Here is a 101,211-nt window from a genome sequence, read left to right as displayed (position 1 = left end):
CAGGTTTTGGTTCAGGTTTTGGTTCAGGTTTTGGTTCAGGTTTTGGTTCAGGTTTTGGTTCAGGCGCGGGCTTATTAATACTAACTTTATCTTCATCCAATACAGCAACAAAATCAATACTATTGTTTCCTGATATTTCAACTTTTTCAAAGTCATTTATATTATTTTTTAATCCAGCTAAATTTATAGTAATTATATTGCCACTAGTGTAAAACATAGGTAATGGTATGTATTGTAATTTACCACCTTCTATTTGATAAGAATTTGCTATAAGTTTAGAATTACCATTATTTCCAAAATCAAGCTGCAAAATAGCATTGTTTTTTTGGTTATATAGACCTTCTACAATTAAATCACTTAAGTCTTGATTTCCAGGTCTCACAATTCCTTGATTGTATAAATTATTTTTTATTAAACCATTTCCGCTAAATTTACCATTAGTTAAAACTTTAACCTCTCCACTTATAATTCCTTTATTATTTTGTGTTTTTATTAGGGAAAGCTCACCCTCTTTTACTATAGTTTTACCAAGATAAGTATTTTCTCCACTTAAAATTAACCTCCCTTGACCATCTTTGATAAATCCAATATTTAAATTTTGTATTTCATCTTTTGGAGAATTTAAAGCATCGAGTCTATGTAAACTATCATCCCATTTTTTTTGAGATATGTCATTGCTAAAAGTCGCGTTATATCCTTGAGTATTTATAGTATAGTAAGCTTCTTTTTTACCATAAGTATCGGTAATATCTTGTGAATTTAATCTATTTGCATCTAAAATTCCTATACCATTTATGGCTTTTTCAATGTCTAGAATGCCTTGTCCTAAGATTTGTTCTTTTTTGAGAGTTTGTATTCCTTTGTAGTCTTCATTGGCATTTTGCATAAGTGGATATTTGTCGATTAGATTGTTTAATATCTTATCTGCTTCAAAACTCCAATATCCAGCATCTATCAAATCTTGTTTTATTTTATTTTTATCATCAGGGATAGGCGTATCTATATAAATAATAGTATAATAGGATTGTTTTCTTCCATTGGAAGTATTAAGAAGTTGAGTTTCTTTTACTGTTAGTTTTGGAGTTTTGTAATTTTTATTTGCTGTACTTAATAAAACATCAGCTATTTGTTTTCCATTTAAAAAAGGGAATTTTTCTGACACTAAAGCAGCAGCTCCACTTACCATAGGAGTTGCCATAGAAGTACCACTCATTTTAACATATAAATTTTTATCAGGTCTTCCAAAAATGGGTTGTATATTATAAGCAGCATTAACTGAATTAACAAAACTTCCAGGTGCTACTAATGAAAAATTTTCAACTCCTTTTAATCCATTACTATACGATGCTATAGCTTTAGAGGATAATATAAGTTTTCCATTTTCATCTTTTGTAATTTTAGAAGAATCAATGGCTCCAATGCTAAGCCATGATCTTAAATTTTCATCATAATAAGGAAGAGTAGCATTAAATCCAGGTGATACTATACCCTCATTTCCAGCTGCAAATAGTATTAGAATGTTTTTTTCTTTTGCTAACTTTATAATCCCTTCAAGCGGTTTATTGTTGTTTGCTAAATTTAAAAAATAATTAGAATTTTGCTTTTTAAGATCTGATACATACCATCCGAGCTGACTCATTCCTACTATTGGATATAATTGCGTATTCCAGCTATTATTGATTATTTTTATTTCTTTATCTTTAAAATAATCATAAATATTATAAGGAATTATTTTTTGACTTCCATTGTTATAGCCAAAAATTTGAATTCCATACATTTTCGCATTGTAAGCAATCCCATATGGTTCTTTAATGTTTTTAAAATTACCAAGTATAATTCCTGCTACATGTGATCCGTGAGTGTCTACTGTTAGATCAGGAGTATAAGGTTTATTATTTACTGTTGAGTATTGTTGCTCTATGATTTGTCCTTGCAAACTAGGATGATTTGCATTAAAAGCAGAATCTATAATACCTACATTTATATTTTTTCCTGTGATATTAAGATCGTGTGCTTTGTGAACATTAATAACTTCAAAATCATTTAAAGCTAAAATTTGAGTTATAAAAATAAATATTATTAAATATTTTTTCATATGACTTTCTTAAATTTTATTAAAGATTCTTATAATTTTTAAGTATAACAGAAATATTTTAATTTTGATTAGAAACTCTTGTTTAAGATGCTTATATTATTTCTTTTCCTTCTATAAAAAGTTTTAACACTTCTTTGCTTTGTAAGATAAATTGCAAAGGAAGTTGTTTTAAATTTGCACTATTTGGTAAAGCAAAGAGACTAAAATCAGCTATTTTGCCTTTTTGAATTTGACCTAGGTTTAAATTTAAGGCTTTTGCGGCTTTATTTGTTGCCATTAAAAGTAACATTTTGGCAAAATTTTCTAACTCAAAATCATCATGTATAAGTAAATTTACTCTCATTTCATCAAGCATACTTAAAGAAGTATTTGAGCTTAAGCCATCGGTTCCTAGATGGATATTAATACCATTTTTTAAAGCAGATTTTAATTTAAAAGTATTTTTACTTAAAAGCCTATTTGAAAAAGCACAATGCGTAATTGAGTGCAGATTTTTATCTAGCAAATTCCATTCTTTGAAATACACACAATGTGTAAATAAAGTCCTTTGATCTTTAAAAAGCTCTAAAAAGCTTTGCGGAGTGTAAAGTGGCATAGGATTTTTGCTAAATTTAGCCAAGCTCTTTTTAAAACCACCTTTTTTAAACCTTAGCCAGTTGTTTTCATGATTGCTTTCAAGAAAATGTGTGCTTAGTAAATGATCGTTTTCTCTAGCAAGTTTTATAGCAAATTTAGCAAGCTCTGGGTGGGTTGAGTAGGGTGCATGCACTGAAATAGCAGGGATAAATTTAGAAGTTTTAAAACGCATGCTTTTTTCATAACGAGTTAAAAATTCCTCTTTTTTTGCTTGGATAAAATTTTCATTTGAACCTAAAATTTCATTGAAAAATATCACTCTAGCTTGTGAATTTACACAAGGGTTTAAATCGCCCCCAAAGCTTGAAATTTCTCCTATAGTAGCAGTGCCGCTTTTTAGCATTTTATGAATATTTTGTGAGATTAATTTTTCTTTGGCTTTTTCGTTTAATTGCTCGCGGTTATTAAAAACGCTATCAAGCCATTTTAAAAAGTCTCCAAAGACTAAATTTCCATTATTTGCACTAAATTCTAAATGTGTGTGCGGGTTGATAAAGGCGGGTAAAAGTAAGGTATCTTTTGGAGTTGGTATAAGCTTGGCTTTCGGATAGGATTTTTGTAAATTTTCTAAGCTATCAATTTCTAAAATATTATCATCAAAAAGAATAGCTTTTTTTTCTAAAATACTAAATTTATCATCACAAGTTAGGATGATTTTGGGTGCTATTATAAACATTTTCCATCCTTTAAAAAGGTAAATTGTAGCTAAAATTTAGCTTTAAAGTGTTATAATATAGTAAATTTTACTAAATAAAGGTTAGATTATGAAAGTTATGGTGATACAAGGACCAAACATTAATATGCTTGGTGTAAGAGAAACTCACATTTATGGTAATATGAAAATGGAAGATATCCACGAGCAAATGAAACAAGCTGCAAAACAAGCTAATGTGGAGATTGAGTTTTTTCAAAGTAATTTTGAAGGTGAGCTAGTTGATAAAATTCAAGAATGCTTAGGCAGTGTAGATGGAGTGATTATTAATGCAGCTGCTTATGCACACACTTCTATAGCAATCCGTGATGCGATTGCGGCGATTAATATGCCTGTGATTGAAGTGCATATTAGCAATACTTACAGAAGAGAAGAATTCAGACAAAAAAGTATGATAGCACCAGTTTGTGCAGGTAGCGTGGTAGGTTTTGGTCCTTTTGGTTATCATATGGCTCTAATGGGACTTTTCCAAATTTTTGATCAAATCAATGCATATAAAGCAGCTCAAGCAAAAGCACAACAAGCAAATCAATGAATTTTATCTTAAAAAACGAAAATGCACTTTTTTATGAGTGCGGCTATTCTTGCGATAATGCTTTGTTTTTAAAACTTGAAGATAAAGCTTTTTTCATCACTGACGCAAGATATAGCTTTGAAGCTAGTGAAATGATAAAAAATGCTAAGGTAGTTTTAGCGCAAGATCTTTTTGCTAGTGCTAGAGAGCTTTTAGAAAAAGCAGGGATTGATAGGGTGTGTTTTGACCCAAAAGACTTTAGTTATTTTGAATTTAAAGAACTTAGTAAAAGTGCAAATATCGTTTTTGAGGAAAAATTAGACTTAAGTAAAAACAAACGCATTATAAAAAATGCTAAGGAATTACAACTTTTGCAAAAGGCTGTAAATTTTGGTAAAGAATGCTTTGAAGAATTTGCTAAATTTATCAGCCAAGAAGGCCATGGAAAAAGCGAAAAAGAATTACATTTTAAAGCATGTGAAATTTTTCAAAAAAAAGGTGCTTTAGGACTTTCTTTTTCACCTATTGTAGCTATTAATGAAAATGCGGCTAAAGCACATGCTTTACCTAGTGATAAATGTTTAGAGTATGGAGATTTGTTATTAGTTGATGCGGGTGTGGTTTATCAAAGGTATTGTTCTGATCGCACAAGAACGGCTTGTTTTGATGAGAGTGGCATAGTGTTTGATAAAAATAAGCCAAATTTTAAAGACAAAGAAATTATGCAAATTTATGAGGTGGTTAAGCAAGCCCAACTTCAAGCTATAGAAAAAGCACGTGTTGGTATGATGGCAAGTGAGCTTGATTTTATCGCAAGAGAAGTGATTAAAAACGCAGGTTTTGAAAAAGAATTTATTCATAGCTTAGGGCATGGAGTGGGGCTTGATATACATGAGTTGCCAAATATTAGTCCAAGAAGTGATTATGAGCTAAAAGAAGGTATGGTATTTACCATTGAACCTGGAATTTATATCAAAGATAAACTTGGCATTAGGATAGAAGATATGGTCTATCTTGATAAAGAAAAGGCAGTGGTGTTATAATTTGCTGATTAAAGGGGCTAGAAGGTTAGAAAAAATTCGTTTTTTTCCTTTTTATTCAAAGGCTGATAAAAAAGGAAAATACATAGCCATTATAGGACTTGGAAGCAATATAGAAGATGAAAAAAAACGCTTTCGGAGTTTATTTAGGCTTTTAATGCAAGATAAACGCTTGCAAGTATTGCAAACATCGCCATTTTTGATTAATAAAGCTTTTGGCTTTGAAGAGCAAAAAGACTTTACTAATGCGGTGATGGTTGTAAGCACAAGTTTGCATGCAAGAGCACTTTTAAAAGTTTTGTTTTTTTATGAGTTTAAATTCAAAAGAAAAAGAACTTTTAAAAATGCTCCTAGAACGCTTGATTTGGATTTGTTGTATTTTTCAAAAAAAGCGCGTAAAGATGAGTATTGCATAGTGCCTCATGCGGGGGTAAATGATAGAATTAGCGTAACTTTGCCTTTGGGCTTGTTAAGATAAGGAAAAATATGGGACAATTGATTCATACTTTTACGGTTGAAAGCACAGATGAGATTATACCTAAGGTCAAGCAAGATTATGGCGATAAGGCTTTGATAGTAACTAATAAGCAAATTCGTCCAAAAACTATCAATCAAAAGCCTTTGTATGAGGTTATAGTGGCGATTGAAGAAGCTGATTATGAAGAGCATTTAAAACAAAATAATTTGCCTATGCCACCAAAGAAAAAACCAAACACAGCAAGTTTTCCTGAGGCTAAAATTCAAGCTCCAAAACTTGAAGATGAAAAAAAAGAAGAAGATGTGGTGCTTGATTTTTCTTCAAAAGCTAAGCAAAAACCTATTAATCCTTATTTAAATACAAGTAAAAAAGATGATAATTTTTTAAATTTAAAAAACAAACTTTCTCAAGTTAGTTCAGAAATTAGCAAGGTTTCAAACTATCAAGATTTTTCTATGCCAAATCCAAATTATGATAAAAAAATAGAAGCTTTTGAAAAACAAATGAACAAACTTAATGATAAAATGAATTTACTTGTGGATATGATGTGGGATGATAAGGCAGATTTACGCAAAGAATTAGCTATACCACCTGAGTTTGCAAGTATTTATAAGCAAGCTAAAGCAAGTGGTATGCAAGAAGCGCATTTAGAAGCGATTATGAAAGCAACTATTGAAAATATGCCAAGCACTATGAAAGCAAATCAAGAAGCAGTGCAAAGGTATTTTTACTCACTTTTGCGTAATATGCTTCCATGCCGTTTAGAAAGTGAAATTAAAAAGCAAAAAATCATGATGTTAGTAGGTCCAACAGGAGTAGGTAAAACTACAACTTTAGCAAAGCTTGCTTTTCGCTATGCTTATGGAGATAGACGCTATAAAACCGGTATTATAACTCTTGATACTTATAGAATAGGCGCAGTAGAGCAGCTTTTTCAATATGCTAAGATGATGAAACTTCCTATTATTGATAGTATAGAGCCAAATGACTTAGATGATGCGATTAGAAGTTTAAATACTTGTGAGGTTATTTTAGTAGATACAACCGGAAATTCACAGTATGATAAGGCAAAACTTGAAAAAACAAAAGAATTTTTATCGCATTCTAATGCGCAAATTGATGTGAATTTAGTGCTTTCAGCAAATACAAAATATGAAGATTTATTAGAAACTTATAATAATTTTTCATTTTTAAATATAGACACTTTAATCATTACAAAATTTGATGAAACAAAAGTATTTGGAAATGTGTTTTCTTTGCTTTATGAAACTAGCACTCCGATGAGCTTTTTTTCCATAGGTCAAGAAGTGCCTGATGATATAGAAGTAGCAAATAGCGACTTTTTGGTGCGTTGTGTGTTAGAAGGTTTTAGAAGGGATGAAAATGAGTAATCAAGCAGAAAAATTAAAAGATCTAGTAAAAAATGAAAACTCAAATGTAAAACATACCCATTTTATCGCAGTTACTAGCGGTAAAGGTGGGGTTGGAAAAAGTACTTTTAGTGCAAATTTGGGCAACATCCTAGCTAAAAATGGATATAAAGTAGGGCTTTTTGATGCAGATATAGGGCTTGCAAATTTAGATGTGATTTTAAATGTGCGTGTAGAAAAAAACCTTTTACATGTTTTAAAAGGTGAATGCTCACTAGAAGATATTCTAATAGAAGTCAAGCCAAATTTATGGCTTATCCCAGGTGAGAGTGGCGATGAAATTTTAAAATACAATGATAAAAATATTTATGAGAGATTTTTAAATCAAACAAGTATTTTAGATGATTTAGACTTTTTAATCATTGATACAGGAGCAGGTATTGGTGGCAATATAGGGAATTTCTTAGAAATGTCTGATGAGGTTATTGTCATAACTGTACCTGATCCTGCCGCAATTACCGATGCTTATGCTACTATAAAAACTACTTCAAAGACTAAAGAGAATTTATTAATGGTATTTAATGTAGTTAGAAATGAAAATGAGGCTTTAAGAATTTTTGATAATATTAAAAAAGTAGCAGATATTAACATTAAGCATAATTTAAATTTAGAATTTTTAGGATTTTTAGGTCAAAGTAAAGATATTAGTTCTAGTATTAAAAAAAGAACTTTATTTAGTGATGATGATACTAATGCAAGCGATGAGCTCAAAGCTATAGCTTCTAAGCTTTTATATAGGTTGGAACAAAAAGTGCTTAATAATGTGGGAGATAAAAGCATTATGAGTTTTTTCAAAAAGCTTTTGGATCGTTTTTAGATTGAAGGAAAAAGATGAGACCAGAAAATTTTGTTGCTTTTTTTACTGTTTGTGGTTTTTTTATAGGATTAATGTTCACCATAGTTAATATAGAAGATGCAGTAGAGATAGTTGTATATACTTGTTTGATTACTTTTGTATTTTATGTGTTAATCCATATAGTAATTATGATTTTTGTAGATGCAAATAAAATTAGTGGTAGAAGCTTTAATAAAGAAAAATATGAAAATGAAAATAATAGCTTTATAGCAGAATTAGCTGCAAGAGAAAAGAAAATGGATTACTTGCTTGAAAAACTTCAAGAAGAGCGTGAAGACCTTAAAAAACTTGATAGCTCTTCAAAAAGAAAAGTAAAACATGCAGCCGCATAATGCTTATGCTTCTACGCTAAAAAAAGAACAAGATGACTTAGTCATCTCTTATATGCCCGCATTAAGAGCTATGGCTTTTAGACTTAAAGAGCGTTTGCCTGCAAGTATTGATGTAAATGATTTAATTAGTATTGGCGTAGAAGAGATGATTAAACTCTCGCGTCGCTATGATAAAGAACAAAATGACAATTTTTGGGGTTTTGCAAGAAAAAGAGTAAATGGAGCTATGCTTGATTATCTAAGAAGCCTTGATGTAATGAGTAGAAGCAATAGAAAAATCATCAAAGATATTGACGCTATTATAGATGAGTTTTATCAAGAAAATGAAAAAGAACCTGATGATGAGTATTTAGCACAAAGATTAAATTTAGAAGTAGAAAAGGTAAAAGAAGCAAGAGCAGCTCATGCTATATCGCTTGTTATGCCTTTGGATGAACAGCTAAATTGTTTTAATGATAGTAATATTATAGAACAAATAGAAAAAGAAGAATTAATAGAAAAAATCAACGCGGTTTTGGAAGAATTTAAAGAAAGAGAAAGGCTTGTGATACAGCTTTATTATTATGAAGAATTAAATTTAAAAGAAATTGCAGAGATTTTAGAGATTAGCGAGTCAAGAATTTCACAAATTCATAAGCGTTTGCTTAAGAAGATTAGAGAAAGGCTAGTTTAATGGCTGAAATACTTTCCCAAGAAGAAATTGATGCTCTTTTAGAAGTCGTTGATGATGATAGCGATGATAGTGCTGCTTCTTCAAAATTAGAAGAAATAGAAGATAAAAGAGATATTGTAGTATATGATTTTAAGCGTCCAAATAGGGTTTCAAAAGAACAACTTCGTTCTATTAAAGGAATTCATGATAAATTAGCTAGAAATCTTGCTTCGCAAATTTCATCTATGATGAGAAGTATAGTTGAGATTAAACTACACTCAGTTGATCAAATGACTTATGGTGAATTTTTGATGTCTTTACCTTCACCGACAAGCTTTAATGTTTTTTCTATTAAGCCTTTAGATGGAAATTGTGTTTTAGAGATCAATCCAAGTATTGCTTTCCCTATGATAGACAGACTTTTAGGTGGTCAAGGTGAAAGTTTTGACACCTTAAGAGAGCTTACAGAAATAGAACTTAACTTGCTTGATTCTATTTTGCGTATTATTATGCAAAGACTTAAAGAAAGTTGGATGAATGTTACGGAAATTTATCCAAGTGTTGAAGCAAAAGAATCAAGTCCAAATGTTGTGCAAATTGTTTCTCAAAATGAGATTGTTATTATGGTGGTAATGGAGATTATCATAGGAAATTCAAGTGGCATGGTAAATATATGCTATCCAGTTGTGCATTTGGAAAGTATTTTGAGTCGTTTAGCAAATCGTGATATTATGATGGGTGAAACTTCGGCTAAAAAGTCAAGAAACAAAGAACTTAAAACTTTGATCGGTCGTGCTGAAGTGATTTATGAAGCTATGCTTGGTAAAACTTTTATCAATGTAAATGAATTTTTAGATTTAAAACAAGGAGATATTTTAAAACTTGATAGAAGTGCAGATGATAAAGCTATAGTAGCCATAGATAAAAAAGAAGTATTTTTAGCTCAAGTAGGACTTCATAGATTTAGAAAGTCGATTAAAATCTTAGAACTTATTAAAACTGATAAAGATGAGATTAAAGAAATGCTTGAAAAATATGAAGATGAAAGAAGAGCAAAGGCAAATTCTTATGATGAAAATGAAGAATTAGAAGAGGAAGAAGATGATCAATGATTTTTTAGGCATATTTGTCAACGAGTGCATAAGCACAATAGAAGGCTTAACAGGGAAAAGTGCTGAATTTAGCGAGTATTATGAGTATGATGTAAATTCTCAAGATTCTATGACTCCGCCATTAGTTAGTGCTACTTTTAGTGTCAATAATGAGATGAAAATCAAAATCTTAGCAAGTGCGGTTTTAATGAGTGCAATTGGTGAGTGGATGATGGGAGAAGAAGAAATCTCTAAAAATAGTGAGCTAAATGAAGATGAAATGGACGCGGCTAAAGAAGCTATACAAAATATCATTTCAGCATTTTCTACAACCTTAGGTGCACAAAAAGAAATTCCAAAAATGGAATTTAGTTTAGAAAATTGTGAATTTGTTGCAGATAGTCTAGAACTTGGCAGCTTTCATAAAATATATTTATATAATGTAAAAATAGCTGATTTAGAAGAGAAAATTTCCTTAGTATTTGATGAGAAAATTTATAAAGTTTTAACTAAAACTGATTTAGAAGAAATTGTTACAACTCATGAAGAGCATACTCAAGACCATAAAACCTTAGCAAGCGTTGAAGAGTTAAGAAATATCGGCTTGATTATGGATGTGCGTTTGCCTATAAGAGTGCGTATTGGTAGTAAAAAAATGCTTTTAAAGGATGTTTTAACTATGGACATAGGTTCAGTTATCGAGCTTGATCAATTAGCTAATGATCCTTTAGAAATTTTAATAGGTGATAAAAAGATTGCCTATGGGGAAGTAGTTATTGTAGATGGAAATTTTGGAGTACAAATTACTGAGATCGGCTCTAAAAAAGAAAGATTAGAGCAATTAAGATGAAAAATTAGTTCTCTAATCAAAAAACAATAAAAATCAATATAAGCTAAAAGGCTTAAAATCAAAATGTAAAGATTTTGGAGTGTTTAGCTTGAAAGGTTTTAACTCTTTTTTAGGAGCAACAATTAAAGCATAGTATATCTATCCCAAATGCTAAAAAATTGACTTTTAGAGCTTATGTATTCTCCATGGCTTGGATCAAGCACTTGTAAATAATTCCCCTTGTGATTAATAATTACCACAAAATGTGGGAAGCGTGGGTTATCTTCAATTTTTACAAGCATTGGAATATTTACAAGCTTGTCTAAGCTTTCTCTATTGATTTGATAGGAATTGCTTTCATAACCTAGCTTTTTAACTGCATCGTTTAAATCTGCAAAGCTTACCATATCCGTATAAAGCTTTTGTCCGCTCATGGTTTGTAAAAGTTTAAGCTCATCAAACTTTTTATCATCAAGTATATTGATTAAAGTTGCCAAAGATGAAGCCCCGCAAGATTGCTCGTAAGTTTGTCTTATTACTCTTTCGTTTTTAATTTCTTGATAAGACTTGACTACCCATTCTGCTTTTGCATTCAAAGAAAGAATGGATAAAAATAATAAAATTTTTAAAATTTTCTCCATAAGCTTATCCCAAATATACTATCAGGCGAAGCAGAACTTCCCCCAAAACTAGCATTAACAGAAACTGCGGTATCTGAATTAATGCTATAAGTAGAACCTAAACTTAAAGTTGGAATAGAACGCACTTCAGAATTTTGATAGCCATTGATTTTTTGCTCGGTTTGAAATCTTTGCTCTGCTCCTAAATCCAAAGTAATCTTAGGACTTAGTATGATAGATAAATCCCCACCCACATAAATACTATTTCCATACTCTATTTTAAGGGTTTTAAATTTTCTTGATTAATTATAACCAAAACCGATATAAATGCTATATACAACAGGGTCGCTATATCCCCTTAAACTAGCTTGTAGACTTTGTGATTTTAGATAAAAGTTTTTGGTTTGATTGATTGCTTTTTCTCTTTGAATGACTGCAGTTTGAAAGGTAATTTGTGGAATTAAATCTGCAATGCTATCTCCTGTATAAATAAAACCTAGCCATAAACATCAAGACATATTCTGTTTTTACTAGAATACTCATTTGTAAAAAAGTTTGTATATTCAGCTCTTGCATAACTTCCGCTCCCTGACACAAGTATATCGAACTTGGGTGTTAGGGTATAAATGAAAGTTTGAGTTAAAAACACTTGCTTTGTATCATTCCAAATTGTAGGATCTCTACCTACAATGATGTTGGGATAAAGTGCATAAGAATTTGCATTTCCTGTACTAAGCAAAGAAAAGCTTGTGATACTTCTTAAGCCTATTTGCTTTTTAAATAAACTGTCTATACTTAGTTCATCACTAGCAAAAATACAACTAAGTAAAACCATAAATGTTAAGAAAATCTTTTTCATTGTTACCTTTCTAAATATTTTTAGATTTTTTCCATTAAAACAATAAATGTTTCAAATAACAAATTGATTTTAATATGTAATTTGTGATATTCTTTAAAAAAGAGTAAAAATAGCTAAAAAAGGAAGTTATGTTAAAGAAGTTAGCAAGTTCTTTGATTTTAGGTTCTTTGTTGGTAAGTTCTGCTTTTGCTGGGGATTTTTTAGCTAAAGTTAGTAATGGTGCTTTAAGTGATAATTCTCAAGGCGTAAAAGTTCTAAATGTAGATGAAATGAAACAAGTTAAGGGTGGGTATTTAGTCGGTTTTAAATTTTTTAAAGATCGTCCAAATTTAATTTCAGAAGTTTATGCAATTGCAGATTTTTCAGAATACGAACTTAGCAATCTTAACAAGGGTCTATGTGGTGCAGGAGATGAAAAATGCTCAAACCCTAGTAGAGATAGATTAATTTCTTGGTTGCAAGCGAGTGCTAATTCTCCTGCTGAATATCGTCCTGTATATAAGGTAAAAAGACAAATAAAATACTCAAATTTAGGACAGCCTTATGTTTTATTTACTTATGGAGTCGGTGTTTATAATGTAAAGAATGGACAAATATATCAATATAATTCTAGTCCTATGTTAAATAATAATACAATCATGAGAGAAATTGCTTATAAATATCAAAATTCTATACAAGATGCCATGGGTGGTTGGAATCCAAGATTATTTTAATAAAATATCATAAAAAAAGGGTTTTCTATGGTAAATTTTGATACTCAATATACAAATATTAATTATCTAAGCAATAACACGAACAATAAAAAATCTGTGCTTAAAAACGATGATAATTATTTTAATTCCGTGATAAAAAAATTTAATTTCTCTGAAAAAACCAAAGAAGAACAAGGGTATAATGGATCTTCTGATGTAAAAGAAGTAGAAAACTCTTTATATAAAAGATATATGGAAGATAAACTAAGCAAGGATGAAATAAAAATACTTAATAAATTTGGCACAGACTATCTTACAGAAGGCGTAGATTTGTCCGCACTTCATAAACGAAAAGTTGATCTTTTAAAAACTCTTACAAGTATGAATGAATTTGAGAAAATATGGGGTGCTGAAAGGGCACAAAGAGAAAAACAATTTTTTAATGAACTTGGTAAGTCACTTACTCAAGAAGATATAGATAGGTTCTTAGCTAATAAAAACAATCAAAAAGAAGACAAAGAAAAACCCTTTAAACCTATACAAGCAGAAAGTAAAAACAAAGAAACTTACAAAGATGATAATATAAGAAACGAACTTGTAAAAAAACTATTAGAAGGCAAATTTAGCACAAGTAAAGAATTAGAACTTCTTTTTGGTATGAAATTTAGTGATGATGCAGGAGAATTTAACAAAGTTCTTTCTTTAAATTCTGCACCAAAAAGTATAGATATTAAAGTTTGAAAATGCAACAATTTAAATCACATTAAAGAGAAATTATGTTTAAAAAATTAGCAAGTTCTTTAATTTTAGGTTCTTTGTTAGTAAGTTTTGCTTTTGCTGGGGATTTTTTAGCTAAAGTTAGTAATGGTGCTTTAAGTGATAATTCTCAAGGCGTAAAAGTTCTAAATGTAGATGAAATGAAACAAGTTAAGGGTGGGTATCAAACTAGCTTTAAGCTAGTTAGGAATAATGAGCTTTTAGCTTTTGCTAAGCCTAGTTGGACTTCAGAATTAACCTTATTTCAAGATAGTAACGGAGATCAATATTATTGGAATAGAGAAGGGCTTGTCCGATTTGGTGGAATGTGCGGTATAGATACCACAAATTGCTTAGTTAATGGAAAACATACATACACAAATCAACAAAGACTTTTGGAAACTATGAGTATAGTAGGAAATGATCCTTATCACAATTTTATTGGATATACTGTAAAAAGAAATATTGGTGTTTCTAATTTAGGAAAAAGATTTGTATATTTCTCCTATGGTGTAGCTGTTATTAACGAACAATTAGGTAGTTGGTATAGAGTAAAATCGAGCACTGTTTTAAACAATTACAAAGTAATTAAAGAAATAAGTTCAAAATATAAGAATGATATGGAATTAGCTCTTGGTGGTTATTCTATAAAATAAAAAGGATAAGTTAATGATAAACGGTATAAATTTCAATTTAAATCATCATCACACTATCTTAAATTTAAATAATAAGAAAGAAGATGAAAAATTTTCAAATAATACAATGACTGAAAATTCTATTTATCGCGGGAAAAATTTGAATTTAATTCTAAAATATTCGGACTTGATAAAAGTATTAGCAAAAAAGATATGAAAAAATTTAATAACTTTATGAAGTCAAATGCTTTAAAAGATCCAAATAAAATAGAAAAATCTTCACTTAAAAATCTTGGTAAAGATTATAATAGTTGGGATATAAAAGATGAAGATATTAAATTGATGAACTTTTCCTCTTACTCTCAAATGTTTAATCTTGGATCTGATATTACTAAAAAAGCATCTAATTTTAGAAAAGAATTTAATAATCTTATGCAAGAAGATTTAACTCTAGAGGAATTTAAAACTAAATATCTTGATTTTAAACAAAGACACGATGAGTTTGTAAAAGAATTTGAAATAGCTATGGGCGATAAAATGTTACTTAATGATAATAATGATACTAGCATACAAGAAAACAAAGAAACTTTTAAACCTATACAAGCAGAAAGTAAAAACAAAGAAACTTACAAAGATGATAGCACAAGAAACGAGCTTGTAAAAAAACTATTAGAAGGTAAATTTAGTATAAGCGATGAGTTGAAAATTCTTTTTGGTGTTAAAATAGATGTAAAGATTTAAATAATAACGAATTTACTAAAATCTTTTCATAATTAAGTGTGTATAATATATAAAAGTGTGAATTTGAAAGTTTAGAAATTTAAAAAAATCTAATTTAATGCAGTTTGCAAAAGAAAATTATTTAAAAATTACATAAAAGATTATTATAAAAATTTAGCTAGAATGGAATTTATTTTAACTAAAGGTTATAAAATGAATGAAAAAATAATCCAAGATTTAGAAAAATTTGCTAACATGCCAAACCTAAAAAATGCTATAACTTTTTTTGGTTCTGCAAGATTAAAAGAAGACAATGAGTATTGTATTTTGACTTCAAAATTAGCTCAAAAGTTAGCTGATGAGGGTTATAGCATCATCAGTGGCGGTGGCGGTGGTATTATGCAAGCTGCAAATTACGGGGCTATGCAAAGTCAAGCTTCGCACTTGAAATCTTTTGGATTTAATATACATTTACCATTTGAGCAAAAAGCAAATGACTTTTTAGAGTATAATATCACTTTTAAGAGCTTAGCCATTCGCAAAATGGCTCTTATCCAAAAGAGTCTAGCTTTTGTGATTTTCCCAGGCGGCTTTGGAACATTAGATGAATTTTTTGAAATTCTTACTCTTAAGCAACTTAGTTTTAAAAAAGATGTTCCTATTATTTTAGTTGGGCAAAAATTTTGGCAACCTCTTGATGAATTTATCAAAACTTCTTTACTAGAACTTGGAACTATATCTAAAAATGATGAGTTAAAGTATAGTATAAGTGATGATTTAGATGAAATTATAAGAATGATAAAGGAAAAAGATGAAAATTCTTGTTGCAATGAGTGGGGGTGTAGATAGCACTGTAACTGCTTATAAGTTAAAGCAAGCAGGACATGAGATTATAGGTTGTTATATGAAGCTTCATGGAAAAGCTAATTATCATGAAGAAAATATACAAAAAGTTGAAAAAGTTGCTAAATTTTTAGACATCAAATATCATATTTTAGACTTACAAGAAGATTTTAAAAATCAAGTTTATATGCCTTTTGTTAATACCTACAAAGAAGGAAAGACGCCAAATCCTTGTGCTTTGTGTAATCGCTTTATTAAGCTTGGCAAGCTTTTAGAATTTGCTAAGAGTTTGGGTTGTGAGAAATTAGCCACAGGTCATTATGCAAGGATAGAAAATGGTTTGATTAAAATTGCAGTTGATGAGAGTAAGGATCAAAGCTATTTTTTAGCAAATGCAGAGAAAGAGGCTTTGGAATATTTGATTTTCCCTCTTGGAGAGATGAGAAAAGAAGATGTGAAAAAATTTGCTTCTACAATTGATGTTTTAAAATCTTTTGCAACACAAAAGGAAAGTTCTGAAATTTGTTTTGTGGAAGATACTTATGTGCAAGTTTTAGATCAGTTTATGGATACTAAAATTCCAGGTATTGTAAGAGATAGTAGTGGTAAAGAAGTAGGAAAACACGAAGGTTATATGCACTATACCATAGGTAAAAGAAGAGGTTTTGAGGTACGCGGGGCTCATGAGCCACATTTTGTGTTAAAAATTGATCCTAAAAAAAATGAAATCATAGTAGGTAAAAAAGAAGAACTTAAGATAAGTGAATTTAATCTTGATAATATTAATTTATTTGTTGATGCTAAAGAGCTAGATTGTGAAGTAAAAATACGCTATAGATCAAGATCGACCCCATGTAAAGTTTTGATTAATGAAGATAAAAGTGCAAAAATCATCTTACAAGAGCCTGTTTATGGACTTGCTAGCGGGCAAATGGCAGTATTTTACGATAAAGATTTGGTTCTTGCAAGCGGATTTATTAAATAAAAAAGCTAAAGGGTTGCACCCCTTTGGCGTTGTAGTGTTTATTCTAATAAATCTTTTAGTGGAATTTCTAAACTTTTAGAAATTTTATATAAGTGCTCTAAATTAAAATGTTTACCATATCGATTGCACTCACAATTTGAATAAAATGCAACGGATTTTATACCTATATCTAAGGCTAACTCAAGCTGAGAAATTCCTTTTTTCTCTCTAAAATTTCTTATATTTGATGATACTTTTTTATAAAAATTTAAAATTTCTTCTTCGCTAGAATTGCTAAAGTCCTCTTCCATTTTTTATCCTATAGGATTAATATGAAATTAAACTTTACAAAGATATAATTTTTTTAAATATATCCTATAGGATAAATTAAAGAGGTAATAATATGATAAAGAAAATTATCAGTAATGGTAGAAAGAGAATTTTTGACACGATCAATACAAAAGAAGTGAAGATAAAATATCTTGAAAATAATGAAATTTGTATTACGCTAATAAATATAGAAGATAAGAAATTTAATAATTTTAGATTTAATTGTTTGGAAAATTTTAAAGATGATATTTATAAATTTCTTACAGAAGAAACACAAGAAAACTTAATGGAAATAAAAAATTCTATTGCTCAATTTAGTTATCAAGAAAATTTAATGTTAGGAGTTGGTCAATGAAAAAAATTATAATATTATGCATTTTAATAAGTGTTGTTTTTAGTTCTAATAATTATGATGCTAAAGAACAGAGGTATCAAGAAAAGTATCAACAATCCATACAAGGCTATGATAATCTTATGAATAATATAATAGATAGAATGACTACCGATGAAAATATAGGAACCTATTCTATGGGATTTGATAGTGCTTTTATTTGTGGTGTTATAAATCTTATACAAAGTGTGGCTAATATATTTTATTTTGGTGATGATCCTGATGGTTACAACTTAGAAGCGATTATAGGAAGAGATGATTATAGACCTTCTTATTATCTCGAATATGGATTTGGAACCGATTGGGATAGATTTTCTTTTGTGGGAGCATTAGAATACTTTGTATATCTGTTGCCAAAGATATTAGCTTATTTATTTGTGGCATATTTGATATACAGATTACTATTGAAATTACAGGTTAAAGATAATGTTTAATATCTAAATTCTAAAATTTTTATAAGAAATATATCTTTTAATAAAAGATATATTTCAATTGTATTTTATTAGTTTAAAAATATCTCCATAATGCTTATATCAAACCATAAAAGATCAAATTTAAGTAAAATTCCATAAATTACTGCACTAAATAATCCTGCAAAAATTCCTGCTAAAACATCATCTAGCATTACACCCAAACCACCTTTTGTTTTTTTGTCAATTTTACCTATGATAGAAGGTTTTGTGATATCAAAAAATCTAAATAAAACAAAAGAAAGCAAAAAAGTAAAAACACTCTGTCCGCAAATTGCCAAGGCTAAAAATACCCCAACAACTTCATCTATTACAATATGCTTATCATCGTGTATGCCTGTTTGTTTTTCATATTGATCGATGATTTTTATAGAGATTAAAAAAAGTAAAATTGCAAGTAAGATCAAAGTTCCTATACCCAAATACCTTAAAATAAAAAAAGCAGGGATTAGCGCTGCTATTGTACCAAAGGTTCCTGGAGCTTTATTAACACTACCTGAATAAAAAAAAGTTAAAAATAATTTTTGCATGATTACACCATATATGACATTTGATGAAGTTTTATAAGTTGCTCATAAAATTCTTTATCGCTTCGATACTCTAAAATACCATGTGTAGGGAAAAGATTACTATAGATATTTTGTTTATTATGAAAGCGATTTGGGAAAAGCTCAGATAAAATCAAAGCTGAAATTTCTCTTCTTATAAAAACTGCTGGTGGAATGATACCAAGTCTAAGTAAATTTTTTAAAGAATCACCATGGTATTTCATATGATGATGAGCTCCATGGGGACATGATTTGGTACTTACTACCATTTTACATTCATCACAAAATACAAATTCAGGAAGTATGGTAACTTCTATATTATAATCTTTTGCAAAATCATCAAGCACGGTAAAGGTTCTGTTTTGATTAAAATACATCCCAAGTCCTGCATGATTTTGTCCTACAAAAAGTTTATTGCAATCAAAACTTTTAGCCAAAGCACACTCAAGCACAGGGTTTAAATGCGAGGCAAAAATTTTGATATTATGTAAAGGTATAAGTAAAACCCTAGAAGATGGTAAGTAATTTTGCGCAAAAACATCAAAACAACGCTTTTTGAGTTTTAAGCTCAATCCGTTGTTTTCATAGGATTCTATAAGGAAAATAATCACTAAATCAGATTGTTCTATAGCCCATCTTAAAATTCTCTCATGTGCTCTATGAAAAGGATCAAAACTTGAAACAATGGCTGTGATATTAGAAGGATTTAATCTTTTTTTGATTTTTTCAAAATCTTCTTTAATGGCTTTGATATTATTGTGATAAATTTCAAATTCGCCACTTATACAAATTTTTCCAAAATCTTGGATCAAGCAAGCATTAGGTCTAAAAATATCATTGCTATTTTTATCATTTTCAAATTTGCTTTCTAAAATGATATGTCCTATGGGTTTATCATTGCAAATAAAGTCTATTTTATCGCCAACTTTTGCATTTTCTAAAGCAGTATTATTTTCTTTTGTACTTGCAGGTGCAAAGGTAAGAGTATAAGGAATTTTTTGTTTATGTATCATTCCTGTGGCTATAACTTCATCTCTTTCTTTTTGATTCATTAATTTTGTAAAAGAACCAAAAACTCCTTCTTTGATAAAACATAAAACTTCGTATTCTTCTTCTGAGATTGTAATACTATTTTTTCTTTGTAATGCCATATTTTTTCCTTTTTTCCCATAAAGATTTTCTAGAAATTCCTAATTTTTTTGACAAATCTGTATCAGGAAAGACATTTTGATAACTAATGATAATATGTTTAACATAATCATCAATAGTTAAAATTCCATTACTTTCGAAGTTTTTCTCATCCTCACCCAGTTCTAAAATTTGAAAATCACTATGTTCAACATTTGTACTTGTATGTATAATAACAGCTTTTTTTAAAGCAAGGTTTAACACTTTTTCTTTGTCTGATGATTTTAGAGTTTGGAAATTTACAAGATAGTATAAACAATTATCTTTAAAGATTTTATCTAAATTTTGTTGATGTGAAAGATCTATGTAAATATTTGCGACATTATGCTCATTGGTATAGTTAAATACAAAATGATCTGCAAAATTTTGATTATTAGTTTTTAAAATCAAAGGCAATTTGAATTTTTTATAATCAAAAGTTGGTAATTTAGCTGTCTCAAATTTATGTTTTAAATAAGACTGATAAGTATGATTTAAAATATTTATTTTCTTAAATTCTTGAAAATGTTTGATTTTTCGCGTTAATTCTTCTATCATAAAAGGCTTTTGTATATAATCACTCGCACCGGCTTTTAGTGGCGCTAAAACTGTATCTGAGCTTATATAAGATATGAGTAAAATAATAATTTTATGCTTAAAAATTTCTACAATATGTTCAAAATTAGCCATACTAGTAGAAAGCAAAATGATTTCATAATCATGATGAGCAAGCTCATTAACATTTGCAATAATATCACAATCATAACCTATAGAATTAAGTTTTGAACCTATGCTTTGGGCTAAATAAAATTCATTTTCTACTATTAAAACTTTCATAATTTCATCCAATCAAAATATTTTAAATTCGCACTTACTAAAACAGCAATTCCTTCTTTTCTTCCTACAAAACCTAAATGCTCTGTGGTGGTGGCTTTGATATTGATTTTATTTGGTGTTACTTTTAATATTTTGGCTATATTAAAAGCAATATCTTCTTTAAAATCTTTCATCTTGGGCGTTTGTGCAATGATTGTAATATCAGCGTTCACAAGCTCAAATCCATAATTTTGCACCAAAGTATAAGCATTTTGCAATAAAAGCATAGAATCTGCGTTTTTATATTGTATATCATTATCTGGAAAAAGTTCTCCAATATCTCCAAGTCCTGCTGCACCTAAAAGCGCATCAATTAGTGCATGAGTTAGCACATCTCCATCAGAATGAGCTTTCAAGCCCATATTTTCATGTACCTTTACTCCGCCTAAAAGTAAGGCTCTTTGCTCTCCAAATTCATGCACATCAAAGCCATTTCCATTAAAAATTTCCCAAGATGGTTTTGGTAAATTTAAGCTTTTTAAATCTTCTTTAAAGGTAATTTTTTTAGCTAACTCATCACCTTGTACATACCAAATCTTACCACCAATAGCTTGTATTGCTGTGCTATCATCGGTAAAATTTGCATTTTGCTCTAAAGCTTTTTTGAGCATACTTGTGCGCGAAAGTTGAGGGGTTTGTATGAGTTTTATTTTATCTCTGTCGATAACTTCTTGAGCATAAATTGCTGTATCGCTTACTTTTAAAACAGGTGTAATACAATCTGCTTTATCGTAATTTTCTATAATATTATTAAAAAGGTTTTTAGAGATCAAAACCCTTGCAACATCGCTAACTAAAACATATTCACTTTGTACTAAATTTAAAGCATTAAGTAATGATTGTGCTCTTGTATTACCGCCTTTAACAAAATGATACTCAGGTGCAAATCTTTTCATATAAGAAATATTACCAGAAGTAACAATTACTTGTTTAAAAGGGTAAAAAGAACTTAAATTTTTAGTTGCATAAAGCCATAAAGGATGTTCACCTAGTCTTAAAAACTGCTTTTTTACTGGAGCATTAAATCTTGATGACTCCCCTGCTGATAGCATAATCAAGGAAATATCTAACATTTGTTACACCTTAATTTTTTATTAATGTTACGATATTATACACCATAAAAGCCAAAATTTATATTTAAGTTAGTAGAATTAATCATTTTAAACAACAAGGAGAAAAATTGAAGGAAAAAATCGAAGAAAGACTAAAACAAGTTATATATCCGGGATTTAAAAAAGATATAGTAAGTTTTGGTTTTGTAAAAAAGATTGATTTGAATGAAAAACAAGCTCATATTGTAGTCGAAATCGTTTCGGCTAATGCTCAAATTGCACAAGAACTTAGACTAAACATTGCAAATGTTTTAAAAGATTTAAATTTAGAGCTTAATTTAGAAATCATACAGCCAAAAATTCCTGAAGAAAAAAGCAATTCAAGAAGTGGTAAAAATATCGCTCCGCAAATTAAAAATTTTCTTATGATTTCAAGTGGAAAAGGTGGGGTAGGTAAAAGTACTACAACTTTAAATTTAGCGATTTCTTTGGCTAAAATGGGTAAAAGGGTAGGGCTTTTGGACGCAGATATTTATGGACCAAATATACCAAGAATGCTAGGTGAGAGTAAAAGCAAACCTGAAATTGTAGGTCAAAAAATTCGTCCTATTTTATCTCATGGGGTTTATATGATGAGTATGGGTGTGTTGATAGAAGAAGGCAAGGGTTTAATGTGGCGTGGCTCTATGATCATGAAAGCGATTGAACAACTTTTAGCTGATGTGCTTTGGCCTGAACTTGATGTATTATTGCTTGATATGCCTCCAGGAACAGGTGATGCGCAAATTACCCTAGCTCAAAGCGTACCAGTGAGTGCGGGTGTGTGTGTAAGTACTCCTCAAGTAGTGTCTTTAGATGATAGCAAAAGAGCGCTAGATATGTTTGAAAAATTGCACATTCCTGTTGCAGGTATTATAGAAAATATGAGTGGCTTTTTATGTCCTGATAATGGTAAAGAATATGATATCTTTGGTAAAGGCACCACAGAAGAAATGGCAAAAGCTTATAAGTGTGAAGTTTTAGCTCAAATTCCTATCGAAATGAGTGTAAGAGAAGGTGGAGATAGCGGTAAGCCTGTAAGTTTTTATATGCCTGAGAGTGTAAGTTCAAAAAGATATTTACAAGCTGCTGAAAAAATTTGGGAATTTATAGAAAAGGTTAATCAAGAAGGTAAAGTAGATAATTCAGCTATTCAACCTATAATGAATGGCAAAAGCGCGTGCTCGCAATAAGGAGGAAAATATGCCAATAGAAAGTAAAGAAGAATTTTTAAATTTAATCAAGCAAATCGAACAAAGGATTAATTATAAAAAGCCTAAAGCTTTTGCTATAGCAAGACTTGATCTAAGTCAAGTTGATCCTAATAAAAAACTTCAAGCTAATTTTGGTGTGATTAATTTTGAGCAAAATTATGCTGCTGCAGCTGTTATGTTTGAAGCTTTTTTTAGAAGAGGGGTTGATGTTGATTTTAATGAAAGTGAGTTTGTGGCTACTTTGATTAAAGAGGATTTGGACTTTGCACTTGAATGCTTTGCGCCATTTTTACAAGAGCAAGGTCATAAAAATATAGAAGCAATCAAAGCAGCAAAGGAAAATTTTAGAGAAAATGCTTTTTCTTTTGTTTGTATTTTTGAAGATGAAGCACCAAAAAGCTTAGAAAGTGTGTATTTAAAACTTTACTTACTTTCAAATAAAAAAGTACCTTTGAGGAGTTTAAATTTAACAGGTGCTTTTGGGATTTTACCAAATGTTGCATGGAGTGATAATAAGCCTATTGATTTGGACTTTTTAAGAGAAAATGAGATTGATTTAAAAATGAGTGGAAGGTATCCAAGGATTGATTATGTAGATAAATTTCCAAGATTTTTAGCTCATGTTATTCCTGAGGATAATACTAGAATTTTAGAAAGTTCTAAAGTAAGAATGGGGGCGGTTTTAGCTGCAGGTACTACTATAATGCCAGGGGCTGCTTATGTGAATTTTAATGCAGGTACAACTGGAGCTTGTATGGTAGAAGGGCGTATTAGTTCATCAGCTGTTGTGGGCGAAGGTAGCGATGTAGGAGGCGGTGCTTCTATACTTGGTGTTTTAAGTGGTACAAGTGGTAATGCTATTAGCATTGGTAAAGCTTGTCTTTTGGGTGCAAATTCGGTTACGGGAATTCCTTTAGGGGATAATTGTATCGTTGATGCAGGCATTGCTGTTTTAGAAGGGACTAAATTTGCTTTAAAAAATAAAGAAGAACTTCAAAAAATCAATCCTGATTTTAAATTTGACAAAGATATATACAAAGGTTTAGAATTAGCAGGGCTAAATGGCTTGCATTTTAGACAAGACTCTCAAAGTGGAGTGATGATAGCAGCTTTAAACAAAAAAGCTGTAAAACTTAATGAAGATCTACATTAAATTCTTAGCCCTTATGGGTTAAGAATTTTAAAACTCATGTTGTAGATTTTAAATTAAACTATAGATATTGTAAAAATGATTTTTAGTATTTAGCTTTTTTAGTGAAAATTCCTACATAAAAGCTTGAACTGAATACTTATCTAAATAATATTTTGTGATGATAATTTTTCAATGATATATTTTTGTTTAAAAATACATTGAGTTGCTATAAACTATAATTATAAAATAGTACTTAAGCGAACTTGGAATTTTATAAGAGTAGTTTCTCTTGGGAAGTTAAATTTGTTTTTTGACTTAAAGCAATAAAGCTTTGTAAGTCAAAAAACATTATAAATTCTTACATAGAGCAAGTATTTTGGATAGTTGAATTAAGCATCCAAAGAACTTTTTCATATTTTGCGATATTTTCTTGAGCAAATGCTGCAGTTGTAGTATCGCTTGCTTTTTCAGCTTCTTCATTTAATTTTTTAAATTCAGCTAAAAGATATTTATAATCTTCTCTAATAAATTCTAAAACTTCTACAGGAGTAAAGCAATCTTTACCATTTTCTAGTTTTGGGCTTTTTGCATTTTCCATTAAAACTTTTTGGCAAGTAATAGCTTTTTCTCCAAGTTGTAAAACTCTTTCAGCGCAATCATCAAAAAGTTCTGCCATTTCTTCATAAGCTTTTTCTGTATATTCATGAATTGAAAAAAACTGTAAACCTTTTACATTCCAATGATAATTATGAAATTTAACCCATAAATGATGAGCATCTGCTTGTAATTGTAATAATTGTTTTGTTACTGACATGTTATCTCCTTTTTTTTATTTTTAAAATTATAACATAAAATTCTTAAATAATAATTATTATTATCTAATAAATTTTAATGTTAATAATTATTATATTTTCATTATACTCTTTTTTTACAATAAAGCAAATTTATTTACTTAATATATTTTTGAGTATTAATTTTCCCACCTCTACGCCAGGTTGATCATAAGTGTTAATTCCAAGCATAATGCCACATGCAGAAGTAAATAACTCATAATAATACATCAAATACCCACAGTGATAAGCATCTAATTTCTCAAGTTCTATTACATCAACACTTAAATTTTCAGCAATTAATGCATGCATAGTTGCATCGCATTGCGCGTTTAAAAGATTATGTAAATTAACTTCATTAGTAAAATCACAATTTTGTAAATGATTAAAGCTTATATTTGGGATACTAGGAGATTTTTGACTATCTTTGATTTTTAAAAAAGTAACAGTTTTATCTTTGGGTCCATCCATGATAAGTTGTAAAAAGCTATGCTGATCTCTAGCACCAATTAAAGCAATAGGAGTTAAACCTATGCGTTTAAAGCCTTGTTTTTTACCTAGACTTTCAGCAATTAGTTGAATATACCATTCATTAAAACCTTTAAAAGCATCCCCATAAGAAAAAAGCACATTAATATGTGCACTTTTATGTGTGCAGTAATGATAAGCCTTTTGCAAAATTTGATCACATTTTTTCTCAAAAAAATCCACATAACAAGCTTTTGCACCTTCTAATAAGGCTTTAGTATCATAGCCACAAAAGCTCAAAGGAACAATACCAATAGCAGATAAAACACTAAATCTACCACCGACATTTTTAGGTATAAAAAAGCATTTTATGTTTAATTCTTCTCCTAGTTTGTGAAGTTTTGACTCAAAATCAGTAATAAACACAAAATTTTTGTGTAAATTTTCATTTTTAAAATCAAAATGAGCAATGATGAGTTTAAATAAAGAAATCACTTCTATAGTTGTACCTGATTTGCTTGCTATGATGAAAAGTGTTTTTTTGGGATTTATTTTTTGCATAGTTTGGGTAAAAGTATGTGAGGAAGTATTATCTATGATGAAAAGTTTTTTTTCTTCTACTTGATCAAATAAAAGCTCTTTTAAAGCTTTAACCCCACAACTTGATCCACCCATGCCCACTAAAACGATATTTTCTATATGAGGTTTAGCTGCGATAAATTCTTTACTTTCTTTGATTAAATCAAAGCTTGTATCTACTAAGTGATAATACCCTATATCACCACTTTCTAACTCATCATTCATTCTATTTGCATAAGCGGTAATTTTTTTAAAATCTTGGGTTTTAAAAAATAAAGTATTATTTAGCATTTTTACTTTTCTCATAAAAATAATTTGTCGCCTCAACAAAGCCTTCTACGCTTCCACAATCAAACCTTTTTCCTTTAAATTTATAAGCTAAAACCATATTATTAGTTGCTTGTGAAAGTAATGCATCAGTTAGTTGAATTTCTCCGTTTTTACCTGCTTTAGTATTTTCTAAAATACCAAAAATATCAGGCGTTAGAATGTATCTTCCTATGATAGCTAAGTTGCTTGGAGCATCTTTTGGATCAGGTTTTTCTACCATAGAATTTACCATGATCAAATCCTCTTCCACAGCATTTCCTGCTATAACCCCATAGTTTGAAACTTGATCAGCTTCAACTTCCATCACAGCTATAACAGAGCAGCGGTATTTTTCATAAATTTTTACCATTTGAGCTAAGACATTTACCCCATCTTCATTTACACATAAATCATCTGCTAAAATAACTCCAAAAGCTTCATCTTGCACTAAAGGCTTTGCTTTTAAAACCGCATCTCCTAAGCCTTTCATTTCATTTTGCCTTGTAAAAGTAAAAGTGCAGCGATCTATGAGTGTTCTTATTTCACTTAAAAGATATTCTTTTTTAGTACCTGCGATTTGGTGTTCAAGTTCATAAGAAATATCAAAATAATCCTCCAAAGCTCTTTTTCCACGCCCTGTAACAAAGCCCATGGTTTCCATACCAGCTTCTAAAGCCTCATCTACACCATAATGAATTAAAGGCTTAGTTAGTATAGGTAGCATTTCTTTAGGTAGAGTTTTTGTAGCAGGTAGAAATCTAGTACCATAACCTGCTGCAGGAAAAATACAAGTTTGAAGCATAGTTTATCCTTAAATTTTTATAAGTTGTTTTGATTATAATTTTATTTAAATATTATAACTAATTTAAGGAAAAAATGAAAACTATTGATCAAATTTATCAAGCAAAAATAGAAATCAAAAAATCAACTTTTTTGTCTTTTTTATGTCCTTTTGAAGATTTTCAAACTTTAATGCAAAAGCTAAGAAATGAGCATTTAAAAGCCGTGCATTTTGTATATGCTTATAGGTATTTAAATGAATTTGATCAAATCATAGAAGATAAAAGCGATGATGGTGAGCCAAAAGGAACTTCTGCTATGCCTTGTTTGAATGTCTTAAGAGGGGCTTTGCTTATTAATTGCGCAGTGATTGTGGTGCGTTATTTTGGAGGGATTAAACTTGGTACAGGTGGTCTTGTAAGAGCTTATAGTGAAGCTACAAATGAAGCTATTTTAAATGCAATGCTTTTAGAATTTGAAGCTAAAAATATTTTAAGTTTAAACATTCCTTTTTATCTTTATGCAAGATTTGAGCATTTTTTAAATAAAAATAACATTTCATATGAAAAAAAATTTCAAGAAAATGTTGAATTGATTTTAAGTGTTAATACAAAAGAAGAAGAGGAATTTAAAAAATTTGCAAAAGAGTTTGAATTTAGCGGACTTGTTTGGAAGTAAGCGTTTGCTTACTTCTTTTCATAAAGAATTTAAAAGATCTTTTACCATATCTTTTTGGGGCTCTTGTTTTTCTTCTATATTAGCTTGCATAGGAGTTTCGTTTTGTCCTCTAAAACGATAATTATAAATATTTGACATATTTGAGCTAAAAATTCCTGTGCTAAATTGATCTTGACTCATGGCTTTTGAAAAAAGCTCATCAAGTTTTATACTTTGCTCGTTTAAATTTTCGCTATTGTTTTGACTAAGTAAAGACATAAAGTCTTCATTAGCTCCTTGAGTGCTTTTATAGGCACTACTTTGACCATATCCATACTCTTTAACCGATAAATTATCATGGTTAACTTGCATGTTTTCTCCTTTCAAAATATTACAAGGAAAAAACAAGCAAAAATCATTCCTTAATCACCATGAGTTGGGTAGTATTCAGCTTCTATTTCATTGTTTTTGATAAACTCTTCTCTAGCTTTGTTACAGCGCTCATCTCTTAGTTTTCTATAAGCATTTCTACTTTCTAATTCTTGAGAAGTTAAAGGGCGATCTTCTAAAAATGAAATGTGAAAATAAGTATCATCTTCTTTGCTGAATTTTTCATAAAATTCAACATAGTCAAAATAATCTTTTTCACTTTGAAAATCAATACTTTCTTCTACATAAATAGTTGGGCCAAAACCTCTGTGATTTTGAGTAAAATGTCCAAAACCAGCTGCATATTTTATCTTAAACGAATTCATTCTAAACCTCCTAAAAATTCGTCATAACTTCCTTTAAAGTCTGTTAATTTCCCATCTTCTAAAAACCATATACGATTGGCAAAAGCACTAATTAGCTCTCTATCGTGGCTTATGCATATCACACAACCTTTGAAATTATACAAGGCTTCACCTAATGCAATGATACTTTCAAGATCTAAATGATTATCCGGTTCATCTAAAAGCAAGAAATTTCCGCGTTCTAACATTAATCTTGAAAGCATTAAGCGGTGTTTTTCACCTCCACTTAAGCTAGAAGCCATTTTTTCTTGATCACTTCCACTAAAGAGCATTCTACCAAGACATTTGCGAATTTCATCTAAATCTTTGAATTTTTCACTCATTAACCATTCATAAAGTTTCAAATTTTCATTGATTAAATTTGTCGTATCTTGTGAAAAATATCCCATTTCTATGGTAGCACCAAGGTGGATGTGGCCACTATCAGGTTCTAATTTTGATGCAATGATTTTGGCTAAAGTGCTTTTTCCAACACCATTTGCTCCGATTAAGGCTATTTTATCACCTTTTTCTAATTTTAATTCTAAATTCTCAAATAAAGTTTTATCATAAGCTTTGCTAATACCTTTTAATTCTAAAACTTCATTTCCTATTTCTCTATTTGTTCTAAAAACTATACTAGGATCACGCCTACTTGAAGTTTTAATCTCTTCAAGCTCAAGTTTTTCTAAAGCTTTAGCTCTACTTGTAGCTTGTTTGGCTTTTGAAGCATTAGCGCTAAAACGGCGTATGAAATTTTCTAATTCTTCTCTTTCTTTTAAAGTTTTATCGCGTTTGAGTTCAGCTTGTTTAGCAAGTAAGGTTGAAGCCATATACCAATCATCATAATTTCCAGCAAAATCGCGTATTTGTTTAAAATCCACATCTAAAATTCTTGTACAAACTTTATTTAGAAAATGTCTATCATGGCTAATTACTACTAAAGTTCCCTCATGTCTTAAAAGTTCATTTTCAAGCCAAGAAATAGCTTCTAAGTCAAGGTTGTTTGTAGGTTCATCTAAAAATAATACATCAGCACCTAAAAATAATACTTGAGCTAATAAAACTTTAAATTTATCCGCACTTTGTAAAGTACTCATGAGAGCATTAAAATCTTTAATATTTAAAGAGCTAAGAATTTTTTCACATCTAAGCTCGCAATCATAGTTTGGATCTTCTTCTGCTGTTATGATTTCAAGCTCGCTTAATCTATCATTAATTTCATCGGTAAATTCTTCACTCATATAAAGTTTTTCTTTTTCTTTTAGTGCATCATATAATCTTTTATTTGCACACATTACCGCATCTTTGATAGTGTAGTTTTCAAAAGCAAATTGATCTTGTCCTAACACTGCGATTTTTAAATTTGGATCTATGCAAATTTCTCCACTGCTTGATTCTATTTCACCTGAGAGAATTTTTAAAAAGGTTGATTTTCCTGCGCCATTTGCACCTATAAGTCCATATCTTTCACCACGGTTTAATTTTAAATTTACATCTTCAAATAAAAGTTGATTTGCAAAACGCATAGTGAGATTTTTTATTTCTACCATAATTTTCCTTAGAATTTTTACTTATAAAAATTTTTAAGAAATTGTAACAAAAAAAGACTTGAAATTAATTGAGTATAAATTTTGCTTGGCAATAAAATAAAATTTCATTGCCAAAATAAACTAATAATCCAAAAGTTCTACAAAAACTTGTTTTTTATCATCGCTAAATTGAGCACTATATGAAATTTGTACTTCATGCTCTCCCCCATCAAATATAATTCCTTTTAAAGTGCCTCTTGCATAATTTTCTCTCATATCATCTGGCATTTGTGGGTAAGTTAATTTCAAACTAGCTCTACAAAAACTTGTTTTTTTATCATTACTATCTTGAGTTATAAAACTACTAAAAGAAGTATAACCCACTTCATTAGCATAATCTTTTAAGTCAAATATAGGTTTTAAATGAGCTCTTAAAATTCCAATGGTATCGGTAGATAATATAGCCTCTAAATCCCTTATATCCATGCCATTTAAGCTTATTTTTAAGGCCTTTAAAGACTGCTCACTTAGCCCATACTCAATATAAACCCACTCATCATCATCTAAAATACTTTTTAATGTAAGCTGAACAACTTCATCATCGCATTTTGGCTTATTATTAAAACATCCTGTAAATAACAAAACCATTATGAAACTTAATAAAATATTTTTCATTGCTTATTTGGTTATTATTTTAATAAACTTGATAATTTCACTATTATTAGCCCCATCTTGACTTAAAAGATTTTTTAATAAATCTAAGCTAAGCTGTGGCGGAAATATAAGATAAGAATTTTTAGGAAAATCATTTGATTTTAAACCTATGCAAAATTTTTCATCTTTATTTGTATATGTTTTTCCAGCGACAATTTTAAAAGTATTTTTCTCATAAATCAAAGTGGGTTCTGTTTCAAAAGGTGCGTGTTTTTCATTCATTTTATCTCCTTAAATAAGTAAAAATTGAGAATATTTTCTTCCACAAATATACTAAGATTTTATATCGTCTATAATTAAGTTAATTTTTTCAAGATTTTGATTTCTAAGCAATACGCCAACTATAAACAAATCTATAAACCAAATACCAAAATTACCATAATTGATTATATTTGAAGTAGCTATCCAAAATGAATCATATGAGGAATCAGCAATAAAGCCAATTATCATAGCAAGCAAAGTTAAAACTAATCTAAAAATTCCCCATCCAATTTGACCTATATAAAATCTTGCAACACCAAAACCACCTAATAAAAAATTATAAACCCAAAAGACTAGAGTTGGGTTTTTGAGCTTGGTGTATTGAAGTCTTGTATATACTTTATCCAACTTATCAGAACTTAAAGTTTCAAGTTTCTTTTTTAAATCTTCATTTGACATAATAGGATTAGAATATTTATATCCTCGACTTATTCTTTTTCTAAAAGACCCATATTCTTTTGGTAATTTATTTTTTATTGATAAAAATAAACTCGTAGCATCCATTCTTTCACTCCTTAACTTAAGATAACTTGAATTATTCCACAATTTAGCTTAATTAATATTGAAATAATCAATATTAATTAAATAAAACATAGAATATTTCAATTGTTTTTAATAAAGAATTTTTAATGTAAAATCAGCCCATAAGTATTTAAAAATTTAGGGTAGCTTATGGCAAAAAAGAGCAAACGCGATATGGCATATGAATTAGATATTGATGTTAGCACTTTGTATAATTGGAGAAAATACAAACCTAATTTATATCGCATCGTTATGCTTGGCTTTAAATTTGATGAACTTTTGGAAAAAAATAAAAAAAATTATGAAGAGCTACTTGAGATAAATCAAACCATACAAGATGAAATTGCAAAATTTAAATAAAAACAATTTAATGATTTTAATATATTTATTAGCTTTTTAATTTCATAAAGTTTTATTTTAAAAGTTTTTTCGTGTTATCATTTGTTGCTTTGAAATTTAACTATCTAAGATAAATTACATTATTTTTTACTAAGCATATTTCAGGCATATTTGTTTTAAGTTCTATTTTTATTTTACTTATAATATGTGTTAAAAAAATAATTCAAAATTGTTGTATAATTTTTAAAATTATTTTTAAATTAAGGTTATTTGATTGAGTTTAGTTTTATTATCTTTTTTACCTTCTTTTAGTTTTGTTTTGGAATTTTTAGCTTTATTTTTAGCTTATTTTTTTAAGCAAAATAAGATTTTTTTCTTGCTTTTGTTGATTTTATGTGCTAGGGCTTTATCTTTAGTGGTAAGTGAATATCAAGCGCATTTGTTTATCTCGGTATTTTTACCTTTTTCTTTTGTGCTTTTTGTTTTTTTGCAAGATAGTAAGCTTGTTTTTGAAAGAATTAATTTTATTAAATTTGCGTATTTAGCCTTTATGGGTTTTGTAGCGTTAATACTTAGCACAAGTACTAATTTTAATGCAAGCATTACAAGTGAAATTTTTGGCCTTTCAACGCAATTTTTTAAGCCTATTAGTGAGTTAAGCTTTTGTGTGTTTTGGGTAGGAATGATATTTTTATTATTTTCATATTTTAAAAATAATGATTTTCATTTTTTGCTAGCTTATATGGGCTTGAGCGTGCAATTTTTATTTTACAATAGTGTTGATTTGGGTTATTATGAATTTGCTTCTTTGGTGTTGATAGGATTTTTAGTGTATAAAGCTTATAAAATAGCCTTTTTTGACACTTTAACCAATTTGCCAAATTTAAAGGCCTTAAGAAGATATGCTCAAGGACTTGAAAATTTTCATTTAGCCTTGATTGAAGTAAAAAATATCAATGAAATTTATCATCAAAAAGACTCAAAAATGGGTGAGTTTATAATGCATGAATTTGCTAGGATTTTAAAAAAAGCTTTACATGCTAGGGTTTTTAAAGATGATAAGGATTATTTTATTATTGTATTTGAAAATGAAAATATAGCCTTTGTACAAAGCAAGCTTCAAATGCTTGAAAATTTTATGCAAAAATATTGTTTTGAATTTAAAGAACAAAATGTAAAGTTAGAAATTAAACTTTGTTTATCAAGCAAAAATGAAAACATAGAAGAAAGTTTAAAACAAGCAAAATTAGAACTTAGAAGACAAAAGGATTAAAATGTTAGATTTGATTTTTAGAGAGTATGATATAAGAGGGCTTTACCCAAGTGAGTTAAATGAAAAAAGTGTAAAAGCTATAGGCTATGCTTTGGGTTTAGAAATGAAATCAAGGGGTTGTGAGAAAGTAAGCGTAGGCTATGATGCAAGATATAGTGCAAATGAACTTTTTAACTATTTAATCAGCGGTTTAAATAAAGCTAATATGCAAGTTTTCAATATAGGCTTAGCACCAACTCCTATGGGGTATTTTAGTTTATTTTTTGATGATATTTTTGATGCAAATATCATGATAACAGGTTCGCATAATCCAAAAGAATACAATGGCTTTAAAATAACGATTAATAAAGAAAGTTTTTTTGGTGCTGATTTGAAAAAGCTTTCTTTAAAAGTGCAAGAGTATTTAGAACTTGAAATCAATGATGATTTAAGATATGAAAATTATGATATTAAAAGCTTATATATAGACTTTTTAGCTAAACATTTTTCACATCTTAAGGGCTATAAAGAAAAAATCATTATTGATTGTGCAAATGGAGCTACTGGAGTGATTATAAAGCCTTTGGTGGAAAAATTAAATCTTAATGCACAAATTTTATTTGAAAATCCTGATGGAAATTTCCCAAATCACGCGCCCGATCCAACAGAGCTTGAAAATTTACACGCATTGCAAGTTGCGCTAAAAGAAAATGAAAATGCAAAAATGGGCTTTGCTTTTGACGGAGATGGAGATCGCTTGGTGGTTGCAAGTAAAGATTATGTATTTAAGGGCGATGAGCTTTGCTATTTATTTGCTAAAAATATAAAAAATCCTAGAGTTTTAGGTGAAGTAAAATGTTCTAAAAATCTTTTCGATGAGGTAGCTAAATTTGGTTTTATCATGATGGGTAAGACCGGGCATTCTAATATTAAAAAAATGATGAAAGAGCAAAATATCGACATAGCAGCAGAGCTTAGTGGGCATATTTTCTTTAAAGATAGATATTTTGGTTATGATGATGGAATTTATGCATTTTTAAGAACCTTAGAGCTTTTGGTAAATGGTTTTGATATAGAAAAATTAGTTAAAGAATTACCAAAACTTTATGCAAGTGAAGAGATTAAGCTTAAGGTTAGTGAAGAAAATAAATTTCAAATCATAGAAAAATTTAAAGAAAAAATAAAAGCAAATGCTTTTGAAAATGTGCTTGATTGTAATGAAATTGACGGAGTTAGAATTACCTTTAAAGAAGGCTGGGCGCTTTTGCGTGCTTCTAATACAAGTCCATATCTTATCATGCGTGCTGAAGCTACAAGTGCTGAATTTAAAGACTTTTTAGAAGCAAGAGTAAAAGAACTTTTTGAAGAAATCATAAAAGAGCTTGCATAAGCTCTTTTATATCAATATTTTTTGTGTATAAATATGCTCTTAAGAGTTTAGGGATTTTTGCTTTTCTATAAATTTCTTTAAATTCTTTTGACATTTTCTCACAACTTACAAAAGGAAAAATCAAAACTTTTTCTTGTATGTAAACAATGCCTATTTTATGCGAAATTACTCCATCGCCTTTTAAAGCTTCTTGTCTTTGTTTAGCACTTAAAAGTATTCCAAGTTTTTTAAAGCATTTTGCGATTAAACTTTCATCTTTATGAGTAATATAAATATTTTTAAATTCACAAATATTTTCTTCTTTTAAGTCTTTTTCTAGGTATTTAAAGCTCTTTTTTACTCCATTTGGATAAAGCTTTAAAAACTCATTAGCAAATTTTTTGCGTATGAAATTTCTAAAATATTTTTCATCATCATTACTCTCATCATGAAAATAAGTGATATTGTTTTCTTTTAGGTAGTTTGAAATTTCTTTTTTTGGAATTTCAAGCAAGGGTCTTATGATAGTAAAATATTTTCTTTTTTCAATATCTTTAAAACCAAGTAATTCTCTAAGCCCTGCGCCTTTGGAAAATTGCATTAAAAACCATTCTAGTTTATCATTTAAATGATGAGCTAGTAAAAGATTATCATAAGAGTGATTTTTGCAAAGTTCTTCAAAAAATTCATAACGCAAAGCTCTTGCATGGGCTTCGAAATTTTTTGTTATCTTGGGTGCGGTTTTGATGTAAATTTTTTTATGAAAACGCTTGGCTAATTCTTTAGCACTTTGCTCTTCTTTATCGCTATTTTTGCGAGTTTTGTAGTTTATAAAAGCAAGATCAAAATCTATATTTTTTTCTAAAAGCATGAAAAATAAAGCACTAGAATCACTCCCATGAGAAAATGCTAAAAGATTTTTCCCTTGCTTTAAATGATTTAAATATTTGCTATCAATCATCAAACTTTCTTAAGGCTTTTGCAATGAGTTTTTTATCTAAGCTCTGCGTGATTTCACACTCATAAAGCTCGCCCATTTCTAAATCTCCACAATCACTTTCATTGATGAGAATTTCTCCATCAATATTTCTATCCCAACGCAAATCTTTTGCACCGATGAAAAATTCTCCTTCAGAGCTTTGACCTTCACAAAATGCTAAGGTTTTTTTACCAACTTGTTGATTAAAGCTTTTTTCTATACACTCATCAACAATTTTTTCTATCACTTTTAATCTTGCATTGATGATTTTATTAGGAATTTGTTCCATTTCAAAAGCTGCGGTATCTTCTTCTTTAGAATAAGCAAAAACACTAATTCTATCAAAACCAAATTCTTTTATAAAAGCGCATAATTCTTCAAAGTCCTCATCACTCTCTCCTGGGTGTCCTACTATAAAACCTGTGCGTAAAAATGAATTTGGGGCTTGTTTCATTAAATTTAAAAGCTCGATTAATTTAGCTTTGTTAGCTCCGCGTTTCATGATTTTAAGCATATTATCACTGATGTGTTGTAAAGGCATATCAAAATAATTTACAAAAACTTTTGATTGAATGATTTTTTCTATCACTTCTTTGCTAATACTTGTTGGATATAGATATAAAATTCTAGCAGCCTTTACACCTTGGATATTTTCTATAGCTTCAATAAGCTTTAAAAGTCCATCTTTTTGACCTTGATCAAACAAATACGAACTTGTATCTTGAGCAATAAAAGAAAAGTCTTTATAGCCTTTTTTAACAAGCTCTTTTACTTCATTTACAATACTTTCTAAGCTTCTTGATTTAAGTTTGCCTTTAAAACTTGGTATAGCGCAAAATGAACATTTTTGATTACACCCTTCAGCTATTTTGATAAAAGCATGATAATTTGATCCTGTGATCACACGATTGGTATTTTTATCTTGTAAGTAAGTAGAATTTGAAAATAGATTAGTTTTTTTAAGTATCATTTCATCAATTTTTTCATAATCTCCCACACCGGTAAAAAGATCAACTTCAGGTAGTTCTTTCATTAATTCTTCGCGGTAGCGCTGCATTAAACATCCTGTTACAACCAGCAACGAGTCCTTTTTTCTTTGCTCGTGTAAATCTAAAATCGCATTTATGCTTTCTTTTTTAGCACTATCTATAAAACCACAGGTATTTACAATCAAAACATCAGCTAAGCTTGGCTCATCACAAATTTTATAATCACTTAATCTTCCAAGCATGATTTCACTATCGACTAAATTTTTATTACAACCTAAAGACATTAAAAAAAGTTTTGGCATATTTCTCACTTTAAATGTTTTATTTTTTGCTAAAATTATAAGATTAAATTATATCAAAATTAGAAAGAAAATTTTTATGGATAATTACGAATACAGCGAACTTTTAAAAAAATTAAAAAACAAAGTTGGAAATATCGCTTCTATTATTAAGCCTGAAGAGATAAAAGCAAGATTAAAAGAAATAGAAAATTTAGAAAATTCCCCTTCTTTTTGGAGTGATGTAAAACAAGCAGGCGTTATAGGTAAAGAAAAAACTAAAATTTCAAATTTACTTAAAAATTATGAAAATGCAAATAATGCTTTAAATGATGCAAGTGAACTTTTTGATCTTGCTAATAGTGAAAATGATTTAGACACCATAGAAGCTTTATTTGAAGATGCAAACAAGCTAGAAGATCTTATTGTAAATCTTGAAATTTCTATGCTTTTAAGTGGAGAAAATGATGGTAAAAATGCCATAGTTTCCATTCACCCAGGAGCAGGTGGAACGGAGAGTAATGACTGGGCTAGCATGCTTTATAGGATGTATTTGAGATTTTGTGAAAGAGAAGGTTTTAAAGTAGAAACACTTGACTTTCAAGAAGGCGAAGAAGCAGGGCTTAAAGATGTTAGCTTTTTGGTAAAAGGTGAAAATGCTTATGGGTATTTAAAGGCTGAAAATGGCATTCATCGTTTAGTAAGAACTTCTCCTTTTGATAGTGCAGGGCGTCGCCATACGAGTTTTTCTAGTGTGATGGTTTCACCTGAACTTGATGATGATATTGAAATAGAAATTGAAGAAAAAGATATAAGGATTGATTATTATAGAGCAAGCGGAGCGGGTGGACAGCATGTTAATAAAACTGAATCAGCAGTGCGCATAACTCATATGCCAAGTGGTATAGTAGTGCAATGTCAAAACGATAGAAGCCAACACAAAAACAAAGCAACTGCTTTTAAAATGCTAAAATCACGCCTTTATGAGCTTGAGCTTATGAAACAACAAGATGAAGCAAATTCAAGTGAAAAAAGTGAGATAGGTTGGGGTCATCAAATCCGCTCTTATGTGCTTTTTCCTTATCAACAAGTCAAAGATACACGCTCAAATGAAGCTTTTTCACAGGTTGATAATATCTTAGATGGGGATATTAAAAAAATCATAGAAGGTGTTTTAATAGCACAAAAAGCACAAGATTGATACTACAAAAGGATATTAAATGGAAAAAATTCTAGTTTGTGTAGATGTTTTAGAGCCTTGTAGGGAAAGTTTGCATTATGGAGTGTATTTAGCTAAAAAGCTAGATTTACCTTTAATGTTTTTATATACTATAGAACCAAATTTTACTAATGCTGAATTAGCTTGCAGTTTTGGCATAGGTGCTAGTGGATGTGTGATTGAAGATTTAGTAGAAGAGCAAAGTCAAAAAAATGAAAATCTTTGCAAAAAAGGTCAAAGAATTTTAGAAGAATTTTGTGCTTATGCAAAAGAACAAGGTGTAAAAGAATGCTTTAGTGTGCAAAGAGATGGAGACTTAGAAGAAGTTTTAAAAGAATACAATGATCAAATAAGATTAGCCATAGCAGGTTTAAAAGGCGGAGGTAAGAAAAATAAAATAGGTATTCATACAGAAGAATTAGTAAGAGCTTTAAATGTGCCTATTTTGCTTGTAAATTCTACTTTTAAAGAGATTAAAAGCGTGATGATGGCTTATGATGGGAGTAATTTGGCTAAAAAAGCCATAGAGCAAGCCATTAAAAGACCTATTTTTAAAGAAGCAAAGCGTTATGTAGTAAATGTTTCTAAAGATGAAAAAGCTTCTTGTGAATTATTAGCTCAAGTAAGTCAAATTTTCAAAGAAGCAAATTTAAATGTACAAACTCAATATTTAAATGGAGAGATTACTCAAGCTTTATTTGATTTTGGTGAGCAAAATGATATAGATTTGTTGATTATGGGGGCTTACTCACATCACTGGGTAAAAAGTATTTTATTTGGTAGTTTGACAAATGATATTTTAACTAAGGCTAAAAAACCTTTATTGTTAATTCGCTAACATTAATCTATTTTGATTAAAGATTATAAAATAAATACATGAAGAATTTTCATGTATTTATAAATTTAATAATAAAATAAAACTAATTGATATAAAGATTAACCATATAAAAAGAAAAAATGCCATTAAAAATGGTTTAAAACCTGCATTTTTTAAAACATTTTTATGGATATTTACTCCTAAAGCTACCATAGCCATAGAAAGCAAAAGTGTGTCTATAGTTTGTATGCTTGGTTTTATATAGTTAAGCGCAAAATCTGTATTTAATATTTCAAGTGAGCTAATACCGCATGCAAATAAAAACCACAAAGCAAAATAAGGAATATTTGCTTTAATGGAGATTTTTTCATTATTTTTACTTAGAAATTTCAATGAAAAAAGACTTAAGAAAATCAAAAAAGGCACTAGCATTAAAACACGCATCATTTTTTCTATGACAGCACCATCTCCTGCTTTTACAGCTTCACCTGCTGCAACAGCATGTGCAACTTCATGCAAGCTTGCTCCCATGAAATACCCCATTTGCTTTAAATTAAAAAAATCAAACCAACCTAAATTCCAAGCCAAAGGATATAAAAACATCCCTAAAGTTCCAAACACAACCACAGTGCAAACTGCTACGCCAACTTTAGCAGAGCCACCTTTAACAATGCTTTCACTAGCCATCACAGCAGCTGCTCCACAAATGCTTGAGCCACTACTTATAAGTATGCTTTCTTTAAGATCAAGTTTGAATAATTTTCCTAACAAAAGCCCTATAAAAAAGGTAGAAAATACCACTAAAAATGCTAGCAAAATCCCATTTAATCCAACTTTTTCTAAATCATTAAAAGTAATTCTAAAACCATAAAGTATAATTCCAAGTCTTAAAATTTCTTTTGTTGCTATGCCTAAAACTCCTGATTTTTTGAGTAAATTTGCATTTTGATGAGCTAAATTTCCTATTAAAGCTCCTAAAATCACGGCTATGATTAAAGCTGAAATTCCAAGATTTTTAAAAAAATTAAGCTCAGAAATAGCAAAAGCACAAAAAGCAAGAGTAAAAAGCAGTAAAAAAGCTTCAAATTTTCTATGTTTATATATATTTTTATGCATGAATTTTTCCTTTTTTTGTTTTTTGTAATCTTAATGATTTTTTTGTGATAAGTAAAATTAATTTTATTTGATATAATGATTAAAAATATTTATCAAAAGAGTGCTTATGACTTTTAAACAAATAAAATATTTTCAAGCCTTGTGTAGAAATTTAAATTTAAGAGCTTGTGCTAAAGAATTAAATATAACTCAATCTGCTTTGTCTTTAGCTATATTTGAACTTGAAAAAAGTTTAAACACCAAGCTTTTTGATAGAAATGCTAAATTTTTAAGTTTAAATGAAAAAGGAAAAGTGTTTTTAAAACAAATCACTCCTTTGATTTTAGAATTTGAACGCATAGAAAAAGCAATGCAAGATGATCAAAGCTATGAAATAAGTATGAAAGTTAGTCAAAATGTAGGTACTTATTTACTAGGAACTTTTTTGGATCAAAAGGCAGAAAATATCAAATTAAATTTGTCTTTGGATAATAGTCAAAATATTATCAAAGATATTTTAGATAAAGAAATCGATATAGGTTTGATTGAAGGGATTTGCAAAGATAAGGATATAAAAAAGATTAAAATTTGTGATGATGAGCTTATTGTGGTGAGTAAAAATGACTTCAAAAAAGAATTTTTCATAGATGAATTAAAGGATTTTAAATGGCTAAGTCGTGAGCAAGGTTCAGGTGCAAAAGAAGTGTTTTTAAATGCTTTGCCTAAAGATGTAAAGCTTAATTTGGTTTATGAGTTAAACTCAACTGCTATGATAAAAGAGTTGACTAAAAAAGGTAAATTTTTAGCAGTTTTACCTAAATTTAGTGTTAAAGAAGAGCTTGAAGCTAAAAGTTTATTTGAAGTAAGATTAAAAAATTTTAAAATTTCAAGAGAGCTTTGCTTGATTTATCATAAAAATAAAGAACCAAGCAATAAGTTTATAAATTTATGTGAGTTTTTAAAATTTTGCATTCAAAAAAATTTAGCTTAATTCTTGAATGCATTTTTTAAAAAGCTTCCCTCTTTCTTCATAAGATTTAAACTGATCTAAGCTTGCACAAGCAGGGCTTAGCAGGGCTACTTCATCATTAGTTAAGTTTTGATTGATTTTTTCTACCGCTTTAGGTAAAAACTCACAAAAATGTGCTTTTAAATTAGCATTTTTAGCATATTCAAGCATTTTATTGGTGCTTTTTCCTATGGCATAAAGCTCTATATCAAGCTCTTTCATAAAAGCAAATAAAGCACTTAAATTCACTCCCTTATCATCCCCACCTATGATAAGATGAATTTTTTTATCCTTATAGCGTTTAAGAGCAGCTAAACTAGCATCAAGATTAGTCGCTTTAGTATCATTTACCCAAAGTCTATTTTTATGATCAAATATTTCTTCAAGTTTATTTTTTTCTATTTTAAACTCATTTAAAAGCTCATAAGAGCAACGATCTAGTATGATTTTTTCTATACTTAAGGCAATAAGAGCATCAAGCAAAAAAGGGGTTTTAAAATGAATTTTTTCTAAATCAATTTGCATTTTTTTAGCTAAATCTTGCTCATCTTCATAGCTTATAACATAAGCATGGGTTGGATAAGCCTCATACTTTTTAGGTAAAATTACCACATCATTTTCATTCATTCTTTCAAGCACGCTAAGCTTTGCTTGCTCGTAGTTTTCAAAGCTTTTGTGCCAAGAAAGATGATCAAGTGTGATAGGTAAAAGTGCATAAATTTCAGGTTTAGCTACTTTGGTGTAAAAAAGCGAAAAAGATGAGCTTTCTAAAATCCATAATTTAGCACTAATATCCATTTGTGCTAAAGGAGTTCCTATGTTTGCTCCCATTTGTGCATTGATATGTTTTAAAAGATGATGTGTCATTTGGGTGGTGGTGGTTTTGCCATTTGTTCCGCTTATCCAAACACTTTTTGGCATGCCATCATAAAAAAAATCATACTCACTGCTTAAATTTTTTGCTTGCTGTATGAGAGAATGATCATTTGGAAAGCCAGGACTTGGAATTTCTAAGTCACTTTTTAAAGGATCAAATTCATAAGGCGGTAAAAGTGTATTGTTAAATTCATCTTTACTTATACTTGCAAAATGATCATCATAAATATCGCAATTTCCAAAACGCTGTGCAAAAGCTTTAGTTGTTTTTCCGTATCCAAAAAGTGAAATTTTCATTATCTTAACTTTATACTAATTAATGCAATAATATTTGCAAGTAAGGCTATCATCCAAAAACGCACAATGATTTTATTTTCCACCCAACCTATTTTTTCAAAATGATGATGAATAGGTGCCATTTTAAATACTCTTTTATTAAAGATTTTAAAACTTCCTACTTGTAAAATCACTGAAATAGTTTCTAAAACAAATACAAATCCTATCAGTAAAAGTAAAATTTCATTTTTACTTACTATACCAAGATAGCCTAAAAATGCCCCTATACTTAAACTCCCGCTATCTCCCATGAAAACTTGTGCAGGATAGCAGTTATACCACAAAAATCCCATAAGCGCACCAACTAAAGCCGCACTTATTACCACAAGTTCTCCTAGACCTTGAATTTTAGGTAAGAATAAATAAGAACTATAAATAGCATTTCCACTTAAATACAAAAAAGCACCAAGACTTAAAAGAGAAAATATAGAAGGCACGGTTGCAAGACCATCAAGTCCATCGGTTAAATTCACAGCATTAGAGCTTGATACGATAACTAAAATCCATAAAAACAACATAAACATACCACCATCAAAAATAGCATGTTTGTAAAAAGGTAAATAAAATTCAGTATTTATATCAAATAAATACAATAACCCAACACAGATAAAAGCAGCGCTAAATTGCCCTAGTAGTTTCATTTTTGGGCTTAATCCTGCGTGATTGTCTTTTTTTAAAATTTTCCCCAAATCATCAACTAAGCCTATAGTACAAAATAGTACTAAACATAATAATCCAACGATTACAAAACTATTATTTAAATCAGCACTTAAAACACTTGCTATGATAGTAGCAAAGATAAAAACAAGGCCACCCATAGTAGGGGTATGAGATTTAGCTTGGTGTGATTGTGGAGCGTATTCATAAATAGGTTGATTTGCTTTTTTATTTTGAGCCCATTTGATAAATTTTGGCATTAAATACAAACTCAAAAATAAAGCAATAAAAAATGCAAAACCAGCACGCACGCTAATATAAGAAAAAAACATATAATTTGTATATTCTGTAAGATAAAGCAAAATTTTAACCTTGTATTTGTTTTTTAAAAGCATAATTTTAGTAAAATCACATAAATAAATTATAAAAAAGAGTAAAAAATGAGTCAAAAATGTATTTTGATAATCACAGATGGTATAGGACATAATACAAATTCAAACTATAATGCTTTTTTTCATGCTAAAAAGCCAACTTATGATAAGCTTTTTGAAAATACCCCTAATGTTTTGATAAAAACAAGTGGCTTGGCAGTTGGCTTACCTGAAGGTCAAATGGGTAATAGCGAAGTAGGGCATATGTGTATAGGTAGTGGACGCATAATCTATCAAAATTTAGTCAAGATAAATAAAGCCATAGAAAATGACACTTTAAAAGACAATAAGGCTTTAAAAGAATTGTTGCAAAAATGCAAAAGAGTGCATATCATAGGGCTTTATAGTGATGGCGGGGTGCATTCTATGCATACACATTTTAATGCACTTTTAAAAATTTGTAAGCAAGAAAATAAAGAAGTTTTTGCACATGCAATTAGCGATGGTAGGGATTGTCCTCCAAATTCAGGTTTAGAATTTATAAAATCTTTACAGGAATTTTGCGAAAAAGAAGGGGTTAATTTTGCTTCTTTATCGGGAAGATTTTATGCTATGGATAGAGATAAGCGCTATGATAGGGTTAAGTCTTATTATGATGCTTTATTTGCTAAGGCGCCAAAGTGTGATGATTTTATGCAATTTATACAAAAAAACTATGATGAAAATATCACAGATGAGTTTTTAACCCCAGTTATTAGTCAAAATTTTGATGGAATTAAGGCTGAAGATGGTGTGATTTTTATCAATTTTAGAAATGATAGAATGCGTCAATTAGTCGCTTCTTTAACCCAAGAAAGTTTTAATGAATTTCCAAAAGAAGTGCTTATAAAAAATGCCATTACTATGAGTTTGTATGATGAGAGTTTTAAACTACCTGTGATGTTTGAAAAAGAAGAGTTAAATAATACTTTAGCTTCTGTGATAGCTAATGCAAATTTAAGCCAACTTCACACAGCTGAAACAGAAAAATACGCTCATGTAACCTTTTTCTTTAATGGGGGAAAAGAAGAATTAGAATGCAATGAAACAAGAATTTTAATTCCAAGTCCTAAAGTAAAAACATACGATGAAAAACCTCAAATGAGTGCTAAAGAAGTCACAGATGAGGTGCTTAAGGGTATAGAAAGTGGTATGGATTTTATCGTAGTAAATTTTGCAAATGGTGATATGGTAGGACATACGGGTGATTTTGAAGCTGCGATTAGTGCGGTTGAATGTGTAGATGAGTGTTTAGGTAGGGTTATTGCTAAAGCAAGAGAGCATGATTATGCTTTTATTATTACTTCAGATCATGGAAACTGTGAAGCGATGAGGGATGAAAAAGAAAATATGCTCACTAATCACACAACCTTTGATGTTTTTGCTTTTGTCGAAGCTAAAGGAGTAGAAAAGCTTAAAGAAGGCATGGGGCTTAGTAATATAGCACCAAGTGTGCTTAAAATTTTAAACTTACCTATCCCAAAAGAAATGGATGAGGCTTTATTTTAATTTAAAGGAGAACAATGAAATTTAGTGGAAAAAATGTTTTAATAACAGGTGCAAGTAAAGGTATAGGTGCAGCAATAGCCAAAGAATTAGCAAGTTATGGCTTAAAAGTTTGGATTAATTATAGAAGTAAGCCTGAACTTGCTGATGCACTAAAAGAAGAGATAGAAAAAAGTGGTGGTTGTGCGGCTGTGATTAAATTTGATGCAAGTGTTGAAGAAGAATTTACAAGCGCTATTGCAACTATAGTAGAAAGTGATGGTGAGCTTAGTTATTTAGTTAATAATGCAGGTATTACTAATGATAAATTAGCACTTAGAATGAGTATGGATGATTTTTCTTCAGTGATTAATGCTAATTTAAATTCAAGTTTTTTAGGTTGTAGAGAGGCATTAAAAACTATGAGTAAAAAGCGTTTTGGTGCGGTTGTAAATATTGCTTCTATAGTTGGAGAAATGGGAAATGCAGGCCAAACTAATTATAGTGCTAGTAAAGGTGGTATGATAGCTCTAACAAAATCTTTTGCTAAAGAAGGCGCAGCAAGAAATATAAGATATAACTGCATTACCCCGGGTTTTATAAAAAGTGATATGACTGAAGTTTTAAGTGATGAGATTAAACAAAATTATATTAACAATATCCCTTTAAAGCGTTTTGCAGATGCAAGTGAGGTGGCTCAAGCTGTGGCGTTTTTATTAAGTGATCATTCTTCTTATATCACAGGGGAAATTTTAAAAGTCAACGGTGGACTTTATATGTAAGCAAGGTTTTAACCTTGCTTAGCTTCTATAGCCACTACTGCTATGGCAAAACCCCCATCATGCGCTACGCTTACACTTGCTGATTTTATATTAAATTCTTTTATGACTTTTTGAGAAAAACTAATGTGCGGAGCATTTTTATCATCCTTAGAGATGATGATGTCAAAAAAAGAACATTCTTTAGAAATTCCAACCCCTAAAGCCTTAGAAGCAGCTTCTTTAATAGCCCAAAATCCTGCTAGAGTGTTGGTATTTTTTATATAACTTTGCTCTTGCTTGGATAAAAATTTATCCAAGAAAAGCGTTTTATGTCTTTCATAAATTTTTTCTATGCGAGAGCATACGACTATGTCACAGCCTATCATTAAGATACTACAAAGTCGGTAAAATAAATATTTTTGATAAAACCATCAGTTAAAACTTCATTGATCTTACCGGTTAATTCATCTTTTAATCTTTCTTTACCCTTTGTAGTGCTTACTTCTTCAAAGGTTTTTGATGTTAAAGTTCTAATGATAATATCTCTAATAATAGCAACTTTTTTATCAAGTTCAGGAGTTAAGGTTTCAACATTTTGTTCAAGTTGAATGGTGCATTTTACATATCTTGATCCACCATCACTTAATAAATTTAGCGTAAAAGGTGCTAAAGGATACATCACGCCAATATTTGCATAATCACTCCCTCTAGCTGCTACTGCATTTGTTTTTTTAGGAGCTTGTGCAACTTGTGCGCTTTCTTCGGTTTGCGGGGTAGGATTTTCTTCAGAGCCGCCACTAAACATTAGATAAGCAATTGCTCCTACAATAACAAGTAAAAATACAAATAAAAATACAACGATAATGATTACTAAAGTATTCCCGCCTTTTTTCTTTGATTCACCTTGTTCATCCATCATATCATCAGCCATATTTTTCCTTTTATAAAATTTTAAAATGTTATTGTATCAAAAATTATATTTTTTTTAAATTATGATTATTTAATCTTTTGTAAATGTCTATAAACACTAGGTTCTGAAATATTTAAAAGCTCCGCAACTTTAGGAATAACACCTTTTACATTAAATACGCCTTTTTCATATAAGCTAGCTATCATTTTTTGTTTTTCCTTTGGTTTTAAACTTTTATTTTTAAAACTTTCAATATCTATCCCCGTAATATCTTCAACGATTTCTTCTAAATCAAGTTTTATGTATTCTTTATTTTCTTGTTCAGGACTTTCATAAGAATTATCATAAATATTTCCAAGATTTAAAATTTCATCAGAGATTTTTTTAAATGCTGAAGTATCATGATTAATACAAAGCAAACCTTCAAGTTTTTCATCTTTTTTAATAAAAAAAGTAGAGCCTGACATTACTTGTGAGCTTTTAGCTGAAGTTTTATAATGTGTTATATAATCACGCTCTAAATAGATTTTGTTTTTAATCATTTCAATAGCAAAGCCTGTTAGAGGTGAATTTATAGTTCTTTTGCTAATATGATTATTAGCTATTTCTGCTATATTAGTACCATCTTCACTTACATCATGCAAAACTATTTCATAATTTCTTCCCAAAGCATCAGCAAGAAATTTCACTAATTTAATATAGTAAGTTCTTGTTTCTTTATCCATTAAACTCTCCTTGTTTTATTAATTTTGTAGTAAAAATATTTAAAATAAGAGTACTTATTCTTATTTTTCAACAATTTTAATACAAAATAAAAATAATTATGCTTAAAAAAAGATTATTTTTTCAAAAATAATAATTTTTATTGTTTAATTTTATTTTAATAATATAGGGATATAATTTATCAAATAATAAAAATTATTATTTATAAAAAGGAGAAAAGATGAAAAAACTAACCAATGATTTCGGAAATATCATAGCCGATAATCAAAATTCATTAAGCGCAGGTGCTAAGGGTCCACTTTTAATGCAAGATTATATTTTGTTAGAAAAACTTGCCCATCAAAATAGAGAAAGAATTCCAGAAAGAACTGTTCATGCAAAAGGGAGCGGTGCTTATGGAGAGCTTAAAATCACTAAAGATATTTCTCAATACACCAAGGCAAAAGTTTTACAGCTTGGAGAAAATACACCTTTATTTATAAGATTTTCAACCGTTGCAGGCGAAGCAGGTGCAGCTGATGCAGAAAGAGATGTAAGAGGTTTTGCTATTAAATTTTATACTAAAGAAGGAAATTGGGATTTAGTAGGTAATAATACTCCGACATTTTTTATAAGAGATGCATATAAATTTCCTGATTTTATCCACACTCAAAAAAGAGATCCAAGAACTCATTTAAGAAGCAATAATGCTGCATGGGATTTTTGGAGCCTTTGTCCTGAAAGCTTACATCAAGTTACTATTTTAATGAGTGATAGAGGAATTCCTGCAAGCTATCGTCATATGCATGGTTTTGGAAGTCACACTTATAGTTTGATTAATGATAAAAACGAAAGATTTTGGGTGAAATTTCATTTTAAAACCAAGCAAGGTATTAAAAATTTAACCAACGAAGAAGCGGCAAATTTAATAGCAAATGATAGAGAAAGTCATCAAAGAGATTTATGTGAAGCTATTGAAAAAGGAGATTTTCCAAAATGGACTTTCCAAATTCAAGTTTTAAAAGAAGATGAAGCAGAAAAATTAGGTTTTAATCCTTTTGATTTAACTAAAGTTTGGCCACATAGTATTGTGCCTTTAATTGAAGTAGGCGAATTAGTACTTAATAAAAATGTACAAAATTACTTTAATGAAGTAGAACAAGCTGCATTTAGTCCAAGCAATATTGTTCCTGGTATTAGTTTTAGTCCTGATAAAATGTTGCAAGCTAGAATTTTTTCTTATCCTGACGCACACAGATACCGCATAGGGACAAATTATCATTTATTACCAGTTAATCGTGCAAAAAGTGAAGTAAATACTTATAATGTAGCAGGTGCTATGAATTTTGACACTTACAAAAATGGCCTTGCTTATTATGAGCCAAATAGTTATGATGATAGTCCAAAAGAAGATAAAAATTACCTAGAACCTGACTTAGCACTTGAAGGTAATGCGCAAAGATATGCTCCACTTGATAATGATTTTTACACCCAACCAAGAGCCTTGTTTGATATAATGAATCAAGATCAAAAAGAGCAATTATTTAAAAATATCGCTGCTTCTATGAGTGGGGTTGATAAAAAAATTATTGCTAGAGCATTAAGTCATTTTGAAAAAATTTCAAGTGAATATGCAAATGGCGTTAAAAAAGCTTTGAAAATGTAATTTTTACTTGCCACTTTAAAAGTGGCAAACTAAAGATTATAAAGGAAAAATATGTTTAGTAATGAAGAAGAAAAAAGAATTCAAGAGCTTTGCACTATGGCTTTTGATTACGCAAGACAAAATGATTTACAAAATTTAAAGATTATGATAGAAGCAGGTTTGAGTGTGAATTTAAAAAATCATAAAGGCGATAGTCTTTTAATGCTTGCAAGTTATCATAATGCTTATGAATGTGCTAAGTTTTTACTAGAAAATAATGCTAGGGTAGATGAGAAAAATGATAGAGGGCAAACTCCATTAGCAGGGGTGTGTTTTAAAGGATATTTACCTATGTGTAAGCTTTTGGTAGAACATGGAGCAAATATTGATGAAAACAATGGTCTTGGTATGACACCTTTTACTTTTGCGTTGATGTTTGGACATAGGGATATAGTAGAGTTTTTAACAAAGAATTCTAAAAAAAGTTTTCTTAAAAAAATAGCTTTTAGTGTATTAAAAATTTTCAAAAAATAGTTAATAATTTATAATATATTAAAAATATATTTTATTTATTTAAAATTATCAAAAAATTCTATTATTAAATTATAAATTTTTAAAATTTTTTATTATAGAAATAAAAAATTTAAGCTAAATTAAAATAAATTCAAATAAAATTACCCCTAATTTTTTAATGAAAGGATAACAAATGTCTAACAAAACAGAAAAATTATGGGGTGGGCGTTTTGATTTACCTACAAATAAATTAGTTGAAGAATATACTGCTTCACTACCAGTTGAGCCAAGACTTGCTCCTTTTGATATACAAGGTAGTATAATTCACTGTACCATGCTTGCAAAACAAGGTATTATAAAAGACGATGAAGCAAAGACTATCATTAAGGGCTTAGAACAAGTTAGAGAAGAAATTCAAAATGGTACTTTTGTGTTTGATATAGCTGATGAGGATATTCATATGGCTGTAGAAAAAAGAATGACACAAATCGTAGGTCCAGTAGGTGGAAAACTTCACACCGCAAGAAGTAGAAATGACCAAACCACTCTTGATTCAAAAATTCATATGAGAGCAGTTATTAAAGAAGTATTAACTCAAATTACTACTTTGCAAGAAGAAATCGTCCATCAAGCTCAAAAAAATATCAAAGCTATTATGCCAGGTTATACGCATTTGCAAACGGGCCAGCCAGTGCTTTTTTCACATTGGATTATGGCGTATTTTTGGATGTTAAGTAGGGATTATTCTCGTTTTGAGGATTTATATAAAAGAATGAATGAGTGTCCTTTAGGAGCAGCTGCACTTGGTGGAACTACATTTAATATAGACAGACATTTTTGTGCCAAAGAACTAGGCTTTACTAAACCAACAGAAAATAGCATTGATAGTGTAAGTGATAGAGACCACATGGTTGAATTTACTGCTATTGCTGCAATGTGTTTCATGCACCTTAGTCGTTTTTGTGAAGAGCTTATACTTTTTTCAAGTCAAGATTTTAAATTTATAGAATTAAGTGATGATTTTTGTACCGGTTCAAGCATAATGCCTCAAAAGAAAAATCCTGATGTAGCTGAAAAAATGCGTGGTAAGACAGGTAGAATGTATGGTAATGTTATGGCAATGCTAACTATTATGAAAGGTATTCCATTAGCTTATAATACTGATATGAGTGAAGATAAGGCTCAAGTTTATGATTCTATGGATACTTTAATGGCAAGTTTAAAAATTATAACTCCTATGATAGAAAAAATGCAAGTAAATACTAATAATACAAGAGCAGCAGCTGCAAAAGGATTTTCAAATGCCACAGATATGGCTGATTATTTAGTAAGAAAAAATATACCATTTAGAGAAGCTCATAGTATAGTAGGTTCAGCTGTGAATTATTGTATTAAACACGGAAAAATGCTTGAAGAGCTTAGCATGGAAGAATTCCATCAATTTAATGAAAATATCCAAGAAGATATTTATGAAGCAATTGCTTTAGAAACTTGTATAGACGCAAGACTTTCTTATGGTGGTACAGGAACTAAAGTTGTATTAGAGCAAATTGAACATGCAAAAGAATTGTTGGATAAATGTAAAAAATAAACAATAAGGGCGAAGATTAGATGGATATTATTTTTATACTTCAACTTTTTATTATTTTTTCTATGATAGCCATAGGTGGTAGATATGGTGGTATAGGACTTGGGGTTGCAGGTGGGCTTGGTATGTGTATTTTGGTGTTAGTTTTTGGTATGCAACCAGCTTCACTTCCTGTGAGTGTTGTGTTTATTATACTTGCTGTGATTACTTGCGTGAGTGTTTTGCAAAGCGCAGGTGGGCTTGATTTGCTAGTAAAAATAGCTGAAAAAGCATTAAAGAAAAAACCTCAAGCTATTGTTTTTATGGGCCCATTAATCACATCCACATTTACAATATTTTGTGGTACTACTTATGTAGCTTTTTCTATTTATCCAGTGATTGCTGAAGTAGCTGCTCAAGCTAAAATTCGTCCTGAAAGACCACTTTCAGTTTCAGTTATAGCAGCAGGTATTGCAGTGGTAGCTTCTCCTATGAGTGCAGCCACTGCAGGTATGGTAGCCATTTTAGCCATTAGTGGTGTAGGACTTGTTCAAATATTAGCTGTGGTAATGCCAGCATTTTTAATTGGTGTTATATGTGCTTGTTTGAGCGTTTTTAAAAGAGGAAAAGAGCTTGAGCAAGATGAGGAATTTCAAAGAAGAGTAAGAGCAGGGGAATATCAGTTTTTAACCCAAGATAAACAAGAAGATAAACAAGAAACAGATCCTAAAGTAAAAAGAGCTTTATTAATATTTGCTTTGGGTATTTTAACCATTATTTTCTTTGGGACTTTTACAAATTTGTTACCTCACTATGAGCTTGCAAATGGTAAAATAGAAAGACTTTCTACCCCAAATTTAATTCAAATGATCATGCTTGCAACAGCTTGTTTAATTATGCTTTTTGCTAAAGTTCCTGCTAATAAACTTGGTGAAGCTTCTGTATTTAAATCAGGACTTATAGGCGTTGTAGGGGTTTTTGGTATAGCTTGGATGACAGGGACATTTTTTGAAGCTTACAAGCCTTTATTTAGTAATTCTTTATCACATATTGTAGAAGATTATCCATATTTATTTGGCGTGGCTTTATTTGCCTTTTCTATGGTGATTTTTTCTCCAGCTGCAACAGTAGCTGCTTTGATGCCCTTGGGTGTGAGTTTGGGAATTCCTCCTCAAATTCTTATCGTGCTTTATCCTTGTGTGAGTGGAGATTTTATAGTTCCAGGAGCTAATCAAATAGCTTGTGTGGCTTTTGATAGAACAGGCACAACAAAAATAGGAAAATTTGTGATCAATCACTCTTATTTAAGACCGGGTTTTTCTTTAATCATTGGTGCTGTTGTGAGTGCTTATTTTATATCGCAAATAGTTTTTTAGCTATTAAAGGCTATTTTTAAATTTTTGCAAATATCTATAGACGCTAGGTTCTGATATATTAAGTGACTTAGCAACTATAGGTATACTTCCTTTTATATTAAAAATTCCCTTTGAATGAAGCTTTTTAATAATCTCATCTTTTTGTTCAGTGCTTAAGCTATATCCTGAATTTAAATATTTTAAGTCTATGTTTTCAGCTAGAATATCTTCTATAGAATGACTAAGTGTTTCTATATTACTCACATTGTGTAAATTTACATTGTTTTGATTGTGAATATCTAATAAATCACTAAAATCATTAATTTTTTCTAGTTCTATGATTTTACTAATAGCATTTCTAAGTTCTGTGGTGTCGTGATTTATACATAAAATTCCTACAATTTTATTTTGGTTTTTTATAAAAAAGGTTGATCCAGTAACGATCTTAGACTTTCCAACCTTTGCTTTGTAATCACATAAAAAATCTTTGTTTAAATACTCTTTTTCTTGTACAAGCTCACTCGCAAAAGAGGTTAATGGAGAATTGATTGTCCTTCCGCTAATATGATTATTTGCAATGGCTGCTATATATGAACCCTCAGGTGAAATCACATGAAAAACTATTTCATACTGATCTCCAAGAACTTGCCCTAAAAATTGAGTGAGTTTGATAAATAATTCTTTTTGTTGTTCATCCATGATCTAGACCTTTTTGTTGTTTTTTGTTATTTTACAAAATATTTTCATCAAAGTTGTTAATATTTACAACAATAAAAAAAATTATTATTATGATAAAAAAATATTGACAATTTATTATTATGATGATAATATTATATTATGATTTCATTTAAACACAAGGAGTATACATGGCAAATTATCCAAAGGCTATAGGACCATATTCAGCTTATAGAGAAGCTAATGGTTTGTTATTTATTTCAGGACAACTTCCTATTAATCCACAAAGTGGAAACATAGAAAGTGAAGATGTAAAAGAACAAACAAGACAATCATTGTTAAATATCAAGGCTATATTAGAAGAAAATAATCTTTATTTTAATAATGTAGTTAAAACGACTTGCTTTTTAGCAAATATTGATGATTTTTTGGCTTTCAATGAGGTTTATTCTGAATTTTTCGCAGCTCCATATCCTGCAAGAAGTGCTTTTGCGGTAAAAGATCTTCCTAAAGGAGCAAAAGTGGAGATAGAGGTTATTGCTCATAAAGGATAGAGCATGTTGGGTTTATTTTTTGCAGGATGTTCTGTATTTTTACTTGTTTTTATGCTCTATAAAAAAATCAACGCCCATATGGCGTTGCTTTTAAGTGGTTTATTCTTGCTAGCTTTAGCAGGAATTTTTGGACTTTCTCCTATCATTAGTGAAAAGCAATCTTTGCATTTAGGACTTTTTGATATTTTCCAAGTTGTTAATACAAATATGTCAAGCACTCTAGCAGGGCTTGGGCTTACTTTGATGTGTATAGCGGGATTTTCTGCTTACATGGATCATGTGGGCGCAAGTTATGCTTTATTTAAAGTGTTTGAAAGACCTTTAAAGGCAGTAAAATTACCTTATGTTCTATTGCTAGTTTCATATTTTGTAATCCAGTTTTTAGTGCTCTTTATACCTTCACATGCAGGTTTGGCGCTTTTGCTTATGGTTACAATGTATCCTATTTTAGTGCGCTCAGGCGTTTCTAAGCTTTCTGCGCTTTCAATTATCGCTATTTGTCAATACATTGACCATGGCCCAGGCAGTGGTAATGTGATTATGGCCTCAGAAAAAGCCAAAATTGACCCTGCAATTTATTTTGTTCATTACCAACTCCCTACAACTGTACCTATTATTATTGCTGTGGGTATTGCGATTTATTTTTGCTCAAAATATTTTGATAAAAAAGAAAATTTTGTTTTTAATCGTGATGAGATAGAAAAAGAGTTATCAGAAAATGATAGCAAAAAAGAAGAGGTGAAAAAACCACCTAGAATTTATGCGATTTTACCTATTATACCTTTAGTGTTAATTTTGGGCTTTAGTAGTGTTTTAGATAGTATTATGGTGTTAATGGGATTTACTACCATGGAAGAAGTTAAAGCAGCTTCATCTACTGCAATTAGAATGAATGTACCGGTTGCTATGATGATTTCAACTTTTATAGCAATTATTTTTGAAATCATTCGTTATAAAAGTTTAATTGATACTTTAAATTCTATCATGGTATTTTTCAAAGGTATGGGACATTTGTTTGTAATCACAGTTTCTTTGATCGTTTGTGGCCAAGTTTTTGCAAGTGGCCTTTTATCGGTTGGCTTTGTAGATACTTTAATAGATTTTGCAAAAGATGCAGGTTTTGGAGTACTTGCTATCATCATAGCAGTTTCTATTTTACTTGCTGTGTGCGCATTTTTAATGGGTTCAGGAAATGCAGCATTTTTTTCTTTTGCACCACTCATTCCAAATATAGCAAAATCTTTTGGAGTTGAAACTATAACTATGATAGCACCTATCCAAATCATGACAGGTTTTGGTAGATGTGTTTCACCTATTGCACCAGCTATTTTGGCAATTTCAGCTATGGCTAAAGTAAATCCATTACAAGTTGTAAAAAGAACAGCTATTCCTATGCTTGTAGCTGCTATTGTTAATGTGATTATGACTTATGTTTATTTGTAAAAAGGACTTAAAATGAATAATAAAACTAAATTAATCCACCTAGGAAGAGGCGATCAAAACGCTGAAGCAAGATCAGTTAATCCAACCTTAATGCGTGCATCAACCATACTTTTTAAAGATCATGCTACTTGGCAAAAATACCGCGAGCTAAGAAAAAATGAGCGTGTTTTAAGTTATGGTGCTAGAGGAACAGCTACAAATTTTGAACTTGAAAAACTTATTTGTGAGCTTGAGGGTGGTTATAGAGCACAACTTTTCCCAACAGGGCTTGCAGCATTAGCTATGGTGCTTTTAAATTATGCTAGTAAAGATGCTCATTTTTTAATCACTGATGCTATTTATGGACCTGTTAGAACAATTTGTGATTTATTTTTAACTAAAATGGGCGTAGAAATTGACTTTTTAAAAGCTGATGCTTCTGATGTAGAGGAAAAAATCAAACCAAACACAAAATTAATCCTTTGTGAAAGCCCAGGTTCTATACTTTATGAAATCATAGACTTACCAAAACTTTGCGAAATTGCGCACAAACATAACATACCAGTAGCGATTGATAATACTTATTCAAGTGGGTATTTTTTAAACCCGCTTGAGCTTGGAGTGGATATTTCAGTAATTGCAGCGACTAAGTACTTAAGCGGGCATTCAGATGTTACTATGGGTATAGTAGTGATTAATGAAAAAGAATGGAAAAATTTTGACAAATTACCAGAAGCTTTAGGATTTACTACAAGTCCTGATGATGCTTATTTAGTGCTTCGTGGTATGAGAACTTTAGATGTAAGAATGAGGGCTCATGAAAAAAGTGCAGATGAGGTAGTAGAGTTTTTACAAAGTAGAAAAGAAGTTAAAACAATTTTTTATCCAAAATTAAAAACTCATCCAAACCATGAAGTTTTTATGCGTGATCATAAAGGCGCTAATGGTATGGTAACAATTGAATTTGCAGATGGCATTTCTAAAGAACAAGCCGTTAAATTTGTAGATAATTTAGAGTATTTTTCAATCGGTGCAAGCTGGGGTGGATATGAGAGTTTAGCTACTGTTACTACTCCGCCAAGAACAGCAACAGATTGGAGTGCTAGAGGGCCTTTTGTGAGATTTCATATAGGTCTTGAAGATAGTAAGGATTTGATTGCTGACTTAAAACAATCATTTGAAAAAATAAATTTTAAAGGATAAAACATGGGTGTGAGTGTATTTGATATGAGGTTGCTTCAAGATTCTTGGAGCACTCCTGCAATGAGAGCTATTTTTAGCGAGGAAAATAGGATTCAAAAATGGCTTGATGTAGAAGCTGCCCTGGCAAAAGCTCAAGCAAAATTTGGCATTATCCCTAATGAAGCAGCTATAGAAATAGCTAAAAAAGCTCATTATAAATTTATGGATATGGATTTTATTTTTGCTGAATTTAAAAAGACTAAACACCCTTTAGTGCCTACTGTTAGAGGTTTGGAAAAAGCTTGCGAAAATGGTCTTGGCGAATATGTGCATTTTGGTGTAACAACACAAGATATCATTGACACAGGCATAGTTTTACAATTTAAAGAAGCTATGGCTTTAATCAAACAAGATTTAAAAGATATAGCTAAAAATTTAGCAAAAATCGCAAAAGAGCATAAGAACACTGCAATGATGGGAAGAACTTTAGCTTTACAAGCTTTACCTATAACTTTTGGACACAAAGTTGCAATTTGGCTAAGTGAGCTTAATCGTCACTATGAAAGAATTATCGAACTTGAAAAAAGATTATATGTAGGATTAATCGTAGGTGCAGTGGGAACTAAAGCAAGCTTAAGTGACAAGGCTAATGAAGTAGAAAAACTTACTTTAGAAAGTTTAGGTTTAGAGGTTCCTGACATCTCATGGCAACCAGCAAGAGATCGTTTTATTGAGCTTGGTTATGTTTTAGGTAATATCAACGCAACCTTTAACAAAATAGCACATCAACTTTTAATTTTAGCTCATAATGAAATCGATGAAATTGCTGAGCCTTTTGGAAAAGGTCAAGTAGGAAGTTCTACTATGCCTCATAAAAGAAATCCTGCAGTAAGTGAAAACGCAGTGACTGTAAGTAATGCCCTAAGAGCTAATATTGCAATTTTAAGTGATATAGAAAGACATGAGCATGAAAGAGATGGTCAAGTTTGGAAAATGGAATGGAAGCTTTTACCAGAAGCATTTTTAATGCTTTCAGTAGTATTAGCAAATATGAAATTTGTTTTTGATGATTTAGAAATTAAAAAAGACAAAATGTTAAAAAATCTTGATACGCTTAATGGCTTTGTATTGGCAGAACGCGTGATGTTTGCTTTAAGTGATCATTATGGTAAGCAACATGCACATGAAATTGTTTATGAAAATGCTATGAGAGGTATAGAAAATCATAAAACTTTTAAAGTTGTTTTACTTGAAGATGAGCGTGTAAGTAAGGTTTTAAGTGAAAAAGACATTGATGTTTTAATGGATGCTACAACTTATGTAGGTTATGCGCCAAAATTAGTTGATGAGTTCTTAGAAAAAATCGCTAATGCACCAATTCTAAAGTAGGAAAAAATGTATTTAAGTGAAAAACTAGCCGAATTTATCGTAAATTTAGATTATGAAGCTATTCCTAGTGAAGTAAAACAAAGAGCAAAAGAGCTTATGCTTGATGCACTAGGAACAGCCCTAGCTGCTAAAAATGAAGCTTGTGTTTTAAATGCAACTAAGGCTTTTGAAGCTTTAAGCGTAAATCCTAGTGAAAAAATTTGGAGTGGGGATAAAAAGCTTGATGTGATTTATACTGCGATGGTAAATGCTATTGCAGCGCATGCCCTTGATTTTGATGATACTCATACTGAAGCTATTTTGCACGCTAGTGCTATTTTAACCCCGCTTTGTTTAACTTATGGATTTAGTGTAAGTAAAGATGGAAAGAAAGTTTTAAAAGCCTTTATTATTGGTTGGGAAATTGCTGCTAGAGTGGGTATAGCAAGTAAAGGAAGTTTCCACAAATGTGGCTTTCATACTACAGCTATAGCAGGAATTTTTGGTAGTGTGGCTGCAAGTTGTGTTTTGCTTGATTTAAACAAAGAACAAATCATCAATGCACTAGGTTTAGCAGGAAGTTTTGCAAGCGGGGTAAATGAATTTTTATCTAATGGATCTAATTCTAAAGTTTTACACATAGCTAATGCTTTGAAAAATGGAATTTTGGTAGCAAATTGCGCAAAAGCTAATATGAGTGGTCCTTTGAGTATATTTGAAGGAAGGGATAATGTCTTTAGAACTTTTGGCTTAGAAGATGAATGTGATAAAAATGAACTTTGTAAGGGGTTGAATGAAATTTGGCAAGTAATGCAAGTTTCGTTAAAACCTTATCCAAGTTGTCATTTTGCACATGGGCTTATTGATTGTGCTATGAGTTTAAGAAATGATGGCTTAAAAGCGCAAGATATCAAAAGTTTGCATTGCTTTGTAGATGAAGTGCCAATTTCATTTATCTGTGATCCAATAGAAGCAAAATACACTCCACAAAGTGCTTATGCGGCCAAATTTTCCATGCCTTTTTTAATGGCTTTAGCGTTTTTTGATGGCAAAATTACTTTAAAATCTTATGAAAATTTAAATAGAGCTGAACTAATAGAATTTGCTAGAAAAATTAGCTATGAGAAGAAAAAATCTAGCGGTTTCCCTAAATACTTTCCAGGACATTTAGAAGCTGTTTTAAATGATGGAAGAGTAATTAAAAAAGATGTGTTTATAAATAAAGGAAATTTTGATAATCCTTTAAGTTTTGATGAATTAAAAGATAAATTTCTTTCTAATGCTAGCATAGCACTTTCTTTAGAAAAGGCTGAGGAATTAGTCAAAAAGCTTCAAAATTTAGAAAATCTAAATGATTTTGATTTCTAGCAATCTCATTTTTTGAGATTGCTTATTATTTTAAAAAATAAATAATTGAATTTTTTATATAATGTCTTATCTTAGTTTTTGTAAGGAAAAACATGACTTTAGATACATTAAAAGACAATGAAGAAGCCTTTATAGTAGGCTTTGAAGCAGATAAACAACTCCAAGCAAGACTTTTTAGTTTTGGTTTTGCAAAAAACAAAAAAGTTAAAAAAATTCGCTCTTCTATAGCAAATTCTACTATTATGGTAGAACTTGATACAACTTGCGTGATTTTACGCTCAAGTGAAGCAAAAATAATACAAATTTCAAAAGAGTTTTAATGAAAGAAATCATCGTTGCTTTAGTAGGTCAGCCAAATGTTGGTAAAAGTTTATTAATTAACGCACTTTGTAAAGCTAATATGAAAGTTGGAAATTTTAGCGGTGTTACGGTTGAAAAGGCTGAGGCTATATTAATTTATAAAAATTATGAGTTTAAATTTATAGATTTACCAGGAACTTATGCATTAGATGGTTATAGCGAAGAAGAAAAAATTACAAAAGATTTTTTAAAAAAGGGTAAATTTGATCTTGTAGTAAATGTGCTTGATTCTACAAATTTAGAGCGTAATTTGATTTTGAGCGCATCTTTAATAGAAGCTAAAATCAAAATGATTATGGCTTTAAATATGCAAGATGAAGCTAAAAATGAAGGTTTTAGTATAGATTTTAAAATTTTATCCCAACTTCTAAATACACCTTGTCTTGGCGTGTGTGCTAAAACTAAAGAAAATCTAAATGCACTTTTGGATTTAATCATTTCAACCCATGAAGCTAAATTTGAAGCTAAAGAGCGTGTTTATAGTGATATCATAGAAGAAGAACTTGCAAAAATAAGTGAATTTTTAAATCAAAATGAAATTACTTATTTAGATTTTTCTACAAAAGATTTAGCGATAGCTTTGCTTAAAAATGAAGTTAATATAGTCATTTCGCATGCTTTGAGAAAAATACTTGATGAAGCTTTAGAAAAAATTTACATGGTATATCATAGCAAAGATATGGAAAGTATTTTTAAAGAAGAGCTGATTGCTTTTGCAAATGGTATATGTGTTAAGGTTTTAAGCAAGAGTGTTAAGTATAAAAATCATACTAAAGAAATAGATTCTATTTTAATTAATAAATTTTTAGGAATTCCTATATTTTTGTTTTTTATGTGGGCTTTATTTCAACTAACCTTTACTTTAGGTCAAATCCCTATGGATTATATAGAAATGTTTTTTGCTAATTTAGGTGATATGGTAAAAAATAATATTAGCAATGAATTTATCGCTTCAGCCTTAGCTGATGGTGTTTTAGGTGGGGTTGGTGCGGTTATAACTTTTTTACCAAATATTATGATTTTATTTTTTGGTATAGCCTTGCTTGAAACAACTGGATATATGGCTAGGGTTGCATTTTTATTAGATGGAATTTTATACAAATTTGGCTTACATGGTAAAAGTTTTATCCCTTTAATCACGGGTTTTGGCTGTTCAGTACCTGCATTTATGGCTACAAGAACTTTAAAAAATAAAAAAGATAGACTATTAACTCTTTTTATTATTAATTTTATGAGTTGTGGCGCAAGACTTCCTGTATATGTGCTTTTTGTTGGAGTGTTTTTTCCTACTGATGTGGCGGGAAATTATCTTTTTGGGATTTATCTTTTGGGTGCGTTTTTGGGTTTGATTGCAGCTAAGATTTTAAGAATGAGCGCTTTTAGAGGACAAGATGAACCTTTTGTAATGGAAATGCCAAAATATAGAATGCCAAATTGGAATTTGGTATGGTTTATGGTGTTTAACAAAGCCAAAATGTATTTAAAAAAAGCAGGAACATTTATTTTGATAGCTTCTTTGCTTATTTGGTTTGCGAGTAATTTTCCTGCACAAGAAAATAATACTCAAGATGCTTTAACTCAAGAACTTCAGATAGAAAATAGTTATCTTGGACAATTTGGCAAAGCAATAGAGCCTATTTTTGCACCACTTGGCTTTGATTGGAAACTTAGTGTATCTTTGGTAAGTGGTTTAGCGGCTAAAGAAGTGATGATTTCTACTATGGGTGTGCTTTATTCTTTAGGTGATGAAGTTGATGAGACAAGTTTAAATTTACAAGAAGCCATAAAAGAAAACATCCCTTTTAGCACAGCAGTAGCTTTTATACTTTTTGTTATGATTTATAATCCTTGCTTTGCAGCAACTATAGTTTTTGCTAAAGAAGCAGGAAATAAAAAGTATGTATGGTATCTTTTTATATTCACATCTTTATGTGCATATTTGATCGCTTTTTTTGGGATTAATATTACTAAATTGATAATTTAATCATCTTTATGATGATTAAATTTCCATTTTTTGCTCTAAAGAGTGTTGCCAAAAGGCTGTTTCAAGTCTTATAGTAGTATAAAAAATTTCGTTTAATTTTTTAAATTTTTCTTCACTAATGCTATTTGTATAAGAATTAAAAAAGTCTTTAAATTCTTTAATTTCATCTTGAAATTCTTTACCTGCATAGGTTAAAATCCACTCTTTGTAAGGATGATTTTCTAAGCTTTTTTCATTAAGTCCTTTATAAATTTCTTCCCCTATATATGCATATCCTATAGCACAAGCACTCAAAGCACACAGCATATCCAAATAATCTCCATTTTGTCCCACACTTAGTAAGTATCTTGTATAAGCAATATTAGTTAAACTTTCATCTTTATAGTCAAGTTTTTCTACATCAATACCTAGTTTTAAAATACTTCTGTGAAGTTCTAATTCTCCTTCTAAAGTGTAGTTTTGATTTTTAATGGCAAATTGAATTTCTTTAGCGTTATTTGCATTTAAAGCAAGCAGGGCATAGCATTTTGCATAATTATTTAAAAAAATATAATCTTGTTTAAGATAAAACAAAAATGTATCTTTTTCTAAAGTACCATTTTGAAGTTTTTTTACAAATTCATGATGGATGTATTGTTCCCAAGTTTTTTTATTTTCTTTTATAAGTTTATCCAAAAGCATAAATTTCCTTTGCTAAAATTTAAGCTTTTATTTAAACACAGATAATTAAATTTTTCGTAATAATCTTTAATTTTTAACTTTTTAAACAAGAAATTTATTTTTTTATTGTAAAATGCGTTTTAATTTTTTAAACTAGGAGATAAAAATGGCAATTTTTGATGATGTAAAAAAAGTAGTTGTTGAGCAACTTAGTGTTGATGAAGATGCAGTTAAAATGGAATCTAAAATCATTGAAGATTTAGGTGCTGACTCTTTGGATGTTGTTGAATTAGTTATGGCTTTAGAAGAAAAATTTGATGTGGAAATTCCAGACAGTGATGCTGAAAAACTAGTAAAAATCGAAGATGTTGTTAATTATATAGAAAATCTTCAAAAATAATTTTAATTTTTAATAAGGAGTGCGGTTTGAAACGCGTTGTAGTAACAGGTATAGGAATGATCAATGCTCTTGGCTTAGACAAAGATAGCTCATTTAAAGCAATTTGTGATGGCAAAAGTGGCGTTGATAAAATCACTCTTTTTGATACCACTGATTTTCCAGTGCAAATTGCTGCTGAAGTAAAAAATTTTGATCCTTTAAGTGTCTGTGATGCTAAAGAGGTTAAAAAAATAGATCGTTTTATACAACTTGGTATTAAAGCAGCAAGAGAAGCTATGGAAGATGCTAAATTTGATGAAACTTTAAACAAAGAAGAATTTGGTGTAGTTTCAGCAGCTGGTATAGGTGGTTTACCAAATATAGAAAAAAATTCCGTTACATGCGCACAGCGTGGACCACGCAAAATAACTCCTTTTTTCATACCATCAGCTTTGGTTAATATGCTTGGTGGGATTGTATCAATCGAGCATGGATTACAAGGACCAAATATCTCATGCGTGACTGCTTGTGCAGCAGGAACTCATGCTATAGGCGAAGCATATAAAAGCATAGCTTTAGGCAATGCAGATAAAATGCTTGTAGTAGGTGCTGAAGCAGCTATTTGTGCTGTAGGTATAGGTGGCTTTGCTGCTATGAAAGCTCTTTCTACTAGAAATGATGATCCAGCTAAGGCTTCAAGACCATTTGATAAAGAAAGAGATGGTTTTGTAATGGGTGAGGGTGCTGGTGCTTTAGTGTTTGAAGAGTATGAGGCTGCTAAAAAGCGTGGAGCTAAAATTTATGCTGAGTTGGTAGGTTTTGGCGAAAGTGCAGATGCACATCATATCACTTCACCTACTTTAGAAGGGCCATTGCGTGCTATGAAAAAAGCCTTAAAAATGGCAGGAAATCCAAAAGTAGATTATATTAATGCACACGGAACTTCTACTCCAGTAAATGATAAAAATGAAACAGCAGCTATCAAAGAACTTTTCAAAGATCAAATTCCTTTAGTTAGTTCTACAAAAGGTCAAACAGGACATTGTTTAGGTGCTGCTGGTGCTATTGAAGCTGTTATTTCTTTAATGGCACTTGATCAAGGTGTATTACCGCCAACTATCAATCAAATCGTAGCAGATGAAAATTGCGATCTTGACTATATACCAAATACTGCAAGAAAAAGCGAAGTTAATGTTGTAATGAGCAATTCTTTTGGTTTTGGTGGAACAAATGGCTGTGTGATTTTCAAAAAAGTAGATTAATATGGCTTCTTATTTAGATTTTGAAAAAAATATTCAGCAAATTGATGAAGATTTAGCAAATGCTAAAATCAAAGGCGATGATGAAGCAGTAAAAATTTTAGAAAAAAACCTTGAAAAAGAAACTCAAAAAGTTTATAAAAATTTAAGTGATTACCAACGCTTACAGCTTGCAAGACATCCTGATCGTCCTTATGCGCTTGATTATATTCAAGCTATATTAAGTGATGCTTATGAAATCCATGGTGATCGTGCTTTTAGAGATGATCCTGCTATTGTGTGTTATGCAGGTTATATAGGTGGGAAAAAAATTATTGTTATAGGTGAGCAAAAAGGTAGAGGTACTAAAGATAAACTTCATAGAAATTTTGGTATGCCTCATCCTGAAGGTTATAGAAAAGCTCTAAGAGTAGCAAAAATGGCTGAAAAATTTGACATACCGGTGTTATTTTTAGTGGATACTCCAGGTGCTTACCCAGGAGTGGGTGCTGAAGAGCGTGGTCAAAGTGAGGCTATAGCTAGAAATTTATATGAGTTAAGCGCCCTTAAAACAATCACTATAGCAGTAGTTATAGGTGAAGGTGGAAGTGGTGGTGCTTTGGCTATAGGAGTAGCTGATAAACTTGCTATGATGAAAAATTCAGTTTTCTCTGTGATTTCACCTGAGGGTTGTGCTGCTATTTTATGGAATGATCCATCAAAAAGTGAAGCTGCTACTAAGGCGATGAAAGTAACTGCTGATGATTTAAAAACTCAAGGTTTAATAGATGATGTTATCGAAGAGCCAATGAGTGGAGCTCATAGAGATAAAGAAAATGCGATTAAAAATTTAAGTGATTATGTCTTAAAAGCTATAGAAGAGTTAGAACAATACGATAAACGTGAATTAGCTGCATTAAGAATGCAAAAAATCTTTAAATTTGGTGCTTTTGCTGAATGATTTGCATTTTTATGCAAATTTCAACTTTTTTTAAAAAAACTATTGTATAATTACAACTTCAATTCAGTGGTTGGATAGCTCAGTCGGTAGAGCAGCAGACTGAAAATCTGCGTGTCGGCAGTTCGATTCTGCCTCTAACCACCATCTTCATTTTCTATTATAAAAATCATCTAATTTTTGAAGTTCATTTTCACTAAATCCTGCTTGTATTCTAGCTGTTTTATTATATACTTTTCCTAAAAGATTAAATTCTTTATATTTGGCACAAAGATCCATATAATCATCATTTTCATTTTTTGCATAATTCCACCAAAAATCTCCTTTATTTACATGTTTAATCTCATCATTTAATATAATGGTAAAAATTTCACCAAATAAACTTTTTATAGGATGATTAGTTGTGTTTAATTTTTCTAAGACAAAAGGATTGGCATCAAGTCCTTTTGCTTCAAGTCCTCTATGCACTATGCCCATTCTGTGAGCAAGATTATCTTTGGTTAAAAATAAGGCTTTTTCAAGATTATCATGGGCATAGAAATCTCCATATTTAAAACCAAGTTCATTTAAAGTTTTTTCTAAAAGTAAAAAATGCTTAATTTCCTCATCAGCTACCTCAAGCCAATCTTGATAAAATTTCAATGGCAAATTTTTAAATCTATAACTAGCATCTAAGGCCAAATTTATAGCACTATATTCTATATGTGCAACTGAATGTAATATTTTAGCTAAAGATAAAGTACTATTTGCTTCTTTTGGACGCCTTATTTTCATAGGATGAAGGATTTTAACTTGTGAGTTTTCACAAATGATCGCTTCATGTGAATGATTAAAATCATACAAATTAGATTTAAAATTTTCATAAAATTCATTAAATAATTCAATCTTTTTGAAAATATCTTTGTGATATAAAATTTTTTCTAATTCTTTAAAGAAATTTCTTTTCATTTTTAAACCTTGTTAAATATTATATAAGATAAAAAAGTATAATATAAAAATTTTGAAAATTTAAAAAGGTTTGCTAAAAATATGTTTAATGTCATACATGCTCTTTTTTTTAGAGAGTTAAAGACAAGATTTGGTATTAATAAATATTTGGGCTATTTTTGGGTAATCGGAGAGCCTATGATGGTGGTTTTGGTAATCACTTCCATTATAACAGCTATTAGAGAATTTCATCATCAAATCATGCCTGAAGGTGTTTCTATCTTTTTGTTTTTAGCAGTAGGAATTATACCTTTTTTTATGTTTAGAAGTATTATTACTCAGCTTTTAAATGGCATAGGTGCTAATCTAGCTCTTTTTGCTTATAAACCTATTCGTCCCATACATGTTTTTATTGCAAGAGCACTGCTTGAGTTTTGTATCTATTTTACTATTTTTATTTGTGTAATGTTTTTAGCAGGTTGGTTTTTGCATATGCAAGTTATACCTAAGCATTTTTTAGAAGTGATGTTTTCATTCTTTTTGCTTGTAGTATTTGGTTTTGCTATGGGAATGTGTTTTGCTATAGCAGGACATTTTGCAGAGCCTTTAAAAATGGCTTTAAATTATTTAAATATAGTTTTATATTGGACAGCTTTGGTGGTATTTCCTATATGGATAGTTCCAAAACCTATTTTAGACATTTTGTATTACAATCCACTTTTACATATTATGGAGCTTTTAAAATATAATTTTTTTCAAAATTATCCATTGCTTGATGATTATAATTACTATTATCCTATTGCATGTTTAAGTGTGATTTTGTTTTTAGGATTGTTTTTTTATTATTTTACTAGAGAAAAGTTGATAGCGGTGCGATGATAAAATTAGTTAATTTAACCAAATCTTTTCCTTTACGCAATGGTGGAAGGCATTATGTTTTTAAAAACTTAAGTTTTGAGTTCCCTGAAAATTGCAGTATAGGTTTAATGGGACGCAATGGTGCTGGAAAATCAACCTTAATGAAACTTTTAAGCGGCTCCTTGCTTCCTGATAGAGGCAAGATTATCACTAATAAAAAATTATCTTGGCCATTAGGTTTAGCAGGTGCGTTTCAACACAGACTTTCAGCAAGAGATAATGCACGCTTTGTGGCTAGAGTATATGGTTATAAAGGAAAGGCTTTAGAGGAAAAGATTAAATTTGTGGAAGATTTTGCTGAGCTCGGTAAATTTTTTGATGAGCCTATGAATACTTATTCAGCAGGTATGAGTGCTAGAATATCTTTTGGCTTAAGTATGGCTTTTGATTTTGATTATTATTTAATTGATGAAGCAGGTGCTGTGGGAGATCCTAAATTTAGAGAAAAAAGCTCTAAAATCTATAAAGAAAAATTAAGTAGGTCAAAAGTTATCATGGTTTCACACAATGTAGCTGAAATTAAACAATGGTGTGATAAAATTATATTCATGCAAGATGGACAAGCTACTATATATGATGATGTAGATGAGGGTATAGCGGTGTATCAAGGAAAAATAAATGCAAAATGAGTTATTAAAAAAACTTAAAAATTTAAAGATACTTAATTCTTTTAAAATAGTGTTGATTTTGACAGCATTTGTTGTATTTTATTATGTTTTTATAGCAGCAAATCGCTATGTGAGTGAAAGTGTTTTAAGTGTGAAATCAACGACAGGAGATAGCGGAGCTATTACTGGAATTGCCGCATTTTTGACTAATAATTCTTTTTCAAGCGAGGATATTAATTATTTAAAATCTTATATTCATTCTTTAGATATGTTAAATATCTTAGAAGAAAAAGTTCAAATTCGTGAGTTATATCAAAAACAAAAACTTGATTTTTTTTATAATATTTCCTCATCAGCCAATCAGGAAGAGTTTTTAAAGTATTATCAAAACCGTGTTAAAATTACTCAAGAAAACTCAGCTAATGGGCTTTTGCGTGTAGAAGTTGAAGGTTTTGACCCACAAAGTGCACATTTGATAGCTTCAACTATAGTTAAAGAAAGTGAAAAATTTATCAATGAAATTTCACACAAAGCCGCAAGAGATCAAATGCAATTTGCTGAAGAAGAACTTTTGCAGTTTAAAAAAAGATATCAAAAGGCTAAAGATGAGCTTTTAGCTTTTCAAAACAAATATGGAGTATTTGATCCACTCAAACAAGCAGAAGGGACCCTAAAACTCATAGCTGAACTTGAATCAAAAATAGCAGCTAAAGAAGCTGAGCTTTTAATGATGCAAAGCTATATAAATGATAATGCACCACAAATTGTTACTATAAAAAGTGAAATCACAGCCTTAAAAAAACAACTTCAAAAAGAAAAATCCAAAGTTTCATCGCCAAAATCCTCTCAAAAACTCAACGATCTTGCAGCTAAATTTCAAGATCTAACCATAGAAGCAGGTTTTGCAGAAAGTGCTTATACAGCTGCATTAAAAGCTTATGAGAGTGCTAGAATAGAAGCTTTAAGAAAGATAAAACAAGTGGTTATAGTGCAAAGCCCAAGTTTACCTCAAAGTGCTAAATACCCAGAAGCTTTGTATAATATACTCACAGCTTTTATGATTTTATCTTTGATTTATGGAATTGTTAAATTTATTAAAATGATTATAGAGGAGCATAGATACTAATGAGAAAGATATTTTTACTTTTACTTTTACCTTTGTTTTTATTTTCAGCAGTAGATGTTTCTCAAATTGCAAAAATTCAAAATCAACCGTTAACTCCATCTTTAGAGCCACAAATTATAAATTATGATAACAATCAAAGTGATTTTAACCAAACTCAAGCTCCGATAACTAAAGTTTTTGGTGCACATTTGTTTAATGGAAACTTTACTAAATTTACTCAACATGTTTATAATCCTGACTATAAATTAGCAGTAGGCGATAGGATTAATGTAAAAATTTGGGGTGCAGTAGAGTTTATACAAACTTTAACAGTAGATTCTCAAGGAAATATTTTTATACCAAAAGTGGGTGCGATTAATCTTTTGGGTGTGAAAAATAGTGCTTTAGTTCAAGTTATTACAAAAGCTATTAATAAAATCTATAAAAGTAATGTCTATGTATATGCAGATATGGATATTTACCAAAATGTATCAGTTTTTGTCACAGGAAATGTAAATCAACCTGGTCTTTATCAAGGACTAAGTTCAGATTCTATCATACAGTATTTAGATAAAGCAAGTGGAATTAATCTAGAATATGGTAGTTTTAGAGATATTCAAATTTTAAGAGATAATAAAGTCATTAAAAAAGTAGATTTGTATGATTTTTTACTTAAAGGTCAGCTTGATCTTTTTCCTTTTAGAATGGGTGATGTGATCTTAGTAGGTAGTGTACAAAAGTATGTTTTTGTAGAAGGAGATGTGCAAAAACCTTTTAGATTTGAACTAAGTAATGATATTTTAAATTTAGAAGATATAGCCAAAGTTGCAGGAGCTAAACCTATAGTAACTAATGCTGTTGTAAAAAGCTATAGAGATGATCATAAATTACATGTGGATGCTTACAGCAAAAAGCAATTTTTAGGCGTGAAATTATATAATGGTGATGAGATAGAATTTAGACCTGATTATACCGCACAAAATATTAGCATTAGTATAGAAGGTGAGCATAGTGGTTTGCACTCAGTAGTGATAAAAAAAGGCACAACTTTAGCTGAACTTGCTAAAATGATTACAGTTAATGATCAATCAAACATCAATGCCTTGCAAGTTTTTAGAAAAAGTGTAGCAGCTACCCAAAAACAACTTATTGAAGCCCAACTTAAAGAGCTTGAAACACTAGCTCTAACAAGCTCTTCAGTCAATGCTGAGCAAGCTAGCATTAGAGCTACTCAAGCTAAAACGATTTTAGAATTTATTGCGCGTGCAAAACAAGCTCAACCAAAAGGACAAATCGTTATAGATAATGTCAAAGCGTATAATTCTATAGTACTAGAAGAAGGTGATGTAGTGAATGTGCCTAGTAAAAATAATCTTGTTTTAGTTCAAGGTGAAGTTTCTATACCAGGTGCGTTTGTATATATGGATAAAGAAAAACTAAGATATTATATCAACTTAGCGGGTGGTTTTAGTGATAGGGCTGATATATCAAGAGTTTTAGTAATTAATGCTAATGGTAAAGCAACTAAATACAGCGGTAGAAGTTCAGCAGATATCAAAGCGGGAGATTCTATTTTAGTTTTACCAAAAGTAGATAGTCAAAATCTCCAAATTTTTAGCATGCTAACACAAATTTTATATCAAATAGCTATTGCAACTAATGTAGTGTTAAATATATAGGAATTTAGATGAGCCAAATAGATGCGATTAAAATAGCCAAAGAAGTTTTTGAGATAGAGTCAAAAACGATTTTAGATTTATGTGATAATTTAGATGAAGATTTTAATAAAGCCATCGAGTTGATTTTATCTATCAAAGGTAGATGTGTAGTAAGCGGTATGGGTAAATCAGGACATATAGGAGCTAAGATAGCTGCGACTTTAGCTAGTACAGGCACTCCAAGTTTTTTTATGCACCCAGGTGAAGCATTACATGGAGATCTTGGTATGCTTACAAGCGAGGATGTGCTTTTGGCTATTTCAAATTCAGGAGAAACTGAAGAGGTTTTAAAACTTATACCTGTGATTAAAAAAAGAAAAATTCCTTTGATCGTCATGGCAGGAAATCAAAATTCTACTTTAGCTAAACAAGCAGATATTTTTATAAACATAGCAGTAAAAAAAGAAGCTTGCCCACTTCAGCTTGCTCCAACTTCTTCTACTACGGCCACTTTAGCTATGGGTGATGCTATAGCAGTAGCTTTGATGAGAGCAAGGAATTTTAGGCCTGATGATTTTGCTTTATTTCACCCAGGAGGAAGCTTGGGTAGAAAGCTTTTGACTAGGGTGGGTGATTTGATGGTGTCAAGTAATCTACCCATGGTAAGCCCTGAGAGTGAATTTAATGAGTTAGTTAATGTGATGACTAGTGGTAAGTTAGGGCTTTGTATAGTACTTGAGAATGAAAAACTAGTTGGAATCATCACAGATGGGGACTTAAGAAGAGCTTTAAGGGCAAACGGTAAGCCAAGATTTGATTTTAAAGCTAAAGAAATCATGAGCGATAGTCCAAAAACCATAGAAGCAAGTGCTATGGCAAGCGAGGCAGAAGAGCTTATGTTAAAATATAAAATTAAAGAAATAGTTGTCACTCAAGATGAAAAAATAGTAGGCATTATACAACTTTATGCGATAGGTAATGTGTGAGTTATCATTAAGAAAGGATATAAATGAAAGTTTTAATTTTAGCAGGTGGTCTTGGGACAAGACTTTCTGAGGAAACAGGTTTAAAGCCAAAACCTATGGTGGAGATAGGTGGAAAACCAATTTTATGGCATATAATGAAAATTTATAGTCATTATGGGTTTAATGATTTTGTTATTTTAACGGGATATAAAGGGCATATTATAAAAGATTATTTTATAAACTACTACACGCAATATAGTGATATAACGGTAGATATGTCGGATAATTCTATATCAATTCATAACACTAGACATGAGCCATGGAAAGTGACTATGCTTTATACTGGGCAAGAATCTATGACAGGTGGTAGAATTTTACATGCTAAAGACTATGTGGCTAATGAGACTTTTATGCTTACTTATGGTGATGGTGTTAGTGATGTAAATATCAATGAACTAATAAAATTTCATAAAAACCACGGTAAGGCCATTACAATGACTTCTGTACTTCCTGAGGGAAAATTTGGTGCTTTGGATATTGATAATTCAACAAATCGTATAAAAAGTTTTACAGAAAAACCAAAAGGTGATGCTAGTTTAAATAATGCAGGATGGATCAATGGTGGTTTTTTTGTATGTGAACCTAAGGTGTTTGACTATATCAAAGAAGGCGATATGACAGTTTTTGAACAAGCGCCATTAAGAAATTTAGCACAAGATGGTGAGCTTTATAGTTATCAACACCATGGCTTTTGGAAATGTATGGATACTTTAAAAGATAAAAATGATCTTACAAAAATGTGGATAGAAAATAAAGCCCCATGGGCTTTATGGAATAATTAAAAATAAAGGGGATTAAATGAATTCTGATACATTAAAACAAGATATTTTAAATAAGGTAAAAGAGTACTATAAGCTATATCATGCAAATAAACAAACTCAGTTTATAGGAGGAAAAACTAAGATAAATTACGCAGGGCGTGTTTTTGATGAAAAAGAAATGGAGAATTTAATTGATAGTTCATTGGATTTTTGGCTCACTGCTGGAAGGTACTCTGAGCAGTTTGAAAAAAATCTTGCTAATTTTTTAGGAGCAAAATGGGCCTTTTTGGTTAATTCTGGTTCATCTGCAAATTTATTAGCCTTTTATACCTTAACTTCACCATTACTAAAGGAAAGACAAATTAAAAGAGGCGATGAAGTTATAACTGTAGCTGCAGGATTTCCAACAACAATTGCTCCCGTTGTCCAATATGGAGCAGTTCCTGTTTTTGTTGATATGGAGTTACAATTTGCTAATGTTGATGTAACTCAACTTGAAAAAGCCTTAAGTTCTAAAACTAAAGCGATTATGATTGCACATAGCTTGGGTAATCCTTTTAATATTAAAGCTATTAAAGAGTTTTGCGATAAAAATAATCTTTGGTTGATTGAGGATAATTGTGATGCATTAGGTTCTAAATATGATGATAAATATACTGGTACTTGGGGAGATATAGGTACAAGTTCATTTTACCCAGCTCATCATATAACCATGGGAGAGGGTGGAGCTATTTATACTAACAATCCTTTGCTTAAAAAAATTATATTATCTATGAGAGATTGGGGGAGAGATTGTTGGTGTAAAGGAGGAAAAGATAATACTTGTGGTTGTCGCTTTACCCAGCAGTTTGGAAGCTTACCAAAGGGATATGATCATAAATATGTATATTCTCACTTTGGTTTTAACTTAAAGGCTACAGATATGCAAGCTGCGATAGGTTGTGCTCAGCTTGAAAAGCTTCCTGAATTTATAGAAAAAAGGCAAAAAAATTATCAAAAACTATATAATGGACTAAAAAATCTTAGTGAACTTCATTTGGTAGAAACACAGCCAAATTCTCAACCAAGTTGGTTTGGTTTTATGATTACTCTAAAAGATGGTGTAAAATTTACTCGTAATGAAATTACTAGTTTCTTAGAAGAATGTAATATTCAAACAAGAACATTATTTGCGGGTAATATTATAAGACATCCTGCTTTTGATTCTTTAGAAAAGAATAAGGATTATAGAGTGGTAGGAAATTTAGAGGTAACAGAAAAAATAATGAATGATAGTTTTTGGATTGGAGTGTATCCAGGGATGAGTGAAGAAATGATTGAATATATGATATGCAAAATTCAAGAATTTTGTGCAAAACAAAAGTAAGTTGGAGATTAATATGAATTCTTATAATTGCTTAGATAATCCAATAGTAATAGAGGATTTAGAGTATATTTATAATTCTCTAACCAAAGTTGAAAAACAAAAATTTAACAACTCCACAATTTTATTTACAGGGTGTGCAGGTTTTTTGGGATTTTATTTTATTAATTTTTTTGTAAAATATTCAAAAGACTTAAATATAAAAAAAATTATTGCACTAGATAACTTTATGCTTAGAAAGCCAAAATGGTTAGAACGCTTATCGACTGATTATTCTGATATTTTAGAGCTTCATAAATTTGATATTATAAATGATAAAATCGATCTTTTAAAAGATGCCCATAGTGCTGATTTGATAATCCATGCTGCAAGTATTGCAAGTCCTATGTTTTACCGTACTTATCCTATAGAAACTTTAGATGCAAATATCTGGGGATTACGCTCTTTGCTTGATTTTTATAAAAATAAAAATATTAAAGGATTTTTATTTTTTTCTAGTTCTGAAATTTATGGTGATCCTGATATTAGTCAAATTCCAACTGATGAAGAGTATAGAGGCAATGTAGCTTGTATAGGTCCTAGAGCATGTTATGATGAATCTAAAAGATTTGGGGAGACAATGTGCTCTTTATTTGCACAAAAGTTTAATATGCCAATTACTATAGCAAGACCTTTTAACAACTATGGTCCAGGAATGAGTATAGGAGATAAAAGAGTACCTGCAGATTTTGCTAAAGCAGTTATAGAAGGTAAAAATATAGAAATTCTTAGTGATGGATCCCCAAAAAGAACTTTTTGCTACATTGCTGATGCTATTGTGGGATATTTAAAGGTTTTAGTGCATGGAAAATTTGATTATTTTAATATAGGCATTGATAAACCTGAAATTTCTGTAAAAGAGCTATCATATATATATGCTAAATACTCAAAAGAAATTTTTAATTTTGAGCCACAAGTTAACTTTGCTGTTTCAGAAGATAAAAATTATTTAAAAGATAATCCAAATCGTAGATGTCCAATTATTGATAAAGCTAGAAATAAATTACAATATAACCCTACTATTTTAGTTGAAGATGGCGTGAGAAGATTTTTAAAGTTTTTGAAATTTGAAAAAGAAAATGGGGAGCTTTTATGAAGTCGTTAAAAGTAGCAGTTTTTGGATTAGGTTTTGTTGGTCTTACTACAGCAGTTGGATTTGCAAAAAAAGGCTTCGATGTTACTGGATATGAAATAGATAAAAATAAAGCTTTATTGCTTAACGATGGAAAAATACCATTTCACGAAGAAGGATTACCGGAAGCATTAAATGATGTTTTGGGAAAAAAATTGAAAATCACTAATGATGTAACAGAAGCTTTAAAAGAAGCTAAAATTATATTTTATTGTATTGGTACACCTATGAGTGAAGACGGAAGTGCTGATTTGAATTTTTTATTAAATGCGCTTAGGACAACTGCACAAAATTTAGATAAATGCCAAAAAGAGCCGATTTTGGTGATAAAATCTACAGTTCCACCTTCAAGCTGCAAAGAAGTTTTTATCCCACATTTAGAGTCCTTGGGTCTTAGTGTAGGGCAAAAATGTCATCTTGTAAATAACCCTGAATTCTTAAGAGAAGGGTTTGCTTATAGTGATTTTATGAATCCTGATAGGGTGGTTATTGGTAGTCAGGATGCGCAAATTTTTCAAGAGTTAGAAGAGTTGTATAAGCCTTTTAACTCGCCTATATTTTTTACTTCTTTAAATACCGGTGAATTTATTAAATATCTTAGTAATACTACTTTAAGTTTGAATATAAGTTATGCTAATGAAATGAGCATGATTGCACAAAATATAGGCAATATAGATATTATAAGTGCTTTTAAAATATTGCATAGTGATAAAAGATTTAGCGGAAATCCTAGTGGTATAACTAGTTATTTATACCCTGGAATGGGTTTTGGTGGATATTGTTTACCTAAGGACACTCTTGCTTTGTATAAAAAAAGTAAAGATAAAGGATATGAGGCAAAAATTTTAAATGATATTTTAAAAGTTAATGATGAAATTCTTGATTTTTACGCTTATAAAATACAAAAAGAAGTTTCCAAGGATAAAAAAATTGCAATTTTAGGCTTAAGTTTTAAGCCGGGAAGTGATGATGTAAGAGATACTAAATCTGCCACCTTGATTTCTAAACTTTTAAATTTAGGTTTTGAAAATATATATGCTTATGATCCTATAGCAAATGATGTGTTTGCTAAAACTTATGATTATAAATTGTATTATAAAAACAGTCTTGATGAGATTGTTTCTGAATGTGATGTTTTGGTTGTAGCCACAGCTTGGATGGAGTTTAAGCCTTTGATCGAAAGACAAGATAAGATTGTTTATAATTTGAGGTGGATAAAATAAGTGAAAATTTTAGTAACTGGTGCAACGGGTTTTATAGGGACTAATTTTATCTTACAAATGCATAGTAGATATGAGATTATCGCATTAGTAAGAAAGAGTAGTAATATAGATAAAATCAAAGATTATTGCAAAATTTACTATTATGAAGATTTTGCTGTGCTGAAAGAAAATCTTCAAGAAGAACAAATAGATGGAGTTTTGCATCTTGCGACTTTATATTTAAAGCATCATAGACCCGAAGATTTAAAAGACTTAATTGATTCTAATATTTTATTTGGTGTTAAATTATTGGAAATCTTATATTTAATTGGTTTTTCTGGTTGGTTTATAAATATCGGGACTTTTTGGCAATTCTATCAAAACTTGTCAAATAATCCCCTTAATTTATACGCAGCAACAAAAACAGCTTTTTTAAATATTGCAAATTATTATACTCAGATTGCTAAATATAAATTTGTAACTATTTTATTAAATGATACATATGGACTAAATGATTGGCGTCCAAAAATTATTAATTTATGGAAAAAGTCATTAGAGACTAAAGAAGTTATCAGAATGAGTGGTGGAGAACAAATTATTGATATGCTTTATATTGACGATGTTATTAATGCTTTTGAAAAATGTATTAATAACTTTGAGAATAAAAAAAATATAAATAATGTAATTTATGCTTTACATTCAAAAGAAAGAATTACTTTAAAGCAGTTGTCAAATATCTTTGAAGAGTGTACTCAAGAAAAATTAAATATTATTTGGGGTGTATTACCTTATTCTAATAGAGAAAATTTTATACCTTTTGAAGGTGGAGAAAAGCTACCAAATTGGGAACAAAAAATAAGCCTTAAAGAAGGTTTTTTAAAGATGATTAATGAAAAGTGAAAGTATAGTAGTATTGGGAGCCGGTATAGCAGGGATTTCAGCGGCTTATCATTTAAGACAGCAAAATAGACAAGTAAAGGTGTATGAAAAAAGCAGTGAGTATGGTGGTTTATGTGGAGGATTTTTTGTAGATTCTGCTAAGGGTAAATTTTGGTTTGATAATGCGGTGCATTTATCATTTACAAAAGATGAAAGTGTAAAAAAAGCTTTTTTTGCATCTGCTAAGTATCATATACATGTGCCACAATTGCTAAATTATTATAAAGGAATTTGGGTAAAGCATCCAGCGCAAAACAATCTTTATCCTTTGCCTTTAAATATAAAACTAAAAGCTATTAAAGATATGTTACAAAATACTTACGAAAATATCAAAGTTGAAAACTTTGAACAATGGCTTAAAGCTCAATATGGTGAGTTTTTTTCTGAAGAATTTGCTATGAAATATACTAGAAAATATTGGACTTTAGATGCAAAATATTTAAGTATTAACCATATGTTTGTAGGACCAAGATTTTACAAGCCAAGTATAGATGAGATTTTAATAGGCGCTATGAGCGAAGATACTCCAGTGACTTATTATGCTAAAGAAATGTATTATCCTATAAAAGGCGGATATAAGGCATTTTTAGAAAGCATGGTCAAAGAAATAGATATTGCATATCAAAAAGAAGTTGTAATTATAGATAATGAGGAAAAAATAATCTATTTTTCAGATGGAACTAAAGTAAAATACGAAAAGTTAATTTCTACTTTACCTTTGCCTTTACTTGTTAAAATATTAAAAAATACTCCTCAAGATGTGTTAGATTCATCTAAACATCTTTGCACTACATCCGTAGCTTTGGTATCTTTAGGTTTTGATAAGGAAATTCCAGAGCGTTTGTGGTATTATGTTTATGATGAAGATAAATTATTTGCACGTTTTTATAGTCCATCTGTAAAAAGTGGTTATAATGCTCCAGATGGTTGTTCTAGTATCCAAGCTGAGATTTATTTTTCTGAGTTTAAATCTTTGGAGAAGATGAGCAATAATTACGGTAATTTGGAAGATTTTTTATAAAGCATGTCAAAGAAAAATTATTACAAATGAAATTTTGCAATGAAGAGGATATTATATGTGAAGATTTTAGAATTATCCCTTATGCAAATGTTATTTTTAATCATGATATGGAAAAACATAGAGATAAACTTCTTAATTATGTAAGAAAATGCGGTGTTTTAACTTGTGGTAGATTTGGAGAATGGGATTATCTGTGGAGTGATCAAAGCTTTTTATCTGGAAAAAATATTGGAGAAAGATTGTAAGTATGAAGAAAATTTTTCTACAGTTAAATATATTTATTTTAAATATTTTATATTATATTTTTTATTTTAGTTGCGGTCGTAAAGTGTATACTTGTTTTGTTGAAAATGAAACAAGTGTATATTATAAAAATGTAGAAATTTTATATAAATATTTTAAAGAGTATAGCTCTTTTGTTGTTAAAATAAATTATAAAAGTAATTTATTGTATAAAATTTGGATTATATCACAATCAAGGATTGTTTTTGTGGATCAAGCAGATTCTATTTTATCTAAAATTTCTTTGCATAAAAAAACTGATTTTGTTCAATTATGGCACGCTGGTGGCGCATACAAAGCTTTTGGCTTTGATGCGTATAGAGAAGATAGAGACGCCAAAGGTGAATTTAATAGAATAAAAAGAATACATGGGAAGTATACCCATGTTGTTATTTCGGATAATAACTTGAAAAACATTATGTCTAAAGCTTATAATATACAAGAAGATAAAATTTTAGCTTTAGGTTTAGCAAGAAGTGATTTGATGTATAAGATAAATAAAGTAAATGAAATAAAAAATAAAATTCTAAATTTTTACAATATTAAGAACGATGTATTTATAGTAATGTATTGTCCGACTTTTAGAACTGAAAATGAGAAAAGATATAGTGATATTAACTTTTTAGAAGTGGTTGAAAAAGCCGTAAGTCTGTGTTACAATAAATATTGTATTTTGTACAGAAATCATCCAAGTATCCAGTTGTCAAAAAAATATTTTTCTTCTAATGTTATTGATGTTTCAAATAGAGTGGATATAGTAGAATTAATGGCTAGTGCTGATATGTTGATTACAGATTATTCTTCCATTTTATTTGATTTTGCATACTTCTCTAAGCCTATAGTATTATTTGTTCCCGATTTAAAAGAATATGTATCAAACAATAGAAAATTGTATTTTCAGCCAGAAGATTTGGTTGGAAAGCAAATGGTTGCAAGAAATTTTGATGAATTGTATCAATGTATTTTAAATCCTATTGTATCTGATAAAATATGGCATAATTTTATGAGTGCATGTGATGGTCAAGTATGTAAAAAAATTTATCATTTTTTTAGCAAGAGTCGATTATGAGGTATTTTTATGAAAAAAAGTAAAAATATAGCTGTTATTTTAGCAGCGGGTTCTGGAAAGAGAATGGGAAAAACGGTACTTCCTAAACAGTTTTTATCGCTTTCGATGAAGCCTATAATATTATTAACATTAGAAAGAACTTTAAAATCCGATCTTTTTGATCAGATTGTATTGGTGGTTAGTAAAGATTGGGAGGAATATACAAAGCAGATATTATACAACTATAAAATTTCTTTGGATAAGTTAAGTATTGTGATTGGAGGTGGAGAAAGAATAGATAGTCTAAATTCCGCGGTTAGTTTATTAGAATCCCAAAATTTTCATGAAGATTCCATTGTTGTTGTTTTAGATGCGGTTAGGCCTTTTATAACAAAAAAGATTTTATCAGATTCTATATTTTATGCTAAAAAATACGGAGTGGCTGTTGCTGGTATTGAAGCAAAAGATACAATTTATAATATAAAAGAAAATTTTGTTGATGATATTCCTCATAGACATCTTTTAATAAATGGACAAGCTCCGGACTCGTTCAAATTTAAAATATTAAAAAAATCAATTGATAAGATACAAGACTATGAAAAAAAAGTAATCACAGGTACTGTTCAAATTTGTTATTTGCAAGGCTATGATGTTTATGTATTTAATGGCGATGAAAGAAATATCAAAATTACAACCAGTATTGATTATGCTATTGCTAAAATTATAGAAAGAGGCTGGAAAGAAGAATGAAAAAAATGATTTTAAATAATTTTAATAGTTTTTCAATTGTAAATGATAATGTCCCTGTTGTAGATCATTCTAAAGATGAGGTTTTGATAAAAGTAAAAGCATGCGGTGTATGCAGTAGTGATTATTCTAGAATATTTGATAAAGGTCCATATAGTTTTCCACTGATTTTAGGCCATGAATTTTGCGGAATTGTTGAAGATAAATCTACCCTATCTAGCTTTCAAATCGGTGATTCTGTTGCTGTATTTCCATTAAAACCTTGTTTTAAATGTGTAAGTTGCAAAAAAGGCTATTACAACCGGTGTCATAATTATGGTTATTTCGGTTCTCGTGAAGATGGTGGGTTTCAAGAATATATAAAAATTCCCTCTTGGAATTTAGTTCCAATAGGTAATATTCCATATGAATTAGCTTGCTTGATAGAACCTGCTTCTGTGGCACTTAATGCAATAAATAAGATAACTATTGATAAAAATGATAAAGTTTGTATTATAGGGACTGGAATTATAGGTCTTTTTATTGGAATTTTTTTACAACATTTGGGCGTAAAAGATATAGCTTTTTTTTCAAGAAATAGTTTTAAATCTGATTTATTAAGCAGTGCAGGTTTTTCTATTATAAAAGAGAATTTAGACAATTTATCATTTGATCTCATATTCGAATCGGTTGGGTCTAATGAATCTGTTAATTTAAGTATGCAAATTTTAAATTCTGAATCTAAATTAGTGTTAATTGGAAATCCTAGTGGGGATATTATATTAAAAAGAGATTACTATTGGAAAATTTTAAGAAATGAAGCACAGATTTTTGGAGTATGGAATTCTGAGTATCCTAAAAATTGGTTAGATGCTGTAGAAATTTTTAGAATGGTTGATTTTCATTGGTTAAGAAAATTATTGGCCGTAGGTACTTCGTTTGAAGAACTTATAGATTTAATTAGAAAAAAATATAACAATAATTTACAAGAGTTAAAGGTTATTTGGAGTAATAATGGATAAAAAATTTTCAGCATCTATAGCGTGTGCTTCTATTGTGGATATAAGAGATAGCATTGAAAAATTAAATCATTCGGTTGATTTTTTACATATTGATTTAATGGATAACCATTTTGTAAAAAATTTAGGATTTTCATATGATCAAATTGCAGATATTAGGAAATTATCAAACCTACCTTTTGATTTCCATTTGATGGTAGATAATCCAGAAAATGTTTTAGATAAAAACATTATTAGAGAAGGTGATATGGTTTCTATTCATATAGAGGCTGTGTTTGATTTTGAAGAAATGGCAAAAAAGATTAAAGATTTAGGTGCTAGGGTTTTGTTGGCTTTAAATCCAATGGTTCCGATTAAATGTATTGAAATCGTAGCTGATCTTATAGATGGAATAAATTATCTAACTGTAAATCCTGGATTTGCATCTCAGGTACAAACAGATATAGCAAAAATACAAGCAGCTAACATAGGTTCGTTTATTAAAGAAAATAAACGTGAAAAATTTATTTTCGAAGTAGATGGTAATATGACTTTAAAAAATATTGAAATTTTTTCTAGTTTCGGAGCAAATTGTTTTGTGCTCGGGACTTCTAGTATTTTTCCTAATAATAAGTTAAATATTGACCAACTAAGAGAAATTGTAAAACTAAAGGACAAATAATGTTTTTTTCTATAATAATTCCAGCATATAATGCATCTGAAACAATAGGCTATACATTAGATTCTATTGCAAAGCAAGAGTTTATTGATTATGAGGTGATAATAGTTAACGATGGATCTACTGATAATGGACAGACATTACGTATATGTGAAGTATTTAAGTCAATACATAAGAATATAGATGTAAAAATTATTAACAAAGAAAATGGTGGTTTGTGTAGTGCGAGAAATGCTGGTATATTGAAAGCCCAAGGTCAGGTTTTTATTTTTCTAGATAGTGATGATTTGCTTCCTGAAAATATTTTAAAGATCTACTATGATTATTTTACTCTATATAATGCTGATATAATTCAAGGTAAACTTTTGAATTTTGACAATAAAAAGCAATGGAAAAGTGCTTCTTATGAAAAGGTAATTACTAATACACATATATTGGATTATAATAATGAAGATGACATAAAAATTTTTAGTTTGTGTATTAGTCCTTGCGTAAGAGCTTATAAGGCTGATTTTATCAAGCAAAATGAAATTAAATTTCTAGATGGTTGTATGATGACTGAAGATCATTACTTTAGTAATTTACTTATTAGCAAAAAACCTAACATTTTAATGCTTAATCGATATGTTTATCTATACCGAAGAGATAGGGCAGATCAGTCAACAAATACTTGGAAATCTTCTTATTTGAATGATTTATTTAATGTTCAAGATCAGCTTAAAAATTTTATATTACCTCAATGTGCAAAAAATTATTATGAAAGATTTTTAACTTATGACTTTTTAAAAAGAGTTTTAAATCCTATGGAAAAATTTTCAAAAACAGAAATTACAGAATACACTCCTATGGTTTTAAAGATTTTATCTTGTATACCACAGCAATACAAAGATCAATTTCTACCTAAAGCAGTAGCAGAAGCTACAGATGAAAAAGCACTTTGTAAAGCACTAGTTAAAAGAAAAAACCAACAAAATTTAAAATCTATTTCATGCTTTATATATTTTAAAAAAACTATGCCGTATTTTAAAAAAATAAAAAATAATTTTATTTCTTCTGTGAATTATATGTATAAAAAAATTTGTAAAGGTAAAGCTAGAAGAGCTTTTGTTGTTTTTTTATATAATACATTTTCTACTTTAATTCCAATGAAAAAAAATAAAGTTACGTTTGCTATAAGACCTAGTGGCAAATTGTATTTTTTAAATGAAATAAAACAAGAGTTGTTGAAAAATAAACACATTGCAGTTAAAACACTTCTTGCTAAAAATAGTGGTTTTTTTGAAGATGTTAGAATTATGTATCACCTTGCAAGATCCAAGGTTATTATTTTAGACGGGCATTATTGGTATTTATTTGAAATTAAACCGAGAAAGGGGCAGGAAGTAATTCAGTCTTGGCATGCAGCAGGTGTTTTAAAGAAATTTGGCTTGGATATGTTTAATGTAAATAGTAATGAGTATTTAGAACATAAGAAGCATCACACATCTTATACTTATTCAATGGTTTCTTGCGATGATGCGGTTAAGGCTTATATGAGTGCTTTTGATTTAAAAGAAAATCAGATTTTAAAATTTGGTAATATCATTTCTGATAGAATTATGAAAAACAAAAAAACTCAAGAACAAGCTATGTTGGAGTTAGGATTAGATTATCAAAAAAAACTAGTGTTATATGCGCCAACTTTTAGAGAATCATATGGTAAATTTACAAACATCGGAACATACAAACCAGCTTTTGATTTTGATAAAATCAAAAAAGAATTAGGAGATGAATATATACTAGCGTGTAGAATTCATCCAAACTATAAAAAGTGTGATTTGCCAGAAGATTTTATAAATCTTAGTTCTTATGATGAAAGTTTGGTCTTGAATGCTACGGAAATTTTGATTACAGATTATTCTTCAATCGTATTTTCTTTTTTGCATTTTCAAAAACCGATTATTTTATATCCTTATGATTTGCCAATATATATGGGTCAAAGAAATACCTATAATGATTACGAAGATACACCAGGTTTCATAGTGTTTAATCAAGAGGATTTGGCAAGTAGTATAAAAGATGCACATCGATTATATACCAAAGAGAACTTACAAAGAGATTGGAATAGATATATGCAATATTGTGATGGGCAAACTGCTGTAAGAATGGTAAATTTTATTAAAAATTTAATAAAGGAAAATAATGTCAAATAGGATAGTTGAATTTTTTGATGTTTCTTCGATATGTTTTGAGCCATATTTAACCGATAAAAGACAACCGCAAAGACCAAGTCATTTAAGACAAAAAGATTTTGATCAAAATTATGATTATGGGATTATATTTGTGGATATTTTTTATGATATATCTGAAAAAAAAATTCATTGCATAGGTGCTCCTTTATACCATATGACAGATTTGGTATCAGACAGAAATATCTCTTTTTTAACAAAATTTAGCCTTTTAAAAAGAAGAAAACATAGTAATATTGAAATACAAACCATAGAAATAGACAGAGTATCGCACACAGTAATTAACTACAATAGTTGGCTTAAGCCAGAGTTTTTGCAATTTAATATTTATGGAAAAGTAAATGTTAATCTTATCAATGACAATAATTCCTGTTTACTAGAAGATAAAAGAGTTGTTTTGCTTAAAAACAAGGATAATCAATTAAGATGGATTAAAGATTATTGTGATTATTACCAAAAAATACATAACGCAGATATTGTTTTGATTTATGATAGCTCAGAAGAATATTCTTCTTTAGAGTTACTTGAATATTTAAGGAATAATACTAGTATTTCTATTGTTGTGGTTAGATGGCCAGTTCCTTATGGTCCTATGAAGTATGAGAATTCAAATTGGGATTCTGATTATTCGATGTATTTGATGTTTGAACATGCAAAATATCGATTTTTGCAAACTGCGAGATCGGTTTTGTATGTAGATATCGATGAACTTGTTTTGTCTAAAAATAATCAATCGATATTTGAAGAAGCTGAAAATACCAATGAGCCTTTATATTTTAATGGAGAATGGATTGTTAATACAACATTAGAGAAAGAATACTCTTTTAAAGATTTATGTTATTTAGACCGAAGAAAAGGAAAAGCAGTCGTAAAATGGTGCTTAGGTCTTAATGGAGATAACAGATCTTTTCTTGCTGATTGTTTACAATGGAGAGTTCATGATCACTATAGCCATGCTCTTGAAAAAAGTTTGCGAAATAACTTAAATACAAATTTTGAAACAAGACATTTTTTGCCTATTACCAGTGGATGGAGAAGTAAAAATAGATATGAAGTTGTGTCATTAGATGAAAATTTAGTAAAAGATGAGCGGTTGATACTAACCTATAAGAAATTAGGTTGGATTAGTTGATTTTGTTTAATAAGAAATTCGATTTGACCCATTTAGAGTATTTAGAATCAGAGTCTATTCATATTATCCGTGAAGTAATAGCTGAGTTTGAAAAACCAGCTATGCTTTATAGTATAGGTAAAGATAGCTCGGTTATGCTTCATCTTTTACAAAAAGCATTTTATCCAAGTTTACCACCACTTCCTTTGGTGCATGTAGATACCACATGGAAATTTAAAGAGATGATAGAATTTAGAGACAAACGCGCTAAAGAGCTTGGTATGGAGCTTATAGTCTATCAAAATCCTAAAATCAAAGAATTAAATCTTTCTCCATTTACACATGGTTCATCCATGCATACAGATATTGCTAAAACACAAGGTTTAAAACAAATGCTTGATTTATATCAGTTTGATGCGGTATTTGGTGGTGCAAGAAGAGATGAGGAAAAATCGCGTGCAAAGGAAAGAATTTATTCTTTCCGTGATGAAAATCACTCATGGGATCCAAAAAATCAACGCCCGGAATTATGGGATATCTACAATGGTCGTCATAAAAAAGGTGAATCCATAAGAGTTTTCCCGCTGAGTAATTGGACTGAGCTTGATATATGGCAGTATATTTACAAAGAAAATATTCCTTTGCCAAGTCTTTATTTTGCTAAAAAGCGACCGGTTGTGGAGTACATGGGGGCTAAAATTTTAGTTGATGATGAGCATATGCCAAAAGAACTTGCTAAAAATGCTAAAGAAGAATTAGTTCGTTTTAGAACCCTAGGTTGCTATCCGCTAACAGGAGCTATAAATTCAAGCGCTAGCAATGTTTTAGAAATCATCGAAGAACTTTTACTTTCTAAAACAAGTGAAAGACAAGGTAGGCTTATAGACACTGATGAAGAAGCAAGTATGGAAAAAAGAAAAAAGAGGGGTATTTTTAATGAAAACGAATGTAGAAAAATACCTAAAAGAACATGAAAATAAAGAGCTTTGTAGATTTATCACTTGTGGTAGTGTAGATGATGGCAAATCTACCCTTATAGGTAGAATGCTTTATGATGCAAAAATGCTTTTTGAAGATCAAATTTTATCTTTAGAAAAAGATAGCAAAAAGCTTGGCAATGCAGGGGAAAAGCTTGATTTTGCGCTTTTGGTAGATGGTCTTGCAAGCGAGAGAGAGCAAGGTATAACCATAGATGTAGCATATAGATTTTTCACAAGTGAAAAAAGAAAATTCATCATAGCAGATACTCCAGGCCATGAGCAATACACTAGAAACATGGCAACAGGTGCTAGTACAGCTGATATTGCTATCATACTTATAGATGCTAGAAAAGGGGTTTTAACTCAAACTAAAAGACATTCTTATATAGCGAGTTTGCTTGGTATAAAACAATTTATTATTGCTGTGAATAAAATGGATTTGATTGATTATAATCAAGAAATTTTTAATACAATCTGCAAAAATTATCAAGAAATTCTACCATGCTTAAAAAATCATGAACATATTAAAACCCACTTTGTTCCTATATGTGCATTAGATGGAGACAACATAGCTTCTAAAAGTATTAATATGCCTTGGTATAATGGAAAAACCTTATCTGAGCTTTTAGATACTTTGCCTATTGCTACTAGTTTAAGTGATGAGTTTATCATGAGTGTGCAATATGTCAATCGCCCTCACTTAAATTTTAGAGGTTTTTGTGGAAATATTGCTAGCGGTAGTATAAATGTTAAAGACAAAGTTGTGATTTTACCTTCTTTAAAAACAAGTAAAGTAAAACAAATTATCACGCCTGATATTAAAAACCTAAATGCACTTGGTAAAAATGAAAATGTTCAAAGTGCTAAAAATGCTAGCTTTCCAAGTGCTATAACTTTAACTTTAGAAGATGAGATAGACATTTCAAGAGGCGATGTAATAGCTTCTAAAAATCATAGTATAGAAATTTCAAATTCTTTTAAAGCTATGGTAATATGGATGAGTGAGGTTAAGTTTAATTTAAATGAAAACTATCTTATCAAAATAGCAAATTTAACTACTAATGTAGTATTTGAAAAAATTGATTTTAAAAAAGACATTAATACTTTCAAAGAATTTCAAAGTAGCGAATTAAAACTCAATGATATTGCTAAATGCACCTTAAAGCTTAATAAAAAAACAGCCCTTAAAGCTTATAAGGACAATAAAACTTTAGGAAGCTTTATCATTATAGATAAATACTCTAATGAAACCTTAGCAGCGGGTATGGTAGAAGAAATTTTAGCAAGCGAAGAAAAGAGTAGAATTTACACTCAAGCAGAAATAGAACTTAATGCTTACATTAGAAAAAACTATCCTGAGTGGGGATGTAAAAAAATATGAAAATTATTGTTGCATTAAGTATTTTAATCTTGCTTATTTTGTTAATTAGTAATAAAATTAAACCTTTTATTTTATTTGGTAGTCTAGCTGTGTTTTATTATCTTTTGGGGTATTTAAATTTGAACACTTGGCTTAGCTCTTATACGAGCGAATCTTTGATTGTGCTTATTTTGCTTTTGTTAGTTTCACTGGCTATAGAAAAAAGCGTTGTGATAAGTTGGTGTTCTAAATTCATCATAGGTAAAAATTATCATTTATCGCTTTTAAAGCTTGGAGTTGTTACAGCTAGTATTTCAGCTTTTTTAAATAATACTGCAGTAGTGGCAAGTTTTATGAGTATTATAAAAAATAACAAATTTCAAGTTCCTTCTAAACTACTCATCCCTCTTTCATATTTTTCCATAGTTGGTGGAACTATGACTTTGATAGGCACTTCAACTAATTTGATAGTCAATTCTTTTGTAGTGCAAAATGGTTTGGAAAGTTTAAAGATTTTTGATTTTTTTGCAGTGGGTTTTTGTATAAGTATTGGTGTACTTATAGTACTTTTGATTTTTAGCTTTTTACTGCCTGAGTATAAAGAAAGAGAAAAAGTCATTAATGAGTATTTAATCAATGCTAAGGTTTTAAACAATAGCTCATTAGTGGGGAAAACTATACAAGAAAATGGCTTAAGAAATTTAGAGTTTTTGTTTTTACTTGAAATTCAAAGAAAAGATGAGCTTATTGCCCCTGTTAGTCATAATGAGCTTATCAAAGAAGGAGATGAGTTAATTTTTAGTGGAGATATTACACATTTAGAGGTTTTAAAAAAAATTGATGGCTTGCAAATTGGCTCACAAGATTTGAAATTAGAAACATTAAATTTAGTAGATGTTGTTATAAATTCTGAGTCAAACTTGATAGGAAAAAGTGTTAAGGAGGCAAACTTTAGAGCTAAATTCGATGCAGGGATTGTGGCTCTAAAAAGAGGCTCAAAAAATATTTCAAAAATTGGCCAAAGTTTATTACAAGTTGGAGATAGGCTTATTTTAAGTGTGGGTAAGGACTTTCACTCAAGAGATAATATCAATAAAAACTTTTACATTATCTCAAATATTATGCAAAATCAAAAGTTAAGTAATATTCAAAGTTTTATAGTGATTTTTGCGTTTTTAGCCATCATTGCTTTATCTGCTTTGGAGTTAGTGTCTTTGCTTAAAGCGTTGCTAGTGTTTCTAGCTTGCTTGTTTATATTTAAAATCATAAGTTTTGATGAAGTAAAAAGACGCTTTCCTTTGGAAATTTTTATCATAGTAGGATCTTCTTTAGCCATTACTAAAGTTTTAGTTGATAGTGGTTTAGCTAAAGATTTGGCTGAGTTTATTATAGGAACTTTTGGGGTATATGGATTATATGGTAGTTTTGTGGGAATTTATCTTCTAACTTTGCTTTTAACTGAAATCATTACCAATAACGCTGCCGCAGCTTTGGCTTTTCCTATCGCTTATAGTACTGCTTTAGCGCTTGAAGTTAATCCAACTCCGTTTATATTAGCGGTTGCTTATGGGGCAAGTTGTGCTTTTTTAATGCCACATGGTTATCAAACTCACTTGATGGTAGGTTCAATTTGTGGATATAAAACTACTGATTTTATAAAAATAGGATGGATAGTTTCTTTGACTTATTCAGCTATTGTTTTAACTATAACTCCGGTATTTTTTAGTTTTTAAGGAAAAAAATGAGTAAAAATTTAACTTGGCATACAAGTAGCATTACAAAAACTCAAAGAGCTAAACTTAAAAATCAAAAACCATGTGTTTTATGGTTTAGTGGGCTTAGTGGTAGTGGTAAATCTACTTTGGCTAATGCAGTTGAAAAAAAACTTTTTGAACAAGGTTTTCATACTTATCTTTTAGATGGAGATAATGTGCGTCATGGACTTAATAAAGATTTGGATTTTGATGAGGTTTCAAGAGTAGAAAACATAAGGCGTATAGGAGAAGTATGTAAGCTTTTTGTAGATGCTGGTATGATAGTACTTTGCGCTTTTATATCGCCTTTTGAAAAAGATAGAAAGCTTATAAAAGATCTTTTAGATGATGATGAATATATAGAAATATTTGTTGATACACCTTTGGAAATTTGTGAAAAAAGAGATCCTAAAGGACTTTATAAAAAAGCAAGAAATGGAGAAATTAAAAATTTCACAGGTATAGATAGTCCTTATGAAAAACCTAAAAACCCACATATACACATAACAAAAGAAGATCTTAATGAGAATGTGGATATGATTTTGAGATTTTTAAATGGAAGAGAGCGCGATGTTTAAAGATTTTCATGATAAGTATAAATGTATTTTTATTCATGTTCCAAAGGTTGCTGGTAGTAGTATAGAAAGAGTGATATATCAAACAGATAGATGGCTTGTGGGACATGTAAAAGCAAGTGATTATGTAAAGCTTGATAGAGCTAAATTCGAGAGTTATTTCTCTTTTGGTTTTGTGAGAAATCCTTATGATAGAGTGGTTTCAGCATATCATTATTTAAAAAATGATAGTCCAGATCCCCTTGATATAAAATGGGGTAAATTGAATATTAGAGATTTAGAATTTAAAGAGTTTGTTTTAAAATTACAAGATGATGAATTTAGACAAAACATATTGCGCAAAAATCATTTTTATTTTCAAAATAAATATTTGTGTGATGAAAATATGAATATTTTAGTAAATTTTATTGGAAAATTTGAACAATTAAATAGTGATTTTAAAAAAATTTTAAATATTCTTAATAGAAAAGATAGTCTTGTGCATGTAAATAAAAGTAAGCACTGTGACTATAAAGACTATTATAACTATGAAACATATAAAATAGTAAGAGAAATTTATAAGAATGATTTTGAGATTTTTGATTATGATTTAGAGGATAAAAAATATTTTAATATTTCTGATAATGCTATCTTAAATATACTGCAAAATAAAATAGAATATAAGAATGATGTGCTAGAAAATTTAAGATCGAAGCATTTAACTCAAATTCAAAATTTAAATCAAAATATAAAACTTAAAGAACAAACCATTCAAGATAATTTAACTCAAATTCAAAATTTAAATCAAAATATAAAACTTAAAGAACAAACCATTCAAGATAATTTAACTCAAATTCAGTTATTAAATAATCAATTATCCTTCCAAACTAAATACGGTACAGCCAAAACAAGAATTCAAAATCAACTCTCTTATAAACTAGGTCAAGCTATGATATTAAATTCTAAATCTATATTAGGTTACTTAATAATGCCTATGACATTATTAAGTATAATAATTTCACACAAACAAGAACAAAAAATCTATCAAGAAAAAATAAAAAAAGATCCTTCTTTAAAACTACCTCCATTAGAAAGCTACCCTGATTATAAAGAAGCATTAAAACTTAAAAATCATCTTTCTTATAAACTAGGAGAGGCTCTTATACAAGCTAATAAAACTTGGTATAAGGGTGGGTATGTTAAGATATTGTTTGAAATTGGGAAGTTGAAGAGAGAATTTAGAAATAGAAAAATTTGATATAATCTTTCTTTATAATTAAAGAGGGATTATGAAATTTTATGCCACATCTAAAAGATTAAAAGAAAATGTAAAAAATTTTTACAAGATTACTTTATATCATTTTTATAAAAATATCACAAAAGAAGATGTTTTTGTAGGTTGGGGTAGGAAAAAGTCAGGTTTAAAAGCTATAGAACTAGCTAAAAAGCACAATGCAAAATTTTTACTTTTAGAAGATGGCTTTTTACGCTCGCTAAATTTAGGTGTAGAAAATAGTCCGAGTTTTTCTATCGTCAAAGATAATATAGGAATTTATTACGATGCGACTGCACCTTCTAAACTTGAAAATATTTTAAACACTTATGAGTTTAGCCCAGAAGAATTAAAGCAAGCAAAAAAAGCCATAGAACTTATAAAAAAAGAAAAACTTAGTAAGTATAATAATAGTCTTTGTTTGCCAAAAGAGCTTTTTAGCACAAACGAAGAACGCGTTCTAATCATCACTCAAGTAGCAAATGATGCTTCTCTTAAATTTGGCTTAGCTGATAATTTTTCAACTCAAGATATCATAAATGAAGCTATCAAAGAAAATCCAAATGCTAAAATATACATTAAAATTCATCCTGATGTATTAAGTGGTAAAAAACAAAGTGATTTTAATGCACAAGATTTGCCAAGTAAGTGTGTAATTATAAAAGAAAATTATAATCCCATAGAGCTTTTATCTTATTTTGATAAAATTTATACTAAAACTTCTGGTATGGGTTTTGAAGCTTTGATGTTAGGGCGAGAATGCGTGTGTTATGGCGTGCCTTTTTATGCAGGTTGGGGTTTAACTCAAGATAAACAAATGTGCAAAAGAAGACTTAAAAAAAGAACTTTAGAAGAGGTTTTTTATGCTGCTTATATTTTGTATAGTGAGTATTTTAACCCTTATTTAAACCAAAAAAGTGATATTTTTGATACTATTTATACTCTAGCAAAGTATAAAAAGATAGAACAAGCTAATTCAAATAAATTGTATTTTTTAGGTTTTACTTTGTGGAAGCGTTGGTTTATGAAGCCATTTTTCAAAGCCAAAAACAATAAAATCATTTTTTTAAACTCACTTGATGGGCTTTATAAAGCGAATTTAAAACCTGAAGATAAAATTTTTATTTGGGGTAAAAAGTATGATAAAACTTTACTAGCCAAAGATTTTAATAATGAAATTTTTCTAGTAGAAGATGGCTTTTTGCGCTCTGTTTTTTTGGGCTCAGATCTCACACGCCCTTTTTCTTTGATAGTAGATTGTAAAGGTTTGTATGTAGATCCAAGCAAACCAAGTGATTTAGAAGATATTTTACAAAATCATGAATTTGATGAGAGTTTAAAACAAAGAGCCAAAAAATTAATCACTATGATCACACAAAATAAATTTTCAAAATATAATGGCTTAAAACATGAAAAGCTAAATTTTAATACCGATAAAAAAATCATTTTAATCCCTGCTCAAGTAGAAGATGATGCTTCTATGATCTTAGGTGGTGCAGGTTATGATACTTTAAAACTTTTACAAAGTGTGAGAAGGGCCAATGAAAACGCCTTCTTAGTTTTTAAACCTCACCCTGATGTATTAAGTGGTAACCGCAAAGGTTTAAAAGATAAAAGTATTATTTTAAAATATTGCGATGAGATTATAGAAAATGTCAGTATAGATAGTGCTATCAATGCGAGTGATGAAGTCCACACTATAACCTCTACAAGCGGTTTTGATGCTCTTTTGCGTGGCAAAAAAGTAGTGGTGTATGGTAAGCCTTTTTATGCAGGTTGGGGTTTGACAAGCGATTTACATAAAATTCCAAGACGCACAAGAGCGCTTAGCTTAGAAGAGCTTGTTGCTGGGGTTTTGATCCTTTATCCAAGATACATCCATCCAAAAAGTAAAAATTTATGTGAAGTTGAGCTTGCATTAGATATAATGTTAAAAATGCAAAAAGATTATTTTTCTAAATTTTATTTGCGTTGGTTTATGGATATAAGAATTTATATATTAAGAAAAATAAGAAGATTAGTAGAATTTATTTTGATTAGATGAATTTAAGTAAAAAGTTTAAAAAATTTTCTGGTAAAAATGTTTTATTACTCCAAGGACCTGTGGGAGGGTTTTTTCGTAAAATTGCTACAAAAATTCCAAAAGCTAAGGTTTATAAAGTAAATTTTAATGGTGGAGATTTTTTCTTTTATCCTTTTAAAAGCATTAACTATACTAAAAGCTTAGCCGAGCTTGAAGACTTTTATAAAAAGCTTTTTGAAGAAAAACAAATTCAAGTTATCATTATGTATAATGATTGTAGAAAAGTGCATGAGATAGCCATTAATGTTGCTAAGCAAATGGGTATTGAAGTATGGATTTTTGAAGAAGGTTATATAAGACCAAACTTCATTACTTTTGAAAAGGATGGAGTAAATGCAAACTCCACTTTACCAAGAGAAAAAGAATTTTATCTAAGTCAGAAAAAATTTGATAAAGATTTTAAATTTAAAACTTTCTCAAGCACTTTTAAAAATATGGCCTTTTCTTCATTTTTATACTGGCTTTTTGCTTTTTTATTTTCTTGGTATTTTAATAATTCTTTACACCATAGAAGTTTAAAATTATTTGACTTTTTACCTTGGCTTTGCTCAATATATAGAAAAAACAAATACAAAATCACAGAAAAAAGTTTAAATGAAAAAATTCTTTCCCTAAAACAAAAGTATTTTTTAGCTATTTTGCAAGTGCATAATGATACTCAACTCTCCCATCATTATAAAAAAACTACAGAAAAATTTATAGAAGAAGTGATCATCTCTTTTGCTAATCATGCTAAAGCAAAGTCTTATCTAGTTTTTAAGCACCATCCTATGGATCGTGGCTATAGGGACTATACTAAGCTTATAGAAGATTTGAGTTTAAAATACAATGTTGAGGGCAGAATTTTATATGTACATGACTTACACTTACCTACGCTCTTAATCAATGCAAGGGGTACTATAGTCATAAATAGCACAGTAGGGCTTTCTGCTTTATATCACAATAGCCCTTTAAAAGTTATGGGAAAAGCCTTTTATGATGTTGAAGGTTTGACTTATCAAAAAAGCTTGCATACTTTTTGGAAAGAATGCAGGGCATATAAGCCTGATGCTGTTTTGCACGCTAAATTTAGAAATTATGTGATATATAAAACCCAAGTCAATGGGAATTTTTTCAAAAATACTAGTTTAGATTAAATTTTCTTTTTATAGTTTTTTGCAATTTTTTTTAGTTTAAAAGGTAAGCTTAAATAGCCTATTTTAAAGGGAGTTCTTGAAGCTTGCAAAAGCGCATTACCTAAAAGATAAGGCAAGTGTGTTTTGGCTATTTGAGCGTGTTTGTAGTCTGCATAGGCTTTTAGCGGTGGTAGATTTTTTTGATCTTTTTGATTTTTAAAATGCTCTTTTTTGACTTTTCTTAGTTCAAAGGGTATTTTAAAGCAATCCAAATAACTTTTACTATTTTTCATGATAGCTTCCCCAAGCTTATAGCTTAGTCTTTCTTTTATCCTTAAGCTAGCTCCATAAAGTTTATTGTTTTGGTGGATAAACATCTCATATTCATTTTTTAAGCCTTTATGATTTAAAAAACGCAAAAGATTATGATTTTGACTTTGTAAAAATGTTTGCATATCAAGTTTTTTTTAGTTCATGGTATTCTAGTGCTAATTCTTTGTAAAATGCTATAGGTGGTATCAAAAGCTCATAAGCATTTGTAAGATAATTTTTACATTCAATTTTTTTATTATTATCATTTTCTAAAAATAAAATTCCTATTAAGTCCACATAATCAAGTCTTGGTGTTTTTTCATTTGCTATGCTTAAGCCCGAACTTTCCTCGCTTTGCTTGATAATTTGTGTATTAACATACAAAAAGGTTTGCTCATCACAAATTGCTTTTTCATTTTGTATATCTTGAAAAGTATTGATAAGTCCAAAATTTTTTACTAATTTAAAAGATGAGTTTTCAATGCTTATAGATGATATAGCATGGGTTGATAAATTGGCGTGATTCCAAGTGTGTATGCCTAAGATTTGATAATTTTTGAACTCTTTTGGAAAAATGATTTTTTCATTAGCTTTAATCTTTGCAGTTTTTTCACAAAAAAATGAGTTTTTATGCTCTATCTTGGTTAAATTTGAAGGTGCAAAGATATGATATTTTCTTTTTGAGCAAATGATATTTTCTTTAGATTTTTTAAAGCTGTGTAAATTTTTAATGATGTTTTTTCCAAGCTCTTGCATAGCTAGTGGCATAGGGTGGAATTTATAGTTTTGATCAAAATCATAAAGATTATTTTTTTGGTAGTAAAGATCTACATCGATTAGATTAAAACCATAATGAGCACAATTTTTCCTATGAGCTTCATTGATAGCTTTTGATTTATCATTACAAGCTGGTATGGGGAGTATAAGCACTATAGTAATTTTGTTTGCTTTGTAAAGTTCTTCATAAAAATAATCAATATTTCTAAGTATAATATTTAAACTCATAGGGCTTAAATAATCATTGATATTTGATTCACTGATGAGAAAATCACTTTTATTTATAGTATTTTCATGGCGTATTAACTCATAAAGATTTTGCAAAGAAGTACTAAGCCCTAAAGCGTAATTATGTAATGTAATGTCTTTATTTTCAAGACCTATCCTAAGACCATTTTTAACTACACTATTGCTACCACCTAGTAAGATTACATCCATAAGTTCTTTCTTGATTTTTTTTAATTTTTATTTATTTTATAAAATATTTTTTAATGAATAATTTCAGAGTAAAAACCCCTCATTTTATCTTTAAATAGGTATTTGACAAAGATAACAACTTTAGCTATATTTTTAAATTCAGTATTAAATTTACTTAGGATGTTGATGAAAAAAATATGCCAAAAAAGAGATGTTTTTTATATAGCTGGTTATGATCCTAGAGGATATAGGCATTATTATGCTATGTTTAAAAAAAATTTAGCTGAGCAGAATATACTTTTAAATTATGATTATACTTTATCAAAAGCTCAAGTTAATATTTATCCTTTTTGGCAAATTCAAACCCCACATACAAGTACTTCTTACACCTTTTTAAGCTGGAATGATATAGTCAAAAAAAACTGGTCAGAGGGTATAAAAGATGCCTTGAGTGATTGTTATAGTTTTTTTAGAATTTATACCATCACAGGACTTTTTTTAAAATTCGGTAAAGAATCCCCGCACCAACTTATCACAGGTTATTATCCATTTTTTTATGTGCTTTTGAGTTTGATTTTTACTTTATTTTGTGCCTTTGGAAGTTTGTTATATTTGCAAAATTTTCATATTGTTTTGGGAATTTTAGCCTTTATTTTATCATTAGTGTTTTTACCAAAAATGCTTTATAAATTAGGCAAGAAATTAGCTGTTTTTTGGATAGCTAGAATTTGTTCTTTTTGTGCAAACTGGGAGAAAAATTCTCAAGGTGAACTTGAATTAAGAATGGATGATTTTGCTAGGGTTATCTTTGAAAAACTAAAAGAAAATGCAAATGACAAAAATTACGAACTTATCTTAAGCGCACATAGCGTAGGAACGGTGCTTTGTATAAATGTTTTAGCAAAAGTGCTTAGAAAATGTGAAGATGAAAATATATCTTTTGAAAATTTAAAGGTTTTAACTTTAGGTGAGTGTATACCTTTGGTAAGCTATCAAAAAAGATCTTTTGAGTTTAGAAAAGACTTAGAGTATTTAGGAAGTAAGAATTTAATATGGTATGATTTTACTTCTATTATTGATGGGGCTTGTTTTGCACAAGTTGATTTTATACGCACAAGCGGAGTGAAAGCACAATTTAGTCCAAAATACCTTTCGGCTAAATTTCATACCTTATATAAAAACAAAGATTATAAAAAAATCAAAAAAGACAAATATAAAGCACATTTTTTATATTTATTTGCCACACAAATTCAAGGAGTATATAACTTTTTTGAATTTATTATAGGTAAAAATAAATTAGAAGAAAAAATCAAATAGGAGGAAAAAAATGGGTCAGTGTCCTTTTCATCCAAAGCCTTATAAAAATAAAGCTTCTACGTTAACTACTTTTTTACTAAAAAGAAGATCTTGGCTTGATGGACTTTATGAGCGAAGCTATAAAATGATGATGGGTAGAGTAAAAATGCCCGGATTTGATCTATATGTAGTAAATGATCCAAAAGAAGTTAGACGTATCATGGTAGATGAGGTTAGAGAATATCCAAAAAGCCAACTTTTACATGAGCTTTTAGAGCCACTTTTGGGCATAAGTATTTTTACAACTAATGATAGAGTATGGGAAAAGCAAAGAGAACTTTTAAGACCTTCTTTTGAAATGACAAGGATTTCTAAGGTTTTTAATTTGATGAGTGAAGCAGCTTCTGATATGATGGCAAGATTTGCAAGGTATGAAGATAAAGCGATTATAGAGGTAGATGAAGCTATGACTTTTGTGACTGCAGATGTGATTTTTAGAACTATCATGTCATCAAAACTTGATGAGCAAAAAGGTAAACTTGTTTTAGATGCTTTTGTAACTGTGCAAGAAGAAACAGTTAAAACAGCTATGCGAAGAATGTTTCGTTTCCCAACTTGGCTTTCAAATCTTTTGGGCGAGAAAAAAAGACTTAAAGCAGGTGGAGTTATACGCAAAGTTTTATCAGATATTATAAAGCCAAGATATGATAATGCTCTAAATGATCAAGGAAAATATGAAGATATTTTATCATCATTGCTTATGGTGGTAGATGCAGATACTAATGAGAGATTTTCTTTTAATGAAATTTTAGACCAAGTTGCCATGCTTTTCTTAGCAGGCCATGAAACCACTGCAAGCTCGCTAACTTGGACGCTATATATTTTAAGTATTTCTCCAAATGAGCAACAAAAAGCCTATGAAGAAATCATGCAAGTTGCGGGTGATGAAGAGTTTAAAATAGAACATATTAGAGCAACGAAATATCTTACAAATGTGTTTAAAGAAAGTTTAAGACTTTATCCACCAGTTGGCTTTTTTGCTAGAGAAGCAAGAAATGATAACAAAATGAGAGATAAGCTTATTAAAAAAGGTTCAGGTGTAGTGGTAGCTCCATGGCTTATTCATAGACATGATAGTTTTTGGGAAAATCCACATGAGTTTGATCCAAGTCGCCATGAAGATAAAAGCAAGATTAAAAAAGACACTTATATGCCTTTTGGTATGGGAGAGCGTGTGTGTATAGGGCAGGGTTTTGCTATGCAAGAGGCTATTTTGATTTTAGCTAATATTTTAAGGACTTATAAGTTAGAATTAGAAGAAAAATTTGTACCTGATATAGTAGGAAGACTAACTATAAGATCAGCAAATGGTATGAATATAAGATTTATAAAAAGGCAAAAATGAAAGAAAAATTAGCAGGAACTATACTACTTTGCGCTATCGTTCCTTTAGCGGTGATTAGTTATCTTTTTATTGTTATAGTGGGTACTTTTGGTAATCCTGCTAGGGTTAGACAAGGTGTGAGAGCGCTTGATCATTTTGTCAATGCTACTTTGTTTAATGGTTATGCTTGGGAGTCTTTATCATCCCATGCTTGGAGAGAACGCGATAAAAGATGGGCTAAAATAGTTATCAAAATCACAGATTTTTTTGACAAAAATCACTGCCAAAAGGCAAATAAAAGAGAACAACCTATAGTGGATTTAGTTTTAGAAAGAAAGCTTACCGAGCAAACTGTCGGTAAGCAGCTTTAATTTTCTCCAAATAAAGCTTTAAGGTTTTTAAACGCTTCTTCTTGGTTATTAGTTTTATCTTCATTATTTACTTCATTAAGTTCTATCTCATATCCAAGAAGCATGCTAGCTAGGCGTATATTAATACCACTTTTTCCTATGGCTTTGCTTTTTTGTTCGCTATTTAGCGTTACAATAGCTTTTTTATCTTCGATACTAACTGAGTTTATAATGGCTGGAGCTAGGCTTCTTGTGATTAAAATTGCCATTTCATTAGAATACTCAATGCAGTCAATATTTTCATTTTTTAATTCTTTGCTTACAGCATTGATTCTAACTCCTTTTATACCCACAGTTGCTCCTACTGCATCAACACTCGGGCTATTAGCTTGCAAGATGATTTTTGCTCTCTCGCCTGGAATTCTTGCACTTGCATAAATATTTATAAGGCCATCTTTGATTTCAGGAACTTCAGCTTTTAATAAAGCTTCTAGAAATTTAGGGCTAGTTCTACTAAGTTCCATTCTCATACCCGATTTATCAATATATACATGTCTAATAACAGCTTTAATCACATCGCCTACTTTAAATTTTTCACCTTTGATACGATTTTTTCTAGGTAAATATGCACGAAACTCATCAATTTCTACATAGGTATTTTCTTCACTATCTACTCTTACTACGCTACCAAAAACCATATGTCCTACCATTTTTTGGTATTTTTCATAGATTTTTTCTTCTAAGAGTTTTTGAATGTTATATTCTAATTCTTTATGTAAGATATTTACAGCAGTACGGCCTAAATTTTCCAAAGAACATTCATAAGTTAGCTCATCGCCAATTTCTACATCTTTAGCTTCAGACCTTGCTTTACTTAAAGCGATAAAATGCTCATTTTCATTTTCTAATCTTTCATCATTATCAGCTACTACGATGATTTTTTGATAAAGTTGCAAATTTTTACCCGAATCAACAAAAAATTCATATTTATCGCCATAAATTTTCTTAGCAGTATTAATAAGTGCTTTTTTAACTCTTTCTCTTACATCTTCTATTTGTAAATTTTTCTCATTAGCAATGGATTCAATTATATCTGTGATTTTTTCCATAATGACAATACAACCTTAATTTTGGATTTTAAAAGTTTGAAGAATAAAATTATATCTTTAATAAGTTTAATTAAAAGTAAAATTTGCTATAATTTCAGATTAAAAAAACTTGAGGATGATGATATGGACTTAAAAATAGCAAGAACCTCTGTTGATGAAAAGCCAAAAAGTATAAGTTTAGAAAGTATTGAAAAGGCTGTGGATAAAGAAGGTCAAAAATTTTTCTATTTCGATAAAGATAATGCCCATAAGCAATTAATCGCTTTGGTAGAGCATTTTGAAAAAAAAGGAAAATGTGTTTATCATAGAACAATCAAATATGGTTTAGATGATGCAGATTTTATGTATGAGGTACATATTCTTTGAGTAAAAAACTTTTTATACAAACTTTAGGTTGTGCTATGAATGTGCGTGATTCAGAGCACATGATAGCTGAACTTAAAGAAAAAGAAAATTATGAATTAACTCAAGATGCAAAAGAAGCAGATTTGATTTTAATCAATACTTGCTCGGTACGTGAAAAGCCTGTGCATAAACTTTTTTCAGAAGTTGGAAGTTTTGAAAAAATCAAAAAAAATGGAGCTAAAATAGGAGTTTGTGGTTGCACTGCTTCACATTTGGGAGATGAGATTTTCAAGCGTGCTCCTAATGTGGATTTTGTTTTGGGTGCTAGAAATGTTTCTAAAATCACAAAGGCCGTAAATACTCCAAAATTTTTAGGTAATGATATAGATTTTGATGAGAGTAATTATGCTTTTGCAGATTTTAGAAATAGCCTTTATAAGACCTATATTAACATCTCCATAGGTTGTGATAAGCATTGTACTTATTGTATAGTGCCTCACACAAGAGGAGATGAGATTTCTATACCTTTTGAGATTATTAAAAATGAAGCATTAAAAGCTGTTTCTAAGGGTGCTAAAGAGATTTTTTTGCTAGGACAAAATGTTAACAATTACGGCAAAAGATTTTCTAATGCACATGAAAAGATTAATTTTTCAGATCTTTTGGAAAAGTTAAGTGAAATTGAAGGTTTAGAGCGTATCCGCTTTACAAGCCCACATCCATTGCATATGGATGATAGATTTTTAGAGGTTTTTTCTAAAAATCCTAAAGTTTGTAAGTCTATGCATATGCCTTTGCAAAGTGGTTCAAGTGAAATTTTAAAGGCTATGAAACGCGGTTATACTAAAGAGTGGTATTTAGATAGAGCATTGAAACTTCGTTCTATGTGTAAAGATGTGAGTATTTCTACTGATGTGATTGTGGCTTTTCCAGGTGAGAGTGATAAAGACTTTGAAGATACCATGGATGTGCTTGAAAAAGTGCGATTTGAGCAAATGTTTTCTTTTAAATACTCTAAAAGACCATTAACTAAAGCTGCAACTATGCCAAATCAAATTCCTGATGATATAGCTTCAAAACGCTTGAGTGTTTTACAAGCAAGACATACAGAAATTTTAGATGAAATTGTTGTAAAACAAAAAGATAAAGAATTTGAAGTTTTATTTGAAGAATTAAGAAGTGAAGGTTTTGTAGCAGGTAGAAGTGATAATAATTTTTTGATTCAAGTTAAAGGCAGTGAAGAGTTATTAGGACAAATGAAAAAAGTAAAAATCACCAATCCTAGGCGTATGGTGTTAAATGGCGAAATCCTTTAAGATTAATCTTTTAGCTTTTGGAATTTTTTTATTACAATGGCTAATTTTTTTAACTTGTAGAAAGGTTTATTTAGGGCAAAAGCTTCCAAAAAGATCATGTGTGATACTTTTTTGGCATGGGCGTCTTGCTTTAATGCCTTTTGCTTATCGTAAAATGGGTATTAAAGGAAAAAAAGCTTATGTGATGATTTCACACCATAAAGATGGGGAGATCATTGCTAGAAATATTGCTTTTTTTGGTTTAGATACTTTAAGAGGTAGCACAAGCAAAGGTGCTTTGGCTTTATTGAAACAATCTTTTAAAATTTTAGATCAAGGCGATGATGTGATTATCACTCCAGATGGGCCAAGAGGACCTTATCATAGTGTTTCAGATGGTTCTGTGATGATAGCTTTAAAAAAAAATGCTCCACTTTTTTTGCTAAATTATGAAGCAAGTTCTTTTTGGGAATTTAAAAGTTGGGATAAAATGATCTTACCTAAGCCTTTTTCTAAGATTACTTATAGATTAAGTGAAGAAATCAAAATACAAAATTTGAATTTAGAAGAAGCTAAAGTATTGATAAAAGAAAAATTTGATATGATAAATCAAATAGATAAAGGATAAACACCATGTTATCTTTTTTTAGAAAGTATATTTTACAGCTTTTAATTTGTATTTGTTATGATGAAAAACAATACATTATAAGATGTCATACTTGGAAAAAATCTCAACCAGTTGATACTTTTGAAAAAAGTTTTGAAGATAAAGAAAAAGCAATAGAATATGTTAAAAATTTAAGTAAAGACTTTCAAATTTATTATATTTGTACTTTTTTTACACCTATTGCTCAAGGTGTAGTGCCAAGTCCAAATTTTAAAGAGCTTTCTAATTTTGGAGTAGAAGCAAATAATGTTAAATGTATTC

Annotated in this window: 105 protein-coding genes, 1 tRNA gene and 2 pseudogenes (1 of these 108 cut by a window edge); 76 read left to right on the top strand and 32 right to left on the bottom strand. The window is 29.8% G+C overall.

Features of this window, described 5'->3' with window-relative positions; all coding sequences use genetic code 11:
* A partial coding sequence (locus tag L8W69_RS02310; RefSeq protein ID WP_263666341.1) for a S8 family serine peptidase occupies window positions 1–2,095 on the bottom strand: 2,095 nt, incomplete at its 3' end.
* A gap of 91 nt (window positions 2,096–2,186) precedes the next feature.
* Window positions 2,187–3,407 carry a metal-dependent hydrolase gene (locus tag L8W69_RS02305; protein ID WP_263666340.1) on the bottom strand — a complete coding sequence of 407 codons (1,221 nt, stop codon included), beginning with the start codon at window positions 3,405–3,407 and terminating at the stop codon, window positions 2,187–2,189.
* Window positions 3,408–3,495: 88 nt separating this feature from the next.
* Here L8W69_RS02305 and aroQ point away from each other — a divergent pair, with 88 nt between their 5' ends.
* From aroQ to fliY, 9 genes are read left to right on the top strand one after another with little or no spacing between them, the layout of a single operon-like run.
* Complete coding sequence (aroQ, locus tag L8W69_RS02300) at window positions 3,496–3,978, top strand: type II 3-dehydroquinate dehydratase (protein ID WP_039625266.1); 483 nt, start codon at window positions 3,496–3,498, stop codon at window positions 3,976–3,978.
* Window positions 3,975–5,000, top strand: coding sequence for a M24 family metallopeptidase (locus L8W69_RS02295; protein ID WP_263666339.1), 1,026 nt, complete (start codon window positions 3,975–3,977; stop codon window positions 4,998–5,000). Before aroQ ends, L8W69_RS02295 begins: the two co-directional genes overlap by 4 nt.
* A gap of 1 nt (window position 5,001) precedes the next feature.
* Window positions 5,002–5,475, top strand: coding sequence for a 2-amino-4-hydroxy-6-hydroxymethyldihydropteridine diphosphokinase (gene folK / locus L8W69_RS02290; protein WP_220566782.1), 474 nt, complete (start codon window positions 5,002–5,004; stop codon window positions 5,473–5,475).
* A gap of 8 nt (window positions 5,476–5,483) precedes the next feature.
* A complete protein-coding gene (flhF, locus tag L8W69_RS02285; protein ID WP_039667960.1) occupies window positions 5,484–6,866 on the top strand; it encodes a flagellar biosynthesis protein FlhF in 1,383 nt (460 codons plus the stop codon).
* Complete coding sequence (gene flhG / locus L8W69_RS02280; protein ID WP_133319628.1) at window positions 6,859–7,722, top strand: flagella biosynthesis ATPase FlhG; 864 nt, start codon at window positions 6,859–6,861, stop codon at window positions 7,720–7,722. The genes flhF and flhG overlap by 8 nt, the downstream gene beginning before the upstream one ends.
* Window positions 7,723–7,736: 14 nt before the next feature.
* Entirely contained in the window at window positions 7,737–8,093 is a 357-nt protein-coding gene (locus L8W69_RS02275; RefSeq protein WP_133319627.1) for a hypothetical protein, read from the top strand.
* A complete protein-coding gene (locus L8W69_RS02270) occupies window positions 8,080–8,766 on the top strand; it encodes an RNA polymerase sigma factor FliA (RefSeq protein ID WP_133319626.1) in 687 nt (228 codons plus the stop codon). Before L8W69_RS02275 ends, L8W69_RS02270 begins: the two co-directional genes overlap by 14 nt.
* Complete coding sequence (gene fliM / locus L8W69_RS02265) at window positions 8,766–9,857, top strand: flagellar motor switch protein FliM (RefSeq protein ID WP_133319625.1); 1,092 nt, start codon at window positions 8,766–8,768, stop codon at window positions 9,855–9,857. Before L8W69_RS02270 ends, fliM begins: the two co-directional genes overlap by 1 nt.
* Window positions 9,847–10,686 (top strand): flagellar motor switch protein FliY, encoded by an 840-nt coding sequence (gene fliY, locus L8W69_RS02260; protein WP_263666338.1) that lies wholly within the window; start codon window positions 9,847–9,849, stop codon window positions 10,684–10,686. The genes fliM and fliY overlap by 11 nt, the downstream gene beginning before the upstream one ends.
* 33 nt (window positions 10,687–10,719) lie before the next feature.
* On the opposite strand, the pseudogene L8W69_RS02255 reads toward fliY, so the two are convergent.
* Window positions 10,720–11,306, bottom strand: a pseudogene (locus L8W69_RS02255) (C39 family peptidase).
* Window positions 11,291–12,144: pseudogene (locus L8W69_RS02250) on the bottom strand (hypothetical protein). Before L8W69_RS02250 ends, L8W69_RS02255 begins: the two co-directional pseudogenes overlap by 16 nt.
* Window positions 12,145–12,272: 128 nt before the next feature.
* Between L8W69_RS02250 and L8W69_RS02245 the strand changes: the two are divergent.
* The 7 genes from L8W69_RS02245 to mnmA all read left to right on the top strand — a co-directional run bounded on the left by L8W69_RS02245 (window position 12,273) and on the right by mnmA (window position 16,775).
* A complete protein-coding gene (locus L8W69_RS02245; protein ID WP_263666337.1) occupies window positions 12,273–12,857 on the top strand; it encodes a hypothetical protein in 585 nt (194 codons plus the stop codon).
* 27 nt (window positions 12,858–12,884) lie between these two features.
* Window positions 12,885–13,577 carry a hypothetical protein gene (locus tag L8W69_RS02240; RefSeq protein ID WP_263666336.1) on the top strand — a complete coding sequence of 231 codons (693 nt, stop codon included), beginning with the start codon at window positions 12,885–12,887 and terminating at the stop codon, window positions 13,575–13,577.
* 35 nt (window positions 13,578–13,612) lie between these two features.
* Entirely contained in the window at window positions 13,613–14,248 is a 636-nt protein-coding gene (locus L8W69_RS02235; protein WP_263666335.1) for a hypothetical protein, read from the top strand.
* 13 nt (window positions 14,249–14,261) lie between these two features.
* Complete coding sequence (locus L8W69_RS02230; RefSeq protein ID WP_052823866.1) at window positions 14,262–14,444, top strand: hypothetical protein; 183 nt, start codon at window positions 14,262–14,264, stop codon at window positions 14,442–14,444.
* Entirely contained in the window at window positions 14,441–14,968 is a 528-nt protein-coding gene (locus tag L8W69_RS02225; RefSeq protein WP_263666334.1) for a hypothetical protein, read from the top strand. The genes L8W69_RS02230 and L8W69_RS02225 overlap by 4 nt, the downstream gene beginning before the upstream one ends.
* 192 nt (window positions 14,969–15,160) lie before the next feature.
* A complete protein-coding gene (locus tag L8W69_RS02220; RefSeq protein WP_263666333.1) occupies window positions 15,161–15,796 on the top strand; it encodes a TIGR00730 family Rossman fold protein in 636 nt (211 codons plus the stop codon).
* Window positions 15,759–16,775, top strand: a complete 1,017-nt coding sequence (mnmA, locus tag L8W69_RS02215) for a tRNA 2-thiouridine(34) synthase MnmA (protein ID WP_133319621.1) — start codon at window positions 15,759–15,761, stop codon at window positions 16,773–16,775. Before L8W69_RS02220 ends, mnmA begins: the two co-directional genes overlap by 38 nt.
* 38 nt (window positions 16,776–16,813) lie before the next feature.
* On the opposite strand, the gene L8W69_RS02210 is transcribed toward mnmA, so the two are convergent.
* On the bottom strand, window positions 16,814–17,065 hold the full coding sequence (locus L8W69_RS02210) for a helix-turn-helix domain-containing protein (protein ID WP_039640720.1): 252 nt from the start codon (window positions 17,063–17,065) through the stop codon (window positions 16,814–16,816).
* 92 nt (window positions 17,066–17,157) lie between these two features.
* Here L8W69_RS02210 and L8W69_RS02205 point away from each other — a divergent pair, with 92 nt between their 5' ends.
* Together L8W69_RS02205 and L8W69_RS02200 are read left to right on the top strand one after the other, a co-directional pair.
* The gene (locus L8W69_RS02205; protein ID WP_263666332.1) at window positions 17,158–17,439 is read left to right on the top strand and encodes a hypothetical protein; all 282 of its coding nucleotides are present in this window, start codon (window positions 17,158–17,160) and stop codon (window positions 17,437–17,439) included.
* A 119-nt stretch (window positions 17,440–17,558) separates the two neighbouring features.
* Window positions 17,559–17,909, top strand: coding sequence for a hypothetical protein (locus tag L8W69_RS02200; protein ID WP_263666331.1), 351 nt, complete (start codon window positions 17,559–17,561; stop codon window positions 17,907–17,909).
* A gap of 68 nt (window positions 17,910–17,977) precedes the next feature.
* Here the strand turns inward: L8W69_RS02200 and L8W69_RS02195 are convergent, their stop codons facing one another.
* From L8W69_RS02195 to L8W69_RS02180, 4 genes are read right to left on the bottom strand one after another with little or no spacing between them, the layout of a single operon-like run.
* Window positions 17,978–18,475: a phosphatidylglycerophosphatase A gene (locus L8W69_RS02195; protein WP_043019364.1), complete on the bottom strand. Its 498-nt coding sequence runs from the start codon at window positions 18,473–18,475 to the stop codon at window positions 17,978–17,980.
* A 2-nt stretch (window positions 18,476–18,477) separates the two neighbouring features.
* Window positions 18,478–19,644, bottom strand: a complete 1,167-nt coding sequence (locus L8W69_RS02190) for a sulfate adenylyltransferase (protein WP_133319619.1) — start codon at window positions 19,642–19,644, stop codon at window positions 18,478–18,480.
* Window positions 19,622–20,497, bottom strand: coding sequence for a hypothetical protein (locus L8W69_RS02185; protein WP_220566787.1), 876 nt, complete (start codon window positions 20,495–20,497; stop codon window positions 19,622–19,624). Before L8W69_RS02185 ends, L8W69_RS02190 begins: the two co-directional genes overlap by 23 nt.
* The gene (locus tag L8W69_RS02180) at window positions 20,494–21,609 is read right to left on the bottom strand and encodes a bifunctional 2-C-methyl-D-erythritol 4-phosphate cytidylyltransferase/2-C-methyl-D-erythritol 2,4-cyclodiphosphate synthase (protein WP_220566788.1); all 1,116 of its coding nucleotides are present in this window, start codon (window positions 21,607–21,609) and stop codon (window positions 20,494–20,496) included. The genes L8W69_RS02185 and L8W69_RS02180 overlap by 4 nt, the downstream gene beginning before the upstream one ends.
* A gap of 107 nt (window positions 21,610–21,716) precedes the next feature.
* Here L8W69_RS02180 and L8W69_RS02175 point away from each other — a divergent pair, with 107 nt between their 5' ends.
* Both L8W69_RS02175 and L8W69_RS02170 read left to right on the top strand, forming a co-directional pair.
* Complete coding sequence (locus tag L8W69_RS02175; protein WP_133319616.1) at window positions 21,717–22,820, top strand: Mrp/NBP35 family ATP-binding protein; 1,104 nt, start codon at window positions 21,717–21,719, stop codon at window positions 22,818–22,820.
* Between the two features lie 10 nt (window positions 22,821–22,830).
* Window positions 22,831–23,994, top strand: coding sequence for a tetrahydrodipicolinate N-succinyltransferase N-terminal domain-containing protein (locus L8W69_RS02170; RefSeq protein ID WP_133319615.1), 1,164 nt, complete (start codon window positions 22,831–22,833; stop codon window positions 23,992–23,994).
* A 337-nt stretch (window positions 23,995–24,331) separates the two neighbouring features.
* Here L8W69_RS02170 and L8W69_RS02165 read toward each other — a convergent pair whose 3' ends face one another.
* The 3 genes from L8W69_RS02165 to galU form a co-directional block, all read right to left on the bottom strand.
* Window positions 24,332–24,787 (bottom strand): Dps family protein, encoded by a 456-nt coding sequence (locus L8W69_RS02165; protein ID WP_133319614.1) that lies wholly within the window; start codon window positions 24,785–24,787, stop codon window positions 24,332–24,334.
* Between the two features lie 130 nt (window positions 24,788–24,917).
* Window positions 24,918–26,141, bottom strand: a complete 1,224-nt coding sequence (locus tag L8W69_RS02160) for a glucose-6-phosphate isomerase (RefSeq protein ID WP_263666343.1) — start codon at window positions 26,139–26,141, stop codon at window positions 24,918–24,920.
* Window positions 26,131–26,961, bottom strand: a complete 831-nt coding sequence (gene galU, locus L8W69_RS02155) for a UTP--glucose-1-phosphate uridylyltransferase GalU (RefSeq protein ID WP_039667975.1) — start codon at window positions 26,959–26,961, stop codon at window positions 26,131–26,133. Before galU ends, L8W69_RS02160 begins: the two co-directional genes overlap by 11 nt.
* A 74-nt stretch (window positions 26,962–27,035) precedes the next feature.
* On the opposite strand from galU, the gene L8W69_RS02150 reads away from it, so the two are divergent.
* A complete protein-coding gene (locus L8W69_RS02150; RefSeq protein WP_263664781.1) occupies window positions 27,036–27,617 on the top strand; it encodes an IMPACT family protein in 582 nt (193 codons plus the stop codon).
* Between the two features lie 18 nt (window positions 27,618–27,635).
* Here L8W69_RS02150 and L8W69_RS02145 read toward each other — a convergent pair whose 3' ends face one another.
* From L8W69_RS02145 to L8W69_RS02120, 6 genes are all read right to left on the bottom strand, one after another.
* On the bottom strand, window positions 27,636–27,968 hold the full coding sequence (locus L8W69_RS02145; protein ID WP_039627883.1) for a hypothetical protein: 333 nt from the start codon (window positions 27,966–27,968) through the stop codon (window positions 27,636–27,638).
* Window positions 27,969–28,018: 50 nt separating this feature from the next.
* Window positions 28,019–28,351 carry a hypothetical protein gene (locus L8W69_RS02140; protein ID WP_039617462.1) on the bottom strand — a complete coding sequence of 111 codons (333 nt, stop codon included), beginning with the start codon at window positions 28,349–28,351 and terminating at the stop codon, window positions 28,019–28,021.
* Window positions 28,348–29,922 (bottom strand): ABC-F family ATP-binding cassette domain-containing protein, encoded by a 1,575-nt coding sequence (locus L8W69_RS02135; protein WP_263661142.1) that lies wholly within the window; start codon window positions 29,920–29,922, stop codon window positions 28,348–28,350. The genes L8W69_RS02140 and L8W69_RS02135 overlap by 4 nt, the downstream gene beginning before the upstream one ends.
* A 120-nt stretch (window positions 29,923–30,042) precedes the next feature.
* Window positions 30,043–30,549: a hypothetical protein gene (locus tag L8W69_RS02130; protein WP_263660686.1), complete on the bottom strand. Its 507-nt coding sequence runs from the start codon at window positions 30,547–30,549 to the stop codon at window positions 30,043–30,045.
* A 30-nt stretch (window positions 30,550–30,579) separates the two neighbouring features.
* Window positions 30,580–30,837: a hypothetical protein gene (locus L8W69_RS02125; protein WP_263660687.1), complete on the bottom strand. Its 258-nt coding sequence runs from the start codon at window positions 30,835–30,837 to the stop codon at window positions 30,580–30,582.
* Between the two features lie 51 nt (window positions 30,838–30,888).
* Window positions 30,889–31,380, bottom strand: coding sequence for a TM2 domain-containing protein (locus tag L8W69_RS02120; RefSeq protein WP_263666330.1), 492 nt, complete (start codon window positions 31,378–31,380; stop codon window positions 30,889–30,891).
* A 168-nt stretch (window positions 31,381–31,548) separates the two neighbouring features.
* Here L8W69_RS02120 and L8W69_RS02115 point away from each other — a divergent pair, with 168 nt between their 5' ends.
* The 3 genes from L8W69_RS02115 to L8W69_RS02105 all read left to right on the top strand — a co-directional run bounded on the left by L8W69_RS02115 (window position 31,549) and on the right by L8W69_RS02105 (window position 34,379).
* A complete protein-coding gene (locus L8W69_RS02115) occupies window positions 31,549–31,758 on the top strand; it encodes a hypothetical protein (RefSeq protein ID WP_039662706.1) in 210 nt (69 codons plus the stop codon).
* A gap of 253 nt (window positions 31,759–32,011) precedes the next feature.
* The gene (locus tag L8W69_RS02110) at window positions 32,012–33,010 is read left to right on the top strand and encodes a GGDEF domain-containing protein (protein WP_263666329.1); all 999 of its coding nucleotides are present in this window, start codon (window positions 32,012–32,014) and stop codon (window positions 33,008–33,010) included.
* A 1-nt stretch (window position 33,011) separates the two neighbouring features.
* Window positions 33,012–34,379, top strand: a complete 1,368-nt coding sequence (locus L8W69_RS02105) for a phosphomannomutase/phosphoglucomutase (protein ID WP_263666328.1) — start codon at window positions 33,012–33,014, stop codon at window positions 34,377–34,379.
* On the opposite strand, the gene tilS is transcribed toward L8W69_RS02105, so the two are convergent.
* Window positions 34,360–35,322, bottom strand: a complete 963-nt coding sequence (tilS, locus tag L8W69_RS02100; RefSeq protein WP_263666327.1) for a tRNA lysidine(34) synthetase TilS — start codon at window positions 35,320–35,322, stop codon at window positions 34,360–34,362. The two genes, L8W69_RS02105 and tilS, sit on opposite strands and share 20 nt — an antisense overlap.
* Window positions 35,312–36,628 (bottom strand): 30S ribosomal protein S12 methylthiotransferase RimO, encoded by a 1,317-nt coding sequence (rimO, locus tag L8W69_RS02095; protein ID WP_263666326.1) that lies wholly within the window; start codon window positions 36,626–36,628, stop codon window positions 35,312–35,314. Before rimO ends, tilS begins: the two co-directional genes overlap by 11 nt.
* A gap of 76 nt (window positions 36,629–36,704) precedes the next feature.
* Here rimO and prfB point away from each other — a divergent pair, with 76 nt between their 5' ends.
* Both prfB and L8W69_RS02085 read left to right on the top strand, forming a co-directional pair.
* Window positions 36,705–37,805: a peptide chain release factor 2 gene (gene prfB, locus L8W69_RS02090; RefSeq protein WP_039617474.1), complete on the top strand. Its 1,101-nt coding sequence runs from the start codon at window positions 36,705–36,707 to the stop codon at window positions 37,803–37,805.
* A 19-nt stretch (window positions 37,806–37,824) separates the two neighbouring features.
* Entirely contained in the window at window positions 37,825–38,661 is an 837-nt protein-coding gene (locus L8W69_RS02085) for a universal stress protein (RefSeq protein ID WP_263666325.1), read from the top strand.
* Window positions 38,662–38,718: 57 nt separating this feature from the next.
* On the opposite strand, the gene L8W69_RS02080 is transcribed toward L8W69_RS02085, so the two are convergent.
* Entirely contained in the window at window positions 38,719–39,756 is a 1,038-nt protein-coding gene (locus L8W69_RS02080) for a YeiH family protein (protein ID WP_263659430.1), read from the bottom strand.
* A gap of 106 nt (window positions 39,757–39,862) precedes the next feature.
* Here L8W69_RS02080 and L8W69_RS02075 point away from each other — a divergent pair, with 106 nt between their 5' ends.
* Window positions 39,863–40,726, top strand: coding sequence for a LysR family transcriptional regulator (locus tag L8W69_RS02075; RefSeq protein WP_263666324.1), 864 nt, complete (start codon window positions 39,863–39,865; stop codon window positions 40,724–40,726).
* Here the strand turns inward: L8W69_RS02075 and murD are convergent.
* Both murD and mraY read right to left on the bottom strand, forming a co-directional pair.
* Window positions 40,718–41,917, bottom strand: coding sequence for a UDP-N-acetylmuramoyl-L-alanine--D-glutamate ligase (gene murD, locus L8W69_RS02070; RefSeq protein WP_263666323.1), 1,200 nt, complete (start codon window positions 41,915–41,917; stop codon window positions 40,718–40,720). The two genes, L8W69_RS02075 and murD, sit on opposite strands and share 9 nt — an antisense overlap.
* The gene (gene mraY, locus L8W69_RS02065) at window positions 41,917–42,975 is read right to left on the bottom strand and encodes a phospho-N-acetylmuramoyl-pentapeptide-transferase (RefSeq protein WP_133319598.1); all 1,059 of its coding nucleotides are present in this window, start codon (window positions 42,973–42,975) and stop codon (window positions 41,917–41,919) included. Before mraY ends, murD begins: the two co-directional genes overlap by 1 nt.
* Window positions 42,976–43,053: 78 nt before the next feature.
* Here mraY and gpmI point away from each other — a divergent pair, with 78 nt between their 5' ends.
* Window positions 43,054–44,532: a 2,3-bisphosphoglycerate-independent phosphoglycerate mutase gene (gene gpmI, locus L8W69_RS02060; RefSeq protein WP_263666322.1), complete on the top strand. Its 1,479-nt coding sequence runs from the start codon at window positions 43,054–43,056 to the stop codon at window positions 44,530–44,532.
* A gap of 14 nt (window positions 44,533–44,546) precedes the next feature.
* On the top strand, window positions 44,547–45,290 hold the full coding sequence (gene fabG / locus L8W69_RS02055) for a 3-oxoacyl-ACP reductase FabG (protein ID WP_220566803.1): 744 nt from the start codon (window positions 44,547–44,549) through the stop codon (window positions 45,288–45,290).
* A gap of 8 nt (window positions 45,291–45,298) precedes the next feature.
* Here the strand turns inward: fabG and acpS are convergent, their stop codons facing one another.
* The 3 genes from acpS to L8W69_RS02040 all read right to left on the bottom strand — a co-directional run bounded on the left by acpS (window position 45,299) and on the right by L8W69_RS02040 (window position 46,904).
* Window positions 45,299–45,655, bottom strand: coding sequence for a holo-ACP synthase (gene acpS / locus L8W69_RS02050; protein ID WP_263666321.1), 357 nt, complete (start codon window positions 45,653–45,655; stop codon window positions 45,299–45,301).
* Window positions 45,655–46,200: a flagellar basal body-associated protein FliL gene (gene fliL, locus L8W69_RS02045; RefSeq protein WP_133319594.1), complete on the bottom strand. Its 546-nt coding sequence runs from the start codon at window positions 46,198–46,200 to the stop codon at window positions 45,655–45,657. Before fliL ends, acpS begins: the two co-directional genes overlap by 1 nt.
* A gap of 65 nt (window positions 46,201–46,265) precedes the next feature.
* Complete coding sequence (locus tag L8W69_RS02040; RefSeq protein ID WP_220566805.1) at window positions 46,266–46,904, bottom strand: transcriptional regulator; 639 nt, start codon at window positions 46,902–46,904, stop codon at window positions 46,266–46,268.
* Between the two features lie 218 nt (window positions 46,905–47,122).
* Between L8W69_RS02040 and L8W69_RS02035 the strand changes: the two genes are divergently transcribed.
* The 4 genes from L8W69_RS02035 (at window position 47,123) to L8W69_RS02020 (ending at window position 51,982) form a co-directional block, all read left to right on the top strand.
* Window positions 47,123–48,547: a catalase gene (locus L8W69_RS02035; RefSeq protein ID WP_263666320.1), complete on the top strand. Its 1,425-nt coding sequence runs from the start codon at window positions 47,123–47,125 to the stop codon at window positions 48,545–48,547.
* 51 nt (window positions 48,548–48,598) lie between these two features.
* Window positions 48,599–49,060: an ankyrin repeat domain-containing protein gene (locus tag L8W69_RS02030; protein ID WP_220566807.1), complete on the top strand. Its 462-nt coding sequence runs from the start codon at window positions 48,599–48,601 to the stop codon at window positions 49,058–49,060.
* A gap of 172 nt (window positions 49,061–49,232) precedes the next feature.
* Window positions 49,233–50,630, top strand: a complete 1,398-nt coding sequence (gene argH / locus L8W69_RS02025; protein WP_263666319.1) for an argininosuccinate lyase — start codon at window positions 49,233–49,235, stop codon at window positions 50,628–50,630.
* A gap of 20 nt (window positions 50,631–50,650) precedes the next feature.
* Window positions 50,651–51,982, top strand: coding sequence for an anaerobic C4-dicarboxylate transporter family protein (locus L8W69_RS02020; protein ID WP_263666318.1), 1,332 nt, complete (start codon window positions 50,651–50,653; stop codon window positions 51,980–51,982).
* 3 nt (window positions 51,983–51,985) lie between these two features.
* On the opposite strand, the gene L8W69_RS02015 is transcribed toward L8W69_RS02020, so the two are convergent.
* Window positions 51,986–52,660 (bottom strand): transcriptional regulator, encoded by a 675-nt coding sequence (locus L8W69_RS02015; protein ID WP_133319588.1) that lies wholly within the window; start codon window positions 52,658–52,660, stop codon window positions 51,986–51,988.
* Between the two features lie 167 nt (window positions 52,661–52,827).
* Here L8W69_RS02015 and L8W69_RS02010 point away from each other — a divergent pair, with 167 nt between their 5' ends.
* The 7 genes from L8W69_RS02010 to feoB all read left to right on the top strand — a co-directional run bounded on the left by L8W69_RS02010 (window position 52,828) and on the right by feoB (window position 60,874).
* Window positions 52,828–53,190: a Rid family detoxifying hydrolase gene (locus L8W69_RS02010; protein ID WP_044598311.1), complete on the top strand. Its 363-nt coding sequence runs from the start codon at window positions 52,828–52,830 to the stop codon at window positions 53,188–53,190.
* Window positions 53,191–53,193: 3 nt separating this feature from the next.
* Window positions 53,194–54,633, top strand: coding sequence for a C4-dicarboxylate transporter DcuC (gene dcuC / locus L8W69_RS02005; protein WP_263666317.1), 1,440 nt, complete (start codon window positions 53,194–53,196; stop codon window positions 54,631–54,633).
* A 12-nt stretch (window positions 54,634–54,645) separates the two neighbouring features.
* Window positions 54,646–55,815 (top strand): cystathionine beta-lyase, encoded by a 1,170-nt coding sequence (metC, locus tag L8W69_RS02000; RefSeq protein ID WP_263666316.1) that lies wholly within the window; start codon window positions 54,646–54,648, stop codon window positions 55,813–55,815.
* Window positions 55,816–55,818: 3 nt separating this feature from the next.
* Entirely contained in the window at window positions 55,819–57,183 is a 1,365-nt protein-coding gene (gene purB / locus L8W69_RS01995; RefSeq protein ID WP_263666315.1) for an adenylosuccinate lyase, read from the top strand.
* 6 nt (window positions 57,184–57,189) lie between these two features.
* The gene (locus tag L8W69_RS01990) at window positions 57,190–58,530 is read left to right on the top strand and encodes an MmgE/PrpD family protein (RefSeq protein WP_263666314.1); all 1,341 of its coding nucleotides are present in this window, start codon (window positions 57,190–57,192) and stop codon (window positions 58,528–58,530) included.
* A 92-nt stretch (window positions 58,531–58,622) separates the two neighbouring features.
* Window positions 58,623–58,850, top strand: coding sequence for a FeoA family protein (locus tag L8W69_RS01985; RefSeq protein WP_039627920.1), 228 nt, complete (start codon window positions 58,623–58,625; stop codon window positions 58,848–58,850).
* Window positions 58,850–60,874: a ferrous iron transport protein B gene (feoB, locus tag L8W69_RS01980; protein WP_263666313.1), complete on the top strand. Its 2,025-nt coding sequence runs from the start codon at window positions 58,850–58,852 to the stop codon at window positions 60,872–60,874. Before L8W69_RS01985 ends, feoB begins: the two co-directional genes overlap by 1 nt.
* Before the next feature lie 15 nt (window positions 60,875–60,889).
* On the opposite strand, the gene tenA is transcribed toward feoB, so the two are convergent.
* Entirely contained in the window at window positions 60,890–61,555 is a 666-nt protein-coding gene (tenA, locus tag L8W69_RS01975) for a thiaminase II (RefSeq protein ID WP_263666312.1), read from the bottom strand.
* Between the two features lie 145 nt (window positions 61,556–61,700).
* On the opposite strand from tenA, the gene acpP reads away from it, so the two are divergent.
* The 4 genes from acpP (at window position 61,701) to L8W69_RS01955 (ending at window position 64,256) form a co-directional block, all read left to right on the top strand.
* Window positions 61,701–61,934 carry an acyl carrier protein gene (acpP, locus tag L8W69_RS01970; protein ID WP_039617517.1) on the top strand — a complete coding sequence of 78 codons (234 nt, stop codon included), beginning with the start codon at window positions 61,701–61,703 and terminating at the stop codon, window positions 61,932–61,934.
* Between the two features lie 26 nt (window positions 61,935–61,960).
* The gene (locus L8W69_RS01965) at window positions 61,961–63,175 is read left to right on the top strand and encodes a beta-ketoacyl-ACP synthase II (protein ID WP_263666311.1); all 1,215 of its coding nucleotides are present in this window, start codon (window positions 61,961–61,963) and stop codon (window positions 63,173–63,175) included.
* A gap of 1 nt (window position 63,176) precedes the next feature.
* Complete coding sequence (locus L8W69_RS01960) at window positions 63,177–64,112, top strand: acetyl-CoA carboxylase carboxyltransferase subunit alpha (RefSeq protein ID WP_173787871.1); 936 nt, start codon at window positions 63,177–63,179, stop codon at window positions 64,110–64,112.
* Window positions 64,113–64,180: 68 nt separating this feature from the next.
* Window positions 64,181–64,256: transfer RNA gene (locus L8W69_RS01955), tRNA-Phe, on the top strand.
* A gap of 3 nt (window positions 64,257–64,259) precedes the next feature.
* Here L8W69_RS01955 and L8W69_RS01950 read toward each other — a convergent pair.
* On the bottom strand, window positions 64,260–65,057 hold the full coding sequence (locus L8W69_RS01950; protein ID WP_263666310.1) for a ferritin-like domain-containing protein: 798 nt from the start codon (window positions 65,055–65,057) through the stop codon (window positions 64,260–64,262).
* 81 nt (window positions 65,058–65,138) lie between these two features.
* Here L8W69_RS01950 and L8W69_RS01945 point away from each other — a divergent pair, with 81 nt between their 5' ends.
* The 25 genes from L8W69_RS01945 to L8W69_RS01825 are packed head-to-tail and all read left to right on the top strand — an operon-like array spanning window position 65,139 to window position 93,019.
* Window positions 65,139–65,915 (top strand): ABC transporter permease, encoded by a 777-nt coding sequence (locus tag L8W69_RS01945; RefSeq protein WP_263666309.1) that lies wholly within the window; start codon window positions 65,139–65,141, stop codon window positions 65,913–65,915.
* Complete coding sequence (locus L8W69_RS01940) at window positions 65,912–66,583, top strand: ABC transporter ATP-binding protein (RefSeq protein ID WP_257928499.1); 672 nt, start codon at window positions 65,912–65,914, stop codon at window positions 66,581–66,583. Before L8W69_RS01945 ends, L8W69_RS01940 begins: the two co-directional genes overlap by 4 nt.
* Entirely contained in the window at window positions 66,573–67,688 is a 1,116-nt protein-coding gene (locus L8W69_RS01935; RefSeq protein ID WP_263666308.1) for a capsule biosynthesis protein, read from the top strand. Before L8W69_RS01940 ends, L8W69_RS01935 begins: the two co-directional genes overlap by 11 nt.
* Complete coding sequence (locus L8W69_RS01930) at window positions 67,688–69,346, top strand: polysaccharide biosynthesis/export family protein (protein ID WP_263666307.1); 1,659 nt, start codon at window positions 67,688–67,690, stop codon at window positions 69,344–69,346. The genes L8W69_RS01935 and L8W69_RS01930 overlap by 1 nt, the downstream gene beginning before the upstream one ends.
* An 8-nt stretch (window positions 69,347–69,354) precedes the next feature.
* Window positions 69,355–70,311: a KpsF/GutQ family sugar-phosphate isomerase gene (locus L8W69_RS01925; RefSeq protein WP_412175468.1), complete on the top strand. Its 957-nt coding sequence runs from the start codon at window positions 69,355–69,357 to the stop codon at window positions 70,309–70,311.
* 23 nt (window positions 70,312–70,334) lie between these two features.
* Window positions 70,335–71,132, top strand: coding sequence for a glucose-1-phosphate cytidylyltransferase (gene rfbF / locus L8W69_RS01920; RefSeq protein ID WP_263666306.1), 798 nt, complete (start codon window positions 70,335–70,337; stop codon window positions 71,130–71,132).
* A 16-nt stretch (window positions 71,133–71,148) separates the two neighbouring features.
* Entirely contained in the window at window positions 71,149–72,477 is a 1,329-nt protein-coding gene (rfbH, locus tag L8W69_RS01915) for a lipopolysaccharide biosynthesis protein RfbH (protein WP_263666305.1), read from the top strand.
* Window positions 72,478–72,490: 13 nt separating this feature from the next.
* Window positions 72,491–73,609 carry an NAD-dependent epimerase/dehydratase family protein gene (locus L8W69_RS01910; protein WP_257938580.1) on the top strand — a complete coding sequence of 373 codons (1,119 nt, stop codon included), beginning with the start codon at window positions 72,491–72,493 and terminating at the stop codon, window positions 73,607–73,609.
* Window positions 73,606–74,868: a UDP-glucose dehydrogenase family protein gene (locus tag L8W69_RS01905; RefSeq protein ID WP_263666304.1), complete on the top strand. Its 1,263-nt coding sequence runs from the start codon at window positions 73,606–73,608 to the stop codon at window positions 74,866–74,868. Before L8W69_RS01910 ends, L8W69_RS01905 begins: the two co-directional genes overlap by 4 nt.
* Window positions 74,869–75,747 carry an NAD-dependent epimerase/dehydratase family protein gene (locus L8W69_RS01900; protein WP_263666303.1) on the top strand — a complete coding sequence of 293 codons (879 nt, stop codon included), beginning with the start codon at window positions 74,869–74,871 and terminating at the stop codon, window positions 75,745–75,747.
* Window positions 75,737–76,807 (top strand): protoporphyrinogen/coproporphyrinogen oxidase, encoded by a 1,071-nt coding sequence (locus tag L8W69_RS01895; RefSeq protein ID WP_263666302.1) that lies wholly within the window; start codon window positions 75,737–75,739, stop codon window positions 76,805–76,807. Before L8W69_RS01900 ends, L8W69_RS01895 begins: the two co-directional genes overlap by 11 nt.
* A gap of 26 nt (window positions 76,808–76,833) precedes the next feature.
* Window positions 76,834–77,052, top strand: coding sequence for a hypothetical protein (locus tag L8W69_RS01890; protein ID WP_263666301.1), 219 nt, complete (start codon window positions 76,834–76,836; stop codon window positions 77,050–77,052).
* Between the two features lie 2 nt (window positions 77,053–77,054).
* Entirely contained in the window at window positions 77,055–78,158 is a 1,104-nt protein-coding gene (locus tag L8W69_RS01885) for a CDP-glycerol glycerophosphotransferase family protein (protein ID WP_263666300.1), read from the top strand.
* Between the two features lie 9 nt (window positions 78,159–78,167).
* Window positions 78,168–78,887, top strand: coding sequence for an IspD/TarI family cytidylyltransferase (locus L8W69_RS01880; protein ID WP_263666299.1), 720 nt, complete (start codon window positions 78,168–78,170; stop codon window positions 78,885–78,887).
* Window positions 78,884–79,885, top strand: coding sequence for an alcohol dehydrogenase catalytic domain-containing protein (locus tag L8W69_RS01875; RefSeq protein WP_263666298.1), 1,002 nt, complete (start codon window positions 78,884–78,886; stop codon window positions 79,883–79,885). The genes L8W69_RS01880 and L8W69_RS01875 overlap by 4 nt, the downstream gene beginning before the upstream one ends.
* Window positions 79,878–80,543: a ribulose-phosphate 3-epimerase gene (locus L8W69_RS01870; RefSeq protein WP_263666297.1), complete on the top strand. Its 666-nt coding sequence runs from the start codon at window positions 79,878–79,880 to the stop codon at window positions 80,541–80,543. The genes L8W69_RS01875 and L8W69_RS01870 overlap by 8 nt, the downstream gene beginning before the upstream one ends.
* Entirely contained in the window at window positions 80,543–82,732 is a 2,190-nt protein-coding gene (locus L8W69_RS01865; RefSeq protein ID WP_263666296.1) for a bifunctional glycosyltransferase family 2 protein/CDP-glycerol:glycerophosphate glycerophosphotransferase, read from the top strand. The genes L8W69_RS01870 and L8W69_RS01865 overlap by 1 nt, the downstream gene beginning before the upstream one ends.
* Complete coding sequence (locus L8W69_RS01860; protein WP_263666295.1) at window positions 82,722–83,900, top strand: hypothetical protein; 1,179 nt, start codon at window positions 82,722–82,724, stop codon at window positions 83,898–83,900. Before L8W69_RS01865 ends, L8W69_RS01860 begins: the two co-directional genes overlap by 11 nt.
* A gap of 23 nt (window positions 83,901–83,923) precedes the next feature.
* Complete coding sequence (cysD, locus tag L8W69_RS01855; protein ID WP_263666294.1) at window positions 83,924–84,853, top strand: sulfate adenylyltransferase subunit CysD; 930 nt, start codon at window positions 83,924–83,926, stop codon at window positions 84,851–84,853.
* Window positions 84,816–86,240 (top strand): sulfate adenylyltransferase subunit CysN, encoded by a 1,425-nt coding sequence (gene cysN, locus L8W69_RS01850; protein WP_263666293.1) that lies wholly within the window; start codon window positions 84,816–84,818, stop codon window positions 86,238–86,240. Before cysD ends, cysN begins: the two co-directional genes overlap by 38 nt.
* Window positions 86,237–87,952 (top strand): SLC13 family permease, encoded by a 1,716-nt coding sequence (locus tag L8W69_RS01845; protein ID WP_263666292.1) that lies wholly within the window; start codon window positions 86,237–86,239, stop codon window positions 87,950–87,952. Before cysN ends, L8W69_RS01845 begins: the two co-directional genes overlap by 4 nt.
* Before the next feature lie 8 nt (window positions 87,953–87,960).
* The gene (gene cysC, locus L8W69_RS01840) at window positions 87,961–88,551 is read left to right on the top strand and encodes an adenylyl-sulfate kinase (RefSeq protein WP_263666291.1); all 591 of its coding nucleotides are present in this window, start codon (window positions 87,961–87,963) and stop codon (window positions 88,549–88,551) included.
* Entirely contained in the window at window positions 88,529–89,785 is a 1,257-nt protein-coding gene (locus L8W69_RS01835; protein WP_263666290.1) for a sulfotransferase family 2 domain-containing protein, read from the top strand. The genes cysC and L8W69_RS01835 overlap by 23 nt, the downstream gene beginning before the upstream one ends.
* A 31-nt stretch (window positions 89,786–89,816) precedes the next feature.
* Window positions 89,817–91,844: a capsular polysaccharide biosynthesis protein gene (locus L8W69_RS01830; protein WP_263666289.1), complete on the top strand. Its 2,028-nt coding sequence runs from the start codon at window positions 89,817–89,819 to the stop codon at window positions 91,842–91,844.
* Window positions 91,841–93,019, top strand: a complete 1,179-nt coding sequence (locus L8W69_RS01825; RefSeq protein ID WP_263666288.1) for a capsule biosynthesis protein — start codon at window positions 91,841–91,843, stop codon at window positions 93,017–93,019. Before L8W69_RS01830 ends, L8W69_RS01825 begins: the two co-directional genes overlap by 4 nt.
* Here the strand turns inward: L8W69_RS01825 and L8W69_RS01820 are convergent.
* Together L8W69_RS01820 and L8W69_RS01815 are read right to left on the bottom strand one after the other, a co-directional pair.
* Window positions 93,016–93,453, bottom strand: a complete 438-nt coding sequence (locus L8W69_RS01820) for a hypothetical protein (RefSeq protein ID WP_263666287.1) — start codon at window positions 93,451–93,453, stop codon at window positions 93,016–93,018. The genes L8W69_RS01825 and L8W69_RS01820 overlap by 4 nt on opposite strands.
* A gap of 1 nt (window position 93,454) precedes the next feature.
* Window positions 93,455–94,525: an SGNH/GDSL hydrolase family protein gene (locus L8W69_RS01815; protein ID WP_263666286.1), complete on the bottom strand. Its 1,071-nt coding sequence runs from the start codon at window positions 94,523–94,525 to the stop codon at window positions 93,455–93,457.
* 165 nt (window positions 94,526–94,690) lie between these two features.
* Between L8W69_RS01815 and L8W69_RS01810 the strand changes: the two genes are divergently transcribed.
* The 3 genes from L8W69_RS01810 to L8W69_RS01800 are packed head-to-tail and all read left to right on the top strand — an operon-like array spanning window position 94,691 to window position 97,555.
* Window positions 94,691–95,821, top strand: coding sequence for a DUF829 domain-containing protein (locus L8W69_RS01810; RefSeq protein WP_263666285.1), 1,131 nt, complete (start codon window positions 94,691–94,693; stop codon window positions 95,819–95,821).
* 10 nt (window positions 95,822–95,831) lie between these two features.
* Window positions 95,832–97,205 carry a cytochrome P450 gene (locus L8W69_RS01805; RefSeq protein ID WP_263666284.1) on the top strand — a complete coding sequence of 458 codons (1,374 nt, stop codon included), beginning with the start codon at window positions 95,832–95,834 and terminating at the stop codon, window positions 97,203–97,205.
* Window positions 97,202–97,555 carry a membrane protein gene (locus L8W69_RS01800; protein WP_039627957.1) on the top strand — a complete coding sequence of 118 codons (354 nt, stop codon included), beginning with the start codon at window positions 97,202–97,204 and terminating at the stop codon, window positions 97,553–97,555. Before L8W69_RS01805 ends, L8W69_RS01800 begins: the two co-directional genes overlap by 4 nt.
* Here the strand turns inward: L8W69_RS01800 and nusA are convergent.
* Window positions 97,552–98,643 carry a transcription termination factor NusA gene (gene nusA / locus L8W69_RS01795; protein WP_070255882.1) on the bottom strand — a complete coding sequence of 364 codons (1,092 nt, stop codon included), beginning with the start codon at window positions 98,641–98,643 and terminating at the stop codon, window positions 97,552–97,554. The genes L8W69_RS01800 and nusA overlap by 4 nt on opposite strands.
* Before the next feature lie 123 nt (window positions 98,644–98,766).
* Between nusA and L8W69_RS01790 the strand changes: the two genes are divergently transcribed.
* The 4 genes in view from L8W69_RS01790 to L8W69_RS01775 are tightly spaced (at most 5 nt apart) and all read left to right on the top strand, a layout consistent with a single transcriptional unit that may run on beyond the window.
* Window positions 98,767–99,009: an HP0268 family nuclease gene (locus L8W69_RS01790; RefSeq protein WP_070255886.1), complete on the top strand. Its 243-nt coding sequence runs from the start codon at window positions 98,767–98,769 to the stop codon at window positions 99,007–99,009.
* Entirely contained in the window at window positions 99,006–100,304 is a 1,299-nt protein-coding gene (gene miaB, locus L8W69_RS01785) for a tRNA (N6-isopentenyl adenosine(37)-C2)-methylthiotransferase MiaB (protein WP_133319442.1), read from the top strand. Before L8W69_RS01790 ends, miaB begins: the two co-directional genes overlap by 4 nt.
* The gene (locus L8W69_RS01780) at window positions 100,288–100,911 is read left to right on the top strand and encodes a lysophospholipid acyltransferase family protein (RefSeq protein ID WP_220566267.1); all 624 of its coding nucleotides are present in this window, start codon (window positions 100,288–100,290) and stop codon (window positions 100,909–100,911) included. The genes miaB and L8W69_RS01780 overlap by 17 nt, the downstream gene beginning before the upstream one ends.
* A gap of 5 nt (window positions 100,912–100,916) precedes the next feature.
* Window positions 100,917–101,211 carry the 5' end (the start) of a hypothetical protein gene (locus tag L8W69_RS01775; RefSeq protein WP_220701583.1) on the top strand. Its footprint extends 671 nt past the window's final position, so 295 of the gene's 966 nt are visible here — the first part of the coding sequence; it begins with the start codon at window positions 100,917–100,919; the stop codon falls past the right edge of the window.

This window comes from Campylobacter sp. CNRCH_2016_3089 (assembly GCF_025772505.1).
Taxonomy (GTDB): domain Bacteria; phylum Campylobacterota; class Campylobacteria; order Campylobacterales; family Campylobacteraceae; genus Campylobacter_D; species Campylobacter_D lari_D.
The sequence above is the reverse complement of the archived record's forward strand: the minus strand, read 5'-3'. Positions and strand labels throughout refer to the sequence as shown.

Coding starts and splice junctions, on each gene's coding strand:
- L8W69_RS01905 (WP_263666304.1), top strand. CDS start 73,606: ATGAAGTCGTTAAAAGTAGCAGTTTTTGGATTAGGTTTTGTTGGTCTT.
- L8W69_RS01950 (WP_263666310.1), bottom strand. CDS start 65,057: ATGAAAAGAAATTTCTTTAAAGAATTAGAAAAAATTTTATATCACAAA.
- L8W69_RS01895 (WP_263666302.1), top strand. CDS start 75,737: ATGAAAAGTGAAAGTATAGTAGTATTGGGAGCCGGTATAGCAGGGATT.
- L8W69_RS02305 (WP_263666340.1), bottom strand. CDS start 3,407: ATGTTTATAATAGCACCCAAAATCATCCTAACTTGTGATGATAAATTT.
- L8W69_RS01940 (WP_257928499.1), top strand. CDS start 65,912: ATGATAAAATTAGTTAATTTAACCAAATCTTTTCCTTTACGCAATGGT.
- L8W69_RS01930 (WP_263666307.1), top strand. CDS start 67,688: ATGAGAAAGATATTTTTACTTTTACTTTTACCTTTGTTTTTATTTTCA.
- L8W69_RS02040 (WP_220566805.1), bottom strand. CDS start 46,904: ATGGATAAAGAAACAAGAACTTACTATATTAAATTAGTGAAATTTCTT.
- argH (WP_263666319.1), top strand. CDS start 49,233: ATGTCTAACAAAACAGAAAAATTATGGGGTGGGCGTTTTGATTTACCT.
- L8W69_RS02080 (WP_263659430.1), bottom strand. CDS start 39,756: ATGCATAAAAATATATATAAACATAGAAAATTTGAAGCTTTTTTACTG.
- murD (WP_263666323.1), bottom strand. CDS start 41,917: ATGAAAATTTCACTTTTTGGATACGGAAAAACAACTAAAGCTTTTGCA.
- purB (WP_263666315.1), top strand. CDS start 55,819: ATGGGTGTGAGTGTATTTGATATGAGGTTGCTTCAAGATTCTTGGAGC.
- L8W69_RS02075 (WP_263666324.1), top strand. CDS start 39,863: ATGACTTTTAAACAAATAAAATATTTTCAAGCCTTGTGTAGAAATTTA.
- L8W69_RS01825 (WP_263666288.1), top strand. CDS start 91,841: ATGAATTTAAGTAAAAAGTTTAAAAAATTTTCTGGTAAAAATGTTTTA.
- L8W69_RS02105 (WP_263666328.1), top strand. CDS start 33,012: ATGTTAGATTTGATTTTTAGAGAGTATGATATAAGAGGGCTTTACCCA.
- L8W69_RS02120 (WP_263666330.1), bottom strand. CDS start 31,380: ATGGATGCTACGAGTTTATTTTTATCAATAAAAAATAAATTACCAAAA.
- feoB (WP_263666313.1), top strand. CDS start 58,850: ATGAAAGAAATCATCGTTGCTTTAGTAGGTCAGCCAAATGTTGGTAAA.
- L8W69_RS02185 (WP_220566787.1), bottom strand. CDS start 20,497: ATGAAAGTTTTAATAGTAGAAAATGAATTTTATTTAGCCCAAAGCATA.
- L8W69_RS01875 (WP_263666298.1), top strand. CDS start 78,884: ATGAAAAAAATGATTTTAAATAATTTTAATAGTTTTTCAATTGTAAAT.
- fliM (WP_133319625.1), top strand. CDS start 8,766: ATGGCTGAAATACTTTCCCAAGAAGAAATTGATGCTCTTTTAGAAGTC.
- nusA (WP_070255882.1), bottom strand. CDS start 98,643: ATGGAAAAAATCACAGATATAATTGAATCCATTGCTAATGAGAAAAAT.
- L8W69_RS01925 (WP_412175468.1), top strand. CDS start 69,355: ATGAGCCAAATAGATGCGATTAAAATAGCCAAAGAAGTTTTTGAGATA.
- L8W69_RS02295 (WP_263666339.1), top strand. CDS start 3,975: ATGAATTTTATCTTAAAAAACGAAAATGCACTTTTTTATGAGTGCGGC.
- L8W69_RS02145 (WP_039627883.1), bottom strand. CDS start 27,968: ATGCAAGTTAACCATGATAATTTATCGGTTAAAGAGTATGGATATGGT.
- L8W69_RS01885 (WP_263666300.1), top strand. CDS start 77,055: ATGAAGAAAATTTTTCTACAGTTAAATATATTTATTTTAAATATTTTA.
- L8W69_RS02030 (WP_220566807.1), top strand. CDS start 48,599: ATGTTTAGTAATGAAGAAGAAAAAAGAATTCAAGAGCTTTGCACTATG.
- L8W69_RS01985 (WP_039627920.1), top strand. CDS start 58,623: ATGACTTTAGATACATTAAAAGACAATGAAGAAGCCTTTATAGTAGGC.
- dcuC (WP_263666317.1), top strand. CDS start 53,194: ATGTTGGGTTTATTTTTTGCAGGATGTTCTGTATTTTTACTTGTTTTT.
- L8W69_RS01810 (WP_263666285.1), top strand. CDS start 94,691: ATGAAAAAAATATGCCAAAAAAGAGATGTTTTTTATATAGCTGGTTAT.
- rimO (WP_263666326.1), bottom strand. CDS start 36,628: ATGCCAAAACTTTTTTTAATGTCTTTAGGTTGTAATAAAAATTTAGTC.
- L8W69_RS01945 (WP_263666309.1), top strand. CDS start 65,139: ATGTTTAATGTCATACATGCTCTTTTTTTTAGAGAGTTAAAGACAAGA.
- L8W69_RS01870 (WP_263666297.1), top strand. CDS start 79,878: ATGGATAAAAAATTTTCAGCATCTATAGCGTGTGCTTCTATTGTGGAT.
- rfbF (WP_263666306.1), top strand. CDS start 70,335: ATGAAAGTTTTAATTTTAGCAGGTGGTCTTGGGACAAGACTTTCTGAG.
- prfB (WP_039617474.1), top strand. CDS start 36,705: ATGGATAATTACGAATACAGCGAACTTTTAAAAAAATTAAAAAACAAA.
- aroQ (WP_039625266.1), top strand. CDS start 3,496: ATGAAAGTTATGGTGATACAAGGACCAAACATTAATATGCTTGGTGTA.
- acpS (WP_263666321.1), bottom strand. CDS start 45,655: ATGATAGGCTGTGACATAGTCGTATGCTCTCGCATAGAAAAAATTTAT.
- galU (WP_039667975.1), bottom strand. CDS start 26,961: ATGCTTCAAACTTGTATTTTTCCTGCAGCAGGTTATGGTACTAGATTT.
- L8W69_RS02010 (WP_044598311.1), top strand. CDS start 52,828: ATGGCAAATTATCCAAAGGCTATAGGACCATATTCAGCTTATAGAGAA.
- L8W69_RS02205 (WP_263666332.1), top strand. CDS start 17,158: ATGATAAAGAAAATTATCAGTAATGGTAGAAAGAGAATTTTTGACACG.
- L8W69_RS02270 (WP_133319626.1), top strand. CDS start 8,080: ATGCAGCCGCATAATGCTTATGCTTCTACGCTAAAAAAAGAACAAGAT.
- L8W69_RS02035 (WP_263666320.1), top strand. CDS start 47,123: ATGAAAAAACTAACCAATGATTTCGGAAATATCATAGCCGATAATCAA.
- L8W69_RS02115 (WP_039662706.1), top strand. CDS start 31,549: ATGGCAAAAAAGAGCAAACGCGATATGGCATATGAATTAGATATTGAT.
- L8W69_RS02170 (WP_133319615.1), top strand. CDS start 22,831: ATGCCAATAGAAAGTAAAGAAGAATTTTTAAATTTAATCAAGCAAATC.
- gpmI (WP_263666322.1), top strand. CDS start 43,054: ATGAGTCAAAAATGTATTTTGATAATCACAGATGGTATAGGACATAAT.
- cysN (WP_263666293.1), top strand. CDS start 84,816: ATGAAAACGAATGTAGAAAAATACCTAAAAGAACATGAAAATAAAGAG.
- L8W69_RS02135 (WP_263661142.1), bottom strand. CDS start 29,922: ATGGTAGAAATAAAAAATCTCACTATGCGTTTTGCAAATCAACTTTTA.
- L8W69_RS02225 (WP_263666334.1), top strand. CDS start 14,441: ATGAAAAAATTTAATAACTTTATGAAGTCAAATGCTTTAAAAGATCCA.
- L8W69_RS02245 (WP_263666337.1), top strand. CDS start 12,273: ATGTTAAAGAAGTTAGCAAGTTCTTTGATTTTAGGTTCTTTGTTGGTA.
- L8W69_RS01910 (WP_257938580.1), top strand. CDS start 72,491: ATGAATTCTTATAATTGCTTAGATAATCCAATAGTAATAGAGGATTTA.
- L8W69_RS01960 (WP_173787871.1), top strand. CDS start 63,177: ATGGCTTCTTATTTAGATTTTGAAAAAAATATTCAGCAAATTGATGAA.
- L8W69_RS01890 (WP_263666301.1), top strand. CDS start 76,834: ATGAAATTTTGCAATGAAGAGGATATTATATGTGAAGATTTTAGAATT.
- L8W69_RS02240 (WP_263666336.1), top strand. CDS start 12,885: ATGGTAAATTTTGATACTCAATATACAAATATTAATTATCTAAGCAAT.
- flhF (WP_039667960.1), top strand. CDS start 5,484: ATGGGACAATTGATTCATACTTTTACGGTTGAAAGCACAGATGAGATT.
- rfbH (WP_263666305.1), top strand. CDS start 71,149: ATGAATTCTGATACATTAAAACAAGATATTTTAAATAAGGTAAAAGAG.
- L8W69_RS02165 (WP_133319614.1), bottom strand. CDS start 24,787: ATGTCAGTAACAAAACAATTATTACAATTACAAGCAGATGCTCATCAT.
- L8W69_RS01815 (WP_263666286.1), bottom strand. CDS start 94,525: ATGGATGTAATCTTACTAGGTGGTAGCAATAGTGTAGTTAAAAATGGT.
- L8W69_RS01860 (WP_263666295.1), top strand. CDS start 82,722: ATGTCAAATAGGATAGTTGAATTTTTTGATGTTTCTTCGATATGTTTT.
- L8W69_RS02220 (WP_263666333.1), top strand. CDS start 15,161: ATGAATGAAAAAATAATCCAAGATTTAGAAAAATTTGCTAACATGCCA.
- L8W69_RS02180 (WP_220566788.1), bottom strand. CDS start 21,609: ATGTTAGATATTTCCTTGATTATGCTATCAGCAGGGGAGTCATCAAGA.
- tenA (WP_263666312.1), bottom strand. CDS start 61,555: ATGCTTTTGGATAAACTTATAAAAGAAAATAAAAAAACTTGGGAACAA.
- flhG (WP_133319628.1), top strand. CDS start 6,859: ATGAGTAATCAAGCAGAAAAATTAAAAGATCTAGTAAAAAATGAAAAC.
- cysC (WP_263666291.1), top strand. CDS start 87,961: ATGAGTAAAAATTTAACTTGGCATACAAGTAGCATTACAAAAACTCAA.
- L8W69_RS02020 (WP_263666318.1), top strand. CDS start 50,651: ATGGATATTATTTTTATACTTCAACTTTTTATTATTTTTTCTATGATA.
- L8W69_RS02200 (WP_263666331.1), top strand. CDS start 17,559: ATGAATAATATAATAGATAGAATGACTACCGATGAAAATATAGGAACC.
- L8W69_RS02275 (WP_133319627.1), top strand. CDS start 7,737: ATGAGACCAGAAAATTTTGTTGCTTTTTTTACTGTTTGTGGTTTTTTT.
- L8W69_RS02125 (WP_263660687.1), bottom strand. CDS start 30,837: ATGAATGAAAAACACGCACCTTTTGAAACAGAACCCACTTTGATTTAT.
- L8W69_RS02230 (WP_052823866.1), top strand. CDS start 14,262: ATGATAAACGGTATAAATTTCAATTTAAATCATCATCACACTATCTTA.
- L8W69_RS01830 (WP_263666289.1), top strand. CDS start 89,817: ATGAAATTTTATGCCACATCTAAAAGATTAAAAGAAAATGTAAAAAAT.
- L8W69_RS02150 (WP_263664781.1), top strand. CDS start 27,036: ATGAAAACTATTGATCAAATTTATCAAGCAAAAATAGAAATCAAAAAA.
- mnmA (WP_133319621.1), top strand. CDS start 15,759: ATGAAAATTCTTGTTGCAATGAGTGGGGGTGTAGATAGCACTGTAACT.
- L8W69_RS01820 (WP_263666287.1), bottom strand. CDS start 93,453: ATGCAAACATTTTTACAAAGTCAAAATCATAATCTTTTGCGTTTTTTA.
- L8W69_RS01865 (WP_263666296.1), top strand. CDS start 80,543: ATGTTTTTTTCTATAATAATTCCAGCATATAATGCATCTGAAACAATA.
- L8W69_RS02140 (WP_039617462.1), bottom strand. CDS start 28,351: ATGAATTCGTTTAAGATAAAATATGCAGCTGGTTTTGGACATTTTACT.
- L8W69_RS01835 (WP_263666290.1), top strand. CDS start 88,529: ATGGAAGAGAGCGCGATGTTTAAAGATTTTCATGATAAGTATAAATGT.
- L8W69_RS01790 (WP_070255886.1), top strand. CDS start 98,767: ATGGACTTAAAAATAGCAAGAACCTCTGTTGATGAAAAGCCAAAAAGT.
- fabG (WP_220566803.1), top strand. CDS start 44,547: ATGAAATTTAGTGGAAAAAATGTTTTAATAACAGGTGCAAGTAAAGGT.
- L8W69_RS02210 (WP_039640720.1), bottom strand. CDS start 17,065: ATGGAAGAGGACTTTAGCAATTCTAGCGAAGAAGAAATTTTAAATTTT.
- L8W69_RS01845 (WP_263666292.1), top strand. CDS start 86,237: ATGAAAATTATTGTTGCATTAAGTATTTTAATCTTGCTTATTTTGTTA.
- L8W69_RS01805 (WP_263666284.1), top strand. CDS start 95,832: ATGGGTCAGTGTCCTTTTCATCCAAAGCCTTATAAAAATAAAGCTTCT.
- L8W69_RS01880 (WP_263666299.1), top strand. CDS start 78,168: ATGAAAAAAAGTAAAAATATAGCTGTTATTTTAGCAGCGGGTTCTGGA.
- L8W69_RS02160 (WP_263666343.1), bottom strand. CDS start 26,141: ATGCTAAATAATACTTTATTTTTTAAAACCCAAGATTTTAAAAAAATT.
- fliL (WP_133319594.1), bottom strand. CDS start 46,200: ATGGCTGATGATATGATGGATGAACAAGGTGAATCAAAGAAAAAAGGC.
- L8W69_RS02195 (WP_043019364.1), bottom strand. CDS start 18,475: ATGCAAAAATTATTTTTAACTTTTTTTTATTCAGGTAGTGTTAATAAA.
- L8W69_RS02015 (WP_133319588.1), bottom strand. CDS start 52,660: ATGGATGAACAACAAAAAGAATTATTTATCAAACTCACTCAATTTTTA.
- L8W69_RS01990 (WP_263666314.1), top strand. CDS start 57,190: ATGTATTTAAGTGAAAAACTAGCCGAATTTATCGTAAATTTAGATTAT.
- L8W69_RS02085 (WP_263666325.1), top strand. CDS start 37,825: ATGGAAAAAATTCTAGTTTGTGTAGATGTTTTAGAGCCTTGTAGGGAA.
- fliY (WP_263666338.1), top strand. CDS start 9,847: ATGATCAATGATTTTTTAGGCATATTTGTCAACGAGTGCATAAGCACA.
- L8W69_RS01800 (WP_039627957.1), top strand. CDS start 97,202: ATGAAAGAAAAATTAGCAGGAACTATACTACTTTGCGCTATCGTTCCT.
- L8W69_RS02235 (WP_263666335.1), top strand. CDS start 13,613: ATGTTTAAAAAATTAGCAAGTTCTTTAATTTTAGGTTCTTTGTTAGTA.
- acpP (WP_039617517.1), top strand. CDS start 61,701: ATGGCAATTTTTGATGATGTAAAAAAAGTAGTTGTTGAGCAACTTAGT.
- metC (WP_263666316.1), top strand. CDS start 54,646: ATGAATAATAAAACTAAATTAATCCACCTAGGAAGAGGCGATCAAAAC.
- L8W69_RS01935 (WP_263666308.1), top strand. CDS start 66,573: ATGCAAAATGAGTTATTAAAAAAACTTAAAAATTTAAAGATACTTAAT.
- L8W69_RS02190 (WP_133319619.1), bottom strand. CDS start 19,644: ATGGCATTACAAAGAAAAAATAGTATTACAATCTCAGAAGAAGAATAC.
- L8W69_RS01780 (WP_220566267.1), top strand. CDS start 100,288: ATGGCGAAATCCTTTAAGATTAATCTTTTAGCTTTTGGAATTTTTTTA.
- L8W69_RS02130 (WP_263660686.1), bottom strand. CDS start 30,549: ATGGTTTTGTTATTTACAGGATGTTTTAATAATAAGCCAAAATGCGAT.